Below are 89,599 nucleotides of genomic sequence, written 5' to 3' on the forward strand. Positions count from 1 at the left end.
GGCGCATGCGCCGGACGGGTTGGGCAGGACGCCCAACCCCGGTCTTGCCGTGTACGCAGGATTGCGTACACGCGCAAGTTTTCTACAAGCCTCCAAGGACGGATTCACGGCGTGTCCCGCAAACCCACCGCCGCCTGCCCAACACCGATACATTCGCAGACCGAGGCTTTGGCTCCGGCTCCGGCTCCGGCTCCGGCTTCGGCTTCGGCTTTCGCATACCGACCAACGGTCGGCACCTACCGGACGCAAAAAAAACGCCCGGCATTGCCGGGCGTTTTTGCATTTCATCGCAACGCAGAAATTACTTGATCAGGCGCAGGGTGAACGGGTAGCGGTAGGCTTCGCCGTTGTTGGCCTTGACGCCGGCCATGATGCACAGCACCAGGTTGGCAACCCACACTGCTGCGAGCATCAGCGTGCCGATCAGGACAACCACCAGGATGCTGGAAACGATGTACGCAATGGCGATGGTGATCTGGAAGTTCAGGGCTTCCTTGGACTGGTCGATCACGAACGGCTTGCTGGTGTCGTCCTTGTTGATCAGCCAGATGATCAGGGCACCGATGAAGCCGGTGAAGATACCCAGCAGATGGGCTACCAGCGCCATCGTGCGCTGGTCGCTGGGAACCGGGCCGTCGCTGGTCGGCGGCGGCGGCGGGGCGGTAATGTTGTCGAACTCGCTCACGTGAAACTCCTTGTCCAGTGTATGGGTGGTGCATGGCAGGCTCCCCGCCTGCCCAGGCAGCTGGAATAGGATACGTCAATCGTTACCGGCAACGGTCATTCGTCCCACCAGGATCGAGCCGACCCGGACGTGCGAGCGGGGGTCGATGTCGTTTCCGACCGCTTCGATGCTCGCGAACATCTCCTTGAGGTTGCCGGCAATCGTGATCCCGTCCACCGGGTACTGGATCTCGCCGTTCTCGACCCGGAACCCGCCGGCACCGCGCGAATAGTCGCCCGTGATGCCGTTGACCCCCTGCCCCATCAGCTCCGTCACCAGCAGGCCTTCGCCCATCTGCCGCGCCATCGAGGCCAGGTCGCCCGCATTGGGCTTCACCAGCAGGTTGTGGACCCCACCGGCATTGCCCGTGGTCACCAGCCCCAGCTTGCGTGCCGAATAGCTGCCCAGCACATAGCGCTGCAGCACCCCGGCCTCGATCAGTGCCGAATTACGGGTGGCCACCCCGTCGCCGTCGAACGCCGTCGAGCGCAGGCCCCGGCGCAGCAGCGGCTGCTCGTCCACCGCGAACCAGTCCGGGAACAGCTGCGTGCCCACACTGTCCAGCAGGAAACTGGCACGGCGGTACAGCGCCCCGCCCGACACCGCACCCAGCAGGTGGCCGATCAGCGAGCACGCCACTTCCGGCGCGTACAGCACCGGCATCTGCGCCGTCGCCATCGAACGCGGCTGCAGCCGGGCCAGCGTGCGTTCGGCCGCGCGGCGTCCGATCGACGCCGCATCTTCCAGGTCCTCGCGGGCCAGCGCGCTGCTGTACCAGCCGTCGCGCTGCATCCCGTCGCCCTGCCCCGCGATCAGCGCACAACCCACCGAATGGTGGCTGCTGCGGTCGCGGCCGATGAACCCGTGCGAATTCGCATACACCGACAGGCTCGTGGCCGTGGCCGCCGAGGCCCCGTCCGAATTGCTGATGCGGGGGTCGGCCTCGCGCCCGGCCGTTTCACAGGCCAGCGCCAGGTCCACCGCCTGCTCGGCCTGCAGCGCCCACGGGTGCCAGCCGTCCAGGTCCGGGAACTCCCGGGCCATCAACGCCGGGTCGGCCAGGCCGGCGGCCTCGTCGTCCTCGGTATGCCGCGCGATCGCACAGGCCTGGGCCACCGTGGACTCCAGGCTGGCCGCCTGCAGGTCCGCCGTGCTGGCGCTGCCCTTGCGCTGGCCGAAGTAGACCGTCACCGCAATCCCGCGGTCGCGGGTGGATTCCACCGTCTCAACCTCGCCCAGGCGCACATTCACGTCCAGGCCGCGCTCTTCACTGCAGCTCACTTCGGCCTGGGTGGCGCCCAGCGCCCGGGCCCGGGCCAGCAGCTGCTGGGAGATGTCGGCCAGCTGTTCCAGCCGCTGCAGGCTGTCATCGGCGGCAGTGGCTTCAGGGGAGATCACGTTCAATGCTTTATCCTGTACGGGTGAGTGCCTGGCGCAACGCGGGGCACAGTTTACGGATGTGGAAAGAAGACGATGCGCGGACGCGACGAAGAAACCGGTGAATTCCTAGACATCAGCCGCAGCCAGAACCGGCGCGACGCGCTTGACGTGCTGGCCCTGGGCGAGAAGCTGGTGGCCCTGACCCCGGCCCAGCTGGCCCGCGTGCCGGTGCCGGAAGACCTGCTGCCGCATATCGCCGAGGCCAAGCGGATCACCGCGCATATCGCCCACAAGCGCCAGCTGGCGTTCCTGGCCAAGCACATGCGCCGCGAAGACGACGCCGTGCTGGACGCGATCCGCGATGCGCTCGACGTCAACAGCGAAACCTCTCGCCGCGAAGTGGCCGCCCTGCACCGCGCCGAAGACTGGCGCGAGCGCCTGCTCAAGGACGGCGACACCGCGCTGAGCGCGCTGCTGGAAGAATACCCGCACGCCGACCGCCAGCAGCTGCGCACGCTGCTGCGCAACGCCCAGGCCGAGAAGGCCAAGAACAAGCCGCCGCGCGCCTTCCGCGAAATCTACCAGGTGCTGCGCGCCCTGCTGCTGCCGGCCGCGCTCGGCCTGGACGCGGTTGCGACCGACGACGATGCCGACGACGCGGACCACGACCGCGACGACGACAACGCCGACGATTGAGGGGCGGCTGGCCCGGCCATGACCGGGAATGAAGGACAGGCGCATCCGGCGATCAGGCCTGGGTGCCGCCCACGGTGATGCCATCGATCAGCAACGACGGCTGGCCCACGCCCACCGGCACGCTCTGCCCATCCTTGCCGCAGATGCCCACGCCCTGGTCCAGCGCCAGGTCGTTGCCGATCATGCGCACCTTCTGCATCGTTTCCGGGCCGTTGCCGATCAGGGTGGCGCCCTTCACCGGCGCGGTGACCTTGCCGTCCTCGATCAGATAGGCCTCGGTGGCCGAGAACACGTATTTGCCGCTGGTGATGTCGACCTGGCCGCCACCAAAGTTCACCGCGTAGATGCCCTTCTTCACCGAGCGGATCATCTCTTCCGGCTCGTGCTGCCCGGCGCGCATGTAGGTATTGGTCATGCGCGGCATGGTCATGTGCGCGAACGATTCGCGGCGGCCGTTGCCGGTCGGGGCCACGCCCATCAGCCGCGCGTTGAGCGAATCCTGCATGTAGCCGACCAGGATGCCGTCCTCGATCAGCGTGGTGCACTGCGTGGGATGGCCCTCATCGTCGATGTTGAGCGACCCACGGCGACCGTCCAGCGTCCCGTCGTCCACGATGGTCACGCCCGGCGCGGCCACGCGCTCGCCGACACGGCCGGCGTATACGCTGGTGCCCTTGCGGTTGAAGTCGCCTTCCAGGCCATGCCCGACCGCCTCATGCAGCAGCACGCCCGGCCAGCCCGGGCCCAGCACCACCGTCATCACCCCGGCGGGGGCCGGGACGGCCTCCAGGTTGACCAGCGCCTGGCGCAGCGCCTCGCGCGCGAAGGCCTCCGGGCGCCCGTCGGCGAACAGTTCCTCATAGCTGTAGCGCCCGCCGCCGCCGGAATACCCGGACTCGCGGCGGCCGTGCTGTTCCACGATCACCTGCACATTGAGCCGCACCAGCGGGCGGATGTCGCCGGCGAGCACGCCGTCGCTGCGCGCGATCAGCACCGTATCCACGCCACCGGACAGGCTCACCATCACCTGCTGCACGCGCGGGTCGGCGGCACGCAGGTAACGGTCCAGGCGCTTGAGCATCTCCACCTTGGTCTCGTTGCCCATGCCGTCGATCGGGTCCAGCGCCGGGTACAGCGCGCGGGCGTTGCCGCGCACCAGCGCGCGGGCCGGCTGCGCGCCGCCGTCGCGCGAGATCGCACGCGCCGACTGCGCCGCGGCCAGCAGCGCGTCGCTGTGGATGTCATCGGAATAGGCGAAGCCGGTCTTCTCGCCGGCGATGGCGCGTACGCCCACGCCCTGCTCGATCGAATGGGCGCCGTCCTTGACGATGCCGTCTTCCACGCTCCAGCTCTCGCGGCGGGCGTGCTGGAAGTACAGGTCGCCAAAGTCGATGCCGGGCCCCAGCAGGGTGCCGAAGGTACGGTCCAGCCCGGATGCATCCAGCCCGGCGGGCAGCAACAGGCGGTCGTGGGCAAGGGTAAGTGCGTTGTCGGTCATGGTCTTGATCTGTGGGCGCAGGCCGGTATCGCAAGCCTGACGCGGGAAAGGGGGTCAGCGCGCAGCCGGCGGCGGTGGCGCGTTGTCGCGGTCGATCACCTCGACCTTGGGTTCGGCCCACGGGCCGGTGACGCGGTAGGTCTTGGCGCCGATCTCGCCCAGCGGCTTGGACAGCACCGCATTGGCCGCCGCCCCCACCGCGGCACCGATCGGGCCGCCGGCCACGGCGCCCACCACGGTGAGCAGGTTGCCGGCGCGCGGGTTGACGTCGATGGTCTGGTCGAACTGCTGGCGGCGCAGATCGGTCTGGCCGCGGATGTTGATGTTGGCCGCCGGCCCTTCGATCAGCACCTTGTCGGTGGTGGCCATGCCATTGGCGAAGGCGAGCGTGCCTTCGATCTGGTTGAAGGCGAAGCCCTTCGAGAAGAAGTCGCGGAAATCGAACATCAGCCGGCGCGGCAGCTGGGTCACGCTGAGCAGGCCCAGCACGCGGCCCGCCCCCGGCTCCAGTTCCAGCAGCTGGCCGTTGCGCGCGTGCACCTGCATCTGCCCCTGCAGCGCCCCCAACTGGAAGTCCGAGGGGCCGCCCTGCCAGCCGGCATCCAGGCTGATCTGGCCCTGGCCGCCGCGCAGCTGGCCGCCGTAATCCAGGTTCTGCATCAACCCGCCCAGGTCCTCGCTGTCGACCTTGACCTGGACCTGGGTGCGGGCGGCCTCGCCCATGCCCAACCAGCGGCCCTGGATGTCGATTTCCTGCTTGGGGGCACGGAACTGCAGCTGGTCCACGCTCAGCCCGTTGCCGAACGGACGCGTGCGCAGCACAGCCTGGCCCAGCCGCGCCTTGCCGAACTGCAGGTCGTCGATATCCAGCGACAGCGGCGGAATCTTCGCCGGGTTGGTGTCGTTGGCGCTGGCCTGTACCCGCGCCGGCAACGTGCTGCCACTGGGCAGAAGAATCGGCGCGCCGTCGCCCGGCGGCTTCACCGGCGTCGGCGGGGACTGCCAGTGCACGCGGTCGAGCTTGCCGACGATGGCCGCGCCGTCGGCGCTGGGCACGTTGAGGCTGCCAGCCAGCGCGGGGCCGTCGAGGCGCACGTCCACCCCGTTGGCCGACGGCCGCAGCTGCAGGCGGGTGTCCGCGAACACGCCCCCGGCCAGCAGCAGCTGCCCGACCTGCACGTCCACCTGCCGCAGCGGCATCGGGTCGGCGTCAGGCGTGCCGCCCGGCGTCCCACCCGGTGAACGCGCCAGGGCGATCCATTCCAGTGCATCCAGCGAGCCGCTGCGACCGTTGACGACCAATCCGCTGGCGGGCGGCTCACGGTCGACCTTGTCGCTGCCCAGCGTGACCTGCACGCCGGTCTGGTTGTTGTGGGTGCGCGCGGCCAAGGCCAGGCGCTGGCCGAAGGCCACGTCCACGCGCCCGGCGCCCATCGGCAGCTGCGCGTTGACGGCGGTGGCCAGCGGCGTGTCGGCCGGCTTGTCCAGCGGTGCCGGCAGGTCCAGGCGGGTGCCGACCAGGTCCGAGTGCAGCCGCAGCAGCGTGGGCGCCTCGACCTTGCTGCCCGGGGCTACCTTGGGCAGGGTCACGCCGATGGTCCAGCGCGAGGTGCCCTCGATATACGGTTTCAGCCAAGCCAACTCGGGCGCGCGGTCGAGCAGCAGGCCGGCGTCCAGCGAGGCGCTCAATTCCGATTCGAAGGCCTGCTGCGGATCGCGCACATAGCCACCGGCGCGCAGGCTGAGCTGGCCGTCATGGCCGAGGTGGCGCACGGCCAGCGCCTCGGCACCGAAGCCGTCCTGGCTGTAGTTGGCTTTGCCGCGCATCGCATCGAAGGTCAGCGCGAAGCGCTTGTCCGTCAGCGTCGCACCGTCCAGCTCGACCGTGCCCTGCAGGTGCCCGCCGCCCTCGTCGTGGTGCAGCGGCTGCAGCAGGTCGAACGTCACGGCCGCCGGTCCCTTGGCCGTGAGGTTGTCCAGCGAATCGGCATAGGTCTTGTGCAGCGGACTCTGCTTGAGCATGGCCAGCAGCGCGCCGGCGTCGCTGCGGCTGGTCGCCCTTACATACAGCTGGGAGGCGCCGAAGTCGGCGATGCCGGCGTCGAAGTGATCCACTACCACCCCCGCCAGGTCACCGCGACCGTGCAGTTCGAACCCCGGCCCGATGAAGGCGATGTCGCCGTCGACCTTGTTCATGGTCGGCCAGTCGTGCTGGAAGCGGATGTTGCCGTTGTCGATCCGGCCGGTGGCCTCGAAACGGCCGTTGTGGTTGTCGAACGGCCAGTCTTCCAGGTCACCGGTCACCAGCCCGACGCCGCCGCGCACGTAACCGCCCACCAGCGCCGCGTCCAGCCAGTCGGTGGCCGCCTTGCTCATCTTGGAGTGGATCCAGAAGCGCTTGGCCGCGGTCATCGGCACATCGTCGATCTTGGCGGCCAGCTGCAGCCACGGGCGGGTCCCATTGCCCTGGAACCACACCGTGCCGCGCACATCGGCCGCATAGTCGGTGCCCTGCACGCGCAGGGCCGGGGTGCCGATCCGCCAGCCACCGCCTTCATCGCGCCAGCCCACCATGCTGCCGGCCAGGCGCACGTCATGGCGCACGCCGAAGCCGGTGGGCCAGTCGAAGTGCATGGTGCGGGTCGGCTGCAGTTCGAGGCGGAAGCCGTTGGCGTCGCCGTCGAAATGGCCGCCCACCCCGCTCAACCCCGGGGCGTGCCCTACCGCGGCGAAGCCGATCTCCTCCAGCTCGCCTTCCACACTCAGCGCGCCATCGCGCTCGCCGGCCACGCGTACGCGCGTCATCCGCACCTGCGGCGCGGCATCATGCAGCCAGCTGCGCAGGCCCGGGTCGATCCGGTCGCTCAGTGCCAGCCCGCGCAGCAACGCGGTGGCGTCGATGTTGTCGCCGGCCAGCGCCATGTGCTGGCCACCGGCAATCAACAATCCGTCCAGCTGCTCGGTGCGCCCTTCCATGCCGATCCGCAGGCGCGGTGCATCGGCCCGCCAGCCGCCCTGCACCCAGCGCCAGCGCGCGCGCAGCTGCAGCGTGTCCAGTTGCAGCGTCGGGCGCTTGCCGTCGGCCAGTACCGCGCCGCGCAGCTGCACGTCCTGCAGGTCGGCGTCGGTGCTGATCATCACCGGGCGGTGGTCGCGCAGATCGACCCAGGCATTCAACTCGCCGGTGCCTTCCTGCAGGCTGACGCCGCCGAACTGCAGCAACCGCGACCAGGCGCGGAAGTCGGCCGGGTCGGCGCCCAGCCAGACCTGGCCGTCGCCACGTGAGCGTTCGAAATCCACCACCGCCGTCAGCGGCATCGCCTGCGGGTCGGCCCAGGCGCGCGCGCCCACGCGCAGGCGCTGGCCGTCCACGCGCAGGCGCAGGTCGATGCGCGGCAGTTCGGCCTGCAGCCCCAGCGACGGCGCGTCCACGCGCAGCCGTCCGCCGATCACCTGCAGTTCGCCCAGCCGGCGCAGTGCGTCCAGCGGGTCGCCACCGGCGTTGGACTGCGGCAGGCCCTGTACCGACCAGCGGCCGTCCGGCGCACGTTGCAGCACCAGCGCCAGCCCACGCAGGCGCAGTTCGGTCAGGGAATGGCCCGGCAACAGACCGGCATACATCGACACCAGCACTTCGGCTTCGCCAATGCGCAGCCCCTGGCCTTCACCGATACGCAGGCCTTTCAGCGCCAGCAGCGGGCCGCGCCGGGTCCAGCGGGTCTGCAGCTGGTCGAAGCGGACCGGCTGGCCGGCGCGCGCGCTCAGCCACGCGGCAACCTTGTCCGGGTGGCGCTCGGCCACCGGCAGCAGCTGGCTGACGCTGCCCACCAGCAGCGCCACGCAGACCAGTACGATCGCCATGGCATAAACGGCATGGCGGCGAATCCTTCGCAGTCGTAGGCGCAGCGGCGCGCTCATCGGCACCGCTGCGCGCCGGCGCACGACGGCGCAGGCGTGCCCAGGTCAGAGCAGGACAACATCGAACTGCTCCTGCAGGTACTGCTCGTCCGCCTGGAAGCGGATCGACTTGCCCAGGAATTCCTCCAGCTCGGCCACCGCCGTGGATTCCTCGTCGGTGATCCGCGCCACCACCTTGGAGGAGGCGATCACCAGCAGGCGCGCCGCATCGAACTGGCGCACGGCGCGGGTGATCTCGCGGAAGATTTCGTAGGTCACCGTTTCGGCGGTCTTGATCGACCCGCGCCCGCTGCACTCCGGGCACGGCTCGGAGAGCTGCCGCTCCAGGCTTTCCACGGTGCGCTTGCGGGTCATCTCGACCAGCCCCAGCGGCGAGAAGTCGTACACGGTGGTCTTGGCGTGGTCGCGCGCCAGTGCCTTCTCCAGCGTACGCAGCACCTGGCGGCGGTGTTCGGCGTCATCCATGTCGATGAAGTCGATGATGATGATGCCGCCCAGGTTGCGCAGCCGCAGTTGGCGCGCCACCGACTGGGCAGCCTCCAGATTCGTGCGGAACACCGTCTCTTCCAGATTGCGCTGGCCGAGGAACGAACCGGTGTTGACGTCGATGGTGGTCATCGCCTCGGTCTGGTCGATCACCAGGTAGCCGCCCGACTTGAGCGGAACCTGCTTGTCGAGCGCGCGGCCGATCTCGTCCTCGACCCCGAACATATCGAAGATCGGGCGGTCGCCGCTGTACAGCTCCAGCTTCTCGGCCAGCACCGGCATGTACTTGGCCACGAACGCCTGCAGCTGCCCGAAGGTTTCCTTGGAGTCCACCTTGACCTTGTCCACGTCCTTGCGGATCAGGTCGCGCACCGACCGCAGCGGCAGGCTCAGGTCTTCATAGATCACGCTGCACGGCGCCGCGTCGCGGCCACGGCGCTCGACCACGTTCCACACCCGCGAGAGGTAGGCCACGTCCTCGGCGATGGCTTCGGCCGGCTGGCCCTCGGCATTGGTGCGCACGATGTAGCCGTAGCCGCCATGCTGGGCCGACAGCTCGGTCACCAGCGCCTTGAGCCGGGCGCGCTCGCCCTCGTCCTCGATCCGCGCCGACACGCCCACCACCTTCGACTGCGGCAGCAGCACCATGTAGCGCGAGGGAATGCTGATCTGGGTGGTCAGGCGTGCGCCCTTGGTCCCGATCGGGTCCTTGACCACCTGCACCACGATGTCCTGGCCGTCGCGCAGCAGCTCCACGATCGGCACCGACGACGGCGGCGGCAGCGTGGTGCCTTCGGTGTCCGGGCTGGCCACCGGGGCCGGGCGCACCACGTCGTTGGCGTGCAGGAACGCGGCGCGCTCCAGCCCGACCTCGACGAACGCAGCCTGCATGCCCGGCATCACCCGCTGCACCTTGCCCTTGTAGATGTTGCCCACCACGCCGCGGCGCCAGCCACGCTCGATGTGCAGTTCCTGCAACATGCCATTTTCGATGACGGCCACGCGGGTCTCGCGTGGGGTCACGTTGACCAGAATTTCTTCAGACACGGGCGACTCCCTTCGATTCGAACGCCAGCAGCAACTGCTCGGTCTGTTGCAGGGGCAAACCCATTACATCCGAATAGCTTCCCGCCAGGTGGCGGATATATCGTTCGGCCCCGCCCTGGATGGCGTAGGCCCCGGCCTTGCCCATCGGCTCGCCGGTGGCGACGTAGGCAGCAATGGCGGCCTCGTCCAGATCAATGAAGCTCACCTCCGACACCACCAGCACGCCCTGCTCGCGCCCGGCGGCCACCAGCGCCACGGCGGTGGCCACCTGGTGGGTGCGCCCGGAAAGCCGGCGCAGCATGGCGGCGGCATCGGCGGCGTCCAGCGGCTTGCCGAACACCTCGCCATCGAGCAGCACTTCGGTGTCCGAGCCGAGCACCACGGCATGCGGGTCGTCGGCGACCCGCGCCAGCCCGGCGCGGGCCTTGTCGGCGGCCACGCGCTGCACGTAGTCCAAGGCGGTTTCCCCGGCGGCCCGTACTTCAGGCACGTCCAGGTCCAGCGCCTGGAACGGTCGGTCCAGGCGCGCCAGCAATTCGGTTCGACGGGGGGAACGGGAGGCAAGATAAAGCATCGCGGAAGCATAACCTGCGGCCACTGTCTGAATCGCGAGCAACAGCACCCAATCGTCACCGACCCCATCCAGGATCACCAGACGTTCATCGCTCCGACACCAACCTCAACGCCTTCACAAGGAGATGTACATGCGCCGACCGTCCCTGTCCCCGTTGCTGCTCGCCCTGTCCCTTGCCCTGGGAACCTCGATGACCGCCCACGCCCAGTCCCAGCCTGCCGTCGCTGTCCCCGCCGACAGCACCCTGCTCAACATCTCCGCCAACGCCGAGGCCCGGCGCGTGCCGGACGTGGCCACCCTGTCGGCAGGCGTGGTCACCCAGGCCACCGATGGCAACGCGGCCATGCGCCAGAACGCCGAACAGATGGTGAAGGTGCTGGCGGCGATCAAGGCGGCCGGCATCGCCGAGCGCGACGTCCAGACCAGCGGGGTCAACCTCAGCCCGCAGTACCGCTACGCGGAAAACGAGGCGCCGAAGATCACCGGCTACCAGGCCAGCAACAACGTGAGCCTGAAGGTGCGCGACATCGCCAAGCTGGGCAAGGTGCTGGACGCGCTGGCCGCCCAGGGTGCCAACCAGATCAACGGCCCGCAGTTCGAGATCGACCAACCCGAACCGGTCTACGACGAAGCCCGCCTGGCCGCGCTGAAGAAGGCCCAGGCCCGCGCCGAGACCTACGCCAAGTCGCTTGGCCTGCGCGTGCGCCGCATCGTCAGCATCTCCGAAAGCGCCGGCGGCAACTTCCGCCCGATGATGATGCGCGCCGCCGCCGCGCCGATGGCCGCCGATATCTCCACCCCGGTCTCGCCGGGCGAGTCGACCGTGTCGGTCAACCTGGACGTGGTGTTCGACCTGGGGCGGTAACTGCGCAACCGGGCGCGCAACGACGGGGTAGAGCGGACTGTTGGTCCGCTCTACCTGACCGCCAGCCAAACACCCACACCGCCCCTGACTTCCAGCCCGCGCCGCGCCGCGGTATTGCTGACATTGCGGGGCCCCGGCCCCTGCACGTTGATGTTCCCGCTTGCACATCTGGCAAGGAGAGTGGCACATGGTCCGTACGCATCCCCCGGTGGTACCGCTGCAAATCGACGTCTCGCGCGTGTTCGGCTGGAGCACCGCGCTGGCCCTGCATCTACTCGCGCTGATGCTGCTGCTCATCCCCGCCGCCTACGTGGCCGCGCCGCTGCCACGCGACCGCACCGTGGTGCGCATGATCACCCCGGACATCCCCACCCCCAAACCGCCGGAGCCGATCCAGCCGGAGGTGCCGGTCCCGGTGGTCCGCGCGCCCACCATTACGCCGCGGGTGGCGCCGCTGCCTCCGGCCACCGCCACCATTGATGATGTACTGGCCGTACCGCCACTGCCGGCGGGCGAGATCCAGGCCCCCACCCTGGCGCCGGCCGACCCCACGCCGCCCGCGGGGGGTGAAGGCGTGCAGCTGCAGTACCGCAGCGCGCCGCCGCCGGCCTACCCGATCCCCGCGATCCGCGACGGCCAGCAGGGCACGGTGCTGCTCCGCGTCCAGGTCGACCCGGACGGCAAGGCGGCCAGCGTGGTGATCGAACGCAGCAGCGGCTCGCGGGTGCTGGACAACGCCGCCCGCCAGCAGGTGCTGCGTCACTGGCGCTTCATCCCGGCCAAGGTGAACGGCCAGGCGGTGTCGGCCGTGGGGCTGGTGCCGGTCAGCTTTACGCTGCCGGAGTGACGTAAACGGCGTGGGGCACCGGCCACGGACCCCACGCTTTTTGACGCCCGTCACCGATCTCGCCAATTAAGCAATTTTTCACTCTAACGTCACCTGCTGGAAACCTAGATTGTCGCCGACGCCCGCAGTTCCCCCGGCGCCAACAACGACATCGCTGGTTTTCCCAGTCAGGAGAGATGCTGTGAAACACCCGATCCAACGGCTCTACAGCAGCCGCCGCACCAAACTTTCCCGTTCAATTTCCTCGGCCATCACCGGCGGCGCGCTGCTGCTGGCCGGCGCCTTGGCCTCCTCCTCCGCCATGGCGCAGGATCAGGGGGCCACCAATCTGGACCGCATCACGGTCACCGGCTCCAACATTCCCCGCACCAATACCGAAACCCCGTCCCCCGTACAGGTGGTGACGCGCCAGGAAATCGACCGCAGCGGCAAGACCACCGTGGCCGAGTACCTGCAGACGCTCACCTCCGATGGCGCCGGCTCGATCCCGAAGACGTTCGGCAACGGCTTTGCCGGCGGCGGCGCAGGTATCTCGCTGCGTGGCCTGGGCGCCGGTTCGACGCTGGTCCTGTTGAATGGCCGTCGCATGGCCACCTACGGCCTGGCCGATGACGGCCAGAAGGTCTTCACCGACCTGAGCACCATTCCGCTGGACGCGGTCGAGCGCGTGGAAGTGCTGAAGGACGGCGCCTCCGCGATCTACGGTTCGGACGCCATCGCCGGCGTGGTCAACATCATCCTGCGCAGCGATTTCCAGGGCGCGATCCTGCGCGGTTCGTACGGCGTCTCCGGCGACGGCGACGGCGATGCGAAGAAGGCCACCCTCACCGCCGGCACCGGCGATCTTGCCGAAGACGGCTGGAACGCCTTCTTCAGCCTGGACGTGGGCAAGACCGACGCGATCGCGATCAGCGACCGCAAGAACCGCGACTGGATCGGCACCGGCGACCTGCGCCAGTGGGGCATCGACCCGGCCGACGCACAGTTCCTGGGCGGCGCCTACCTCAATGGTCGCACCAGCGGCGGCTCGGGCCCGAATGGCTCGCTGTTCACCAACACCACCCCCGCATTGTTGGTGCCGTTGCCCGGCTGCCAGGGCCTGACCACCATTCCTGGCCAGACCGATGCATCGATCGCCCGGGACGGCTGCCTGTGGGATCCGGCCCAGCAGTTCCGTTCGCTGAGCCCGAAGGAGGAGTACGTCAACGTGTTCGGTCGCGCCAGCTTCGCCTATGGCGAAGGCGGCGAGATCTACACCGAAATCGGCTACTCGAAGAAGGAAACGGTGTTCAGCAACACCCCGTCCGGCGTGTCCGGCAGCTGGGGTTACCCGGGCGGCCCGGTCAATGCCAGCAGTGGTCCGGGGGCCGTGGTACTCAATGCCGCCCATCCGGACAACATCCTCGGCGAGACCGCGCGCCTGCGCTACTCGGCCTGGGACGTTGGCCCGCGCGTGACCACCAACACCAATGAGTTCACCCGCTTCCTGGTCGGTACCAAGGGCAACTGGGGCGACTGGAGCTACGACACCGCCTACCTGCATTCGGGCACCAACCTGGTCAACAAGCGCACTGGCTTCCTGCGCTACAGCGCCGTGCAGTGCGCGCTGGGCGATCCGAACTGCGCCGGTGGCGTGTGGCGCATCGGCGACAACGCCGGGCAGAACTCGCAGGCCCTGTACGACTACATCTCGCCGGAAATCCAAGCCAATGCCAAGTCCAGCCTGGACATGTTCGACTTCACCGTGTCGCGCAGCCTGATGGACCTCAAGGGCGGCCCGCTCGGCCTGGCCATGGGCACCGAGTGGCGCAAGACCAGCAACAGCCTGACCCCGCAGACCTACACCGACATCGGCGACATCATCGGCCTGGGTTACTCGGCCTATGACGGCACCCAGAACGTGTACGCCGGTTACGTCGAACTCTCGGCCCCGGTGCTGGAACAGCTGGAACTGTCCGGCGCGCTGCGTTACGACAAGTACGAAAGCGGTGAGGGCAAGGCCACGCCGAAGCTGGGCATCAAGTGGACCCCGGCCGACTGGATCGCCCTGCGTGGTTCCTATGCGGAAGGCTTCCGTGCCCCGAACCCGGCCGAAAACGGCGACGGCGGCCTGGCGGCGTTCTCCACCGCCCGCGACCCGCTGCGCTGCTCGGTCAGCCCGCCGGACGATGTGACCACCAACTGCGGCGCGCGCTCGGTGGCGATCATCACCAGCCCGAACCCGGATCTGAAACCGGAAGAGTCCAAGAGCTACTCCTTCGGCATCGTGCTGCAGCCGACCCGCACCACCTCGCTGACCATCGACGCCTGGCAGATCAAGCGCACCGACGAAATCGCGCAGGGCAGCACGGCCGATGCGATCGCGGCCGGTAACGTACTGCGCGACACCGACCTGATCAACGGCATTCCCGGCACCGGCACCATCCTGGCGGTCAACACCGCTTACGTGAATGCCAACTCGTCGCGTGTGCGCGGTATCGATACCGATATCCGCCAGACCTTCGATATCGGCCCGGGCCAGCTGGAGATGGACCTGCAGTGGAGCCACGTGCTCAAGTTCGAGCGCACCGAAGGCGACACCACGGTGGATTACGTGGGCACCCACGGCAACTGCGACGTGACCAACTGCATCGGCACGCCGCAGGACCGCATCAACTTCGGCAGCACCTGGAAGCAGGACGCCTGGAGCGTGAGCGGCGTGGTCAACTACATCAGCAGCCTGGAGAACAAGGACCGCCGCGGTGGCGACTACCTGGCCTTCTACTGGGACGGCACGCCGGTGGAGAAGATCGCCTCGTTCACCACCTTCGACCTGTCCGGCCGCTGGAACATCACCGATGCGTTTGAACTCAACGCCTCGGTGCAGAACGTGTTCGACCGCACCGCCCCGCTCGACCCGACCACCTACGGTGGCGTGAACTACAACCCGCTGCACTTCAGCGGTGCGATCGGGCGCTACTTCACGGTGGGTGCGAAGTACACCTTCAACTGATCCAGGCAATCGTGTGAACCCAGACGCCCGGGCAATGCCCGGGCGTTTTTTTGGGTCATGAAGATCTGACGCGCGGCTTCGGATCGTCTGAACGTCGGTTGCATCGTCGGGAGCGGCGTTGCATCTGCTTCGAACGCTTGTGCCGCGCTGCGCGCGGTTTCCGGCCAACGGCCGGGGCTACGAATTGTTACGTGCCCATCGAGATCGGGATCTATCGACCGGTAGCGCCGGCCGTTGGCCGGATGCTCTTCGTCCCGCGTCCATGAACGTCTGATGCGCAGACAAAAAAAAGCCTCGCATCGCTGCGAGGCTTCTAAAACTTGGCGCCCGAAGTTGGACTCGAACCAACGACCCCCTGATTAACAGTCAAGTGCTCTAACCGGCTGAGCTATTCGGGCGGGGTGCGCATTGTAACCAGTTTTTCGCAGGTTGTAACCCGTTTCGGCCGAATTTCTTCACGCACGATGATACGGGTGATTGGCCAGCATCGCCGCTGCGCGATACAGCTGTTCGGCGACCACCAGCCGCACCAGCATGTGCGGCAATGTCAGCGGCCCGATCGACCACTTCTCGTCGGCCAGCGCCGACACCTCGGCCGAGTGACCTTCCGGGCCGCCAATCAGGAACGCCAGGTCCCTGCCCTGCCCGCGCCAGTGTTCGAGCCGCTGCGCCAGCTGTTCGGAACTGAGCTGCCGGCCTGGTACGTCCAGCGCCACCACGTAGGCATTCTTCGGCAGCGCGGCGATCACCCGCTTGCCCTCGTCGTCGGTGGCGCGGCGCGCATCGCGGCCCTTGCCGCGCAGGCCTGGCTCGATCTCCACCAGCTCGAACGGCAGCCAGTGCGAGAGCCGCTTCTGGTACTCGGCAAAGCCCTGCGCCACCCAACTGGGCGCGCGTTCACCGGTGGCAATCAGCCTGGCCTTCATCGTTGAGCTCCTTCAAATGACAACGGCGCCACCCGGCGCCGTCATCGCTACCCCGCATGCCGATCTCAGCGCGCGGTGTAGTCGTCTTCTTCGTCTGCGGCATCGAGCAGGCTCGGCGGCTGGTCGCCGACGGTCCACAGGCGCTCCAGCGCGTAGAACTCGCGCACGCGCGGCAGCATCACGTGCACGATCACGTCGCCCAGGTCGACCAGCACCCACTCGGCTTCGCGCTCGCCTTCCACGCCCAGCGGCATCACGCCCAGGTTCTTGGCGAACTTCACCACTTCGTCGGCAATCGACTTCACGTGGCGGCTGGAGGTGCCCGAGGCGATCACCATGTAGTCGGCGACGCTGGACTTGCCGATCACGTCAATCTCGACGAGATCCTTGGCCTTCAGTTCTTCAGTGGCCTTGCGCACGCACTCGAGCAGTTGCTCGTTGGACGGCGCCGGGTTGGGCAGTTGGACCTTGATGGTCTGGGGCTGGGCTTGGTTGCTCAAAGCGGGGAGACTCGATAAATGTGGGACGGATTATACGTTCCCAGCGACATGAACGTATTCATGGTGCTGAGGCCCCGTACAGGCGGTGCTCGGCGATGTAGTCGGCCACGGGCGCAGGCAGCAGCGCACGCCAGTCGCCACCGCTGGCGATCCGCGCACGTACCGCGCTGGCGGATTCGCCGCGCAGCGGGGCCTGCAGGCGCAGGACCCGCCCCGCAGGGCTCGAGAACAGCTCGCGCTCATGCGCCGCCCAGCGCCCCTCCAGCGCCTGCGCCAGGGGCGCCGGCAGGCTGCGCTCCAGCGAGCTGCCCGGGCGGTCGGCCACGATGAAGTGCGCCAGATCGAACAGGGCCTCCCAGTCGTGCCATGACGGCAGGCCCAGCAGGCTGTCGGCGCCCACCAGCCAGGCCAGCGGCTGCCGCGGCCCCAACTCGGCGCGCAGTTCGCGCAGGGTGTCCACCGTGTAGGAGGGCAGGCCCGGCTGGCGCTGCGCGCGCTCCAGCTCCCGCCGGTCCAGCAGCAGCCCGGGCTCATCGCCAATGGCAAGTTCCAGCATCCGCGTGCGCTGCTCGGCATCGGCCCCGGGCGCAGGCCGGTGCGGCGGGTCTGCCGCCGGCAGCAGCCGCACGGCCACCTGCAGCTGCTCGCGCGCCGCGCGCGCGATGGCCAGGTGCCCCAGGTGCACCGGGTCGAAGGTTCCGCCGTAATGGATGCGCAGGCCCATTGGGCTCAGGCACGGGCCAACAGGCGTACCGCGCGTGCTTCGGCCACGGCGATCAGCAGCCGCTCCAGCCCCAGCCAGGGGTCGCCGTCGGCACGCCCCTTGGCCATGCGGTCGACCAATCCGGCCTCGGCCACGAAGCGCTCCCAGCGCTTGGCCTCGGGATGGCGCTGCAGCGCGCGCTTGAACGGCGCCTGGCGCGATTCCCAGATACCGCGGCTCTTCATTTCGGCCGCCAGGTTGCCGCCGCGTGCCTGCACCCGCGCCAGCGCGGCGGTGGAAAGCATTTCGCGGATCACCATCGGCATCAGCGCGGCCACCGCCTCACCTTCGCCCCGCAGGCCGGCGAGCATGCGCAGCACGGCCGCGGGCTGGCCGGAGAAGGTGGCTTCCAGCAGCCGGAACACGTCGTAACGGGCGGCATCGGCCACCAGCGATTCCATCGTGTCCACGTCCAGCGTCTGGCCGCTGGCCAGCAGCGCCAGCTTGTCGATTTCCTGCGCGGCGGCCAGCAGGTTGCCTTCCACCCGCTCGGCCAGCCGCTGCACGGCGGCCGGATCGGCGCGCAGGCCCTGCTGGCGCAGGCGGCGTTCGATCCATTCGGGCAGTTCGTGCGGCTTGATCGCCCACGCCACCGACAGCACCCCGACGCGACCGACGGCTTCGGTCCACTTGGTCTGGTGGGCCTTGCTCCATTCGTTGCAGGTAATGAGCAGGATCACGTCCGGCGCCGGATTGGCGCAGAACTGGGTGATGACCTCGCTGCCCTCTTTACCGGGCTTGCCACTGGGCAGGCGCAGTTCCACCAGCCGGCGCGCACTGAACAGGCTGGGGGCGTTGAAGGTGGCGTCGAGCTGGTTCCAGTCGAACTCGCGCCCGTCGGCGTCGAACACCTCGCGCTCGTTCACCCCGTCGGCGCGCGCGCGGGCGCGGATCGCATCGGCCGCTTCCAGCACGCGCAGCGTTTCCGGCCCGGCAATGAGATACACCGGTGCCAGCGGCTGGCTGGCCGGTTGGCTGGCAAGTTGTTCGGGGCGCAGTTCCATGGGGTGTCCGGTCCGCAGGCGGTCCGGTCAGAGGCCCTGCGGCGGCGTGGCCGGGCTGGCCGGCACGGTGGCCGGCGGCGTCGCCGGCTTGGCGGGCACGGTCGCCGGCTTGGGCGGCTGCAGCGTGCCGCGCTCCAGTTCGGCGCGCACCACGCTGTCGATGCGGCGCATGATCGAAGCCGACATTTCGCGGCGCAGTTCGTCGGCGAGGATCTCGCGTTCGGTGGTGGTACCGGTGGCGTCGGTCGGCGGCGAGACGTAGTCGCGCGACAGTTCGATCACCTGCTGCGGCACCAGGTCGCTGCCGTCTTCGCGACGGAACACGAAGATCACCGCGTAGCGCAGGCTGTATTCCTGGGCACGGCCCTGGGCATCAATCGCGATCGGCAGGTCGCCCCAGCGCTCGGAGAGCACCTGCAGCTGCGCCGCCGGTTCCTTGCTGTCGGCTTCGGCAATCTGCGCGCCCGAGGCCCGCAGGCCGCGACGCAGCAGCTTGGCCAGTTCGCTGTAGGGGGCGGTGGATACCACCTTCACTGCGGCGGTATCGGCCGGCAGCATCAGCTTGTTGCGCATATGGAAGCCGCACCCGGCGAGGGCAGAGGCAAGAACGAAGGCGAGCAGGATTCGGATCATGGCCACAGTCTGGAGGAGCCGGACGAAGCCGGCAACAGGGAATTCAACGCCCAAGATGCCCGAATCGACGTGAACGCCGCTTGAGACCATTCCAGCCCCATCGTCCTGCGCACGTAACAATTCGTAGAGACACGCCATGCGTGTATACCGCGCGCAGCGCGGCACAAGCATCCGAGGCCAAACCAACGCGGCGCCATGCAACCACCCGACGTTTAGACCCGGCCGAAGCCACCCGTCAGACGTTCATGACCCCGCCCCGAACCGCAGCCACGCATGGCGTGGCTCTACGGTGTGCGCCAACAGCAGCCGGGCAAAGCCCGGCTCCACCGCGTACGCGTCACGCAGCCACAATATTCACAATCTTGCCCGGCACAATAATGATCTTGCGCACGGTCAACCCCTCCAGGAACTTGGCCGCGTTCGGCTCGGCCAGTCCCAGCGCCTCGACCTGGTCGCGTGCGGCGTCGGCCGCCACCTCGATGGTGCCGCGCAGCTTGCCGTTGACCTGCACCGCCAGGGTCACCGCGTCGCGCACCAGCGCGGCGCTGTCGGCCTGCGGGAAGCGCTGGTCTTCCAGCAGCGTCTCGCCATGGCCCAGCACCTGCCACAACGCATGGCTGGCATGCGGGGTGATCGGGTTGAGCAGCAGCACCGTGGCCTGCAGCGCCTCCTGGCGTACCGCGCGGCCCTGCTCCGAGGCGTCATCGAACTTGGCCAGCGCGTTCATCAGCTCCATCACCGCCGCAATGGCGGTGTTGAAGCTGTGGCGGCGGCCGTAGTCGTCGCCGACCTTGCCGATGGTCTCGTGGGTCTTGCGGCGCAGCGCCTTCTGCTCACTGGTGAGCGCGGCCACGTCCAGGGCCGGGGCGACGCCCTCGGCCGCATGCTTCTGCACCTGCGCCCACAAGCGACGCAGGAACCGCGCCATGCCATCCACGCCGGCTTCGTTCCACTCCAGCGACTGCTCCGGCGGCGCGGCGAACATGGAGAACAGGCGCACGGTATCGGCACCGTACTTGCCCACCATCGCCTGCGGGTCCACGCCGTTGTTCTTCGACTTGGACATCTTCTCGGTGCCACCGATCACCACCGGCTGGCCGTCGGCGATCAGGGTGGCACCGGTGATGCGGCCGCGCTCGTCGCGCTGCACGTCCACGTCGGCCGGGTTGATCCAGTCCTTGGAGCCGTCCGGGTTCGGGCGGAAATAGGTTTCGGCAATCACCATGCCCTGGCACAGCAGGTTCTGCGCCGGCTCGTTGCTGTCCACCATGCGCGCATCACGCAGCAGCTTGTGGAAGAAACGGAAGTACATCAGGTGCAGGATCGCGTGCTCGATGCCACCGATGTACTGGTCCACCGGCAGCCAGTAATTGCCGCGCTTGTCCACCGCATCGCGGGCACCCGGCGAGGTGTAGCGCGCGTAGTACCAGCTCGATTCCATGAAGGTGTCGAAGGTGTCGGTCTCGCGCTCGGCCGCGCCGCCGCAGTCCGGGCAGGTGGTCTTGCGCCATTCCGGATCGGACTTGATCGGCGAACCGGTGCCGACGAAGTTGACGTTCTCGGGCAATACCACCGGCAGCTGTTCTTCCGGCACCGGCAGCGCACCGCACTTCGGGCAGTAGATCACCGGAATCGGGCAGCCCCAGTAGCGCTGGCGGCTCACGCCCCAGTCGCGCAGGCGGTAGTTGACGCGGCGCTGGCCCTGGGCCTTGCGCTCGAAACGCTCGGCCAGTGCCTCGAAGGCGCCCTGGAAATCCAGGCCGTCGAATTCTTCGGAATTGACCAGCTCGGTGTCGCGGGTCTTGTCGCCGTACCAGTCCTGCCAACGCGTTGCGTCGTAGGCGGTTTCTTCCTTGCGCAGCGCCTTCAGCGCGATGACCTGGCGGATCGGCAGGCCGTACTTGTTGGCGAATTCGTTGTCGCGCTGGTCATGGCCCGGAACGGCCATCACCGCGCCGGTGCCGTAGCCCATCAGCACGAAGTTGGCCACCCACACCGGCACCTGGGCGCCAGTGACCGGATGCACGGCACGCAGGCCGGTATCCATGCCGCGCTTTTCCTGGGTTTCCAGTTCGGCTTCCGACACGCCGCCCTGCTTCATCTCGGCCAGCAGCGCGGCCAGCGCCGGGTTCGACTTCGCCGCATGCTGGGCCAGCGGATGCTCGCCCGCGATCGACACGAAGGTCACGCCCATCACCGTATCCGGGCGGGTGGTGAACACGCGCAGCGGGTCCAGCGCGCTGCCGTCGGCGTCGCGCACGTCGAACTGGATCTCCAGCCCTTCCGAGCGGCCGATCCAGTTGCGCTGCATGGTCTTGACCGAATCCGGCCAGCCCGGCAGTTCATCCAGGCCGTCCAGCAGTTCCTGGGCGTAATCGGTGATGCGCAGGAACCACTGCGGGATCTCGCGCTTTTCCACCAGCGCGCCGGAGCGCCAGCCGCGGCCGTCGATGACCTGCTCGTTGGCCAGCACGGTCTGGTCGATCGGGTCCCAGTTCACCACCGCGTTGCGGCGGTAGGCCAGGCCCTTGCGCATCAGCCGGGTGAACATGCGCTGCTCGTGCACGTAGTACTCGGGCGTGCAGGTGGCGAACTCGCGCGACCAGTCGATCGCATAGCCCATGGACTTGAACTGCCCACGCATGTGCTCGATGTTGGCGTAGGTCCACTTGGCCGGCGCGGTCTTGTTCTTGATCGCCGCGTTTTCCGCCGGCAGGCCGAACGCATCCCAGCCCATCGGCTGCAGCACGTTGTGGCCGGTCATGCGCTTGTAGCGGCTGATCACATCGCCGATCGTGTAATTGCGCACGTGGCCCATGTGCAGCGCGCCCGACGGGTACGGCAGCATCGAGAGGCAGTAGTACTTCGGCTTGTCCGATGTCTCGCTCACCTCGAAGGCGCGCGTGGCGTCCCAGAACTTCTGGGCGGCGGATTCAACCTGCTGCGGATCGTATACGTTGGGTTCGACGCTGGTCATGGAAAACACAGTTGCGGCGGCAAAGCGGCACAGGGTACCGCAGTGCGGCAGAGGGCTCCAATCGCGCCGTCGCATCCGTACGGTCGCGCATCTCATCCCGTTGAAATATCAGGGAATTACAAATCCAAGCAGAAACCTGCAACGCGCCGGCGCGCGCATTCGGCCCTCCAGGGCGGCGGGAACCGGCGGTCAGGCGCGGCGAACGGCGGCCGCCACCGGAAGCGCGGCGGCCAGCCACACCGCCCAAGCAACGAAGGCCACGCGCTGGGCCACCGGCGCCGGCATCACCGCCTGCAGCACGAAAGCCCCGACCAGCGTGGCCAGGCCCGCTGCCAAGTGCAGTGCGGCCAGCCGGCCCCACCCCGGCAGCCGCCGTGCGCCCAGCCCGGACATCAGTGCGCCGGGCACGAAGGCCAGCACCCATACCATCCACGCACTGGCGTGGAACTGGCTGGCCGGACTCTGGATGTCACTGGCGTCCAGCGGCAGCACGCCCATCGCCGCGAACGCCAGGCCGGACAGCACCAGCATCTGGCCGCCCACCCGCAGTGACCACGGCGCGGTGACCGGGACGCGGGCCAACAGGCGCAGCGCCACCAGCGTCGCCAGCAGCCCCGGCAACACGAACCCCAGCACGTCGAAGGCGCCGGCATGCGGCACCCCCATCGCCCCCAGCAGCGCCACCGGGTGGCCCAGCGGCAGGTAGCCCGGCAAGGCAGCGCCGAAGCCCACCACCGACGCCAGGAACAGAACGGCGCCCAGTGCGCCCAGCAGGGGATCGAATCGTTGCAGAGTCTTCATGCGGCCATTGTCCGCCAGCACGCCGTCCGCGCCTATAGGGCGTGCCTTCCATTGGGGTTGCTTCTGAATATGGGCGACCTCATACACTGGGTACATCTTTATCGTTGACCTGCCGACCATGAGCGAACTGCCCCACGTCTTTGATGCCACTACCGAAACCTTCGAAACCGAGGTGCTGCAGAAGTCGCTGCAGACCCCGGTGCTGGTCGACTTCTGGGCTACCTGGTGCGAGCCGTGCAAGACCCTGGGGCCGATGCTGGAGAAGCTGGCCGGCGAGTACAACGGCGCCTTCGAACTGGCCAAGGTCGACGTGGACAAGGAGCAGCAGATCGCGGCGGCGTTCCAGATCCGTTCGGTGCCCACCGTGTTCCTGGTCAAGGGTGGGCAGCTGGTGGATGGCTTCCCCGGCGCCCTGCCGGAGGGCCAGCTGCGCGACTTCCTGACCCAGCACGGCATCAGCCCGGCCGAGGCGCCGGTTGAGGCCGCCGAGCCGCCGCCGCTGGACCCGCAGGCGCAGGTCGATGTGCTGCGCGCGGCTGTGGCGGCCGAGCCGGACAAGGCCGAACTCAAGCTCGACCTCGCCCTGGCGCTGCTGCAGATCGGCGCGACCGCCGAGGCCGCCGCCCTGATCGAGGCGCTGCCGGCCAATCTGTCCACCGACGACCGCGCCGTGCGCGCCCGGGCACGCCTGGACTTCGCCAGCGCCCTGCAGGACGCCCCGCCCGCCGAGACCCTGGAGGCCCGCATCGCCGCCAATGGGGCCGATCTGCAGGCACGCCACCTGCGCGGCGTGCAATTGCTGCTGGGCGGCCAGGACGAAGCCGCGCTGGAACAGTTCCTGGCCATGCTGAAGCAGGACCGGGGCTACGAGGCGGGGTTGCCGCGCAAGCTGCTGGTCGACGCATTCAAGGTGATCGACGATGCCGCACTGGTGGGACGCTACCGCCGCTCCATGGCCGCGCTGCTGTTCTGAGCGGCGCAGTCCGCAGAAAGAATCGAAAGCGACAGTTCGTGTCGCTTTCGGCACTACTCGATTCAGGCATCGCCCGGTGTGATGTGCATCACGTTCAGAAACCTTGCACGACTCCCGGGCGATAATGTCAGCGTGGTCTGAATACGACCGCGATTCATTCGGGGGGATGAGGTCTGGGCCATGGGGGCCACAGGGCTGAGCCCCGGCGCGCAGGGCCCTGATGACCGTGAGTTCCACCCGTTTCCCGCACCCTGTCTGGCTGTGCGCCCGCCTCTTCCTGCTGGCGGCACTGCTGCTGCCCGCGTTCGCCGCATCCGCCCAGGACTGGACCTACCGCGTTCGCCCCGGCGACACCCTCTGGGACCTCGGCGACCGCTATCTGAAACCCTCGGTACCGTGGCAGCGGCTGCAGTCGCACAACCGCGTGGCCGATCCCTATCTGCTGCCCCCCGGCAGCCAGCTGAAGTTCCCGATCGCCTGGCTGCAGGTGCAACCCGCCCCCGCGCGGGTGCTGGCCGTGCGCGGCCGGGTCCAGGCCCGCCTCGGCGACAGCGGGCCGTTGCGCGAGCTGCACGAGGGTGAACAGCTCGGCATTGGCCAGCATCTGCTGACCGGGGCCAATGCCAGCGTCACCCTGGCCTTCGCCGACGACTCGCGGCTGCAGCTGCGTGAAAACTCGCACCTGCGCCTGGACCAGCTCAGCCGCTACGGCAGCACCGGCATGGTCGATACCCGCCTGCGGCTGGAACAGGGGCGCAGCAGCAACCGGGTTACCCCGGCCAAGGGCCCGGCCTCGCGCTACATCATCGATGCCCCCGCGGCCACCAGCAGCGTGCGCGGCACGGTGTTCCGGGTCAGCGCAGGCGGTGCGGGCCACAGCGCCGCCACCGAGGTCATTGAAGGCCGTGTGCAGGTCGGCAACCGCCGTGGCCAGCAGCTGGTAACGCGCGGCCACGCCAGCCGCGCCAGTTCTGCCGACACCCGTCCGCAACCGCCCGAAGACCTGTTGCCGGCGCCCGTACTGGACCCGGCCCGGCTGCGTCTGGATACCCTGCCCGCGGCGCTCGCCTGGGCGCCGGTGGCACAGGCAGCGCAATACCGCGTAGACGTGGTGCGCGCCGACCAGCCGGACGTGCTGCTGTTTGCGCAGGACACCACCGAGCCGCACACGGTCCTTCCCGATCTGGAACCCGGCGCGCTGCGCCTGCTGGTACGCGCGGTCAGCGCCGAGGGCGTGGAAGGCCTGGATGCCGAGCTGGACTTCCAGGTGAACGACCAGCCGACGCCCCCGCTCACCCTGCGCCCGGTTAACACCGAGACGATCAACAGCGCGCGCCCGCGCTTCGAATGGAGCCAGGTGAGCGGCGCCGCAGGCAGCGTGCTGCAGATCGCCCGCGACCCGCAGTTCCTGGAACCGGTTCTCGAGCAGGACGCGCGTTCCACCCACCTGCGCGCTTCCCAGGACCTGGCCCCCGGCGCCTATTTCTGGCGCGTGGCCTCGCGCGATGCAGAGGGCCGCCGCGGCCGCTTCGGCCAGCCGGTCGCCTTGACCCTCACCGACGCGCCCGTGGACCCGGCGCTGCAACCGCCGCAGGCGGCCAAGGGCCAGCTCACGCTGCGCTGGCAGGCCGGCGCGCCGGGCCAGCGCTACCGCGTGCAGCTCGACCGCAAGGGCGACTTCGCTCACCCGCTGCTGGATGAGCAGGTGGACCAGCCGCAGGTGTCGCTCAAGCGCCCGTGGCACGGCACCCTGCATGTGCGCGTGCAATACATTGACGACGATGGCTATGCCGGCCCGTTCTCACCGGCGCAGCAGGTCCCGCTGCCGTGCCGCACCTGCTACGGTGCCGCCGGCGCCACCGTGCTTCTGTTGCTGCTGCTGTGAAACCGCTGACGCTCTCCTGGCCAAAGCGCATCGCGCTGTCGCTGCTGGTCGGCGTACTGGCTGCGGCGGCCAGTCACGCGCAGTGGTTCTGGAAGCAGGACGAAGCGGTATACGACGCCTACGTGGGTGCGTGGGATTACACCCCCGACCCGCGGCTGCTGATCGTGGCCATCGACGACGACAGCCTGCAGCAGATCGGGCAATGGCCGTGGCCGCGTTCCACCCATGCCCGCCTGCTCGACCGCCTCACCCATGCCGGCACCCGGCGCGTGATACTGGACCTGATGCTGTCAGAGCCGGACCGCCAGGACAGCGCGCAGGACGCCGAGCTGGCGGCGGCCATCCGCCGCAACGGCAATGTGGTGCTGCCAGTGTTGGCTGCACCGGCCAACGGCCCCGGCATGGCGGAGGAGCTGCTGCCGATTCCGATGATCGCGGCCAACGCCGCCACGCTGGGCCACAGCGACATCGAAGTGGATGGCGATGGCGTTGCGCGCGGCCTGTACCTCACGGCCGGAATCGGGTCACCGCATTGGCCCGCGCTCGGCCTGGCGCTTGCGGACCAGCGCGGCCCCCTGCCCGGCCTGATCGACGCCGACACCCATCCGGCCTCGCCCTACCAGTGGCGGCGCAATCATTTCGTCCGGGTCCGCTATGCCGGTCCTCCGGACAGCATTCCGCAGGTGTCTTATGTGGATGTGCTCAACGGTGAAGTGGATCCTGCCCTGCTGCACGACCGGCTGGTGCTGGTGGGCATGACCGCCAGCGGGATCGGCCCGCGTCTGCTCACACCCACCACGCGCGAGCGCTGGATGACGGGCACCGAATACCAGGCCAACGTGACCTCGATGCTGCTCGCCGGCAAGGCCATCACCCCGCTTGCGCTGCCCTGGCAGGCGGCGTTGACCGGCCTGCTGGTGGCCCTGTGCGCGCTGGGCCTGACCCTGCCGCGCGCGGTGGCCAGCGCGCTGCTGGCGTTGCCGATGGCGCTGCTGACCAGCTTCGTGCTGTTGCGCGCGGGCAACCTGTGGTTTGCGCCGGCGGCGGCATTGGTCTTCACCTTGGCCGTGATCTTCGCGTGGGTACTCTGGCGGATCAGCGCCTGGCGCCGCCAGGCCAACAGCGATGCGCTCACCGGCCTGGGCAACCGCCTGCGCTTCGAACAGGTGCTGCAGCAGGAGCACGACGCCGGGCGCCGCAGTGCACGCCCGCTCACGCTGGTGCTCATCGACGTGGACCACTTCAAGCAGCACAACGACCTGTACGGCCACCACGCCGGTGACGCCGTGCTGCGCCGCATCGCCACCACCCTGCGCGCGCATGCGCGACGCCCACGCGACATGGCCGCACGTTTCGGCGGCGACGAGTTCGCACTGATCCTGCCCGACACCAATGCAGAGGGCGCCGTGCAGGTGGTCGAGGACCTGATCGCCGACGTGCGCGCTCTGAAGGTGCCGACCGATCCGGGCCATACCCTGCAGGTCACCCTCACCGTGGGCCTCTACACCCGCGTGCCCACCGCCACCAGCGAACCGCGCCACTACTTCGCAGGCGCCGACGCGGCCCTGTACCGCGCCAAGGACGCCGGCCGCGACGGCTATGCAGCAGACGCGGGAGACGCGGGCGACGACGCAGGCCACATCGACGGCGCCCGCACCGAATCGTAGAGCCACGCCATGCGTGGCTGAATCGGCACGCGCGAAATACCCAAACGCTGCGCGCCATCACCTTCCAATCGGCACCCTGTCGCCAAAACAATTTCACGACACCAGCGTTCGTGGTTTTCCTATACCCCACGCCCAACCGAACTGCTCCACTTCGCGTGCCCCGCGTGTGCGGGAAGCAAGGAGCAGGACATGAAGAAGCTGCTGTGGATGTTGCTGGCTGCGCTACCGGTGCAGGCGCTCGCCCATGAAGAAGACCCGATTGCGTACAAGTGCTACTACTGCACGCCAGGTGAGATGGAGGGTGTGGCGCTGGCGAAGGGGATTGGACAGCACTACGTATATGACGCCAAGAAGCTAACCATTGTCGGATACAACGTCTCCGCACAGGACGGCGTGCTGAGAGCGGAATCGTTTGCCCCCGAAAGCTGGGTGCAGGCTCAGTTCCTGGGCTTCATGGACTTGTACTTCCCAGATAACGGACTGATGATTGCCTTGATTGGAACCGTCCGCCTGTTCGCGCCTGGCACCGAACACGGAAGGAACTCCCGGTATCTTTGGGGGCAAGATCTGACCGCCCTCAATCCCCACCACTTATCGGCCAGGGAACTGGTTCGCCGATATCTCAACGAGCACGAGATGCTCAAGTTCCTTGACACTTCAGCGAGCGGGGGAAAATTACTCAAGCTCGAGTACATGCTGGATGAGAATTACCCGATATTCGCAGCAATGCACTTCTCAGGACGCACCGAAAGTTCTACCACCTACTACTTCGATCGTGATGCTCGTTTATGGCGTTACTTGAATAGCCACCTGCCTCAGAGTTCTTCCAGCAAACTAATACAAGAAAGGAGAGAAGACTTCGCTCCGATAGAAGGCCGCACCACCGTTGAGTACAGCCGGGGCCAGGGCAGCTGGGCTGAAGCATTCAAAGAGCGTGCGACGTGGGCAGGAATCCCAGTCCACGGAGAGCTTCCCGAGTATGGAGCGACGCGATTCAATTGCGAGCGCGCTGCCGACGACATCCAGTGCTACATAGAATAGTCAGGAGTCACTCCATTCATCTCTCCTCGAAGTAGCGCAGATAAGTTGAGCCGCAGCGTCTCGAGCAGCAATCATGCGGCCCGCTGGGCCTCGCCCCAGATAGGCACCTCTGCCTGTCTGGGGTTGATCACAATATGCCACCTCAATGAAGTCCATGTGGCGCCAACCGGCGTTGGGCACTACCCGCCTGCGATAGAAACATGGAAGCGCACCGGAGATGTGGCCGCGTAGCATTCGCGGCCCGCTCTCACTCGCGTGATCAGTCGCATGCAGCCCATCGGCAACGATACGAAACAGTGGACCGCAGTCTCGTCCGCCACTCCCGCCAACGACCGAACCGGCGATGGCTCTCCCGAGCAGATGCTTGCCCTGACCAGGATGGTGAACGGGGAACTTGCACGATTTAGATTGATCGGGAGCCCTCTGTTCCACACGCCTATCGCGGGGCCGAGCGCCGATGGGAGCAGTGCAGTGTCGGCGCCGGTCGCCTCGCTGCAACTTGGGGAGCAGGCCGCGTCCCACGCGGCTACGTCGCCCGCAGCGCCAAGGCTTTCATGGTTGAATGCCGATGGCTCCTTGAACCAGGCGCTGCCTGAGGACCTGTTGTTCCGGCGCGTCGTCGAGAACGCATCGGACCCTGCAATCGTCAGGGCATTTGCCGAGTGGGCCTGCGAGGAAGAGTTCCAGGCAGGTGATGCAGGCTTCATCAGTGACGATGACGCCTATGGCATCTCCATGAGTGTTCGCAATGAGGGCAATTTCCTGGATCCGAAGCTGCAGGATCTGGCCGGCGAGGCCATGCAGGGTTTCCTTGAGAGCCGCCATCGGTGGAACGACCGCGTTGTTGCACGGGTCGTCGAGCACTTCGAGGGAACCAAGTCGACCGCGCCGGGCGAGCTGCCAGGTGCACTTCAGGTATTCAAGCACACGGCCTACGGCGCCATGCGGGAGGAGGCAATGGACATCCTCGAACGTTGCGCCCGGACACTGGTGCACTCGGACTAAGGCCCGGCGGACGGCCCGCCAGAGACAGCGGGCGGGACGGGCGCCCACCATACGCTTGCGAATGGTAGACTCCCCGCACCTCCCCTGCCCGTGCCCCTCCCGATGAAGGCCAGCCTGTTTCGACTCGGACTGAATCTTTGGCCGCCGTTCCTGTTTACCGGCATCCACGTAACCGACGTCAGCCCCGACTACCGGCATGTGCGAGTCGAGCTGCGCATGCGGCCGTGGAACCGCAACTATGTGGGCACCCACTTCGGTGGCAGCCTGTTCGCGATGACCGATCCGTTCTGGATGCTCACGGTCATGCAAAACCTGGGCCGCGACTATTACGTGTGGGACCGGGCGGGCGCGATCGAGTTCATCAAGCCCGGCCGCGGCACCGTGGTCGCCGAGTTCCGGCTGGACGATGCATTGCTCGACCAGTTGCGCGCGGCGACCGCCAATGGCGAGAAGTGCCTGCACTGGTTCAGCAATGACATTGTCGATGCCAAGGGCGAGGTAGTGGCGCGCGTACGCAAGCAGGTGTACGTGCGCCTGAAGCCAGAAGCAAGGAAATAGCCGCGTAGTGCCACGCCATGCGTGGCAGTATCGACCAACGGTCGATACCTACCACCCCATCGGCAATGCAGCGTTGACGTTGGGTTCCCACCCGTCCCTCGGCGGGCCCAGGCGCGACACTTCAACGCGCTTGCCATCCTCGCTCAAGCGCAACGGACGCTGCGCGCTGCCGAGCTCACCGGGCAAGCGCGCCAGCACCTCCGCTGCCCCGCCTTCGCTGTGCGGCTGACCACGCAGCCACAGCATCGCACCGGCCATGCGCAACTGCGCACCCACGTCCTGCATGCGCTGTGGGTATTTGTCATAGGCGGGCCCGGCAATATCCACCAAGGTGCAACCCACCGCATTCGCTACACACGACAGATCCCACACCGACGGCGGCGCTGCCAGCCTCACCCGTTGATCCTGCCGGATCTGCGCCTGCACTTCATCGGCACAGCTGCGCGACAGCAGCCAAGCACTGCGCGCCAGCGTCTTGCGCTTGTCCAGCAGCAGCTGTTCAGAAGAAGAGAGCTGGGCCATGGCCGCCTGCTGGAAGGCGAACTCACCCCGCATCGGCTGGCACAAGTCCAGCTCGGCCAGCCGAGGCGGCAGGAACGCGCGCGTGCACACCGGCGGCACCGCCACATCGGCAGGCAGTTCGGCCAGGATGTCGGTGAACAACGCCGCGCTGCGTTCGGCCCATGCGCCACCGACCATCGCCACCAGCAGGGTGTCGCTGTCGGACATCAGCATGCGCGCGCTCGACACGTCTTCGCATACGCCCTGCAGCGCCCACGCGCTGTCACCCCGCACGTGGGCCAACGCAAGTGCCGGCGTGCGCTCAAGCACCATCGCCATCTGCGGAAACGGCGCGCCCGGGTCTGGCTCGAATGCATTGCGGTAATAGCGGTAGTCCGTCAGCGCTGCAATGCGTTCATGCAGCGCCTCGTGACTGCGATGCGTGGCGGCCACTTCGTCGGCGTGGTCCCTGACCTGCGCCAGGCACGACGCCCCCTGGCGGCACCACCGCGTGTCGGCGGTCATCCTGGGAAAGCGCGCCTCCGCAACACTGGCACCCGCGCCCTGCTCCCGGAAGCGCGCCACATCCTCTGCAACCAGTGCTTCCCATTGCGCGGAGGGGACACCGTCGTACGGCAGCAGCCATACCGCAGCGAATGCGTTGGCCTGCGGCGGGCGCGCTGTCGGGACTGCCTCCATCGCCTCCAGCGCCTCGCGCTCGGCGGCCGGGATCGGCATTGCCCATGAGATTCCCAGTACCAGCAGCGCCAACGCCACCAGCCCGGCCAGCGCCAAGCCCATCCATTTCAATACGGTCAACACAGTTTTCCCCCAACGGGTCGCATCCTTGGACGCCCCGGAGCGTAAACCGGCCAACGGCCCCGCTACAATGCGCGGATGTCGCCCGAAGCCCCCCACCTCGTTCCGCGCCCCTCCCTGCAGCGCCTGTTCCTGACCGGCCTGCTTACCCTGCTGCCGATCTGGCTGACATGGGTGGTGGTCAAATTCGTCTTCGTGCTGCTGTCAGGCATCAGCAGCCCGGTGGTGGTGCCGCTGTCGAGCCAGATCGCGGCCTCGTTCCCGCACTACCTGGGCTGGGTCAGGGTCGAGTGGATGCAGAACATCATCGGCCTGGCCGCCACGCTGCTGGTGATCCTCAGCGTGGGCGTGCTCAGCCGGCGGGTGATCGGCCAACGTCTGCTGCGCTGGTTCGGTGCCGTGATCAAGCGCATTCCGCTGGCCAGCATCATCTATGAAAGCGCCAAGAAGCTGCTGGACATGCTGCAGACCGAGCCGGGTACCACCCAGCGCGTGGTGCTGATCGACTTCCCGCACCGCGACATGAAGGCGGTGGGGCTGGTGACGCGGGTCATCCGCGAACAGGGCACCGGCCGCGAACTGGCGGCGGTGTATGTGCCGACCACGCCCAACCCGACCTCCGGTTATCTGGAGATCGTGCCGGTGGAGCTGCTGACCCCGACCGACTGGACCGTGGATCAGGCGATGAGCTTCATCATTTCCGGCGGTGCGGTTGCGCCGGAAACGGTGCCGTTCACCCGGGCTGGGGAGCGCTGAATAGGGGCTGGTGCCTTGTTCTGGTCCGGTTTTGGACCGTTTGGGACACGCGTGGCGTGTCGCTACGTGTCTGAACCTGAGCGGGGGTGACGCTGGCCGTGCCCGGGGGATTCAGGCAAGCTTCCTGATCTGTATAGGATTTACGGAAGCACTCGATGCCCCACCCCGCCCGTGCCCTGGCGCTCGCCATCGCCTCGCTGCTGATCTTCAGTGCAGCCGCGCCGGCTGAAGCCGCCAAGAAGAAGGCCAATCGGCCGGCCGCCGCGCAGACGCGCCAGGCCGCCAAGCCCAAGCCCAAACCCCGTGCACGGCCCGCTGCCCCCGCCCGGCAGCCGCTGGTTCGCCAGCAGACCAAGGCCGCGCAGCTGGACCGCATCTACGACGAGTACTGGGACGCCTCGATGCGGCTCAACCCGCTGCAGGCCACCTTCCAGGGCGACGGTCGCCACAACGACCAGCTGCCGAACATCCTGTCCCCCGCGTACCGCCAGCAGTCGCACGACTTCACCGAACAGTGGCTGGGCAAGGTCGAGAAAATCGGCCCCGACGGCCTCACCGGCCAGGACCTGCTGAGCTACCAGATCTTCGTGCGCGACGCGCGCATGTCGCTGGCGGCAGAGAAATTCCCCGGCTGGATGCTGCCGGTGAGCCAGTACTACAACCTGGGCAGCATCATGGCCATCCTCGGGTCCGGGTCCGGCGCGCAGCCGTTCAACACGGTGCAGGACTACGACACCTGGTCGAAGCGCTCGCTGGGCATTCCGCCGTTGTTCGACCAGGCCATCGCCAACATGCGCCAGGGCATCAGCGCCGGTGTGGTGCAGCCGCGTGACCTGATGGAGAAGGTGCTGCCGCAGCTGGACGCGGTGATCAAGCCCACCGCTGAGGAGAGCATCTTCTGGGCACCGGTGCGCAACATGCCCGATGATTTCTCCGAGGCCGAAAAGGCGCGCATCACCGCCGAATACAAGCGCATGATCGAGTTCCGGTTGATGCCGGCCTACCGCGCACTGCGCGGCTTCATCGCCACCGAATACCTGCCCGCCACGCGCAGCAGCGACGGCCTTTCTGCGTTGCCGAACGGCCAGGCCTGGTACGCGCAGAACATTGTGCAGAGTACGGCCAGCACGCTCACGGCGGCGCAGATCCATGCGCTTGGCCAGGAGCGCGTGGCCAGCCTGCAGGAACAGATCGCCGGCGTGATGAAGGACAACCGCATCCGCGGCTCGCAGCAGAAGCTGCTGCGCAGCATGCGCACCGACAAGAACTTCCAGTACCCCAACGCCGAGGCGCTGCTCTCCCGCTACAAGCAGCTGCAGCAGCAGGTGGGCGCGCGGCTTCCGTCAGTGCTGAATACCCTGCCCAAGGCACCGCTGGAGGTGCGTGCAGTAGAGGCCGAGCGCGCCGCGGGTGCGGCCGCCGCCAGCTACCAGCAGCCGCTGCCGGACGGAATGCGCCCGGGCGTGCTGTACGTCAACACCAGCAACCTGCCCAGCCGCCACCGCTGGTCCGCACCGGTGCAGTACCTGCACGAGGGCATTCCAGGCCACCACGTGCAGCTCGGCCTGCAGCAGGAACTGGATAAGCTGCCGCGCTTCCGCCGCCTGGGCGGCGATGTCGCCTTCGTCGAGGGATGGGGGCTGTATGCCGAGTCGCTGGGTGACGAGCTGGGCGTCTACAAAGACCCCTATGAGCGCATTGCCTACCTGCACGGCGCGCTGACCCGGAGCGCGCGCATGGTCGCCGACACCGGCGTGCACACCCAGGGCTGGAGCAAGCGCCAGGCGGTGGACTACCTGGTCAAGACCGCCGACATGCCGGTGGACGACGCCACCGCCGAGGTGGAGCGCTTCATGGCCCTGCCCGGCCAGACCCTGCCCAACGGGCTGGGCGAGCTGAAGATGATGGCGCTGCGCGACAAGGCCAAGGCCGCCCAGGGAGCGAGCTTCGACGAACGTCGTTTCCATGCCGAAGTGCTGCGCGACGGTTCCATGCCGCTGGATATCCTGGAGGCGAAGATCGACCGCTGGATTGCCGCACCGGCCGCTGAGACCGCCCCGGTACGCTGAGTAGACGCACAGCGGGCCGCGTTGCGCGGCCCGCTGGGTTCATCAGTACTCGTCCGGCTTCATGCCCAGCTTCTCTTCATCACCGAAGAGCATGGTCTGCACGAACTCGGTGCACCACCACTGCCGCGCCATCTCCCGGGCCAGTTCCGCCATGTCCGGCTCCGGCGGAATCGGCTTGACGTCGAAGTCCGGCAGCACCGGCTTGGTCGAGGGATTGTCCAGTGAGGCCTGCATTCGCTGCATCAGCGTCTGCTGCTGGCCTCCCACCGTGGTCGTGTTCAGGGGCGCCACGGCGCCCAGTCGTTCCAGCATCATCGGTTTGCTCCAGTGGGGGCATCGGGAAACGGCAGGCGTTTCAGTTGGGTATTCATGCCGAGCAGGTAGGCCTCGGCGCGCTGGCGCGCGGCCGCTTCCAGTGCGGCGGCGTCCACGCTGGCTTCCACGGCGGCACTGATTGCGCCGGCAGGATCCAGTTCAAACAACAGCGGCCCCGCCTCGAGCATGGGCAAGGGCGCGCGCACCGACACGACCTGCAGCGGCGGCGATTGGTCGGCCAGCTGTGCCAGTACCGCCTTACCCAACGCCGGGGTGGCCTCGGGCACGTACAGCACCAGTGCGGCATGGGCGTTGCCCAAGGCCTGTTCGCAGCGGCGCACCACCAGTGCCGCGTCGACACCTTCGGCGGCCAGGCTGGCGGTCACCACCTCGCGCACCTGGCCGAGCACCGCCTCGCGCAGCGCCTGCACGTCGGCCAAGGCGGCGCCCAGCAACGGCACCGCAACGCCCACCGCCTCGGCATAGCCCTGCTGGTAACCGTCCAGACGCGCCTGGCCGATGGCCGCATCCACCTGCGGCGGCACCCTCGCCATCACGTCGGCGGCGCGTTGGCGCGCGTGGGATTCGAGTTGCCCCGCACGTGCGGCCAGCCCCAGCGCACTCGGCGCGATTACCCCGCCGTGGGCATGCGCCAGGGCCTGCTCAGGAAAGCTTTTCAACATACGTCACCGCACTCCAGAAGAGGTCCATGTCAGGGTGTTCAACCGGCGGCGGACGCTCGCCGGACAGTCCTGCAAACGGAAGGCACAGCCGCGCGGACAGCCACGCGGGCAACATCGGGGCGATCGGCCGGAGTTCGGCCGCACCCCACTGCAATAGCACATCGGGCGCCTCGTCTAACGTGCACGAAGGCAGCGCCGACAGCTCGCCTCGGGCGTGCCCTGCACGCATGAACGCCTGCACCATCGGAGGCAACGCCACGCTGCCCCGTTGCGTGGGCAGCCAAACACGCAGCTGCGCCGCCGCCATGAGGGTCGCCACCTGTGGCAGGCGATCCCACAGCCCGAGCATCCGCCGCGTCAACACGTCCTGCGGTGCCACCGGCGACGCAGGCAGTTGCAGCCACCGCTGGCGGATCAGCGCCGTGTTCAACCAGCGCCGCTGCTCTGCGGAGCCGGCCGCGTATACCGTCCGCCACGGCCGGTAGTACGCGGCCGGGGCGTAGGCGATGCGCAGCGCGGGGTCATGCACCACGCCAGCGATTCCACGAGGGCGCGCGACGGGTCGAAATACGCCGCCACAGGGCACTGATTCGCGCGCCGACGGCCGGCACCATGCGCACCACCACCCATCCGCCCAACAGCAGGAGCAGCACTACGCCGCCACACAGCAGCATCAATGCCACGGGCAGGTTACGTTCACTGCCCGCCGTGACAGCCAGCATGCGCGGCCCTTCCACTTCGGTCAGGATCACCGAGACGTTGTCGTACTCGATGCCGTCGAAGGTGTTGCGCAGGAAGCGCTTCACCGACTGCAGCAGCACTTCCTCGTCAATGCCCGGCGCATGCGCGACTACCGCTGCCACATGCATGCGCCTGCGTTCGGCGCGGCGCCCTTCAGTGCCCAGGTTGGCATCGTAGTTGAGGTGCACGCGGGTGGACTGCACACCTTCAAACAGCTGCAGTGATTCCTCCAGTCGCTGCTCCACTGCCGAGATCAGCCGTGCCCGCTCGCCGAGCGGCGTGCTGACCAGCGAATCGGCCGGGAATGCCGATGCCACCTGGCTGCGCGGCGCGGACGGCAGGTCATACCGCTGCATCAGTTCGATCGCCTCGGGCAGATCGCGCGGCCCCACCTGCACCTGGTAGCCGCCTTTGCCGGCGTTGACCTTGGCGGCGTCGATATTGTGGCGCAGCAGCACGGCGATGACTTCGTTGGCCTGGCGTTCGTCCAGGCTCTCCAGCAGGGGTTCGCGCGCGCAGCCGGTCAACAGCAGCAGCGCCAACACGGGCAGCAGCACGCACAGGCGCATCAGGCCGCGGCGTGCTGATCCCGCAATAAGCGGCATGTTCATGACTTGAGCAGCGTCTCCACGGTCTTGGTCGCGTGGTTGGCCAGTCCAGCAGCCACGGTCATGCGCTTGGTGTAGTCGGCCAACGCGGTCTGCAGCGCGAACATGTCGACCGGGTTGGTCGCCGTGTACGGGTCATTGCTGGCCGCGTTGATCAGGTTCAGTTGCTGGCCGGAGCTGACATAGCTGTTGGCCAAGGCGCTGCTCATGCGATCGGAAAGCGGTACGGCGGCACCATCTGCGCCGCCCACGGCGTTGATCGCCGTGGCGATCTGGGTCACTTGCACGGGTGCATCTCCTGGCGGGTCTCCCCGCGTGGGGTACCGTGCCGACGGCTGGGCCGCCGACACGGACGTTCGGTCAACCCAGGTTTCGGGCGTTCTGCTTCTGCATGTCGGCCAGGCTCTTGGCCGAGTTCGACTGCAGCGAGCGGTAGGTCGTGTAGGCAGACAGGTGGGTCTGGTAATTGGCCAGGTGGGCCGGGTTGGTGGGGTCGCCCGGGTTCTGCGGCGTACCATCGCCGGCCAGCTTTTCGAAGGCTTCCTGAAGTTTGGTCTTCAGGTCCTCCACACCCTTGTCAAACTCCTTCGAGTGATCAATCAACCAGCCACCCGAATTCGGCGGCGGCGGGCCGCCATCCCATGTACGTTCCATTATCAATACTCCAGTTAGAAAGAAAAAATCAGCGGCTGCCTGCGGTGGAAAAATCCCAACGACCCTCACCAACGGAGAGCAGCTGGTCTTGGGAATACTGGTAGGAACGCCCCTTCAACAGGTCGTCCCACAAACGGATGCTGATGCGCACGCGGCGCTCGCCCCACTGCTGGACGAAGTCGTCGCGGTAGCGGGCCATGGAATGCAGCGCGGCGTCGTCAAGGAACACATCGTTGGCGACGCTCGCCCGACCCGCCTGAGTACCGGAACGGGTGCTGATGCCACGTGCGCGCAGCTCAGCGCGGGCGATGGACACCAGCTGCGCATCGCCCACGGAGCGCACATCAATGCTGGCCGCGTAGGGCATTTGCGGCGCCAGCAAGGTCTGCACCCTGCGCCGGTGCCCCGCATCGTCAGAACCGAGCGCGGTGATCACCACTTCGGGGCGCTGCGGGGTGCGCAGACGGATCACCGCGTATGCCACGCCGGCGCTTTCGAGCACAGCGCCGATCCGTGTGGCTTCTGCCTCGCGGTTGCGATACTGATCCAACAGGCGGCCGGCGCGCTGGCTGGCACGCTGCCCCCACGCAAGTGCCTCGGCGCTGTCGCCGAAAGCGTAGATGGTCCCGTCGTTGTCGTGCACCACGCTGTAGCTGTACGGCGACTGCGCCAACGCCGCCTCCAGCGTGCGCACCTGGGTGGCCGGGCGCTGGGTGTCGTACACCCACCAACCGCCGGCGCCCACCACCAACGCGGCCACCGCGGCAGTGGCCCAACGTGCCACCCCTGCCCGGCCGGACGGCATCGTGCGGGTGACCGCCTCGGTCGCCACCGGTACCGGCAGGCGATGGTCGAGGACCTGCGCCGACCATGCCTCTCCGTCGGCGCGCACGGCCAGGGCCAGGCCGGCCACATGCACGACCGCATTGAGGTCCAACGGCTGCACGCGCCAGATATCGTCGCCGTCTTCGCGGACTTCCAGCGTGACCGTGTCATCGGCCACCTGCACGCGGAACGAGGCAGGGGCCAGATCGCCGGGGATGTAGAAGACGTTGTCGGCGTTGGCGAGGGTGGCGCTCAGCTGGCCTTGCTGAAGCGTGCGGGCCGGACCCACATGGAAGATGGTGTCGCCGGGTAACAGGCTGAATTCCACGCCATCGAGTGGGCCGGAAAGCAGTTTCAACTTGTGGGCGGGGAGCATGGGGTGTCCGTGGTGCGCGATCAGGAATTCAACAAACGTGCGATGTCTCTGCGACGACGCGCAGACTGACAGCCCCCCAGCACCCCAACCATGAAGAAAGTTTCAAAGACCCATCACTGCAACTGCTTGCACTGCGTCATGCGTCATGGTGCGGGCAACGCGCCGTAGTAGAGCGCGCTCACCTTGGCCACGTAGCGGCGGGTTTCGGTGAACGGCGGCACGCGGTTGCCATGCCGCTGCACGGCACCTTCGCCTGCGTTGTAAGCGGCCAGCATCAGCTCCAGGTCGCCACCGAAGCGACGCTGCAGCCAGACCAGGTAGGCGGTGCCCGCCCGCAGGTTCTGCAGGGGGTCAAACAGGTCAACGGCGCCGAAGCGCTTGCCGGTGGCAGGAATCACCTGCATCAGCCCCAATGCGCCGGCGTGCGAGCGTGCCTGCGCGTTGTAGGCGGATTCAACGCTCACGATGGCGTGCAACAATCGGGCGTCCACGGCGAATTCAGCCGCCACCTGGTCGATCAGCGATGTCCAGCGGGGAGCTGCCAGTGTGCCAGCGGAAGGCACACGCGAACGCGGCGGGGCCGCAGGCGACCCCGCCACGAAGGGGCGGTGTGGATGAAACGCCCTCGCCCCGCCAAGCGGTGCAGAGGACACCTGCAGTTGACCGTTCCGGTCGAGCGTGGCGAAGACCTGGGCGGTGGCCGGAGCCGCTACCCAGGTCGCCGCCAGCAGCAACCAGCGCGCAGAGCGCGCGGTCACAAGGCGTCGCCCTGCGCCTCGATCGCGGCATGCAGGTCCGCCAGGGTCTGCACTTCGCGCAGCGCCTCCGCCGTCGGCAGTGTGCCGCCGGCCTCCTCGATGACGATCAGCAACGCGTGCATCTCGAGTGAATCGACCCCAAGGTCTTCCACCAGCCGATGCTGCGAGCCCACCTCGGTCAGCGGCTGCCCGAGGTGGGCAGCCGCCAGGCGGCGGATATCCTGCAAAGTCAGGGAGCCGCTCATGAGACGCGCTTCAAGCCATCCACCGTCGGACTGGGGTGCCTCTTGAAGGCCCTGGTTATGGGGCTGTTGAACATCTCCTTTGCAACCAGAACGTGATGCTCGGCTGCACGAGGCGTCGCGTTCTCGCCGGGCTCCGCACCGACGGAGGCCGTCGATGCGGTTTCACGAGCATCTCCCGATGAGAAGACGAGATTCGATTGCAACGCGAGAGCTGCAGAATCAACCAGATTCTGCATTGTCCGGCCATGCTGAGTCCTCTGAGGGAGGATACCCGCCAAACTCAGGGCGCCGCCCCGTGCACGACTCTCTGCCAGCTTGACGTTCACCTTCTCCAGATCGCTCAGCTTGCGAGGCACCTCCTTGTTTTGAGCTGTGGGTGGGACAGGCGGATTGAATGAAACACCCCCAATGCTCTGCCAATACCCGCGGAACGGGTCCCCGTTTTTGATGGCGCTCAGCCCCTGTTTCTGCTCATGTCGAAAGCCAAGCAGCGTATCGAACTCGTCACGGAGTGTTGTACGCGTCCCACTTGCAACCGGCGACTGAGCGCCGGCGAATAACCTACTGGCCGGCACAAGCTGCTGCTTTGACGTGCTGAAAGACACATCTTCTAAGGACTCCACGGGAACGACGACGACAGGCATCGCTGCGGCCGAATCACCGACAGCGCTCCTGCCAGTCAATGCAACAGTTGTCGCGGTGCTCCGGAGCTCCGGCGTCTCCACTACATGACCACTATTCTGGACCGCCTCAGAACTACGCACAGCACGATTTGATGCCGCCAACATCTCGGACGAACGTGGCAGCCGCCTGAACGCCATGAGGTCCTCGTGGCTCGTGAATCGCCTACTTGCGGTGCGCTCACCCACTCTCTCATTGGCCCCAACCGACGACGAGCGCGAATGCCCGCCAAGCTCTTCGAATTTCGCAGTCAACTCAGGCACTGAACTGTCTGAAGCCGCGCGACGGACCTGAGGGTGCCTGGCAGTCGGACGCTCGGGCCCACTCTTCTGAGTAGCGTCATCCACCCGAACCATGCGAACACCGTCCAGTACTTCCTGGTGTGTGCTGGAAGATGTCTGGAGATGCTCGAAGGAAACGATCGGTGCATTTGCCGGACCACGGACCTGCTGAACGCCTGCCACACTAGTTGGAAGGTTCACGAACTGATCTGTCTGATTCGCGCGTGAGTGCACGACGGTATCCACTACCGGGGAATGCGCATCGGCGCTCCGGTTGCGCTTGGAAGAAAACCCTCTCAGGCCCTCAAGCCGACGCTCGATCTCGTCAGCCTCAGGGTCCTTGCCCCCTTCCACCTGCGCCGCCGCGTCCGCGGTCTCCATACGCATCGAGCCCCAACCAAGGGAACCCGCGCCCAGACCCTCGTCATCAGCTTCATTGTCGTTAGTGAAGGAAGCCACGTCGATGTTTTTGCCGCTGACACTGCCCCCATGGCCAGAATCTGAGTAAACCGACCCATCGTCTTTTGTCTCGAAGCGTGGGGAACTGTTGCACCAACCATTCAGTCGATACTGGGCGTCGTTAAATTTTCTCTCAAGACTGTCGAGCCTGCTTCGCAGATACGTGTTCTCATCCCGGATGTACGAATTCTCATCCCTGAGAGCCGCATTCTCGTTCCGGAGATCTGTGTTCCAGGTGCGAAGGCCGGCATTGTCTTCGGTCAGGTGCGCGTTCCTCTCCTTCAGCTGGCCCAGTTCGACGCCCACCTCAAGGATGTCTTTCATCGAGAGGTTTGAGATCGACTCCAACTTACCAGCCAAGTTGGCGAACGACTCGCCAAACTTGCTGTTGTCCACGACGATCTGATTGATGGCTTGATTGCCACCGGACGGCATCGCGGGGATGGGCGGGAACTTGCTGTCGGACACGGGCGTAGCAGGCGGCTGCTCAGAACCGGGGCCGGCCGGCTCGCCCTCCAGGACGTACTCGGGCAGCTTGAGCAGATTGAAGACCGCCTCGGAGAATGCCTCTGGGCAGCCCGTCTGCATCTGATGCTCGACGGTGCTCCACGTAGAGTCAGCGTTCGGCTTATGAAGGAACTGTCCCAGGTCCAGTTCCTGCATCCGCCCTTCGTAAGACGCCGCAACATTCGGCTGGCGCTCGAGGAAGCTCTGCATCATGGCACTTGGCAGAACGGCGCTGACCACTCCATCCAGCAGCACGCTGTCGCCCATCGCCTGGCGGCATGCAAGCACCACATCCTGCCCCTGCTTCAGGGCATCGGACAGCCTGCGCGAAGGCTTGTCACCATGATAGCCACCGTCGGCAATTCCCTTGCACACACCAGCTTTGAGGCCAACCTTGACGATCGCGGACTTCAAATCATTCCTGCAATCGACAAGGTCCTTGTTGCCCGGCGCACGCTCCAATGCATGCTCCACTGCTTTCAGGACAGCGCCCCATACGGTGAGCTTGTTCATGACACGCGGGCCGTACGCTTCTTGCGGCGTCGGACCAATATGACCCAGCGACTTGTCCAACGCGGCGCGCCTGCCCGGATCCGACTCCGCATCGCGCGCAGCAATGAGCACATCGTGAGACGCTGAAATTGCATCAGCATGTGCACGCTGCTGATGCTTTCCGAGCGTGTAGGTCGACCTACACGGCGCCGACGGAGACGGCACGGCGCCTTCACGATTGCGGACTTCAAGCAGATGGATCCCGTTGCCCAAGCCCTTGAGCGCGCGCTCGGGCACGATGCGGGCAGCGCAAGCGTTGTGGATTGCACTTACTGTCATTTGTTCTGTAACTCCTGCATCACGTAATTGGTCACAGACCGCGCACGAAGCCCATGTCGGCTTCGGAGATCTTGTCGATGGTGGAGCTGAGGATCTTGACGATGTTGTCGTACTTCTGCGTCATCTCACTCAGCTTCTCGCCCAGCACCTTGCTGACGTGCTTGATCTGCTCCATGTTGCTGTCTTTGCCAGACACCCAGGCGTTGTATGCGGCGCTGTCGAATACCTTGTCTGCAGGAAACGGAACACCTTTACTCTGCTCCATGCTGGCGATCAGATCATTGACGGCCGACATGTCCATCTTGACGTGCCAGTTTCCGCTGGCATCCGGTCCTGTTACGGCCAGCCCCGGGAGACCTAGAGAGGTCTTGAAGGCCTCTGCGGCCTGCTTGCTCGGAAATGAAGCCAGAGCATTGACATCCATTCCGAACTCTTGCGCGAGTGCCTTGAGCTTGCTATGCACCGAGTTGAAGTCGATCTTGATATCGCCCTTGTCGCCATCAGCAACAGGCTTGAGCTGCTCCATGATGTCGGAGAACTTCTGATAGAACTCCAGGAACTTGCCCAGCGCATCCTGGTACTTGCTCAACCATTCGGTCTTCAGCAACCCGAGCATCGCGCTGATCTGCGCGTAGAAGTCGATATGGGAGTCCCAGATCAGACCACTGGTGTCCAGGGACGACGGGTCCTGCATCGGCGACTCGAAGCCCGGCAGCGAGATGCCGTCTTCCTCCTCACCGGGGCGGAGCTGCGGCATGAGGAAGACGAGCGCGCGCGACAGATCCGTCTGGCTGCGCTCCGAACTCGACAGTGCCCGCTGCGTGTTGGCCACCATATTGGCTTCACGCTGCTGCTTGCGCCTGAAGTCTTCCAGCAGCTCTGGGTTCTGGAGGACTTCGGTGCGGGGCGGATCTACCGTGCCCAGGCCTTCAACCGCAAGCTGGTTGCAGCGCGCAATCTGAGTAAGCGCTGCGCTGCGGGCCGCTTGGGCGAGGTGGCTCACCTGGAGGAGGCGAGAACGCAACTCCTTGGCCAGTACTGGAGATTCGGGTGCGATCTGTTGCGCTTCGGCCTGCTTGATGCTCGCGGGGCGCGGCATATTGGCGGCGGCGAAGGTGGTAATGCTGTCGGTCACGTGGCGGATCTCCTTAGAACTTGCTGATCTGGTGGCCGCTGGTACTGGCCATGAGGTTCATCAGGCTTTCCACCAGCTGGGCGGTGGCGTCGCGCATGTCGCGGGTCTTGGTTGCCTGGTCCTGCTGCTCGTCGGCGACACGCTTGAAGGTCTCGGCCACATTGAGCATCAGCTGGCGCTCGGACTCGGTCATTTCGGCTTCGATGTTCACGCCGGCGGCTACCGTGCCACCGATGGATGGGGCCAGCATGTTCAGCATCATCGCGTTGCTGGCAGGAATCTGGGCGAGTGCCCGGACTTCTGCGTCATCGGCATGGAGCGTGGCCGCTTCCGATTTGGTCGCCTGGTTGGTTGCGATCGTGCGCATCGGCGCCACATCCGCACTGGCATCTGCCTGCACGTCGGCGGCGCCCTTCGCCTGGACACCCTGCGCATCGTGCGCGGGGCGCATCTCATTGCTTGGCGTCTTGTTGGCCTTGATACCACCCCGGGCGTCATGCGTTGCGACATCGACTCGATTGGCCGTGTTGGTGTTCTTGACCGTGCTGTTGGTCTGCATCGAGGTCGACTTGAACGTCTGCTTCAGTGCCGCGCCGCCAATGGCGCCGGTGAGCACCGCACTGCCAATGGCACCGGCCAGGCTTTCACGGGCCTTCTGCACACCCAGGTCGCCTGCCACGATGGTGATCTGGCGCTGCATGGTCACCATCTGGGTGCTGTTGTCGCGGTCCAGCTTTTCGAACTTGAGCAGCAACTGGCGCAGCAGCGCCAGCAGGTTGCTGAACGGGCTGTCCTTGATCCATCCACCGGCATTTGCCGAACGTGCGCCGATGTCGGCGTCGACACCGGTCGCGGCAGACGCGCCGGCTACGGTGGCGGGGCTGTCGAGCACGGCACGGGGCTGAATCTGCGCAGCGGCGCCTTCGGTGGCGCGGGTGTCGCTACCCTCGTCGGTCTTGATCGGGTCGTTCCCGCCCACCAGCGCCGACAGCAGGACCGGCAGCTTGCTGATGACGCTGGTCAGGCGCGCCTGCGCGTCTTCCAGCGTGATGGAGGCCGCGCGCAGCTCGACCGGCGCGGCGGAGGTGCCCGTACGGCCGGTGTCATTGGCGGGCGTGAGCAGGCGCTTGGCCACCGCGTCGGTCAGGCTGCCCAGCGTTGCTGAATCCATGGGAACGGGCGCGACGGACGCGTTGCCGGTCGCAGTGCTTTTGCCAGTGATGTCGTTCAGTTGCGGCTGGTAGGCCGCGACGCGGCTCTGAATGGACAGGTCGGTCATGAGTGAGTTCCTTGAAGAATGGGGAGAGGAGACGCCGACCGGTCAGGCCGCCGAGGTGGCGCCGACGCGATGGGTCACGAACTTGGCGCTCTCGTCCTGGCTGGCCTGCACGTCGGTCATCTGACGGAACAGGTCGGCAACCAGGTTGTTGGTCTGCATGAAGTACTGGAGGATCTTCTGGATGAGGTCACGGAAGATCTGCGAGTCCGCCAGCCCAAGCTCCAGCTTGGCCAGGAGCTCGGCGGCGTTGATGTACATGTCGGCGATGATGACCGCGCCCACGCCCTGGCTGCCCTGGTTGGCGAACTGCATGACGTGCATGGCCTTCGTAGCTTGACCCGCACGCACGGCGAGGTCGTCGGCACTGCTGCCGCCTATCTTGGCGGCGGCATTGGACAGTGCCTTGGCCACGTCGTCCACGGTCTGGCTCGCCGTGCGCGCGATGGTCTTGAGCATCTGCGGCAGCGCCTTGCTGATCGCCCCGGACACAGCACGGGTGATGGCTTTGCCGATCTGTTGCACGGCCATGGTGCCGGCGACCTTCTTGCTGAGCACGACGGCGGCGATGATCATGGCGGCTACGGCGACGATGCCCAGCACATCCTTGATCTTGTCGGCGAAGGCCGAAGAGACGCCGAGCGAGGTGAGCACGTCGCCAATGACGTTGCCGATCTGCTTCACCAGTTCCATGATGAGTTTCATGATGGGCTCCATGATCTTGCCCATCACGTCCAGGCCCAGCTCCTCGCCGATGGCCAGGGCAAGGCCGATGCCGGCCAGGGCCATGCTGGCGCCGCCGGTAAACGGGGCCGCGACCACGGCCACCACCGTAATCACCCAGCCGATGATCTTGCCGATGCAGCCCATCTTCTTCTGGGCCTGCTCCGCCCTGGCCACTTCGTCCTGGTATTCCTGCGAACGGCGCATGTTTTCCGCTTCACGCAGCTTCAGCACTTCCTGGATCAGCTTGGTGTCGTCGGCGAGCTTCTTGTCGTTGGCCTTGCCAATGATCTGCTGCAGCAGCGCCAGAAGTTCACTCAGCTTTGCCTCATTGGTGAGGGCGCGCTCGTCACCCTTGGCAGTGAGGACGCCGGTAGGATCCAGCTTGTCGGCCTCGGCCTTGAACGCTTCCAGATCGCCGAGCGCGGCATCCAGGGTGGCCACTGCGGCGGCCAGGGTGGCAACGGCGGCATCAACCTGCGCCTGCTTCACGCCCACTACGCCCTTGGCGGCCTCGAGCTGGGCTCGCAGCGCCTCCTGCTCTTCCGGCGGTGCGTCGGCCAGCGCCTGCTCCAACCGGGCCACCTCCTCTTTGGCCTTCTTCAGCGCTTCGACGGCGGCAGCCAGCTCGCCTTCGGCGGTGCCGACCTCACCCAGTGATGCGTCGACCAAGGCTTGTGCCAAGCGGATGGCTTCGGAGAGCTCGGCGCTGGATGCGGCGCGTTGCGCCAGGCGCTGCTTGACCAGCTGCAGCTGCGAGGACAGGTTGCGGGTGTTTTCCTCTTTGAGCAGCTCGCTGAGCTGCCCTGCGAGCATGGACAGCATCGCTTCCGGCGTCAGCGTCGCGTGCGCCGGCACCGCCGCATGGCGCAGGATCGGGCTGTCTTTCACCGTCACCGTCGCCGCCTGACCGGTCCGCTCGCTTGCCGCCCTGGCCAGCAGCTCCATCACCTTACGGTCGATGGCTTCGATCTGCTTGAACGAGACCGCGCCGAAGCCAGCCGCCGCGGCGGACGCGGCTTCGGAACGTGCGGAAGATGCCTGGACAAACGGCAGCGGGGTGGCACCGGCGGAGGCGATGGCATTCATGGGCGTTACATTTCCTTGTTGGATTCGGGGGCGTCGTCGTCAGTGGGCGACAGCGCCTGCAGGTAGACCTTGGCGCGGGCGGCCAGATCGGGATTGGTGGAGCGCAGCAGGACGGTTTCGAAGCAGCCGCGTGCCATGGCGAGCTTGCCCAGCGCGAGGTGGCACTGGCCGACATGCAGCATGGGCCGCTCGTCGCGCTTGAGCAGGGCGTACGCCAGGGCATACATGTCGATGGCCTTGGCGTACTGCTTCTTCATCTGCAGCACGGCGGCCAGCCCGAGGGCGTAGTCACCGTTGTAGAAGTCGTACAGGTAGAGAAAGCGGAAGAAGGTTTCGGCTTCGTCCAGGCGACCGTCGGTATAGAAGCGGTGCGCGTAGGCGTAGACACCTTCCAGCATGTCGTCACTGACACCCTTGAGGTCCTTGATGGCGGCACCACTCTGTGCGCCGTCCAGCAGCAACTGGGCCATTTCGTCGAGCATGGCCTGGTCGGCATCGGTGCCTGTCGGGGTGTGGGGAGCGTCGGTCATTCGGGGTTACCTGATAAAGCCTCTTGTGCTGCAGGACAGGCACAGTTTGGCGAGCGGTGGGAAGGGGGGCTTTCGTATTTCACTCATTCCGGGTCGCCGGCGGGGTCCGCAGCGTGGTTGCTCTCCACGTCGCGCAGCCACTGCAGGATTCCAGCGATAGGCGTAGCCAATGCAACAGGCACGAACTGATAGCGACGGACTTGCGCATACACGGCGCGTGCGACGGCGATGTCGCGTACCACCGGGACGCCGGATTTCTCGGCCAGGGCAATGACCTTGCGCGCGCGCCTGCCGCGCTCGCGCACGGAAACGAACTGCAGCCCCGGATACTCCGGATGCGCGTAGATGCCCACGGCAATGTGGGTTGGGTTGGCCAGCACCAGCGACGAGCCGGCCACGTCGGACTGCACCTGCGCCGACAGTTCGTCGTGGATATCGCGGCGGCGCTGCTTGATTTCCGGGTTGCCGTTGTGGTCCTTGTGCTCCTGCTTGACCTCGGACTTGTCCATGCGCATCTCGCGGATGTACAGCCGGTACTCGACAAACGCGGCGGCCAGCGCGATGGGTATCACCACGGCCAGCAGCAGCGCGGTGCTGCGCCAGCCCACGCTGTGCCAGACCGCGGCGGCGGCCTTGTCGGGCATCTGTACCTGGGCGAACAGGGTGGGCGCGAACAGCGCCCAGGCCAGGATCACGAACACGATGCCGGCCAGCAGATAGAGGATGGCGGTGACCGCGCCCTTGACCACTTTGAGCGAGAACAGGTTCTTGAAGCCGGAGATCGGATTGACCCGCGCAAGGTCGATGCGGACGGCTTCGGCGGCGATGACGCCGCGGCTCTGCACCAGCGAGATGAGCACGGCGGCGAGGATGGCCGCCGCGCCTACCGGTACCGCCATCCACAGGAAGGCCACGGTGGCCTGCCAGGCGGCGTCGGCCGGGGTGAGGCTGAACCCGTTTTCGGCCATGCCACGGAAGAAGCCCACCACGGCGCGGCTGGACGTACCCACGGCAAGGGCCACCAGGCCAGCCACCAGCACGGCGGCGGCGGCCAGGTCCTTGCTGACAAAGCTTTTGCCCTTCTTCGATTCCTTGAGCAGGCGATGCGGGGTGGGCTTTTCGGTCTTCATGGCGCTGCGGGAGCCGGAACCAGCAACTGCAGCGCGTCAGTGCTGTCGCGGATCAACGGCACCTGATGGACGATGGTGGGCATGAGGTAGAACAGCAGCGCGATGAACGCGATGAACGATTTGATCGCCAGCGACAGCGAGAACGGGTTCATCTGCTGCGAGAAGCGCGACAGCACGCCCAGCAGCACCTCCACCAGGAACAGCAGCAGCAACACCGGGAGCGCCATGCGCACGGCGCCGGCGAGCAGCGTGCCAGCGAAGTCCTGCACACGGGGCAGGTCCAGCACCACGCCTGCGCCCATCGGCACCAATGCGTAGCTGGACTGGATGATTTCCAGCAGCACCAGCATGCCGTCGGTGGCCAGGAAGATCACCACGCTCATCAGCTGCAGCAGGTTGGCCGTTTCGGTGGCCTCGATGCCGCTGGTGGGATCAAGCATGGCGCCGATGCCGGCACCGCGCTGGTTGTCCACGATGGCGCCCATGCCGTGGAAGATGTGGAACGGCAATGCCACCACCAGCCCGATGGCAGTGCCGATCAAGGCCTCGCGCAGCAGTACGCCGGCCATGGACACCATGTCCTGCGGCACGGCGGCGCCGGCGGTGGCCGGCCACAACCCGATCAGGACCATGGCCGCCACGACCGAACGGGTCATCTTGGCGGGCATGACGCCTGGCGACAGGTACGGGATCCAGACCAGGCAGGCGCCGATGCGCGCGATGCCCAGCACGATCGGCACGGCATGGTCGCGCGCCAAGGCCACCAGTTCGGCATCGAAGGGAGAGAGCTGCACTGCCCTACCCCGCCAATGCGGTCTGCAGGGCGAGCCGGGCGAAGTCGAGCATGCGCGCGCCCATCCACGACATGAGCACCAGCAGGCACGCAATGACGGCCAGCAGCTTGGCGCCGTACGGGAGGGTCTGCTCCTGCAGCTGGGTGACGGTCTGGAACAGGCCGATGGCAAGGCCGACGATGGTGGCGACGGCCACGGGGGCTGCCGACAACAGCAGGATCAGCAGCAGGCTTTTGTTGCCCATGAACATGATGGCGTCCATGGGCTACATCGGCACGTCGAGGTACTGGCGCACCAGACCCTGCGAGAGCAGGCTCCAGCCATCCATCGCCACGAACAGGATGAGCTTGATGGGCGCGGAAATAGTCACCGGACTCATCATCATCATGCCCAGCGACAACAGCACGCTGGACACCACCAGGTCCACCACCACGAACGGCAGGTACAGGTAGAAGCCGATCCGGAAGGCGTCCTTGAGTTCGCTCAACGCGTAAGTTGGCATGAGCGCGAACAGCGAACGCTCATGCGGCTCCAGCGCGGGCAGCGGCACGCCCGGCTCGGCGTGGCGGGCACGTTCGAAGAACTCCAGCAGGTCCGGATCGGAATAGGTGGCCAGGTAGACCTTGTAGCCATCCAGGCTGCTGTCGAGGAAGCTCACCACGGACGCTACGGAGTTGAGGGGCGCGTCCAGCGCCAGGTAGGCGTCGTACATGTTCTGCACGATGGGCTGCATGACGTAGAAGGCCAGCATGAGCGCCAACGCGTTGAGCACCATGTTGGACGGCACCTGCTGAAGCCCAAGCCCGTTGCGCAGCAGTACGAAGACCACCGAGAACTTCAGGTAGCAGGTACCGGCCGCGATCAGGAAGGGCAACATCGCCGCCATCGCCATGACCGCGATCAGCGAGATGTCGTTGTTGACGAAGCTCATGGCAGCAGCGGCGCCTGGTGCAGCTGGATGCCAAGCTGCTCGCCCACCTGGACCAGTTCGCCACGCGCCACCACCTGGCCGTTGACGCGCAGCTGCAGCTGCTTCCACGCGTCCGGCGGCAGGTCGAACACGGTACCGGGCTGCAGTGCGGCCAGATCACCGACCGACTGCTGCAGCTGGCACAGCACCACGTCCACCGTGATCGGCAGGCGCGCTACATCGATACCGGCGGGGCTGGCAGCAGCGTCTGCCGGTGCGAGGGTGGATGAGGCGACGCCGAGGTCGGCATCGTCTTCTTCGTCGAGGAAGTCGAAGGTAGTGGTCACGGAGATGGTCTCAAGGGTGAAGTCGAAGGTGTAGAGGCGATGGCGGCCGCTGCGTGCCACCGGCAGGAGCTGGTCCACCAGCACCACGGCGCCGGGGGCAAGCGTGCGCAGGCGCTGCAGTGGCAGGCTGAAGCGCGCCACGGCAAGGTCTACCGGCAGACGCAGGTGCAACGCCTGTCCTTGCGGCGGCAGGGTCGCGGACGGGCTGGCATGCAGGATCCACGCGGGGCCCTGCGCGGTCTGCAGCGTGGGCTGGGGGATGGCGTCGTGCTTGAGCGCGGCGACCGGCAGCACGTCGCGGAGCGATACGCGCGCGTCGGCAAAGCCGCCCGCCAGGACATCCAGCAATGGACGCTCCGGCAACCAACAGGCCAAGGTGGCGCGATCGATCAGCTCGCTCCAGGCCAGGTCGGCCAGTTCGGGCAACATGACCGGGCACCAGTCATCGGCGGCGACGGCCAGATGCAGCTCGCCGACGGCGGCGGTCACGTCGAAGCGCAGCATGGCGCCGCGCGCAGGCAAGGCCTGGTGCCGCGGCATGAGACCCATGCGCGCGCAGGCGGTGGTCACCGCTGCGTTCGCCGCCATGGCCGGCGACACCGTGCTGAACGGCCAGCGTTGCGCGCTCATGGCGACGGCTGCTGGCCGCGACGGCGGCGGCGCTCGTCGGTGGCGTTGCTGGCCGGCTCCACCGCAGGCTGCAGGTCTACGCCGAACGGCAGTTCGGCGAGGGCCAGCGCCTGCCCTACCCGTGCGGTACTGGGCTGCACGATGGCCTGGCCGTCCTGAAGACGCACGCGCACCGAATGCGCACTGCCCGACGCATCAACGCCCCAACTGCGGAACGCGACGTTGACCTGCGATGCGGGCTGGGTACGCGCGGCCATCGTCGCCTGCAGCATCGTGGCCTGCTGCGCGGCGTGAACGATCTTGCGGGTAGTGACGTTGGCTTCGGCCCGCGCGGCGGTGAGCAGGGATTCGCCACCGGACTGCTGTTGTGCAGGAGTGTCGACGCCGGCAGGTGCGGCCGCGACCACGGGCGTGCTTGCCTGCGGGAGGGTGCCGTCACCCGCCGTGGGCTGCATCTGCTCGGAAACGGGTGCTGCGGGCGAGACGGGATACAACGTTGCCGCGGCAATGGTGTCCGCTGAACCCCGGTCGGCAAGCGCACCGTGTACGGCGCCAGGCGTGCCCCTTGGCGTGGCCGAGGCCGTCGCCGTGGCGGCGCGCGCAAGCATCGCCGCTGCCGACTGCGCTGCGGGCGAAGGATCCGCAGCGGTGGGGGCCGCGGCCGGGACTGCGGCACCGGTCGAGGGCAGCGGCGACCCCGCAGGCAGGATCACCGCACTGCCGGGCGCGGCAGGGGTGGTGTTGGCCGACGGGTTCACAGGCACCTGCGCGGCGACGGCAGGCTGGGGCCGCTTACCTGTCGCGCCACCGGGCGCGGTCGACTCGCCACCGGGAGGTGCAGCAGGCGTTGCGGGGAACTGGGCAGGCGCCTTCGCAGTGGCGGCGCCGTTGGGCGGCAGCCGCACAAGGTTCACCGCCACGTTGGGCGGAGCTACGGCGAACGCCGTCTCCGTGTTCTGCTCGCGCAGCGCGGCGCGGCGATCCGCCCAGTCTGTGTGGCAGGCATCGTCCCGCTGTTCCGGGAGCTGCTCGGCAGGCGGCGCGGGGGCGTGGTGCCGCGGATCGCCATTACCGCCGTGCCGATGCCGCGCCTCGACACGCTGGCTGAGTGCCACCGGCGCCACCGGACCCGGTGCCGCAAATGCCTCGCTGAGTGGTGCAACCTTTACCGACATGTGTATTCCTCTTGAATGGTTCGCTCGTGGCGGCGCCGTTGCGCCTGCCTGCGTTTCTGTTCAATGCGCTCGCCCACGGCCTGGAGCCGACGGGCGCGCGACTGCTGTTGGATGGCCGCCTGACGCAGTTCGTGCTCGCGCTCGCGCGCCTGCGCGGCCTGCTGTTGCAGGTCGCTGGCGCGCAGGTCGCACTCCAGGACGTGCGCGCGCGCGATGGCAACGGTGCGCAGGCGATCGAACAGGCGCTGGCGGTCCAGCCCGTGTTCCTCGCCCAGCTGCGCCTCGCGCAGCTGCAGGTCGGCCTGGGTGCGCAGGCCGTGGGCCTGTTGTTCGTGATCGGCCGCCTGGGTGGAGTGGCTCGCCGCTTCACGGCGCAGGCGCTGCACGCGCTGCACCACCAGGGTGGCCAGGCGTGCGGGGTCAGCGGGCGACGACATCGAGCGCCTCCACGGCCGCCGCCAGGCCAACCTGTTCGTGCAGCGGCTGGCGCAGGAACGCCAGCAGGCGCGGTTCGCGGGCGACCGCGTCGTCCTGGTCGGGCTGGACACCGGGCCGGTATTCGCCGATGTCACGCAGCAGCTGAAGATCCTCCAGGCGTCCCATGACGGTGCGCAGCCGGGTGGCGGCGGCACTCTGGCGCTCGCCCGCCAACTGTGGATACAGGCGGCTGGCGCTGCGCAGCACGTCGATGGCCGGAAAGTGGCCGCGCTGGGCCAGCCGGGGGCTGAGGTAGATGTGGCCATCCAGCAGCGACTTGACCTCTTCCCCGACCGGATCAGGATCGGCGTCGTCTTCCAGCAGCACGGTGTAGAACGCGGTGATGCTGCCGCGCAGTGCATTGCCCGGGCGTTCGACCAGGCGCGGCAATGCCTCGAACACGGACGCCGGAAAGCCCCGGCGCGCCGGCGGCTCGCCAGCCGAGAGCGCGACATCACGCAGCGCGCGGGCGTAGCGGGTGGCCGAGTCCATGACCAGCAGCACGTTGCTGCCCTGTTCGCGGAAGTACTCGGCGATGCGGGTGGCCACCATCGCCGCATTGACACGGGTGGCCGGCGAGCAGTCGGACGTGGCCTGGACCACGATGGTGCGGGCCGCCGTGGGCCCGTGCCGGATCGATTCGACGAAGCCGGCGACTTCGCGCCCGCGCTCGCCGACCAGCGCGACCACACGGACATCACAGTCGGCGTTGGCCAGCAGCATCTCGACCAGCGTGGTCTTGCCGCAGCCCGCAGCGGCGAAGATGCCCATCCGCTGGCCTTCGCCCACGGTCAGCAACGCGTCGATGGCACGTATGCCGGTCGCGAACGGGGTAGCGATGGGGCGACGCTGGCGGTAGTCGAGTGGCGCCGCCTGCACCGGCTCGGGGCGGGCGGCGGCGTGCTCGCACGTGCCTTCGCCGCCCTGCAGACGCTCTACGATCTCACCGAAGCCGTCCAGCACGCAGCCGAGCAGGTGCCCGCCGAGCGCCACCTGCAGCGGGCGGCCGGTGGGGACCACGACGACGTCCGACGCCAGCCGTACCGGCGCGCCGATCAGGGCCAGAGTGGCCACACCGTGGTCCACCCGGGTCACCACGCCATGCGTGAGCACCCGCGCATCGCTCGCGGAGCAGCGCACATGGCAATGCTCGCCGACGGCGACGTCGGGCAGCGGCACGCGCAGCTCACCCACGCGCATCGCCAGCGGCGAGGCGCAGGGTCGCCAACAGGGCACGGCCGCTGTCACCGCAGCAGCGCCTGCAGTTCCAGCACACGTGCATGGAACCCTTCGATGGCACCGGCCATGAGGCTGGATTCATTGCGGCAGTCGGGTTGCAGCGCGCCCCCGACCAGGCAGCCCTCATCGAGCTGGCGCAGGGCCAGGCAGCCGTTGGCGAAATGCGGCGCCGGCGCGGACAGTGCGGCGAGCAGGTCGTCGGCGCGGTTGCTGAAGCGGTCGGCCGGCGAGGTATCCAGCCGCCCCCACAGGAACACGGCATCGTCGACCGGGTCGAGCAGCAACTCGCCGATATCGGCAAACCCCATCACCACGGAGGAATGGGTGTCGAACTGGAAACGCGAGGGGTCGCACCCCAACTCGTGCAGCGCCGCGTTGAGGGTATCCAACAGGGTGGTCATAGGCTTCTCATCACATCAAGGGTGACCGCATCGGAGATCTCGGCGAACGAGAGCACCGGGGTGGAGGGGAGTCGGTTTTCGATGAACCGCTTGACGAAGCGGCGGATGTCCGGGGCCACCATCAGCACCACGTCGGGGCGATGTGCAGCCACCTCGCCCACATGCAGGGCGAAGCGGTCCATCAGCTCGTTGGATTCGGCCGGCTCGAGGTTGAGGTACGACGCGCCCTGGCTCTGGCGGATGCCGGCGCGGATCTGGTCCTCCACCGGGGTGGACACCAGGATGGCGGGGATGCGGCCGTTGCGTGCGAAGTGGTCGGAGATGTAGCGCGCCAGTGCGCCGCGCACATGTTCCACCAGCAGGATCACGTCCTTTTCGCGCTGCCCCCACTGGGCCAGCGTTTCCAGCACCACCTTCATGTTGCGGATTGACACGCCTTCGCGCAGCAGCCGCTGCAGCACTTCGGCCACACGCTGGATGGGCATGTGCCGGTAGGTTTCCTTGACCAGCTCGGGGAAGCGCTTTTCCAGTGCATCCAGCACGTGCTTGGCCTCCTGGATGCCGAACAGTTCGCCGATGTTGCGCAGCACGGCGCCATGCAGCAGCCGGCGCAGTTCGTCGTAGTCGCTGGAGGTCTCGCAACCGAGTGCCAGCACGTCGGCGTGCGCGCTTGCAGGCACCCAGCGTGCGGTGTGGCCGTCGTGCGGCAGCAGCAGACCCAGGTTCAAGGCATCCAGTTCGTCCTGGCGGCCGAACACGCGCACGTGACCATTGACCACGCGCGCACCGCCGGCGGGAATCTCATTGATGAGCACCTTGACCTCATGCTCCTGCGCCGGTTCATGGCCGCGCATGACCAGCGGCGCCAGCTGCATGCCGGTGTTGATGAAGGCGTCGTGGCGCAGCTGTTCCTCCCACTTGTTGGCCACCGCGGATTCGTGCAGCGGAAGCGGCATGAGCAGGATCAGCGGCAGGGTTTCGCTGGTGAGGCGCGCTGCGCCGGTGTCGCCGCCGGCGGCAGCGGTGCCCGGGGCACCTGCCGAGCCGGTGCCGGCTTCAGCGCCGCTACCCCCGTCGAGCTTGCCCTTGCGCAGGCGCCAGACCAGCATGGCGGCCAGGCCCACCGCGAGCCCGGCAAACACCGGCAGCGGGAACCCGGGCAACAGACCCAGCAGCAGGATCAGCACCGCACCAATGGCCAGGACGATGTTCTTGTTGAACAGCTCGCCGACGATGTTGGCGCCCAGGTTGTTGCTCTCGCCGCTGACGCGGGTGACGATGAAACCGGCACTGATGCAGATCAGCAGGGCGGGAATCTGCGCGACCAGCCCGTCGCCGATGGTCAGCAGGGTGAAGGTGTTGAGCGCCTGCGAGAACGGCATGCCGTGCTGGAGCATGCCCACGGCGATGCCGCCGAACAGGTTGACGAACACGATGACGATGCCGGCGATGGCGTCGCCCTTCACGAACTTCATGGCGCCGTCGTAGGAGCCGTACAGCTGGCTTTCGCGTTCGACATCGCGGCGACGGCGCTGCGCCTCTTCGGAGGTGATTGCCTCGGCGCGCAGGTCGGCGTCGATGCTCATCTGCTTGCCGGGCATGCCGTCCAGCGAGAACCGGGCAACCACTTCACCGATACGCTCGGAGCCCTTGGTGATGACGATGAACTGGACCAGGGTGATGATCGCGAAAATGACCGCGCCAACGACCAGGTTGTCGCCCACCACGAAGTCGCCGAAGGCACTGATGATGTGGCCGGCGTCGGCATCGAGCAGGATCAACCGGCTGGTGCTCACCGACAATGCAAGGCGCATCAGGGTGGTGAACAGCAGCACCGAGGGGAACGTGGAGAAACCCAGAATGCGTTCGACGTAGAACGAGCTCAGGAAAATGATGATGGCCACGGCCATGTTCAGGCCGATCAGCAGATCGACCAGGATGGTCGGCATGGGGATGATGAGCATGGCGATGACCACGGCCATCAGCACCACCAGCACCAGCTCGGGCCGCAGCATGCCGCGCATGCGCGCGGCCATGCCGGTTTGCGCGGCGGCGTTCACGGCGCTCATGCCATCACCCCGCTGGCGCGGCCAGGCTGCCAGCGCTCACGGGCCATGCTTTCCACCACGATGGCCTCCAGGCCTTCCACCGCGACGTCGCGGGCGCTGGAGTCGATCCAGATCGCATCGGGCAACCCGGCCAGCGCGCGGCGCAGGGCCTGCACCAGGCGGGCGCGCTCGTGCATGGCCAGCACGACGCGTGCGTTGGCCAGCGGGCCGGTGAACAGGCCGGACCAGTCTTGCAGGCCACGCACGACGTCGAGCAGGCCGAGGACCACCGCATCCGCCGTGGTGGCCATGCGCGCGAGCAGGCCGGTGCGGGTGGTTTCGCGGACCAGCAGCTCGTCGACCGAGCGCAGCCCGGTGAGATTGCGCACCTGCCGCAGCAGGCGACCGAATTCCACGTGCGAGCCGCTAGGGTCGAGCGAGAACATGTCCGCGCCCAGCGCCTGCTCCATGAAGTCCAGCACCTGCGCGCGGTTGTTGAAACCGAACTGGCTGATCCACGCGGAATATTCGCCGACGCAGTCCTGCGGGTTGCCCAGCAGGTCGCGATAGCTCTGGCGGAGCTGGCGCGCCGACATCTGGCCGCTGCGGGCCGCCAGGCGCGCCTTGATGGCAGCATTGAGGCCGCCCTTGAGGGCCGCCGCGTTGCCCTGCGCCGCCTGCTCCTGCAACAGCTGCTCCAGCGACTGCTGCAGTAGTTGCTGCAGTTCCTTCAGCTCGTCGTCGGCCAGCAGCGCGCGAAGCACGGCCAGCATGTCGCTGGGATCAGCGAACATCTGCTTGAGCAGGCCCAGCAGCTGCACGGGGCTGCGCATGCCATCGAGCAGTTGACGCAGGTCGGAAAGTTTGTCGTGCACCTTGTCGTCCAACACGTGGTCTATCCACGACTGCGAGGCGCCGGAGACACCGCTCCCCTGCCCGTCGCGTCGGCGCTGCAGCGAGGCGACCAGCGCCCCCAGGTCGTCCTGCATGTTCAGCGCGGTATGCAGTACGCCAGGTTTGCGCGGCGCGGCAGCATGCAGCTCACGGGAGGCGTCGTCGCGGTCGCCCTGGGTATTGGCCTGCCGCGGCGATACGGGCAGCGGCGCGGTAATCGGACGATTAATCGCGGGAAGTGCCATGGGCGGCCTCCGGCAACAGCAGATCACGGTTGAATGCAGGCAGTGCCTGCTGGAAGGGCGCGCCGATACCGGGGCCGTAGATGTCCGGCAGCTGGCCGGCGTCCAGCGCGTCGCGCTCGCCCAGCACGCGCGGCTGGATCAGGAACACGCGGACCAGGTTCTCTTCGGACTGGGTGTCCTGGCCGAACAACTTGCCCACGCCCGGAATGCGGCGCAGGCCGGGAATGCCGGTGCGGCCGGCATCCACCGCGCTCCGGCTGTAGCCGCCCACCAGCAGGCTGAGCTGGTGCGGCACGCGCGCCACGGTGTCGATCATGGTGCGGTTGACCATCGGCACCACGTCCACGGTCTGCTCGCCGCGCGAGGTGCCGTCCTCGATCTTCAGCTGCATTTCCACTTCGTCATTCAGGGAAAGGCGCGGACGCACGCTGACCAGCGTGCCGTAGGTCACCTGTTCCAGCGACACCGCACGCTCGCCCACCAGCTTGGTATAGAAGGTCTGGTTGCTGTCGAAATAAGCGGGGATGTTTTCCTGGGTGAGCAGCACCGGGCGCGAGACGATGTGCGCGTTGCCCTTGCTGGACAGTGCCTGCACGGAGGCCAGGAAGCGCGCGCCGTCCAGGGTGCTGACCGGCTGCGCCTGGTTGATGCCGATCGACAGGCGGTTGCCGATGTTGATGCCGCCGCTCCAGTTCACGCCAAGACGGTCGAGCTCGGTCTTGTTGATGTCGATGATCCACAGCGAGAGCTCGATCTGCCGGCGCGGCACATCCAGTTCGGCCACGAGCCGCTTGATCTGCTCGATCTGCGCCAACGTGCCGCGCACGATCAGGCTGTTGGTTTCCGCATAGGGCAGCACCACCGCGTTGGTGGCGCTCACCGTCGCGCGTTGCGGCGCAAGTTCACGCGGTGCCTGCAACGGCGGCAGCGGCTCCTCGACGACACCCGAGGGGTCCGCGGGCGCCGGCGGCAGCGACGGCTGCTTGACCACGGCACCGAAATCACCGAGCCGCAGCACACCGGCGAGCACGTCGGCCATGCCGGGCAGCATGCTTTCTTCCGAGCGCAGACCATACCGGCGACCATTGACGAAGCTGTGTTCGAGCCGGATGACTTCGACATGGTGCGGGCTGGCATCGGCGCCCTCGTAGAGGTCGTCCAGGTAGCTGGCGGCATTGAGCACGATGTCGACATAGACCGGCGGACCGGCCACGTAGAAGGTGCCGTCGGCACCGCCGCCACGCAACGGGTAGCGCGCGTCGGCCAGCCGCGCCTTGCGCAGGAAATCGGCCAGGGTGGCGACCGAGGTGGAACGGAGCCTGCCCACGGCGTTCTTCTGCTCGCTTGCGTCGTAGACATAGATGGACTGGCCGTCGCTGTACCAAACCAGGCCGACTTCGCTGGCCACCTTGGTCAGCACGTCGAACGGGCGCGCCAGGTCGAAGTTGCCGCTGACTTTCTTGCGCTGCGCCTTTTGGCTGACCACCACCGCCTGGCGCATGCGCGCGCCGATGGCATTGAGCAGGTGGTCGGCACTGTCGGCACGGGAAACGAAGCCGGCGGCGTGAGGCACGTCGGCACGGTCCTGGATGGCGGTGCCCTCCAGCGGGGTCTGCGCCGACGCAACGGCGACGGGCAGCAGTAACAGGAACAACGGCAGGAAACGCATGGCTTACTCGGTGGGCGTCGTGACGGCGCGGTAGACGGACAAAGGGGAACAGCCGATCAGGGATTTGATGTCGGTGCAGAAGTGCGACAGCGACGCGTAGCCGTGATCGGCGGCAAGGTAGGTGAACGAGCGCGTGCGTCCCGGGTAGTCGAGAAGCGCGCGCGCGGCGCGCATGATGCGAAGCTCGCGCTTGAGCGGCCGCCCCAGCATCTGGCGGCAGCGCCGGTGGAACTGGGCCGATGAAAGGCCGTAGCGTTCGGCCAGCTCGGCCACGCTCAGGTCGGCGCCCTGTTCAAGCAGGAACTGCATCAGCCCATAGCTTTCCGTGCGGGCAAGATGGCCGAGCAGGCGCGACAACTGACTGTCCCGCGCCTGGCTGCGATCACGCGAGAGCTGGTTGATCAGCCAGCCCGCCGCGAGCTCCGGAACCTCCAGTTCCGCCTGCACCACCCAGTGCAGCGGCAACGGCTCCGGCAACACCGGCGGCGCGCCGCAGACGTGGTGGAAGTGCGCCAAGGCACGCGCCATTCCGCTGCCCGGCAAGGGCACAATGGAGAGGCCGGGCACACGCGGCAGCGGAATACCGGCATGCAGCAGCCGCTCACCGGGCAGCAGGTGCATGGCGACGCCGTCAACGCGGATATCGGCGCGTTCCTGTCCTGCATTCACGATGACGTACACCCGACTACTCCCGTTCAGCCTCGGCCGCAGTAGCGCTGGCGCGACCTCGGCGTTGAGGCGGCATCATGGGGAAGGGTCGGGGTGATAGCTCTACAAGAAATTCGAAAGCAGACACGATTTCGAGTATTTCTAACGGTCTCATTCATGTGCGCGGCGCGTTGCACGCCGCCAGGAACCCGCAATGCATACTCCCCTGCTTGGCATCCATCACGTCGCGCTGATCTGTTCCGACTACGCGCGCTCGCGCGACTTCTACGTGCGCGTGCTCGGGCTGAAGGTGAAGGCCGAACACCATCGCGTGGAACGCGATTCGTGGAAACTGGACCTGGCCCTGCCCGACGGCGGCCAGCTGGAGCTGTTCTCGTTCCCCGCGCCGCCGCTCCGGCCCAGCCGCCCGGAGGCCCAGGGCCTCCGCCACCTGGCCTTCCGGGTTGCCGGGCTGGAACCGGTGATCGCCCGGCTGGCCGCCGAGGGGGTGCCGTGCGAGCCGATCCGCACCGACGAATACACCGGCCAGCGCTTCACCTTCTTTGCCGACCCCGACGGGCTGCCGCTGGAGCTGTACGAAATTTGCTGAATGCGGCCCTGATGTCGCGACCGACGCGTTCCGTACCGGAGCGAATGGGTATACAGTCCGGCTGTACCGGCCCCGCGCCGGCATTCACGGACATCCCTGGGAGGGGAACATGCGCAAGACCTTCAAGACCCTGCTGCTGGCACTGCCGCTGATGATGGCCGCGATGTCGGCCAGCGCCGCCGACGGTGCCGCCGGCCGCTGGAAGACCATCGACGACAAGACCGGCAAGGTGAAATCGATCGTCGAGATCACCCAGGCCACCAACGGCACGCTGACCGGCAAGGTGGTCGAGATCCTCCATTCGGACAAGGGCCCCAACCCGGTCTGCGACGGCTGCGAGGGTGCCAACAAGAACAAGCCGGTCAAGGGCATGACGATCCTGTGGAACCTGAAGCAGGACAAGGGCAGCAAGACCGAATGGTCCGGCGGCACGATCCTGGATCCGGGCAATGGCAAGACCTACAAGTCCAAGATTGAACTGCAGGCCGGTGGCGCCAAGCTCGATGTCGCGGGCTGCATCGCCTTCATCTGCCGCACCCAGACCTGGGTGCGCGAGTAAATCCCACGCGGCATAAAGCGCTGGAAGATCAACGGCCTGGGGCCGGAGCGGGGTGACCGCTTCGGCCCTTCGCCTTTCCGGGGAGCATGCGATAATCCCGCGTTCCCCTGGCCCCCCTGCAGATCATGACCCGCACCGCTCTTGTCACCACCGCACTGCCCTACGCCAACGGCCCGCTGCACCTGGGCCATCTGGTCGGCTACATCCAGGCTGATATCTGGGTGCGCGCGCGGCGAATGAGCGGCGGCAAGACCTGGTTCGTGTGCGCCGATGACACCCATGGCACCCCGATCATGCTGGCTGCGGAAAAGGCCGGGGTGACCCCGGAAGCCTTCATCGCCAACATCCAGGCCAGCCACGAGCGGGATTTTGCCGCCTTCAGCGTCGATTTCGACCACTACGACTCGACCAATTCGGCCGGGAACAAGGCGTTGACCGAAGCGTTCTACCTCAAGCTGGAGGCGGAAGGACATATCGCGCGCCGTTCGGTGGCGCAGTTCTATGACCCGGCCAAGGGCATGTTCCTGCCCGACCGCTACATCAAGGGCATCTGTCCCAACTGCGGCAGCGCCGACCAGTACGGCGACAACTGCGAAGTGTGCGGCGCCACCTACGCGCCGACCGAGCTGAAGGACCCGCGCTCGGTGATCTCCGGGGCGACCCCGGAAATCCGCGATTCGGAGCACTTCTTCTTCGAGGTCGGTCGCTTCGAGTCGTTCCTGCGCGAATGGCTGGCGGGCGATGTCGCGTTGCCGGGCGTGAAGGCCAAGCTGGGCGAGTGGCTCAATGCCGAGGGCGGCCTGCGTGCGTGGGATATCTCCCGCGACGCGCCGTACTTCGGCTTCCAGATTCCCGGCCACCCGGGCAAGTACTTCTATGTGTGGCTGGACGCGCCGATCGGCTACCTGTCCAGCTTCCAGGCGCTGTGCGCGAAGAACGGCGAAGACTTCGACGCGCATCTGCGCGCCGGCACCAGCACCGAACTGCACCACTTCATCGGCAAGGACATCGTCAATTTCCACGGCCTGTTCTGGCCCGCCGTGCTGCATGGCACCGGCCACCGCGCGCCGACCCGGCTGCACGTGAACGGCTACCTGACGGTGGAAGGCGCCAAGATGTCCAAATCGCGCGGCACCTTCGTGATGGCCCGCACCTACCTGGACGTCGGCCTGGAGCCGGAGGCGCTGCGCTACTACTTCGCGGCCAAATCCTCCGGCGGCGTGGACGACCTGGACCTCAACCTGGGCGACTTCATCGCGCGGGTCAACGCCGACCTGGTGGGCAAGTTCGTGAACCTTGCCAGCCGCTGCGCCGGCTTCATCAGCAAGCGTTTCGACGGCCGCCTGGCCGACGCGCTGCCCGACGCAGGCCAGTACGACCGCTTCGTCGCGGCGCTGGCGCCGGTGCGCGAAGCCTATGAGCGCAACGACCCGGCGGCCGCGCTGCGGCTGACCATGGCGCTGGCCGATGAAGCCAACCGCTACATCGACGAACAGAAGCCGTGGGTGATCGCCAAGCAGGACGGCGCCGACGCGCAGCTGCAGTCGGTGTGCACGCAGGGCCTGAACCTGTTCCGCGTGCTGGTCACCGCCCTCAAGCCGGTGCTGCCGTCCACCGCCGCGCAGGCCGAGGCCTTCCTGGCCGCGCCGGTGCAGACCTGGACCGACATCGCCTCGCCGCTGCTTGCCCACACCATCGCCGTGTACAGCCCGCTGTTCACGCGTATCGACCCCAAGATGATTGATGCCATGACCGACGCTTCCAAGGACACCCTCGCCGCCCCGGCGCCGACCGCCCCGGCCAAGCCCGCCAAGCCGGCGGCGCCCGCTGCCGCACCGGCCGCCGCGCCCGCCGCTGCTGCTGAAGGCCCGGCCTACATCGGCATCGACGATTTCGCCAAGCTCGACCTGCGCATCGGCAAGGTCGTGGCCTGCGAGTTCGTGGACGGTTCGGACAAGCTGCTGCGCTTCGAGCTGGACGCCGGCGACCTGGGCACGCGCCAGATCTTCTCGGGCATCCGTGCCAGCTACGGCGAGCCGGAGAAGCTGGTCGGCCGCAGTGTGGTGTTCATCGCCAACCTGGCCCCGCGCAAGATGCGCTTCGGCCTGAGCGAAGGCATGATCCTGTCGGCCGGTTTCGATGGCGGCGCGCTGGCGCTGCTGGACGCCGACAGCGCAGCGCTGCCGGGCATGCCGGTTCGTTGATTCGGGACCGACGCGGAGGGTAGACATGGAGTTGGCCCTGATCGACTTCGACAACACCGTCACCACCTGCGATACGTACGCGCGGTTCCTGCGCCGCGTGGCCACGCCTGAGCAGCTTGCCCAGGCGTGGTGGAAGGTGGGCCCGTGGCTGCTGGCCTATCGGTTGAAGCTGATTTCCGCCAGGCGCATCCGCGCGCGCGTGACCTGGCTGGTGATGCGCAACCGCCATGCCGACGATATCGCCGCCCAGGCCGCCGGGTTTTCCCGTGAGGTGCTGCCCGACGTCGTGCGTCCGAAGATGCTGGAACAGATCCGCTGGCACCTGCAGCAGAAGCACACGGTGGTGATCGTGTCCGGCTCGCTGGACCTGTACCTGCGCACGTGGTGCGAGGCATTGGGGCTGGACCTGATCTGCAACCGGCTGGAAAGCCGGGATAGCCGCCTCACAGGCTGCTACGCGGACGGCGACTGCGGACCGCACAAGGTCGACCGCATCCGCGCGCGCTATGACCTGTCGCGCTACGTCCGCATCCATGCCTACGGCGACAGCAGTGAAGACCGCCCGATGCTGGCCCTGGCGCACGAACGCTGGTACCGCGGCAAACCCTTGAAATGAAGCACCCGCGCAGCCGACGCCACGCATGACATCCTCTTCGCTTCCCCTGGTTGAACGCCTCGACCGCCTGCTGCCGCAGACCCAATGCGGGCAATGCGGCTACGACGGCTGCCGCCCGTATGCCGAGGCGATTGCGAGCGGCACGGCCGGCGTGGAGCGCTGCCCGCCCGGCGGAGACGCCGGCGCACGCGCGTTGGCAAAGGTGCTGCAGGTGCCTGCGGTGCCGTTTGACCGCAGCCGGGGTGAGCACACGCCCGCCCAGGTCGCGGTGGTGATCGAAGCCGATTGCATCGGCTGCACCAAGTGCATCCAGGCCTGTCCGGTGGATGCGATCGTGGGCGGCGCGAAATTCATGCATACGGTCATCGCCGACCTGTGCACCGGTTGCGGGCTGTGCATTCCACCTTGCCCCGTGGATTGCATTGATCTGGTGGTTACGGCAACGCGGCCGTAATCACGATCTCCACCTTCCAGCTCGGATCAGCCAGCTTGGCTTCGACCGTCGCACGCGCCGGGGTCATGCCGTTGACCACCCATTCGTCCCACGCCGCGTTCATGCCGGCGAAATCGCCGATGTCGGCCAGGTAGACCTCCGCGCGCAGCACGTGCTGCTTGTCGCTGGCCACCAACGCGAGCAGCTTGTCGATCTCCGCCAGCACCTGACGGGTCTGCCCGGTGATGTCCTGGCTGGTGTCTTCGGGGATCTGCCCGGACAGATAGGCGACCTTGTTGTGCACGGTCATCTCGGACATGCGCGGGCCGACATCGAAACGTTCCAACATGGCGATGGCTCCTCTGTGATGGTGTGGCCATTGTCACCGATGCGGCCACAGACCGCACAGTCACCCCGCTTGGCAAGCGCGGGCCAGAAGCGCACGATTCGCCCGCGAGGCACCGTGGGTGCCTTGACCCTTTCGTCGCCTGCGCCGGAGCATGCTGTCCCGATGACCGAACCCTCCCCTGCCCCCTCGTCCCGCGTCGGCTGGCGCCGCGCGGCGACCGTCATCTTCAGCCTGGGGATCCTTGCGCTGGCCCTGCGTGGCCTGGCGAACGAGTTCGACGATCACGGATATCGTGCCATTCGCGACGCGTTCCACCAGCTCGGTGCCGGGCAGATCGCGCTCACGGTGGTGCTGGGACTGGCCAGCTATGCCTGCCTGATCGGCTTCGATGCCATCGGCCTGCGCCGCAGCGGCAAGCGCCTGCACCCGGCGCGGGTCGGTATCACCGCGTTCCTGGCGCACACGCTGGGGCAGACGCTGGGCTTCGCGGCGCTGACCGGCGGCGCGGTGCGGCTGCGCGGCTATGGCGGTGCCGGGCTCACGCTGGCCGAGATCGGCCAGGTGGTGCTGATGAGCACGCTGGGCTTCATGTTCGGCGCGTGGTTGCTGCTGTCGCTGGCGTTCCTGCTGGAGCCGGGCGCCGCCGCGCTGGCGCTGCCGGTGTCGGCGCAGGCAGTTCGCGTGCTGGGGGCGGTGGGGTTGCTCGCCTACCTCGGCACGGTGCTGCTGGTCGGGCGCGAGGGCCGCAGTTTCCAGGTCCGTGGCCACGCGCTGTGGCTGCCCGACCGCCGCACCATGCTCGGGGTCACCGTGCTCAGCGTGGTCGAACTGGTGCTGGCCAGCGCCGCGTTCTATGTGCTGCTGCCGATGGATACGCCGACCGGCCTGCCCGGCTTCGTCGGCCTGTATCTGGTCGCGGTGCTGGCCGGCTTGATTTCCAGCGTGCCGGCCGGGCTGGGCGTGTTCGAGTGGAGCCTGCTGAAGCTGCTGCCGCAGGTGGCGCCCGCGGCGGTGCTGGCGGCGGCCCTGATCTACCGGGTCACCTACTACGTGCTGCCGCTGCTGCTGGCCACGGTGCTGGGCGTGGCGCCTGCGTTGCGCAAGCCGCTGCGGATCAGCGCCGGTGCTACCCGCGCCGGCTGGACCGCGCTGCGCCCCTGGCTGCCGCAGATCATCGCGCTGGCGGTGTTCAGCGTAGGCGCCGCGCTGGTGATCGACGGCACCCTGCCCACGCCGCGCCGGCACCTGCTGCACGCCTCGCTGCCGGTGCTGGAAACCTCGCACCTGATCGGCAGCCTGGCCGGCGTGGTGCTGCTGTTGATCGGCCAGGGCCTGCAGCGGCGCAGCCATGCGGCCTGGATGCTGGCGTTGGCCATCTGCGTGATTGCACCGCTGCCGATCTGGCTGCGCGGCGGCCAGGTGCTGATCGCGCTGGCGTCGGTGCTGGTGGCGGCGGCGCTGTGGGCCTCGCGGCGCGAGTTCTACCGGCAGGGCGCGCTGCTCGACGAAGCGTGGTCGTGGCCGTGGATCCGCAACCTGGGGCTGGTGCTGGTGGCGGTGATCTGGCTGCTGTTCTTCGTGTACAGCCATGTCGAATACCAGAATGAACTGTGGTGGCAGTTCGCCGCGCAGGGCAATGCACCGCGTGCGCTGCGTGCGTTGCTGGTGGTGGCCATCGCGCTGGCCATCTTCGGCCTGGCCCGGCTGCTGCACAGCACGCGCACGCCGCTGCCGTCGGCCGATGCCGCAACGCTGGACGCGCTGGGCCCGATCCTGGCGGACGCGCAGGACACCCAGGCCTGCCTGGTGCTGACGGCCGACAAGGCGGTGCTGCGCGACGATGCGCAGCGTGGCTTCGTGATGATGCAGCGCTACGGCGGTTCGCTGATCGCGATGGGCGACCCGGTGGGACCGCCGGAAGTGGCCCGCGCGCTGATCTGGCGGTTCCGCGAGGAAGCCGACCGGCTGGGGCTGCGGCCGGTGTTCTACCAGGTGGGTGAAGCCTACTGGCAGACCTACCTGGACCTGGGCCTGACCCTGGTGAAGCTGGGCGAAGAGGCGATGGTGCCGTTGCAGGGCTTCACGCTGGAAGGCCGCGAGCGTGCCGATCTGCGCCAGGCCTGGAACCGGGGCAAGCGCGGCGGGCTGAGTTTCCGCGTGGCGACCCCCGCCGAAGTACCGGCGCTGATGCCGGCGTTGGCCGCGGTGTCGCAGCAGTGGCTGGACGACAAGGCGGGCGATGAGAAGGGCTTCTCGCTGGGCAGCTTCGACCCGGTCTACCTGGCGCGCTTCCCGGTGGCGGTAGTCGAGGCCGAAGGCCGCATCGTCGCCTTCGCCAACCTGTGGCAGGCACCGGCCGGGCAGGAACTGTCGGTGGACCTGATGCGGCACGTGGACGATGCGCCCAAGGGCACCATGGATTTCCTGTTCATCGAACTGTTCCTGTGGGGCAGCGCGAACGGATTCCAGCGCTTCTCGCTGGGCATGGCGCCGCTGTCCGGGCTGGCCCAGCACCGGCTGGCCGGGCGCTGGAACCGCTTCGCCAACGTGGTGGCGCGGCACGGCGAACGCTTCTACGGCTTCAGCGGCCTGCGCCGCTTCAAGTCCAAGTTCGCGCCGGTGTGGCGCGCCCGCTACCTGGCCGCGCCGGGCGGCATGCACCTGCCTGCGGCGCTGCTGGATGCCACCCGGTTGATATCCTTGGATCCCCGCCGAGGAAAGAGCTAGGCGCCCCCCTTCACCGCTCGGGAATGTGCTCCAGCAGCGTCTTCGCCAACCGGTCGTAGTCACCCTTGAAATGATGGTCGCCAGGCAACCCGATGACGGTTGCCTGGCCGGCAGGCAACTCCGGGCACAGCGCGTCATCATCGTCCTGCCCGTACAGGCAGAGCGTGCGGTCGGCCGGCAGGCGGGCGATCTCCGGCGCAATCGGCAGTCCGCCGCCGCCGCTGCCCAGCCAGTTGCTGACGTGGAATTCGTAGTCGGCGGTACGCCCGACCGACATCAGTCCGATCAGCGCAACCGAATCACGCGTGGCCGGGTCGAGCTGGTTGATCGCGGCGGGCAGCACATCGGCGCCCTGCGAGAAACCGACCAGGACCAGGCGCTTGCGCTGCCACTGCGTACGGTAGTGGTGGGCGATGCGCTCCAGGTCGCGGGCGAAGCCCTCCGGCGTGCGTTCGGTCCAGAAGTAACGCAGGGAATCCACCCCCACCACCGACACCCCGGCGTAGCTCAAGGCAGACGCCACCTCCTTGTCCAACCCGGCCCAGCCACCATCACCGGAAACGAAGATGGCCAGTGTGTCGCCCGCGACGCGGGACGGAATTTCCACCACCGGCAGCCCCTTGAGGTCATCCGGCGGCGGCGCCAGGCTCACGCCCTTCTGCGCGCCGATCACCTGCGCCGCAGCCAGCAGCCCGGGCAGGTCGTCACCGGCCGTGGTGCGCCCGAACTCGCGCCCCATCGCCACGCCCCGCACGAAGGCAGAGGCCTTGCCGGTCGCACACTGGTGGTCACCGGCAGCGTTCAACCAGGGGAAATTCAGCTCAGCCGGCTGCAGGCGGCCATGGCTGACGCCCGCGCCGCAGACCTTGCGTTCGCGCACGCCCTCGGGGCAGAAGTCCGTCGTGAGCAGGCCGGCAAACACCTGGGTATCTGCCTGCGCCGCCACCGCATAGGCCAGCTCGGCACCCGCACCGTCCCCGCCGATCAGCGGCAGGTGGTAGCCAGGTACATGCAGGTAGGCCTGGAAGAAGCGCGAGAAGTTCTCCACATCGCCGGCGCCGAAGGCGCAGCCGCCACCGCCTTCGCGGGCCAGCACCTGGCGCAGCCGCGCCACGTCCACCCGCGCCACCAGCGCGCCCTGTGCACGCAGCGCGTCGATGCGCTGCTGGGTACGTTCGCCTTCGCGACCGCCGTCGAACCACACCACCACACGCTGCGGATGGCCGTCGGGCACGTACAGCGGGATGTCATTGAAGCGCCCGTGGCTCACCTGCTGCGGCGCCGCCGAGGCGGACAGCGCGCCCATCACCGACACCAGGCCCAGCACCACACCCAAAACCCTGCCCACACTGGCTCGCCGCATCGTCACGCATCCCGGAAAAGTCGCTCAACGATACGCCTGTCCACCGCCAACGGCATGTACACGGACAGGCCGCAGCGGTCAGCCGGCGCGCATCGATGCATCATGGCGCCCGCGTCGCCAGAGCTGGAACGCCGCCACCACCAGCCACAGCACCACCACGGCGATCACCAGTTTCTGACCGGCACCGCGCGGCGGGCCGCGCCACAGCACGTGCAGCCACAGCAGCGCAAAGCACAGCCACGCCCACCACCAGCCCGCCGTGGCCCAGCGCGCCCACTGCGGGTCGGCCCGCAGGTACCAGCTCTGCAGCAGCATCGCCACGCTCACGCACAGGAAGGCGGTGTTGGCCGCTAGACCGTGCACCAGCGGTGCCAGCAGGGGCGCCCGCTCGGGCAACCAGCTGTCGCCAATGGCCACACCCAGCAGCCCCAGCCCCGCCATGCAGAACAGCAGCGGCGCTGCAACGCTGCGCCGAGGCGAGCGGTGGGCGCCATGCAGCGACCAGGCCAGCAGCATGATGGCCACCGCCAGCACGCAGTACGCCGTGCGCAGCGCCAGCCCCCATGGCCCGTGCAGGTACAGGCTCAGGGTGGCCTGCACCCAGTCCAGGTCCTGGCGCGCCCACTGCGTCCACAACGCGGTGAGCACGAAGGCGGCCAGCGCCACCAGCGCCAGCGCCGCGATGCGGGCCTGCGCAGGCGGGCGCGGGCGGGCGTCGGCAGTACGGTTCATCGTCCGCGTCCCTCAGGGTTCAGCGTCGGGATGGCGCAACCGCCACGCTGCCAGCGCCGCGCGGTAACGCTGCAGCTCATCGCTGTACAGGTCCAGCACGCAGAGCGGGCAGCCACTGCCACAGCACTCGTTGGGGCCGGGTTCTTCCGGCGGCTGCGGGCGCGGATCGGTATCGGGAGCGGTGGGCAGGAAGGGAACGGGCATGGGCGCGGCGGGAAGGAATCAGCACGTGCAGTGTAATCGACCGCTCTCACAGCCCGAGGCGGCGCCGCAGGTTGGCGCGCGCGGCGGCATCCAGCCGCGCGTGGAAGAAATCGCTGAGGAAGATCCGCGGGCTGCGCAACAGGTGCTTGAGGAAGCGCCGGCGGTTGAGCCGGAACAGGAAGCCCGGCACGTGCCCGGCGTATTCCTCGGCGATGCCGCGGTCGTAGGCATCGAACACCTCGGCCGGCGCCCCCAGGATCGCCATGTCGCAATCCAGGAACAGGGCGGCGTCCGGGTCGCCGTCGAGGTCGGCTGCAGCCAGCGTGCCGTGACGGGCGGTCAGCAGGATCAAGGCCTCCACCTGCGCCACGTCCACCCCCGCGCCGGGCAACCAGCGTTCGATCTGCGCACGCGCCAGCGCCGCCGAGCGCGCCTCGTTGTCGCTGCGCCCGGCGTCGTAGATGGCATCGTGGTACAGCGCGGCCAGCTGGACTTCGCGCGGGCGGCGCCAGCCGGGACCCTCGGCCACGGTCTGGCAGTGCTGCAGCACCGCGCGTACATGCGGATAGCCGTGGTATGCCCGCGGCGGCATGGCATAGGCGGCTTCCAGGTCGGCCTGCATGGCCGCCGGCAGGGAGAGCGGTTCGAAGGACATGTCGGCATGATTGGCCGGCGCGGGCAGCGCTGGCAAGCCTGTCACCGGTGATTTTTTCACCACGGCCGCCAAAGTGCCGCGCGGCGGGCGCTGGCCCGGGTTACCCACAGGTTTGCCCCGCGCTGGTCCACACCCGCTGTGGATGGCCGCATACGCCGATAAGCGGCGTGCCGGTCACCGCTATTGGGCCTAGACTCGAATCGCGAACGATCCGCCTACCCAGCGAGGTGCGTGTGATGTCTGGCTGGAAATCCCTAGCCCTGCTGGCCCTGCTGGGCACCGCACCGGGCTTCGCCGCGCCCCCCTCCGTCACCGCCCCGGCCGCGATCCCCATGCCCGCCCCGGCGGCCCCGCAGCGCATCGAGCCGGTGCCCTCCCCCGAACAGATCCTGGCCATTCCGCCGGACCTGCGGGCGATGCTGCAGGCGCGGGTGATCGCCCCGGTGGGGTCGCGCGAACAGCGGGTGGCGCGATTGGTGCACCTGATCTTCGATGAGGATGCCATGCATCTGGAGTACGACCCCTACGCCACCCATACGCTGACCGAAACGTGGCAGACCCACCGCGCCAACTGCCTGTCATTCACCTTGATGTTCGTCGCCCTGGCGCGCGCGGCGGACATCGATGCGCGCGTGCAGGAGGTGGCCCAGGTGGTTACCTGGCACCAGGATGAAGGCGTGATCTACAACGTCGGTCACGTCAATGTGGGCCTGACGCTGGACGGGCGCACTGCCGTGGTCGACCTGGACCGCGACGTGCTGTACGACCGTTACGGGCCGCGGCCGATCAGCGATGCGCGCGCGCTGGCGCACTTCTACAACAACCGCGGCGCCGAACACATGGCCGACGGGAATGCCGTGCAGGCGCGCGCGTACCTGGATGCCGCGCTGGCGATGGCCCCGGCTTTCCCGGCGGGATGGAACAACCTGGGCGTGCTCGATACCCGCGAAGGGCATCTGGAGCAGGCACGGCAGGATTACGAACAGGCGCTGCAGGTGCAGCCACGGCACGCGGCGTCGCTGACCAACGCCAGCGCGCTGTACCGCCGGCTGGGCGACGAGCGCCGCGCGACGCAGCTGGCGAAGCGGCTGGAGCAGGTGCAGAAGGCCGACCCGTTCGCGCAGTTCCGTTTCGGCAATGAGGCCGAGCAGCGCCACGACTACGCCCAGGCCATCCAGTACTACCAGCGCGCGGTGCGGCTTTACAGCACCGCGCACCAGTTCCACTTCGGCCTGGCGCGGGCCTACTTCCTGGCCGGCGACACCCGCCGCGCGTCGGCGGAGATGCTGCGCGCACGCGACCTGGCCGGCGAGGATGCCGATGTGCTGCGGGCAACCTACCAGGCCAAGCTGGACACGCTGCAGAAGTGGCGCCAACGGTCAGCGACCAATTGAGCCCGGCGTGCCGCCGGCAGGTGCAACGACCAGCGGTCGTTACCTACGCCTTCTTCAAGAAGCAGGTCTTCAGGACCAGGCCTTTGATCTTGTCGGAATTGCCCTCGATGTGCTCGGCATCGTCCTCGACCAGGCGGATGTTGCGGATCACCGTGCCCTGCTTGAGTGGGATCGAAGAGCCCTTGACCTTCAGGTCCTTGATCACGGTGACGGTATCGCCACTGACCAGCGTGTTGCCGTTGCTGTCCCGTACGACCTGCGCCTGGCCCGCCGTATCGCCGGCCGCCCACTCATGGCCACAATCGGCGCAGATCCACAGCGCGCCATCGGCATAGGTGTTTTCCAGGGAGCATTGCGGACAGGCAGGAACGGCGGACATGGTGAAGCCTTCAGGGTCGGAACAGCGGATATTGTAACCGCCCGGCCCGTTCGGGCCTTGCACCGGCGGTCCGCTTGCCGCAAAGTGCGCGCCCCCTGACCCTCGGCCCGGCCCCGCATGAAAATCGGCATCGACTTTGGCACCAGCAACTCCGCCGCCGCCGCCGTGGTGGACGGCCGGGTCGTGCCGATCCGGTTCGGCGAGGCCGAACAGTTCCGCACCACGGTGTACTTCCCCGAAGTGATGCGCGACCCCAACGACTTCGAACTGACCCCCGCGCTGGAGCGCGAGCTGGCGCGCCTGGTGGACGCGGCGGCACGCGATGCACGCGCGGCCGGGCAGGAACGCGCGCCCGACGCGCTGCGCCGCGAGGCGCTGCGGGTGGTGCGCCGGCAGTGGATGGAAGAACAGATGAAGGCCCCGCTCAGCTCCACCAAGCTGCTGCAGAACGCGGTCTACGGTGACGAGGCGCTGGAGGCCTACTTCGAGGAGAACGAGGGCAACCTGGTGCAGAGCCCGAAGTCGATGCTGGGCTACAACCTGCATCCGCGCGCGCGCCAGACCATCACCGGCATCGCCACCCACATCCTGGAGCACATCCGGCTGACCGCATCGCGCCAGCTGGAAACGCCGGTGCGTACCGCCACGCTGGGTCGCCCGGTGCAGTTCCGCAGCTCGATCGGCGCGGCAGGCAACGACCAGGCGCTGGATATCCTGCACACCGCCGCGATCGCGGCCGGTTTCGACAGCGTGGATTTTCTTGAAGAGCCGGCCGCCGCGGCGATGCATTACCACGCCGAAAGTGCGCAGGAACACGACGCGGTGGTGGTCGATATCGGCGGTGGTACCACCGATGTGGCGCATGCGCGGGTGGGTGGCGCGCAGGCGCCGAAGATCCACCGCGCATGGGGTATCGCCCGTGGCGGTACCGATATCGACCTGGCCCTGAGCCTGGGCGGCTACATGCCGCTGTTCGGCCGCGGCCAAAGCCGGGTACCGGCACACCACTACGTGGAAGCGGCGATGGTGCAGGACATGACCCGCCAGCGCGACTTCCGCCAGCACAACTACCGCGACGCGGAAGCGCCGTGGGGCAAGCGCCTGCAGGCACTGCAGGACACCGGCAACACCGCGCGGCTGTACCGTGAGGTCGAGCGCTGCAAGATTGCATTGAGCAGCGATGAACAGCACGACAGTGCGCTGGGCTTCATCGAGCGCGACCTCGGCGTGCGGATCGACAGCCCACGCCTGCAGACCGCCGCAGGCGGCTACCTGGCCGAACTCACCGCGCTGCTGGAGCAGGTGCGCGCGGATATCGGGCATGACCCGGCGGCGATCTTCCTCACCGGCGGCATGTCGCGTGCAGGCTACCTGCAGGCGGCCGTAGGCGCCGCTTTCCCCGCTTCGACGCTGGTGCGCGGCAACCCCTCGTTCGGGGTGGTGCACGGCCTGGCCTGGGCAGCGGCAGGCTAAACCCTTGCGGCGCAAGGGTTTCCAGCCGTGAAACCCTCGCATTAACAAAACGTTACGCCGAAAGCGCTATCATCTTTCGGCTTCGATGCGCAATGCGCGTGTCGCTCCGGGCCTAGTACAGGCCACCCTCCTCGTCGATGCTGCCGCCTGCTGGATCCGTCCGGGGCGCCGGGGTCGTCTATCGCTGTCAAGAGAGATTCGATTGGGCGAACGCCTGGCTTCACCAGCCCCTGCCTCACCTGCCGAGCCGGACCCCATCGACTGCCGTCGCTGCGACGCGGTGTGCTGTCGGCTCTCGGTGACGGTGATGCCCGATGACGCGGTTCCCGGCCATCTGCTGGATACCGACGAAATGGGGCGGACCGTCATGGCCCGCAATGAGGAAGGTTGGTGCGCCGCGATCGACCCCTACCATCTGCGCTGCACGATCTACTCGCAGCGTCCCGCGATCTGCCGCCAATTTGCGATGGGCGGCGATGACTGCCGCCTTGTGCGGCACGACTACCGTCGACAACAGCACGATGCGTCGACGATCTTTTCCACGTTACACCCATGACAGGAGCATCCATGGCCGGTAAGCCAAAGACCTCCCCCAAGGCAGCCAACACCGTTCGCGTTGACCGCAAGCAGGGCTCCAACACTGCACTCAGCAGTGCCAGCATTGCCGCCGATCTGGCCTTGTTCCGCAAAAGCGGCGGCAAGATCGAAGTTCTGGGCAACACCCTGGCGCTGAAAAGGGCCGGCTGACGCCGCAGCCGTCCGCACCGGCCCCAGGCCGGTGCGGGGGCCGCACTCAGCGGCCGCCCAGCGAGACCCGCACATTGCCCGAATGGGCGTTGATCGAAATATCGCCGTCGCCTCCGCCCAGCCGCGTATCCAGGCTGCGGCCCGGACCGTAGCGCGGCCGCTCCACCTGGCCCGCATCCGACTGGATGTCGCCACTGAAGGTCTTCACCGCCAACTGCGCCGATACTTTGGCCGGCAGCTTCAGCGCGATGGAACCGCTCACCGTCTGCAACGTCACCTTGCCGCCCGGCGCCAGCCCCGTTGCGCCCACCGTCAGGCTGCCCGACACCGCTTCCGCGGCAAGCCGCTGCACCTGCGCGGCATCCAGGCGGATGCTGCCCGAGACCGTCTCCGCCGCCACTTCGCCGGCAATCCCCCCGCCCGCCTGGATGGAACCGCTGACCGCGCGCAGCGCCATGCGCTGGGTACTCACCTGCGAACGGATGCTGCCGCTGACCGTGGTCAGCGCGGTCTCCGCACTGCGTCCGGCTGCGGCGATATCACCACTGACCGCGTTGGCCTGCAGCCGACGCAGGTCGACATCGGCCACGTCGATGTCGGCGCTGACCGTGCCCAGCTGCACCTCCACCGAACGCGGCACGCGCAGTTCCAGCGTGGCACCGCCGTTGTTGCCGTTGCGCGGATAGATCACTTCCCAGCGCACCCGGTTGGTGCTCTTGTCCTGCTGCAGGCGCAGGCCGTCGGCCATGCTGCCGCTCAACGCCACTTCGTTGCGGTCCCAGCCGCGCACGCTGACCTTGCCGGCAATGTTGCTGATTTCAACCCGCCCGCCCGCGGCCAGCGGATGGCGCTCGTCGACGCGGGTGTCAGCCCGCGCCGCCAGTGGCAGCAGCAGGCCCAGGGCAACGATCAGACGCAATGGGGTATGCATGGGACTCTCCTTCAGGATGGCAGGCCAGCGGCAATCACTGCCTGCTGGGTAAGTTCAAGGCGCAGTGCATAGGTGCGCTGCAACTGGTTGAGCAGATAGCGCGAGCGCGGGTTCTCGGCGATCGCGGCACGGATGTAGGTGGCGCTGGAATCGAGTTCGTGCAGCGCCGGTTGCCAGTCGGCACCGATCTGCGCCGCCGGCAGCGTGGCCATCGCCTGCTGGTACTCGGCGGCGATGGCGTCGGCCTGCCGCTGCAGCGGCGACGGACGCGGCGTCGGCGGCGTCGGGGTGGGCACCACCATCAGCACCGCCAGTGCGGCGGCCAGGCCAAGCCCCACGCGCAACGGCCAACGCCGCGCTCGCCGGGTGGGCAGCATCGTCGGGCGCTCGGCCTGCCGCGCGGGCAGCTGCGCGGCAATCTGCTGCCAGGCGTGCGCCGGCGGCACCCGCTCGGTGGGCAATGCGCGCAGGCGCGCCTGCAGGTCGGTATCGTGATCGTGATCGTGGGTATTCATGCGGGTTCTCCCAGACGCGCACGCAGCAAGCCGCGTGCGCGATGCAACTGTGCCTTGGAACTGCCGACCGCCATCTGCAGCTGCTCGGCGATTTCATGGTGTTTCCAGCCTTCGATGTCATGCAGCACCAGCACGGCGCGGGCACGCGGCGGCAGGGTTTCCAGCGCCCGTTCCAGGTCCAGCGTGGTGCCGGCGCAGCGGTCTACCGACGGCACGGCGGCCAGCAGTTCCCAGCCATCGTCGCCGGCCTCGCTGGCCTCGCGGGTGGCACTGCCGCGCAGCTCCATCAGTGCCGCATTGACGCCCAGCCGGTGCAGCCAGGTGCCCAGGCTGCTGTCGAAACGGAACCCCGGCAGCGCGCGCCAGGCCTGCAGGAAGGTTTCCTGCAGCGCGTCTTCGGCACGCGCGGCGTGCCCGCCGCAGAGCCGCCACAGCACCGCATACACGCGGGGCGAATGCCGCCGGTAGATGCGTTCGTACGCGGCGGTGTCACCGGCTACCGCGGCCCGGACCAGGCTGGGGTCGTCGGCGTGGTCGGCGTCGGTGGCGGCGCGGCTGGCGGGCATGGTCGTGTCGAGCATATCCCTTGGATGCGGCGGGGGGCCCAAAAGGTTTAAAGCGATTGACACGTTCCCGGTATAAACCTTTTCGGCAGTGGCGGCATCCAATCCTGTGTCCCCCGCACGGCGCCGCCCCAGGAGTTCCCATGTCGCCCAGTTGTCTTGCGCTGCTGCTCTCGCTGGCCAGCGCCTGCACCGTGCCGTGGAGCCCGGTGACGCTGCGGGTATCGCTGCCGCCGCGGCCGGACCTGTGCATGCAGTACCAGCAGCACGCCCCCCTCTGCGTTTCCCAGCTGATGGCCGCGCTCGAACAGCCCCACGGCCTGCCCTGATCCAGCGCGCTAAAATGCGGTTCCCCCGGCATTACCGCTGCAAGGAACCACGCCACGCATGAAAGACCACCTGCCCGTCTGGACCCACGAGTGGCTGCAGTACGGCGCCCCTGCCGTGAAGATTCTGATCACCCTGCTGGTGGCGTGGCTCGTGCGCCTGATCGCGCGGCGGCTGCTGCGCCGCGTCGGCGAGCACTACACGCTGCCGCCGGAAATGGTGATGGGCGCGCGCCGCGTATTTACCTTCGTGGTCTATTTCACCGTGCTGCTGGTGGTGCTGCAGATCATCGGCGTGCAGGCCAGCGTGTTGTGGACCGCGTTCACCGGTTTCGCCGCGGTGGGTGCGGTGGCGTTCTTCGCGGCGTGGAGCGTGCTGTCCAACATCTTCTGCACGCTGCTGATCTTCACCACCCGCCCGTTCCGCCTGCACGATTACATCGAGATCCTGGAGAATGGTGAGAAGCCGGGGCTGAAGGGGCGCGTCATCGACGTCAACCTGATCTACACCACCCTGCAGGAAAACGGCGGCGGCCACGAAGGCACCGTGCTGCAGATTCCGAACAACATGTTCTTCCAGCGCACGGTGCGCCGCTGGCGCGATCCGTCGCAGGCGCCGGGCGGGATCCAGGGCGATGGTTGACGCAGTCAGCGAAGCTGACTGTCCTTGCTGCCTCGCCGGTTGAACGTACCGGCATCCTGTTGCGCGGCGTCTTCGGCCTCCTGGCAGCGCACGCACAGACGCACGCCGGGCACGGCACGGCGGCGCGCCTCGGGTATCGGCGCCTCGCATTCCTCGCAGTGGGTCAGCCCCGGACCTTGGCGCAGCTGCGCGCGCGCACGCTGGATGGCCTCGTCGACGGTTGCGTCGATCTGGTCCTGGACGGCGCCGTCGCCTGCCCATCCTGTCGCCATGCGGTGTCTCCCATGCCGTTGCCGGACGGCCAGCATAGAACCGTCCGGTCGGCACCGGTTTACGGTCGGCTGAACACGCGTGCCATGGGCTGAACCCTTCAGCCCCGCATCACCAGATCAGGTCGTCGGGCACCTGGAACTGGGCGTAGTAGGCATCGTCGTCCGGGTTGCCGGTGCTGGGTTCGGCGGCAGGCGCGCGATCCTTGCCGTTGTCGAGCACGATGGCGGTCGCATCCCGCTCGCGGATCTTCTCGGCCGCAGGCCGGGGCACCAGCTCGAAGCCCTCGCCCAGGCGCACGATGACCAGGCTGCCCACGGCCAGCTGGCGGCGCAGGGCCTCGTTGACCAGCATCGTGCGGATCACGGTGCCGTCGTTGAAGCGGTATTCGCTTTCGCCTTCGCGCTTGACCCGGTTGCTCTCGACGATCTGGCGCACCTGCGCCTGCAGCTCCTGCAGGCGGTTCTTTTCCTTGCGTTCGGCTTCCAGCGCGCGGTCGCGCTCGGCCTTCTCCACGCGCAGGCGCTCGGTCTCGCGCTGGCTGTCGGTGGGGGCGGCCGGGGCCTTGCCATGGCGGGCCTTCACCTGCTCGCGCGCGGCCTGCGAGACCTGGGACTTCTTGACCAGCCCGGCCTTGAGCAGCTGTTCCTGCAGGGGATTTGCCTTCGCCATTGCCTTTGCATCTGTTGGTACGGGATTCCGGGGGCCATCATACTGCCCTCACCGCCGCTCCCCAACCGCCGCATGACCGCCCTGAAGTACCTCGCCGGCTACCCCGACGCCCTGCAGCAGCAGGTGCGCGAGCTGATCGCGGCCGACCGCCTGGGCCCGTGGCTGGAACGCCGCTATGCCGAGCTGCACACGGTGCGCAACGACCGCCAGCTGTACGACTACACCCAGGCGCTGAAGGAGCGCTACCTGCGCCAGTCGGTGCCGCTGTCGAAGGTGATCTACGACAGCCGCCTGCAGGTGCTCAAGCACGCGCTGGGCACGCATACCACGGTGTCGCGGGTGCAGGGGAGCCGGCTCAAGGCGAGCCGGGAGATCCGCATCGCCAGCGTATTCCGCGAGGCGCCCGCGCCGTTCCTGAAGATGATCGTGGTGCATGAACTGGCGCACCTGAAGGAATCGGACCACAACAAGGCGTTCTACCAGCTGTGCACGCACATGGAAGCGGACTACCACCAGTTGGAATTCGACCTGCGCCTGTACCTGACCCACCTCGAACGGGCCGGCGGCTGACCCTCAGCCGATACCGGCCCAGCGCAGCAGGGCGGCGGCCACCGCCCCCAGCACCACCACCAGCAGGAACGGCGCACGCAGCAGCAGCGCCACGGCGGCCACCGCCAGCGCCCCCAGGCGCGCATCCAGCGCCACCGACGCGCCGGCCGCCACCGCATTCATGGCGGTCAGCGAGGCCAGCAACCCGATCGTCAGCGTGCCGGCCACACGGGTCATGCGCGGTGATTCCAACCAGCGCGCCGGGACCAGCCAACCGGCCAGCTTGATCGCATACGCCGCCGCGCAGCCCAGCAGCAACCATCCCCACACGCTCATGTGCGCTCCTGCGTCGAACGCGGTTCCACATCCGGCTCCAGGCCTTCATCACGCGGACCGGGCACGAAGGCGCCCCACAACGCGGCCACTGCGGCGGCCAGCAGGATCGGCACGCCCGGCGGTACCCACGGCAGCGTGAGCACGGTGACCAATGCGGCCACGATGGCGATGGCCACCGCGTCGCGCTGGCGCAGCCGCGGCCACAGCAGCGCCAGGAACGCCGCCACCGCAGCGCCATCCAGCCCCCACTGGCGCGGGTCGCCCAGCGCATCGCCGGCCATCGCGCCCACGGCGGTGAACAGGTTCCAGAGCAGGAACACGCCGATGCCGGCCGTCCAGAAGCCGCGGCGCTGCTCCAGCGGCACGGTCTGGCTGGAGGCGGTGGCGGCCGACTCGTCGATGGTGACCTGGGCGCCCAGCGCGCGCCGCCAGCCGCGCAAACCCAGCATTCGGTTCATCTGCATGCCGTACACCGCGTTGCGCACGCCCAGCAGGGTGGCAGCGGTAAAGGCGGCCGAACCGGCGCCGCCGCCGGCAATCACGCCGATGAACGCGAACTGCGAGCCACCGGTGAACATCAACAGGCTCAGGGCCTGCGCCTGCCACGGGCTCAACCCGGCCGCAACAGCCAGGGCACCGAAGGAAATGCCGTACAGGCCGGTGGCCACGGCAATGGAAAGGCCGACTTTCACGGCGGGGGAGGCATGCCAGTTCATGTGGCGATGATGCCAGTCCCGGCCCGCCGCCGCAGTGACCCGGCGCGCAGTGCCGGCGCCGAGCCAGTACACTCCCCGCCCGCGTCCCGCTTTGTGTTGCCTGCCTCATGAATGATCCGATCCGACTCGACAAACGCCTGACCAGCCTCATCGGCTGCTCCCGGGGCGACGCACAGCGTTACATCGAAGGCGGCTGGGTCACCGTCAACGGCCAGGTCGTGGAACAGCCGCAGACGATGGTCACCGACGAAGTGGTCGTGCTGCGCGACAACGCCGAGGCGACACGCGCCGAAACGGTAAGCATGCTGCTGCACAAGCCGACCGGCATGCGTGCCGACGAACTGACCGCGCTGGTCACGCCGGACAGCCGCAGCGAACTGGACGCCACCGGCGTGGCACTGCTGCAGCGTCATTTCCATGCGTTGCAGCTGGTGATGCCGCTGGCCGACGAAGACAGCGGGCTGGTCGTGGTCAGCCAGGACGGCCGCGTGATTACCCACCTGAAGGATCGCGGCGCGACGCTGGAGCAGGAATACCTGGTCGAAGTCAGCGGCGAACTGGTGCCCTACGGCATGAAGCGGCTCGCCCACGGCCTGAGCTTCCGCAACTGGCCGTTGCCGCCGTGCAAGGTGAGCTGGCAGAACGAAACGCGCCTGCGCTTCGCGATCAAGCCGGTAGCCCCGGGCCAACTGCGCGACATGTGCCGCCAGGTTGGGCTGGAGGTGGTCAGCGTACGCCGCCTGCGCATCGGCCGGGTGGCGATGGGCAAGCTGGCACCGGGCCAGTGGCGTTACCTGGCGCCGGACGAGCGTTTCTGATTTTCGCGCGGCCCGCTTAGGATCAGGGCATGACCGACAAGAAGCCGTTGTGGCGCCGATGCCTGCGTGGACTGTGCGTTGTGCTGGCGCTGCTCATCCTGCTCGTGCTCAGCGGCCTGCTGCTGGGCGACCACCTCACGCCGAAGGCGATGGGGCCGAGCAGCAGCGTGCTGCCGCTGCAGCCGGCGCAGAGCGTGATCGACCGCGAACTGGTGCGGCTGCAGGCCGAGCATCCGGACCAGTCCGGGGTGGCGTTCCTGTCCGAGGGCCTGGATGCCTATGCCGCCCGCGCGGTCATCACCCGCCACGCGGCGCGCAGCCTGGACCTGCAGTACTACATCTGGAAAGACGACCTGATCGGCCACCTGATGGCGCAGGAGCTGTACCAGGCGGCCGAACGCGGCGTGCGGGTGCGCCTGCTGCTGGACGACATGAACGCGCAGGACAAGGACGCGTTGATGATGGCGCTCGATGAGCATCCCAACATCGAGATCCGCCTGTACAACCCGTTCCGCAACCGCGACGGACTGTGGCGGGTGGTGGAGATGGTGCAGCGGTTCTTCAGCGTCAACCACCGCATGCACAACAAGTCCTGGATCGCCGATGGCCGGGTGGCGATCGTCGGTGGGCGCAACATCGGCGAGGAATACTTCAGCGCGCGCAGCGATGTGAACTTCCGCGACCTGGATCTGATCGTGGCGGGCAAGGCGGTGACGCAGGCCAATACGATCTTCGACGAATACTGGAACAGCGAGGCTGCGGTGCCGGTCGGCGCCCTCGCCTTCCATACGCCTGCGCAGCTGCGGCTGTTGATGCTGGAATCGGCGCACGAGGCCAAACTGGCTGCGGCCCAGCCCTATCTGCAGCGGGTGGAACGCTCGGCGTCGGCACGCTCGTTCTACCGCAATGCCGTCGATCTGCACTGGTCACCCGGGGTGGAGATCGTGTCCGACCCGGCGATGAAGCACCGCCGCGACGACAAGGCCACCTGGCTGGTCACGCGGCTGGTGCGCCAGCTGGAGGCGACCGAGCACAAGGCGTTGCTGATCTCGCCATACTTCGTGCCCGGCGAAGAAGGCACGCGTGGAATGGGCGCGATGGTGAAGCGCGGGGCGTACGTCGGCGTGGTGACCAATTCGCTGGCGGCCAATGACGTGGCGGCGGTGCACAGCGGCTACATGCGTTACCGCGCCCCGCTGCTGCGCGATGGCGTGCACCTGTACGAGCTGCGGTCGCGCCGGCATGAAGGCGGCGGCAGTGGCGGCCTGTTCGGCAGCAGCGGCGCCAGCCTGCACACCAAGGCGTTCATGATCGACGACCAGCGCGGCTTCGTGGGCTCGTTCAACCTGGACCCGCGCTCGGCCTACCTCAACACCGAGATGGGCGTGCTGTTCGACGATCGCGAACTTGCCGCCCAGCTGCGCGGGGAATACCTGCGCCTGGCTGATCCGAAGCAGAGCTACTGGCTGACGCTGGACGCGGATGACGAGGTGCGCTGGCTGGATCGTGCCGAACAGCCGCCACAGCTGCTCGACCGCGAACCGGACACGTCATGGCGGCAACGTGCCAGCGCACGCGCGATCAGCTGGCTTCCCTTGGAATCGCAGCTTTAACCCCCCTCACCCCTCCACCATCTCCTCCGCATCCAGCGTCTCCACCGACCGCCCATGCAGCCGGCGCCAGATCCACTGCAGCGCATGCGCAGGCGTGCCCTGCCGCTGCTCCAGCAGGGCCAGCGCCTGGGCCTGGCTGATGCGCCCGTGCCGGCACAGCAGGCTGGCCGAGGCCGCCGCACGGGCAAACCGCAGGCTGGCCGCCAGGCCGCCCCCGGACGCCTCGGCATCGCGCAACAAGGCCTCGTGCACCGACGGCGGCAGCTCCCACGCGGCCGCGATCCGGCTGGCCACCGGCAGCGTCCAGGCATCCAGCAGCTGGCTGGCCACCGCCTGCGAGGGCGTGGTGGCCTGGTCATGCGCCGCGTCCAGCAGGTGGCGCATGACCAGCGCCGCCCCGAGGCCCTGGGTCAGCCCCATCCATTGCGCCGCGAAGGCATCCTCGTGGGTCACCATGCGGGCGTGGTCGGCGGCGGCGCGCGAGGCAAGCAGGGCGTGCTCCCAGATCACCGTGCCGAACTGCGGGAACGCCTCGCAATGCAGCTGCATCACCGGCTGCACCAGCACCGCGCTGATGATCTGGCGGATGCCCTCGGTCCCCACCAGGGTCACCGCCCGCTGCAGGCTGTCCACCGGTTTGGCCTGCAGGCGGTAGATGGGGCTGTTGGCGATGCGCAGCAGGTTGCCGGTCAGCACCGCGTCCTGGCCGATGATGGCCGCCATGCTGCGGGCAGACGCATCGCTGTCATTCACGGTCTGGATCAGCTGCGGCAACAACTGCGGCCGGCGCGGCAGATGCCTGGCCGACCAGTCCCGTGCCTCCAGCGCGGCGGCGACCGCCGCTTCCAGCGGCGCGTCCTGGGAGACCACCGCAGGGCACGCGCCGCCGCTGCGCGGCACCAACGCAAGCGCGTGGAAGCCCGCCTGCAGGATCTGACCGGCGTCGCCATCAGGCACGCCGGGAATCGCCGCGGGCGGCACCTGGCGCTCGCCGGACCTGGCCGCAGCACGCTCCCGCTCCGGCGCCGCTGCCCGGCGGCCCTGCAGCCACCAGGCCCCCACGGCGGCCGCCAAGAGGGCCATTACCCCCACCAGCACAGCCAGCATCAGCTCGCGCCCCTGCTGGCGCCGCACCGCATCCGCATTGTCGCCCCTGCACCCACGTGATCCATCCTGGCCATACCGGTACCGCGCACCGTTGCCACGGCATCGGCCCGGTTCCGCGCAACTTTAGCGACACCCCCTCGCAGGGGTAGGTGACGGCCCCGGCGCGCTGACAACACCGTCCGGCGGAATGCACTAGAATGGCGCCGCGCGACCCGTCCCTCCGATCAGACGACGTCGCTTTTTTTGTTTTGCACCCTTCTTTTTGCTGGTACGTTCGCCGGCGTTGGCCACCGTTCGCACCATCGGAGTCACCATGTTATTTGAAACCCTCGAATCTACCGGTCACGAACAAGTGGTGTTCTGCCACAGCCGCGACGCCGGCTTGAGGGCGATCATCGCCATCCACAACACCACCCTGGGCCCGGCCCTGGGCGGCGTGCGCATGCGCCCCTACGCCAGCACCGACGACGCGCTGGCCGACGCACTGCGACTGAGCCGCACCATGACGTACAAGAACGCCCTGGCGGGCCTGAACGTGGGCGGCGGCAAGGCGGTGATCATCGGCGACCCCCGCAAGGACAAGACCGAGGTGCTGTTCCGCGCCTTTGGGCGCTATGTCGATTCCCTGGGCGGGCGCTACATCACCGCCGAGGACGTGGGCACCGACGTCAATGACATGGAAAACATCTACCTGGAAAGCGAGTACGTGACCGGCGTGCACCAGGTCCACGGCGGCTCCGGCGACCCGGCGCCGTTCACCGCCTACGGCGCGCTGCAGGCGCTGATGGCCGCGCTGCAGCACAAGCTGGGCCACGAAGAAGTCGGCAAGACCAGCATCGCCGTGCAGGGCCTGGGCCACATCGGCATGGAACTGGTGAAGCTGCTGCGCGACCGCGGCGCCAAACTGTTCGTGACCGACCTGGACAGCGCGCTGGTTGACCGCGCGGTCACCGAATACGGCGCCGAAGCGGTCAAGCCGGACGAGATCTACGACGTGAATGCCGACGTGTTCGCGCCGTGCGCGTTCGAAAACGCGATCAACCCGCAGACCCTGGCACGGTTGAAGTGCAAGATCGTCTGCGGCACCGCCAACAACCAGCTGTCGAGCCTGGAAGTCGGCGACGAGCTGCATGCGCGCGGCATCCTGTACGCGCCCGACTACGCGGTCAACGCCGGCGGCGTGATGAATGTGTCGCTGGAGATCGACGGCTACAACCGCGAACGCGCCATGCGCCTGATCCGCAGCATCTACCACAACCTCGGCCGCATCTTCGCGCTTTCGCAGCAGGAAGGCATTGCGCCGCAACGCGCGGCCGACCAGATCGCCGAAACGCGCATCCAGTCCATCGGCAAGTTGAAGATGCCGCTGGGCCGCGCACGACCGCGACTGGGCACGCTGCGCGGCGGCTGATCGCCGGCCCGGAGCAGAACGAAAAAGGGCGCGATCAGATCGCGCCCTTTTTCATTGCCTCGGCGGCCGTTGCCGCCGCCTGATCAGAACGCGGCCGAGTAGCGCAGGGCCACCTGGCTCAGGTCGCCACGCGGGCCGAAGCGCTGGTCATAGCCGAACGACATCTGCGCGTTGCGGCTGAGCATCGCCGCCACCGAGACCCCGAACAGCCCGCCCGAACGCGTCGGCTGCAGGCCCGCCAACGGCGCCCACGCGTCCACGCCGACGAAGCTGGCGTCAAAAGCGGCCCCGTTGCTGGACAACATCTGCTGCCATTCGGCGTACCCGCGCACCGACCAGGTGCGCCCCTGGGTTTCGGCGCGCAGGCCGGCCAGCGCCTGGCTGCGGCTGGCGGTGTTGCGCTCTGCACGCAGGCCGAAGCCAAAGCCACCGCTTTCGCTGAAGCGGTCGTTGTCCACGCGGGCGTAATCCGCGCCCAGGTACGGGGTGAGCGAGGCGACCGCGCCACCGAACCGGTAGCCGGACTCCACGCTGGCCGTGCTGAAGGTGCCGCCATAGCGCGAGCTCACGCCGTACTGCCCGGCCCCCAACAGCAGCTGCCTGTCGAGCTCGCGGGTGAACTGGCCGGCGCCGAACTGGGTCAACGCATACGCGCCGCCATGATTCCACCCGGCATACAGCTGTGCCTGCGACTGGCGGTCGCGGCCATTGTCGCCCGACCATTCGCGGCCGCTGCTGGTGCGGGTCTCGCCGAAGGCGAAGCCCATCACGCCGTTGCTGCCCAGCGCCATGTCCTGACCCAGCATCCAGCCCTGGGTCTGGAACCCGGTGCCGGCGAAGCTGCCCTGCCCGGCCTCACCCAGCGCGCCATGCCAGGCGCCGCGAAGACGCGGCGCGGCAGACACGTCGTCGAAACGCGACGACAGGGCTCGCCGATTCATGTCGAGCGTATCGAAGGTCATCGCCGTGGCCAGACCGTGGGCCTTGCCGGAGAGGCTCTCCAGGCTGGCCTGCAGCGCCGATGCGCCTTCGACGCGCTGCAGGTCGCCCGCCGCGTCGATAAAGCCGGGGCCACTGCCGTAGCCCTGGTCGAGCTGGACAAACGCCTCCTCCACGCGCCCGGCAGACGCCGTGGCGATCGTGCCCAGACCGGCCGTGGTGGCCGTCGCGGTGACATTGGCGCGACGGATGTTGAGCGACGCGCTGTTCGCGTCGTACACGAAGGACGCGTCCAGCAGGGACACCGTGCCGCCGCGGCGCGCTGCCCCGAACCGACCGGTCAGGCCTTGTGCGGCTTGGATGATGGGCTGCACCTGGTTGTCGATCGGTACATAGCCGGCCACGGCCTGCTCCACGACCAGGGTGCCCCCCTGTAGCGTGGCCGTGCCCGTCACCTGCAACGGCGATGCACCCAGTGCGGTGATGAACTCGGCAGTGGCACGCTGCAGGTAATTGCCGTCGATGACCGCCGTGGTGTTGGCGGTCACCAGCGCCACGCGCCCATTGTTCTCGACGTTGCTGGTGATCCTCGTGGTGCCCGCGCCGAACTGCAGCGCAGGCAAGGGGTAGCTGATGTCGTACGGCGTGATTGTGACCGGCGCGGTGAGCGTCGCACCATCGCGAAGTGCCAGTGTTCCGCGGACGACATCCACCGAGCCGGTGAAGGTATTCTTGCCAGCGAGCGCCAGGATGCCGTCGCCGTCCTTGTACAGCCCGCGGCTGCCGCCACCGCTGATGTCATTGCTCCACACGCTGGTTCCCACACTGGTCGGCACGGAGACGGTCAGCGTTCCGAAGTCCGTGGTCGCCGGACCATTGAGCGCCTTGGCAATGTTCAGCAGGCCGTGCCCGAACACGGGGTCCACGCCCGACTCGCCGAGATCGGTGGCGGTGCCCAGCAGGACGCGCTGCACGTCGTAGTTCTTGAAATAGGGGTACTTCTGCCACACCAGCGCAGCCGCGCCGGAGACCAGCGGTGCCGCGTAGGAGGTGCCCGCGCCCCACAGATACTTCGGGTTGGCCGCGCCCTTGTTTTCGGGGTCGATGAACACCGCTTCGCCGGGCGCGGCGAGGCAGTAGTCGGCCGCCACGCCGCACGCGTTTGCGTAGGACGCCAGTTCATTCGGCTTGCTGGCATTGACCGCGGTAACCGCGAGCCAGCCTTCCGCCAGCTCGCGTGCCAACGTGCTGCCCGCAGGCGCAGGCTGGCTCGGCAGCGCCGCCATGTCGGACGGGTTGGCCTTGCCCTCGTTGCCGGTGGCGAACACCACCAGGCCCCCGTGCCGGAACACGAACGGGGCGTATTCGGCGGCAATCGCGTCCGTGGTGCTGGCGTTGTTCCAATACAGACCGCCCCACGAATTGTTCATCACCTTGACGCCGCTGGCGATCAGGTCGGCATGCACGCCGGCCAGGCCCAGCGCGCCTTCCACGGCATTGCCCTGCCCCGTCCCGTCATCCACCGGCGCCTTGTCGGCAATGATGCGGGCCGAGACGATCTGCGCGCCGGGGGCCACGCCGCCCGGCCAGCTGCCGGACGCGCTGCCCGCCGCGAGCGACGCGACGGTGGTGCCATGGCCGACGACATCATCGACGTTGAGGTTGTTCGTGGCGGGGTCAACGTAGCTGTAACGCTGCACCACACGCCCGGACAGCGTGGGGTGGGAGCGGTTGACACCCGAGTCCACGATACCGATGACCACGCCTGCGCCGGTCAGCCCCTGGCGGTCGCCCGCGTTGGTGATCGACAGGTGGGCATCGATCGCCGGCTGCTGTGGCTTTGCCCCGGTCGGGGGCGGCGTCGTCGGCGGCGTGACCGGGGGATTGGTCGGGCCGGGGGTGGTCACCGGCGTACCCCCGCCCGGACCGTCGACGCGGACATTGCCCCCACTGCTGCCACCGCCACACGCACTCAACGCCAGTGCAAGCGCAGCTGCCAGCACCGTCCTGCTCAGTTCGACCTGCTTCATCCCTGTTCCCCCAAACGTTTATGGAACCACGCCTGGCATCCTGCCTACCCCGAGGACACCCGTGGTGATCGTTGACCCGCTCCTCCGGGCTACCGGCGGAGTCTGACTGGAAATCTGAAAGCTTTCCATCGCCGGGAGAGGTTTCGTTCGCCCCCTGCTGGACACCGGTGGTAAACCGGGACCCTCTATACTGGTATTCCCCCGCAGTCTGACGGGAATCGCGCCATCATCCTGAGGCGCGGGTCCCGAATCCGCTCACGCAACAACGAGATTGCCATGTCCAACATTGTCATCGCCGCCGCCAAGCGCACCGCCATCGGCTCGTTCCTCGGCCAGTTCACCGGCGTGCCCACCCCTACCCTGGGCGCCACCGCGATCGCCGCCGCCCTGGAGCAGTCCGGCGTGCCGGCGGCCGACGTTTCCGAAGTGATCATGGGCTGCGTGTTGTCGGCCAACCTGGGCCAGGCCCCGGCCCGCCAGGCCGCGGTCGCTGCGGGGATTCCCTATTCGACCGGCGCCACCACGCTGAACAAGGTGTGCGGCTCGGGCATGAAGGCCATCATGCTGGGCCACGACCTGATCAAGGCCGGCTCGGCCCGCATCGTGGTGGCCGGGGGCATGGAGTCCATGACCAACGCGCCGCACATGCTGCCCAATTCGCGTACCGGCAACCGCTTCGGCAACTTCCAGGCGGTGGACCACATGGCCCACGATGGTCTGGTCAATGCCTACGACGGCAAAGCCATGGGTGAATTCGCCGAATGCACCGTGGACAAGTACCAGGTCACCCGCGAGGAGCAGGATGCGTTCGCGATCGAATCGGTGCGCCGTGCGCAGGCCGCACAGGCCGCCGGTGCGTTCGACGACGAGATCGTCGCGGTGAAGGTCGCCGGCCGCAAGGGCGAGGTTGAGTACAGCCAGGACGAACAGCCCGGCCGTTCGGACATCGCCAAGATCCCGACCCTGCGCCCGGCCTTCAAGACGGACGGCACGGTCACCGCGGCCAGCTCGTCGAGCATCTCCGACGGCGCTGCCGCCGTGGTGCTGCTGTCGGAGGAGGACGCCGCCGCCCGTGGCCTGCAGCCGCTGGCCCGGATCGTGGCCCATGCCACCCATTCGCAGGAACCGGAATGGTTCACCACCGCGCCGATCGGCGCCATCGGCAAGCTGCTGGAGAAGACCGGCTGGAGCCTGGACCAGGTGGACCTGTTCGAAATCAACGAAGCCTTCGCGGTGGTGGCCATGGCCCCCATCCGCGAACTGGGCATCCCGCATGACAAGGTGAACGTGAACGGTGGTGCCTGCGCACTGGGCCACCCGATCGGTGCCTCGGGCGCGCGTCTGGTGGTGACCTTGGTCAATGCCTTGCGCAAGCGTGATGCAAAGCGCGGAATTGCCACGCTGTGCATTGGCGGCGGGGAAGCGACGGCCATTGCCATCGAATTGATTTGATTGGATTTAACGCGCATTTCTCAAAACTGAATGCGCGATCGCTTGACAGCCAATCGTGGCTTGTCATCATGTTGCCGGGCGCGCAATAGCGCGTTGCCTAATCTAACGACGAGGATTCACACAAATGAGCATCAACAAGCTGCTGATCGCAATGGCCCTGGGCCTGGCTCTGACCGCCTGCTCGAAGCAGGAACAGGCTGCTGACGCCGCTGCTTCGGCCAACGAAGCTGCTGCCGACGCCCAGGTCGCTGCCGACCAGGCCGCTGCTGCTGGCGCCCAGACCGCCGACGCTGCCCAGGCTGCCGCCGACACCGCCACCACCGCTGCTGACGCTTCGGCTGACGCCGCTGCCCAGGCTGCTGGCGCTGCCACCGACGCTGCTGCCGGCGCTGCTGCCGACGCTGCCAAGGCCGGTGAAGCCACCGCCGAGCAGGCCAAGGACGCTGCTGAAGAAGCCAAGAAGTAATAACTTCTTTCTTCAAGCAAGTCTGAAGAAGCCGCTGGTTCGCCAGCGGCTTTTTCTTTGGGCGAACGTTTAGCAAGCGGGTACCTACCGCGCCTTCACGGATGGGTGAATAGGCTGTCAGACCTATCCCAAACCTTGGAGAGCGCCATGAAGATTCGTTCGATCACGCCCGCATTGATGGCCGCTTCGCTGCTGCTGGCGCTGGCCGCCTGCAAGGGTCCGGAAGCCGAGAAGGCGCGTGCCGATGCCGCGCAGGCCGCCGACAGCACCGGTGCGGCCGCGCGTGAGGCGGTCGACCAAGCGGCGGCATCTACCCGCAACGCCGCCGATGAAGCTGCTGCTGCCTCCGAGCGCGCTGCCGCCGACGTACAGCCGGCGCTGGACCGGGCTGCCGATGCCAGCGCCGCTGCCGCTGCCGATGCGAAGGTCGCGGCGCGTGACGCGGCCGCCCATGCCAGCGACGCGACCGCCAATGCAGCGGAAAAGGTGGCCGACAAGGCTCGCGAAGTCGCCAATGATGCCAAGCAGAACGCCGACGCGGCCAAGCACTGATACCACGCAGTGGGGC

88 protein-coding genes and 1 tRNA gene are annotated in these 89,599 nt (G+C 67.6%); 32 read left to right on the forward strand and 57 right to left on the reverse strand.

What is annotated here, in order from left to right; translation table 11 throughout:
- Nucleotides 1-301: 301 nt before the first annotated feature.
- Nucleotides 302-685, reverse strand: a complete 384-nt coding sequence (locus tag ACREPD_RS01060) for a DUF4870 domain-containing protein (protein ID WP_431597555.1) — start codon at nt 683-685, stop codon at nt 302-304.
- Between the two features lie 75 nt (nt 686-760).
- Nucleotides 761-2,128: a metalloprotease PmbA gene (pmbA, locus tag ACREPD_RS01065; protein WP_431597556.1), complete on the reverse strand. Its 1,368-nt coding sequence runs from the start codon at nt 2,126-2,128 to the stop codon at nt 761-763.
- A gap of 69 nt (nt 2,129-2,197) precedes the next feature.
- On the opposite strand from pmbA, the gene yjgA reads away from it, so the two are divergent.
- On the forward strand, nt 2,198-2,800 hold the full coding sequence (gene yjgA / locus ACREPD_RS01070; protein WP_431597557.1) for a ribosome biogenesis factor YjgA: 603 nt from the start codon (nt 2,198-2,200) through the stop codon (nt 2,798-2,800).
- A gap of 52 nt (nt 2,801-2,852) precedes the next feature.
- On the opposite strand, the gene tldD is transcribed toward yjgA, so the two are convergent.
- The 4 genes from tldD to ACREPD_RS01090 are packed head-to-tail and all read right to left on the reverse strand — an operon-like array spanning nt 2,853 to nt 10,323.
- Entirely contained in the window at nt 2,853-4,298 is a 1,446-nt protein-coding gene (gene tldD, locus ACREPD_RS01075; RefSeq protein ID WP_421569887.1) for a metalloprotease TldD, read from the reverse strand.
- A gap of 54 nt (nt 4,299-4,352) precedes the next feature.
- On the reverse strand, nt 4,353-8,216 hold the full coding sequence (locus ACREPD_RS01080) for a YhdP family protein (RefSeq protein WP_431597558.1): 3,864 nt from the start codon (nt 8,214-8,216) through the stop codon (nt 4,353-4,355).
- 45 nt (nt 8,217-8,261) lie between these two features.
- Nucleotides 8,262-9,749: a ribonuclease G gene (gene rng / locus ACREPD_RS01085; protein WP_431597559.1), complete on the reverse strand. Its 1,488-nt coding sequence runs from the start codon at nt 9,747-9,749 to the stop codon at nt 8,262-8,264.
- Nucleotides 9,742-10,323, reverse strand: a complete 582-nt coding sequence (locus tag ACREPD_RS01090) for a Maf family nucleotide pyrophosphatase (RefSeq protein ID WP_431597560.1) — start codon at nt 10,321-10,323, stop codon at nt 9,742-9,744. The genes rng and ACREPD_RS01090 overlap by 8 nt, the downstream gene beginning before the upstream one ends.
- Nucleotides 10,324-10,453: 130 nt before the next feature.
- Between ACREPD_RS01090 and ACREPD_RS01095 the strand changes: the two genes are divergently transcribed.
- The 3 genes from ACREPD_RS01095 (at nt 10,454) to ACREPD_RS01105 (ending at nt 15,027) form a co-directional block, all read left to right on the forward strand.
- Nucleotides 10,454-11,188, forward strand: coding sequence for an SIMPL domain-containing protein (locus tag ACREPD_RS01095; protein WP_431597561.1), 735 nt, complete (start codon nt 10,454-10,456; stop codon nt 11,186-11,188).
- A gap of 187 nt (nt 11,189-11,375) precedes the next feature.
- On the forward strand, nt 11,376-12,035 hold the full coding sequence (locus ACREPD_RS01100; protein ID WP_431597562.1) for a TonB family protein: 660 nt from the start codon (nt 11,376-11,378) through the stop codon (nt 12,033-12,035).
- A gap of 181 nt (nt 12,036-12,216) precedes the next feature.
- Complete coding sequence (locus tag ACREPD_RS01105; RefSeq protein WP_431597563.1) at nt 12,217-15,027, forward strand: TonB-dependent receptor; 2,811 nt, start codon at nt 12,217-12,219, stop codon at nt 15,025-15,027.
- Nucleotides 15,028-15,348: 321 nt separating this feature from the next.
- Here the strand turns inward: ACREPD_RS01105 and ACREPD_RS01110 are convergent.
- The 6 genes from ACREPD_RS01110 to lptE form a co-directional block, all read right to left on the reverse strand.
- Nucleotides 15,349-15,425 (reverse strand) — tRNA-Asn (locus ACREPD_RS01110).
- A 57-nt stretch (nt 15,426-15,482) separates the two neighbouring features.
- Nucleotides 15,483-15,953 (reverse strand): 23S rRNA (pseudouridine(1915)-N(3))-methyltransferase RlmH, encoded by a 471-nt coding sequence (gene rlmH / locus ACREPD_RS01115; RefSeq protein ID WP_313343283.1) that lies wholly within the window; start codon nt 15,951-15,953, stop codon nt 15,483-15,485.
- Nucleotides 15,954-16,018: 65 nt separating this feature from the next.
- Complete coding sequence (gene rsfS, locus ACREPD_RS01120; protein ID WP_421569877.1) at nt 16,019-16,453, reverse strand: ribosome silencing factor; 435 nt, start codon at nt 16,451-16,453, stop codon at nt 16,019-16,021.
- A gap of 58 nt (nt 16,454-16,511) precedes the next feature.
- Entirely contained in the window at nt 16,512-17,177 is a 666-nt protein-coding gene (gene nadD / locus ACREPD_RS01125; RefSeq protein ID WP_431597564.1) for a nicotinate-nucleotide adenylyltransferase, read from the reverse strand.
- 5 nt (nt 17,178-17,182) lie between these two features.
- Nucleotides 17,183-18,220: a DNA polymerase III subunit delta gene (holA, locus tag ACREPD_RS01130; RefSeq protein ID WP_431597565.1), complete on the reverse strand. Its 1,038-nt coding sequence runs from the start codon at nt 18,218-18,220 to the stop codon at nt 17,183-17,185.
- A 27-nt stretch (nt 18,221-18,247) separates the two neighbouring features.
- The gene (gene lptE, locus ACREPD_RS01135; RefSeq protein WP_431597566.1) at nt 18,248-18,853 is read right to left on the reverse strand and encodes an LPS assembly lipoprotein LptE; all 606 of its coding nucleotides are present in this window, start codon (nt 18,851-18,853) and stop codon (nt 18,248-18,250) included.
- On the opposite strand from lptE, the gene ACREPD_RS01140 reads away from it, so the two are divergent.
- Nucleotides 18,794-18,937 carry a hypothetical protein gene (locus tag ACREPD_RS01140; protein WP_431597637.1) on the forward strand — a complete coding sequence of 48 codons (144 nt, stop codon included), beginning with the start codon at nt 18,794-18,796 and terminating at the stop codon, nt 18,935-18,937. The genes lptE and ACREPD_RS01140 overlap by 60 nt on opposite strands.
- 253 nt (nt 18,938-19,190) lie before the next feature.
- On the opposite strand, the gene leuS is transcribed toward ACREPD_RS01140, so the two are convergent.
- Both leuS and ACREPD_RS01150 read right to left on the reverse strand, forming a co-directional pair.
- A complete protein-coding gene (leuS, locus tag ACREPD_RS01145; protein ID WP_431597567.1) occupies nt 19,191-21,830 on the reverse strand; it encodes a leucine--tRNA ligase in 2,640 nt (879 codons plus the stop codon).
- A gap of 189 nt (nt 21,831-22,019) precedes the next feature.
- The gene (locus ACREPD_RS01150) at nt 22,020-22,631 is read right to left on the reverse strand and encodes a DUF998 domain-containing protein (RefSeq protein ID WP_431597568.1); all 612 of its coding nucleotides are present in this window, start codon (nt 22,629-22,631) and stop codon (nt 22,020-22,022) included.
- A 118-nt stretch (nt 22,632-22,749) separates the two neighbouring features.
- Between ACREPD_RS01150 and trxA the strand changes: the two genes are divergently transcribed.
- The 6 genes from trxA (at nt 22,750) to ACREPD_RS01180 (ending at nt 29,760) form a co-directional block, all read left to right on the forward strand.
- Complete coding sequence (gene trxA / locus ACREPD_RS01155; protein WP_431597569.1) at nt 22,750-23,604, forward strand: thioredoxin; 855 nt, start codon at nt 22,750-22,752, stop codon at nt 23,602-23,604.
- A gap of 220 nt (nt 23,605-23,824) precedes the next feature.
- Nucleotides 23,825-25,489: a FecR domain-containing protein gene (locus tag ACREPD_RS01160; RefSeq protein WP_431597570.1), complete on the forward strand. Its 1,665-nt coding sequence runs from the start codon at nt 23,825-23,827 to the stop codon at nt 25,487-25,489.
- Nucleotides 25,486-27,156: a CHASE2 domain-containing protein gene (locus ACREPD_RS01165; RefSeq protein WP_431597571.1), complete on the forward strand. Its 1,671-nt coding sequence runs from the start codon at nt 25,486-25,488 to the stop codon at nt 27,154-27,156. Before ACREPD_RS01160 ends, ACREPD_RS01165 begins: the two co-directional genes overlap by 4 nt.
- A gap of 189 nt (nt 27,157-27,345) precedes the next feature.
- The gene (locus ACREPD_RS01170; RefSeq protein WP_431597572.1) at nt 27,346-28,197 is read left to right on the forward strand and encodes a hypothetical protein; all 852 of its coding nucleotides are present in this window, start codon (nt 27,346-27,348) and stop codon (nt 28,195-28,197) included.
- Nucleotides 28,198-28,464: 267 nt separating this feature from the next.
- Nucleotides 28,465-29,202 (forward strand): hypothetical protein, encoded by a 738-nt coding sequence (locus tag ACREPD_RS01175; protein ID WP_431597573.1) that lies wholly within the window; start codon nt 28,465-28,467, stop codon nt 29,200-29,202.
- A gap of 102 nt (nt 29,203-29,304) precedes the next feature.
- Entirely contained in the window at nt 29,305-29,760 is a 456-nt protein-coding gene (locus tag ACREPD_RS01180; RefSeq protein ID WP_431597574.1) for a DUF4442 domain-containing protein, read from the forward strand.
- 48 nt (nt 29,761-29,808) lie between these two features.
- Here the strand turns inward: ACREPD_RS01180 and ACREPD_RS01185 are convergent, their stop codons facing one another.
- On the reverse strand, nt 29,809-31,080 hold the full coding sequence (locus tag ACREPD_RS01185) for a hypothetical protein (RefSeq protein WP_431597575.1): 1,272 nt from the start codon (nt 31,078-31,080) through the stop codon (nt 29,809-29,811).
- Between the two features lie 78 nt (nt 31,081-31,158).
- Between ACREPD_RS01185 and ACREPD_RS01190 the strand changes: the two genes are divergently transcribed.
- Nucleotides 31,159-31,836 carry a DUF502 domain-containing protein gene (locus ACREPD_RS01190; RefSeq protein ID WP_431597576.1) on the forward strand — a complete coding sequence of 226 codons (678 nt, stop codon included), beginning with the start codon at nt 31,159-31,161 and terminating at the stop codon, nt 31,834-31,836.
- Between the two features lie 155 nt (nt 31,837-31,991).
- Nucleotides 31,992-33,905 carry a DUF885 domain-containing protein gene (locus ACREPD_RS01195; protein ID WP_431597577.1) on the forward strand — a complete coding sequence of 638 codons (1,914 nt, stop codon included), beginning with the start codon at nt 31,992-31,994 and terminating at the stop codon, nt 33,903-33,905.
- A 42-nt stretch (nt 33,906-33,947) separates the two neighbouring features.
- Here the strand turns inward: ACREPD_RS01195 and ACREPD_RS01200 are convergent, their stop codons facing one another.
- The 27 genes from ACREPD_RS01200 to ACREPD_RS01330 all read right to left on the reverse strand — a co-directional run bounded on the left by ACREPD_RS01200 (nt 33,948) and on the right by ACREPD_RS01330 (nt 59,262).
- The gene (locus ACREPD_RS01200) at nt 33,948-34,220 is read right to left on the reverse strand and encodes a hypothetical protein (protein ID WP_431597578.1); all 273 of its coding nucleotides are present in this window, start codon (nt 34,218-34,220) and stop codon (nt 33,948-33,950) included.
- Nucleotides 34,217-34,903, reverse strand: a complete 687-nt coding sequence (locus ACREPD_RS01205; RefSeq protein WP_431597579.1) for a hypothetical protein — start codon at nt 34,901-34,903, stop codon at nt 34,217-34,219. Before ACREPD_RS01205 ends, ACREPD_RS01200 begins: the two co-directional genes overlap by 4 nt.
- Nucleotides 34,884-35,435, reverse strand: a complete 552-nt coding sequence (locus tag ACREPD_RS01210) for a hypothetical protein (protein WP_431597580.1) — start codon at nt 35,433-35,435, stop codon at nt 34,884-34,886. Before ACREPD_RS01210 ends, ACREPD_RS01205 begins: the two co-directional genes overlap by 20 nt.
- Nucleotides 35,425-36,255, reverse strand: a complete 831-nt coding sequence (gene sctJ / locus ACREPD_RS01215; RefSeq protein WP_431597581.1) for a type III secretion system inner membrane ring lipoprotein SctJ — start codon at nt 36,253-36,255, stop codon at nt 35,425-35,427. Before sctJ ends, ACREPD_RS01210 begins: the two co-directional genes overlap by 11 nt.
- A complete protein-coding gene (gene sctI, locus ACREPD_RS01220; protein WP_431597582.1) occupies nt 36,252-36,539 on the reverse strand; it encodes a type III secretion system inner rod subunit SctI in 288 nt (95 codons plus the stop codon). Before sctI ends, sctJ begins: the two co-directional genes overlap by 4 nt.
- 73 nt (nt 36,540-36,612) lie before the next feature.
- Nucleotides 36,613-36,906, reverse strand: coding sequence for an EscF/YscF/HrpA family type III secretion system needle major subunit (locus ACREPD_RS01225; RefSeq protein ID WP_431597583.1), 294 nt, complete (start codon nt 36,904-36,906; stop codon nt 36,613-36,615).
- A gap of 28 nt (nt 36,907-36,934) precedes the next feature.
- Complete coding sequence (locus ACREPD_RS01230) at nt 36,935-38,107, reverse strand: PrgH/EprH family type III secretion apparatus protein (RefSeq protein ID WP_431597584.1); 1,173 nt, start codon at nt 38,105-38,107, stop codon at nt 36,935-36,937.
- A 143-nt stretch (nt 38,108-38,250) separates the two neighbouring features.
- Nucleotides 38,251-38,865: a lytic transglycosylase domain-containing protein gene (locus ACREPD_RS01235; RefSeq protein WP_431597585.1), complete on the reverse strand. Its 615-nt coding sequence runs from the start codon at nt 38,863-38,865 to the stop codon at nt 38,251-38,253.
- A complete protein-coding gene (locus ACREPD_RS01240; protein ID WP_431597586.1) occupies nt 38,862-39,110 on the reverse strand; it encodes an acyl carrier protein in 249 nt (82 codons plus the stop codon). The genes ACREPD_RS01235 and ACREPD_RS01240 overlap by 4 nt, the downstream gene beginning before the upstream one ends.
- A complete protein-coding gene (locus tag ACREPD_RS01245; RefSeq protein WP_431597587.1) occupies nt 39,107-41,869 on the reverse strand; it encodes a hypothetical protein in 2,763 nt (920 codons plus the stop codon). Before ACREPD_RS01245 ends, ACREPD_RS01240 begins: the two co-directional genes overlap by 4 nt.
- Before the next feature lie 31 nt (nt 41,870-41,900).
- The gene (locus ACREPD_RS01250) at nt 41,901-43,004 is read right to left on the reverse strand and encodes an IpaD/SipD/SspD family type III secretion system needle tip protein (protein WP_431597588.1); all 1,104 of its coding nucleotides are present in this window, start codon (nt 43,002-43,004) and stop codon (nt 41,901-41,903) included.
- A gap of 13 nt (nt 43,005-43,017) precedes the next feature.
- The gene (locus ACREPD_RS01255; RefSeq protein ID WP_431597589.1) at nt 43,018-44,283 is read right to left on the reverse strand and encodes a hypothetical protein; all 1,266 of its coding nucleotides are present in this window, start codon (nt 44,281-44,283) and stop codon (nt 43,018-43,020) included.
- Between the two features lie 42 nt (nt 44,284-44,325).
- Complete coding sequence (gene sctE, locus ACREPD_RS01260; RefSeq protein ID WP_431597590.1) at nt 44,326-46,092, reverse strand: type III secretion system translocon subunit SctE; 1,767 nt, start codon at nt 46,090-46,092, stop codon at nt 44,326-44,328.
- 5 nt (nt 46,093-46,097) lie between these two features.
- On the reverse strand, nt 46,098-46,622 hold the full coding sequence (locus ACREPD_RS01265) for a SycD/LcrH family type III secretion system chaperone (RefSeq protein WP_431597591.1): 525 nt from the start codon (nt 46,620-46,622) through the stop codon (nt 46,098-46,100).
- A gap of 83 nt (nt 46,623-46,705) precedes the next feature.
- Entirely contained in the window at nt 46,706-47,752 is a 1,047-nt protein-coding gene (locus ACREPD_RS01270) for an EscU/YscU/HrcU family type III secretion system export apparatus switch protein (RefSeq protein ID WP_431597592.1), read from the reverse strand.
- On the reverse strand, nt 47,749-48,546 hold the full coding sequence (sctT, locus tag ACREPD_RS01275; RefSeq protein ID WP_431597593.1) for a type III secretion system export apparatus subunit SctT: 798 nt from the start codon (nt 48,544-48,546) through the stop codon (nt 47,749-47,751). The genes ACREPD_RS01270 and sctT overlap by 4 nt, the downstream gene beginning before the upstream one ends.
- Before the next feature lie 4 nt (nt 48,547-48,550).
- On the reverse strand, nt 48,551-48,808 hold the full coding sequence (gene sctS / locus ACREPD_RS01280) for a type III secretion system export apparatus subunit SctS (RefSeq protein WP_431597594.1): 258 nt from the start codon (nt 48,806-48,808) through the stop codon (nt 48,551-48,553).
- 3 nt (nt 48,809-48,811) lie between these two features.
- Nucleotides 48,812-49,477 (reverse strand): EscR/YscR/HrcR family type III secretion system export apparatus protein, encoded by a 666-nt coding sequence (locus ACREPD_RS01285; RefSeq protein ID WP_431597595.1) that lies wholly within the window; start codon nt 49,475-49,477, stop codon nt 48,812-48,814.
- Entirely contained in the window at nt 49,474-50,433 is a 960-nt protein-coding gene (locus ACREPD_RS01290) for a FliM/FliN family flagellar motor switch protein (protein ID WP_431597596.1), read from the reverse strand. Before ACREPD_RS01290 ends, ACREPD_RS01285 begins: the two co-directional genes overlap by 4 nt.
- On the reverse strand, nt 50,430-51,608 hold the full coding sequence (locus ACREPD_RS01295; RefSeq protein ID WP_431597597.1) for a hypothetical protein: 1,179 nt from the start codon (nt 51,606-51,608) through the stop codon (nt 50,430-50,432). Before ACREPD_RS01295 ends, ACREPD_RS01290 begins: the two co-directional genes overlap by 4 nt.
- Nucleotides 51,599-52,045, reverse strand: coding sequence for a hypothetical protein (locus ACREPD_RS01300; RefSeq protein ID WP_431597598.1), 447 nt, complete (start codon nt 52,043-52,045; stop codon nt 51,599-51,601). The genes ACREPD_RS01295 and ACREPD_RS01300 overlap by 10 nt, the downstream gene beginning before the upstream one ends.
- Nucleotides 52,029-53,321 (reverse strand): FliI/YscN family ATPase, encoded by a 1,293-nt coding sequence (locus ACREPD_RS01305; RefSeq protein WP_431597599.1) that lies wholly within the window; start codon nt 53,319-53,321, stop codon nt 52,029-52,031. Before ACREPD_RS01305 ends, ACREPD_RS01300 begins: the two co-directional genes overlap by 17 nt.
- 8 nt (nt 53,322-53,329) lie before the next feature.
- Nucleotides 53,330-53,725, reverse strand: coding sequence for a hypothetical protein (locus ACREPD_RS01310; RefSeq protein WP_431597600.1), 396 nt, complete (start codon nt 53,723-53,725; stop codon nt 53,330-53,332).
- Nucleotides 53,722-55,794 carry an EscV/YscV/HrcV family type III secretion system export apparatus protein gene (locus tag ACREPD_RS01315; RefSeq protein ID WP_431597601.1) on the reverse strand — a complete coding sequence of 691 codons (2,073 nt, stop codon included), beginning with the start codon at nt 55,792-55,794 and terminating at the stop codon, nt 53,722-53,724. The genes ACREPD_RS01310 and ACREPD_RS01315 overlap by 4 nt, the downstream gene beginning before the upstream one ends.
- The gene (gene sctW, locus ACREPD_RS01320) at nt 55,791-56,912 is read right to left on the reverse strand and encodes a type III secretion system gatekeeper subunit SctW (RefSeq protein ID WP_431597602.1); all 1,122 of its coding nucleotides are present in this window, start codon (nt 56,910-56,912) and stop codon (nt 55,791-55,793) included. Before sctW ends, ACREPD_RS01315 begins: the two co-directional genes overlap by 4 nt.
- Entirely contained in the window at nt 56,893-58,581 is a 1,689-nt protein-coding gene (gene sctC, locus ACREPD_RS01325) for a type III secretion system outer membrane ring subunit SctC (protein WP_431597603.1), read from the reverse strand. The genes sctW and sctC overlap by 20 nt, the downstream gene beginning before the upstream one ends.
- A gap of 3 nt (nt 58,582-58,584) precedes the next feature.
- A complete protein-coding gene (locus ACREPD_RS01330; protein ID WP_431597604.1) occupies nt 58,585-59,262 on the reverse strand; it encodes a helix-turn-helix domain-containing protein in 678 nt (225 codons plus the stop codon).
- Nucleotides 59,263-59,443: 181 nt separating this feature from the next.
- Here ACREPD_RS01330 and gloA2 point away from each other — a divergent pair, with 181 nt between their 5' ends.
- The 5 genes from gloA2 (at nt 59,444) to rnfB (ending at nt 63,672) form a co-directional block, all read left to right on the forward strand.
- Entirely contained in the window at nt 59,444-59,839 is a 396-nt protein-coding gene (gene gloA2, locus ACREPD_RS01335) for an SMU1112c/YaeR family gloxylase I-like metalloprotein (RefSeq protein ID WP_431597605.1), read from the forward strand.
- A gap of 109 nt (nt 59,840-59,948) precedes the next feature.
- Complete coding sequence (locus ACREPD_RS01340; protein ID WP_431597606.1) at nt 59,949-60,398, forward strand: DUF2147 domain-containing protein; 450 nt, start codon at nt 59,949-59,951, stop codon at nt 60,396-60,398.
- 125 nt (nt 60,399-60,523) lie between these two features.
- Complete coding sequence (gene metG, locus ACREPD_RS01345; RefSeq protein ID WP_431597607.1) at nt 60,524-62,602, forward strand: methionine--tRNA ligase; 2,079 nt, start codon at nt 60,524-60,526, stop codon at nt 62,600-62,602.
- 25 nt (nt 62,603-62,627) lie between these two features.
- On the forward strand, nt 62,628-63,218 hold the full coding sequence (locus ACREPD_RS01350) for an HAD-IB family phosphatase (protein ID WP_431597608.1): 591 nt from the start codon (nt 62,628-62,630) through the stop codon (nt 63,216-63,218).
- Between the two features lie 25 nt (nt 63,219-63,243).
- Nucleotides 63,244-63,672, forward strand: coding sequence for an Rnf electron transport complex subunit RnfB (gene rnfB, locus ACREPD_RS01355; RefSeq protein WP_431597609.1), 429 nt, complete (start codon nt 63,244-63,246; stop codon nt 63,670-63,672).
- Here the strand turns inward: rnfB and ACREPD_RS01360 are convergent.
- Complete coding sequence (locus ACREPD_RS01360) at nt 63,653-64,000, reverse strand: RidA family protein (RefSeq protein WP_282245297.1); 348 nt, start codon at nt 63,998-64,000, stop codon at nt 63,653-63,655. The two genes, rnfB and ACREPD_RS01360, sit on opposite strands and share 20 nt — an antisense overlap.
- Before the next feature lie 162 nt (nt 64,001-64,162).
- Between ACREPD_RS01360 and mprF the strand changes: the two genes are divergently transcribed.
- Complete coding sequence (mprF, locus tag ACREPD_RS01365; protein ID WP_431597610.1) at nt 64,163-66,727, forward strand: bifunctional lysylphosphatidylglycerol flippase/synthetase MprF; 2,565 nt, start codon at nt 64,163-64,165, stop codon at nt 66,725-66,727.
- 10 nt (nt 66,728-66,737) lie between these two features.
- Here the strand turns inward: mprF and ACREPD_RS01370 are convergent, their stop codons facing one another.
- The 4 genes from ACREPD_RS01370 to ACREPD_RS01385 form a co-directional block, all read right to left on the reverse strand.
- The gene (locus tag ACREPD_RS01370; RefSeq protein ID WP_431597611.1) at nt 66,738-68,090 is read right to left on the reverse strand and encodes a virulence factor family protein; all 1,353 of its coding nucleotides are present in this window, start codon (nt 68,088-68,090) and stop codon (nt 66,738-66,740) included.
- 78 nt (nt 68,091-68,168) lie between these two features.
- Nucleotides 68,169-68,822 (reverse strand): DUF998 domain-containing protein, encoded by a 654-nt coding sequence (locus tag ACREPD_RS01375; RefSeq protein WP_431597612.1) that lies wholly within the window; start codon nt 68,820-68,822, stop codon nt 68,169-68,171.
- A 12-nt stretch (nt 68,823-68,834) separates the two neighbouring features.
- Complete coding sequence (locus ACREPD_RS01380) at nt 68,835-69,026, reverse strand: oxidoreductase-like domain-containing protein (protein ID WP_431597613.1); 192 nt, start codon at nt 69,024-69,026, stop codon at nt 68,835-68,837.
- Between the two features lie 46 nt (nt 69,027-69,072).
- The gene (locus tag ACREPD_RS01385) at nt 69,073-69,681 is read right to left on the reverse strand and encodes an HD domain-containing protein (protein WP_431597614.1); all 609 of its coding nucleotides are present in this window, start codon (nt 69,679-69,681) and stop codon (nt 69,073-69,075) included.
- Nucleotides 69,682-69,917: 236 nt separating this feature from the next.
- Here ACREPD_RS01385 and ACREPD_RS01390 point away from each other — a divergent pair, with 236 nt between their 5' ends.
- Nucleotides 69,918-71,075 carry a tetratricopeptide repeat protein gene (locus ACREPD_RS01390; RefSeq protein WP_431597615.1) on the forward strand — a complete coding sequence of 386 codons (1,158 nt, stop codon included), beginning with the start codon at nt 69,918-69,920 and terminating at the stop codon, nt 71,073-71,075.
- 43 nt (nt 71,076-71,118) lie between these two features.
- Here the strand turns inward: ACREPD_RS01390 and ACREPD_RS01395 are convergent, their stop codons facing one another.
- The gene (locus tag ACREPD_RS01395; RefSeq protein WP_431597616.1) at nt 71,119-71,454 is read right to left on the reverse strand and encodes a zinc ribbon domain-containing protein YjdM; all 336 of its coding nucleotides are present in this window, start codon (nt 71,452-71,454) and stop codon (nt 71,119-71,121) included.
- A gap of 117 nt (nt 71,455-71,571) precedes the next feature.
- Between ACREPD_RS01395 and ACREPD_RS01400 the strand changes: the two genes are divergently transcribed.
- From ACREPD_RS01400 to ACREPD_RS01410, 3 genes are all read left to right on the forward strand, one after another.
- Nucleotides 71,572-72,927 (forward strand): Hsp70 family protein, encoded by a 1,356-nt coding sequence (locus tag ACREPD_RS01400; RefSeq protein WP_431597617.1) that lies wholly within the window; start codon nt 71,572-71,574, stop codon nt 72,925-72,927.
- Nucleotides 72,928-73,183: 256 nt separating this feature from the next.
- Nucleotides 73,184-73,483, forward strand: coding sequence for a YkgJ family cysteine cluster protein (locus ACREPD_RS01405; RefSeq protein ID WP_431597636.1), 300 nt, complete (start codon nt 73,184-73,186; stop codon nt 73,481-73,483).
- 11 nt (nt 73,484-73,494) lie between these two features.
- On the forward strand, nt 73,495-73,674 hold the full coding sequence (locus ACREPD_RS01410) for a hypothetical protein (RefSeq protein WP_431597618.1): 180 nt from the start codon (nt 73,495-73,497) through the stop codon (nt 73,672-73,674).
- A 46-nt stretch (nt 73,675-73,720) separates the two neighbouring features.
- On the opposite strand, the gene ACREPD_RS01415 is transcribed toward ACREPD_RS01410, so the two are convergent.
- From ACREPD_RS01415 to ACREPD_RS01425, 3 genes are read right to left on the reverse strand one after another with little or no spacing between them, the layout of a single operon-like run.
- Nucleotides 73,721-74,605 (reverse strand): DUF4097 family beta strand repeat-containing protein, encoded by an 885-nt coding sequence (locus ACREPD_RS01415; protein ID WP_431597619.1) that lies wholly within the window; start codon nt 74,603-74,605, stop codon nt 73,721-73,723.
- Between the two features lie 11 nt (nt 74,606-74,616).
- Entirely contained in the window at nt 74,617-75,120 is a 504-nt protein-coding gene (locus ACREPD_RS01420; RefSeq protein WP_431597620.1) for a hypothetical protein, read from the reverse strand.
- Nucleotides 75,117-75,701, reverse strand: a complete 585-nt coding sequence (locus ACREPD_RS01425) for an RNA polymerase sigma factor (RefSeq protein WP_431597621.1) — start codon at nt 75,699-75,701, stop codon at nt 75,117-75,119. Before ACREPD_RS01425 ends, ACREPD_RS01420 begins: the two co-directional genes overlap by 4 nt.
- A 125-nt stretch (nt 75,702-75,826) precedes the next feature.
- Between ACREPD_RS01425 and ACREPD_RS01430 the strand changes: the two genes are divergently transcribed.
- Nucleotides 75,827-76,012: a hypothetical protein gene (locus ACREPD_RS01430; RefSeq protein ID WP_431597622.1), complete on the forward strand. Its 186-nt coding sequence runs from the start codon at nt 75,827-75,829 to the stop codon at nt 76,010-76,012.
- A gap of 58 nt (nt 76,013-76,070) precedes the next feature.
- Nucleotides 76,071-76,652 carry a mechanosensitive ion channel domain-containing protein gene (locus tag ACREPD_RS01435; protein WP_431597623.1) on the forward strand — a complete coding sequence of 194 codons (582 nt, stop codon included), beginning with the start codon at nt 76,071-76,073 and terminating at the stop codon, nt 76,650-76,652.
- A gap of 5 nt (nt 76,653-76,657) precedes the next feature.
- Here the strand turns inward: ACREPD_RS01435 and ACREPD_RS01440 are convergent, their stop codons facing one another.
- Together ACREPD_RS01440 and ACREPD_RS01445 are read right to left on the reverse strand one after the other, a co-directional pair.
- On the reverse strand, nt 76,658-76,924 hold the full coding sequence (locus ACREPD_RS01440; protein ID WP_431597624.1) for a DksA/TraR family C4-type zinc finger protein: 267 nt from the start codon (nt 76,922-76,924) through the stop codon (nt 76,658-76,660).
- Nucleotides 76,925-77,033: 109 nt separating this feature from the next.
- On the reverse strand, nt 77,034-77,594 hold the full coding sequence (locus ACREPD_RS01445; RefSeq protein WP_431597625.1) for a DUF2058 domain-containing protein: 561 nt from the start codon (nt 77,592-77,594) through the stop codon (nt 77,034-77,036).
- Nucleotides 77,595-77,666: 72 nt separating this feature from the next.
- Here ACREPD_RS01445 and ACREPD_RS01450 point away from each other — a divergent pair, with 72 nt between their 5' ends.
- Nucleotides 77,667-78,164, forward strand: coding sequence for a YgjP-like metallopeptidase domain-containing protein (locus ACREPD_RS01450; protein WP_431597626.1), 498 nt, complete (start codon nt 77,667-77,669; stop codon nt 78,162-78,164).
- A gap of 3 nt (nt 78,165-78,167) precedes the next feature.
- Here the strand turns inward: ACREPD_RS01450 and ACREPD_RS01455 are convergent, their stop codons facing one another.
- A complete protein-coding gene (locus tag ACREPD_RS01455; RefSeq protein WP_431597627.1) occupies nt 78,168-78,479 on the reverse strand; it encodes an AzlD domain-containing protein in 312 nt (103 codons plus the stop codon).
- Nucleotides 78,476-79,195 carry an AzlC family ABC transporter permease gene (locus ACREPD_RS01460; RefSeq protein WP_431597628.1) on the reverse strand — a complete coding sequence of 240 codons (720 nt, stop codon included), beginning with the start codon at nt 79,193-79,195 and terminating at the stop codon, nt 78,476-78,478. Before ACREPD_RS01460 ends, ACREPD_RS01455 begins: the two co-directional genes overlap by 4 nt.
- Nucleotides 79,196-79,302: 107 nt before the next feature.
- Between ACREPD_RS01460 and ACREPD_RS01465 the strand changes: the two genes are divergently transcribed.
- Together ACREPD_RS01465 and ACREPD_RS01470 are read left to right on the forward strand one after the other, a co-directional pair.
- Nucleotides 79,303-80,013: an rRNA pseudouridine synthase gene (locus ACREPD_RS01465; protein WP_431597629.1), complete on the forward strand. Its 711-nt coding sequence runs from the start codon at nt 79,303-79,305 to the stop codon at nt 80,011-80,013.
- Nucleotides 80,014-80,042: 29 nt separating this feature from the next.
- Nucleotides 80,043-81,626 carry a phospholipase D family protein gene (locus tag ACREPD_RS01470; protein ID WP_431597630.1) on the forward strand — a complete coding sequence of 528 codons (1,584 nt, stop codon included), beginning with the start codon at nt 80,043-80,045 and terminating at the stop codon, nt 81,624-81,626.
- A 6-nt stretch (nt 81,627-81,632) separates the two neighbouring features.
- Here the strand turns inward: ACREPD_RS01470 and ACREPD_RS01475 are convergent, their stop codons facing one another.
- A complete protein-coding gene (locus ACREPD_RS01475) occupies nt 81,633-82,709 on the reverse strand; it encodes an HDOD domain-containing protein (RefSeq protein ID WP_431597631.1) in 1,077 nt (358 codons plus the stop codon).
- A gap of 337 nt (nt 82,710-83,046) precedes the next feature.
- Here ACREPD_RS01475 and ACREPD_RS01480 point away from each other — a divergent pair, with 337 nt between their 5' ends.
- The gene (locus ACREPD_RS01480) at nt 83,047-84,144 is read left to right on the forward strand and encodes a Glu/Leu/Phe/Val dehydrogenase dimerization domain-containing protein (protein WP_431597632.1); all 1,098 of its coding nucleotides are present in this window, start codon (nt 83,047-83,049) and stop codon (nt 84,142-84,144) included.
- An 83-nt stretch (nt 84,145-84,227) separates the two neighbouring features.
- Here the strand turns inward: ACREPD_RS01480 and ACREPD_RS01485 are convergent, their stop codons facing one another.
- A complete protein-coding gene (locus tag ACREPD_RS01485) occupies nt 84,228-87,113 on the reverse strand; it encodes a S8 family serine peptidase (RefSeq protein ID WP_431597633.1) in 2,886 nt (961 codons plus the stop codon).
- 276 nt (nt 87,114-87,389) lie between these two features.
- Between ACREPD_RS01485 and ACREPD_RS01490 the strand changes: the two genes are divergently transcribed.
- The 3 genes from ACREPD_RS01490 to ACREPD_RS01500 all read left to right on the forward strand — a co-directional run bounded on the left by ACREPD_RS01490 (nt 87,390) and on the right by ACREPD_RS01500 (nt 89,583).
- Nucleotides 87,390-88,565, forward strand: a complete 1,176-nt coding sequence (locus ACREPD_RS01490; RefSeq protein WP_431597634.1) for a thiolase family protein — start codon at nt 87,390-87,392, stop codon at nt 88,563-88,565.
- A gap of 124 nt (nt 88,566-88,689) precedes the next feature.
- Entirely contained in the window at nt 88,690-89,031 is a 342-nt protein-coding gene (locus ACREPD_RS01495; RefSeq protein ID WP_282246914.1) for a hypothetical protein, read from the forward strand.
- 147 nt (nt 89,032-89,178) lie between these two features.
- Nucleotides 89,179-89,583 carry a hypothetical protein gene (locus ACREPD_RS01500; protein ID WP_431597635.1) on the forward strand — a complete coding sequence of 135 codons (405 nt, stop codon included), beginning with the start codon at nt 89,179-89,181 and terminating at the stop codon, nt 89,581-89,583.
- Nucleotides 89,584-89,599 lie beyond the last annotated feature (16 nt).

The sequence above is a fragment of the Stenotrophomonas sp. genome (assembly GCF_050737075.1).
In the GTDB taxonomy this organism is placed as follows: Bacteria; Pseudomonadota; Gammaproteobacteria; order Xanthomonadales; family Xanthomonadaceae; genus Stenotrophomonas.

Coding starts and splice junctions, on each gene's coding strand:
- ACREPD_RS01495 (WP_282246914.1), top strand. CDS start 88,690: ATGAGCATCAACAAGCTGCTGATCGCAATGGCCCTGGGCCTGGCTCTG.
- ACREPD_RS01205 (WP_431597579.1), bottom strand. CDS start 34,903: ATGTTGAAAAGCTTTCCTGAGCAGGCCCTGGCGCATGCCCACGGCGGG.
- ACREPD_RS01460 (WP_431597628.1), bottom strand. CDS start 79,195: ATGAACTGGCATGCCTCCCCCGCCGTGAAAGTCGGCCTTTCCATTGCC.
- yjgA (WP_431597557.1), top strand. CDS start 2,198: ATGCGCGGACGCGACGAAGAAACCGGTGAATTCCTAGACATCAGCCGC.
- rlmH (WP_313343283.1), bottom strand. CDS start 15,953: ATGAAGGCCAGGCTGATTGCCACCGGTGAACGCGCGCCCAGTTGGGTG.
- ACREPD_RS01360 (WP_282245297.1), bottom strand. CDS start 64,000: ATGTTGGAACGTTTCGATGTCGGCCCGCGCATGTCCGAGATGACCGTG.
- ACREPD_RS01380 (WP_431597613.1), bottom strand. CDS start 69,026: ATGCCCGTTCCCTTCCTGCCCACCGCTCCCGATACCGATCCGCGCCCG.
- ACREPD_RS01375 (WP_431597612.1), bottom strand. CDS start 68,822: ATGAACCGTACTGCCGACGCCCGCCCGCGCCCGCCTGCGCAGGCCCGC.
- ACREPD_RS01140 (WP_431597637.1), top strand. CDS start 18,794: ATGGAAGCCGCACCCGGCGAGGGCAGAGGCAAGAACGAAGGCGAGCAG.
- ACREPD_RS01455 (WP_431597627.1), bottom strand. CDS start 78,479: ATGAGCGTGTGGGGATGGTTGCTGCTGGGCTGCGCGGCGGCGTATGCG.
- ACREPD_RS01400 (WP_431597617.1), top strand. CDS start 71,572: ATGAAAATCGGCATCGACTTTGGCACCAGCAACTCCGCCGCCGCCGCC.
- sctJ (WP_431597581.1), bottom strand. CDS start 36,255: ATGAACATGCCGCTTATTGCGGGATCAGCACGCCGCGGCCTGATGCGC.
- ACREPD_RS01180 (WP_431597574.1), top strand. CDS start 29,305: ATGAAGGCCAGCCTGTTTCGACTCGGACTGAATCTTTGGCCGCCGTTC.
- sctS (WP_431597594.1), bottom strand. CDS start 48,808: ATGGACGCCATCATGTTCATGGGCAACAAAAGCCTGCTGCTGATCCTG.
- ACREPD_RS01485 (WP_431597633.1), bottom strand. CDS start 87,113: ATGAAGCAGGTCGAACTGAGCAGGACGGTGCTGGCAGCTGCGCTTGCA.
- ACREPD_RS01230 (WP_431597584.1), bottom strand. CDS start 38,107: ATGCTCCCCGCCCACAAGTTGAAACTGCTTTCCGGCCCACTCGATGGC.
- ACREPD_RS01465 (WP_431597629.1), top strand. CDS start 79,303: ATGAATGATCCGATCCGACTCGACAAACGCCTGACCAGCCTCATCGGC.
- ACREPD_RS01350 (WP_431597608.1), top strand. CDS start 62,628: ATGGAGTTGGCCCTGATCGACTTCGACAACACCGTCACCACCTGCGAT.
- ACREPD_RS01195 (WP_431597577.1), top strand. CDS start 31,992: ATGCCCCACCCCGCCCGTGCCCTGGCGCTCGCCATCGCCTCGCTGCTG.
- sctW (WP_431597602.1), bottom strand. CDS start 56,912: ATGGCACTTCCCGCGATTAATCGTCCGATTACCGCGCCGCTGCCCGTA.
- lptE (WP_431597566.1), bottom strand. CDS start 18,853: ATGATCCGAATCCTGCTCGCCTTCGTTCTTGCCTCTGCCCTCGCCGGG.
- ACREPD_RS01290 (WP_431597596.1), bottom strand. CDS start 50,433: ATGAGCGCGCAACGCTGGCCGTTCAGCACGGTGTCGCCGGCCATGGCG.
- ACREPD_RS01410 (WP_431597618.1), top strand. CDS start 73,495: ATGGCCGGTAAGCCAAAGACCTCCCCCAAGGCAGCCAACACCGTTCGC.
- ACREPD_RS01500 (WP_431597635.1), top strand. CDS start 89,179: ATGAAGATTCGTTCGATCACGCCCGCATTGATGGCCGCTTCGCTGCTG.
- ACREPD_RS01395 (WP_431597616.1), bottom strand. CDS start 71,454: ATGTCCGCCGTTCCTGCCTGTCCGCAATGCTCCCTGGAAAACACCTAT.
- ACREPD_RS01255 (WP_431597589.1), bottom strand. CDS start 44,283: ATGACCGACCTGTCCATTCAGAGCCGCGTCGCGGCCTACCAGCCGCAA.
- ACREPD_RS01420 (WP_431597620.1), bottom strand. CDS start 75,120: ATGAATACCCACGATCACGATCACGATACCGACCTGCAGGCGCGCCTG.
- leuS (WP_431597567.1), bottom strand. CDS start 21,830: ATGACCAGCGTCGAACCCAACGTATACGATCCGCAGCAGGTTGAATCC.
- ACREPD_RS01370 (WP_431597611.1), bottom strand. CDS start 68,090: ATGCGGCGAGCCAGTGTGGGCAGGGTTTTGGGTGTGGTGCTGGGCCTG.
- ACREPD_RS01200 (WP_431597578.1), bottom strand. CDS start 34,220: ATGATGCTGGAACGACTGGGCGCCGTGGCGCCCCTGAACACGACCACG.
- ACREPD_RS01315 (WP_431597601.1), bottom strand. CDS start 55,794: ATGAGCGCCGTGAACGCCGCCGCGCAAACCGGCATGGCCGCGCGCATG.
- ACREPD_RS01435 (WP_431597623.1), top strand. CDS start 76,071: ATGAAAGACCACCTGCCCGTCTGGACCCACGAGTGGCTGCAGTACGGC.
- ACREPD_RS01490 (WP_431597634.1), top strand. CDS start 87,390: ATGTCCAACATTGTCATCGCCGCCGCCAAGCGCACCGCCATCGGCTCG.
- mprF (WP_431597610.1), top strand. CDS start 64,163: ATGACCGAACCCTCCCCTGCCCCCTCGTCCCGCGTCGGCTGGCGCCGC.
- nadD (WP_431597564.1), bottom strand. CDS start 17,177: ATGGGCCTGCGCATCCATTACGGCGGAACCTTCGACCCGGTGCACCTG.
- ACREPD_RS01245 (WP_431597587.1), bottom strand. CDS start 41,869: ATGACAGTAAGTGCAATCCACAACGCTTGCGCTGCCCGCATCGTGCCC.
- ACREPD_RS01100 (WP_431597562.1), top strand. CDS start 11,376: ATGGTCCGTACGCATCCCCCGGTGGTACCGCTGCAAATCGACGTCTCG.
- sctC (WP_431597603.1), bottom strand. CDS start 58,581: ATGCGTTTCCTGCCGTTGTTCCTGTTACTGCTGCCCGTCGCCGTTGCG.
- sctE (WP_431597590.1), bottom strand. CDS start 46,092: ATGAATGCCATCGCCTCCGCCGGTGCCACCCCGCTGCCGTTTGTCCAG.
- ACREPD_RS01415 (WP_431597619.1), bottom strand. CDS start 74,605: ATGCATACCCCATTGCGTCTGATCGTTGCCCTGGGCCTGCTGCTGCCA.
- ACREPD_RS01475 (WP_431597631.1), bottom strand. CDS start 82,709: ATGGCCCTCTTGGCGGCCGCCGTGGGGGCCTGGTGGCTGCAGGGCCGC.
- ACREPD_RS01385 (WP_431597614.1), bottom strand. CDS start 69,681: ATGTCCTTCGAACCGCTCTCCCTGCCGGCGGCCATGCAGGCCGACCTG.
- ACREPD_RS01080 (WP_431597558.1), bottom strand. CDS start 8,216: ATGAGCGCGCCGCTGCGCCTACGACTGCGAAGGATTCGCCGCCATGCC.
- ACREPD_RS01225 (WP_431597583.1), bottom strand. CDS start 36,906: ATGGAACGTACATGGGATGGCGGCCCGCCGCCGCCGAATTCGGGTGGC.
- ACREPD_RS01270 (WP_431597592.1), bottom strand. CDS start 47,752: ATGAAGACCGAAAAGCCCACCCCGCATCGCCTGCTCAAGGAATCGAAG.
- ACREPD_RS01450 (WP_431597626.1), top strand. CDS start 77,667: ATGACCGCCCTGAAGTACCTCGCCGGCTACCCCGACGCCCTGCAGCAG.
- ACREPD_RS01440 (WP_431597624.1), bottom strand. CDS start 76,924: ATGGCGACAGGATGGGCAGGCGACGGCGCCGTCCAGGACCAGATCGAC.
- holA (WP_431597565.1), bottom strand. CDS start 18,220: ATGGAACTGCGCCCCGAACAACTTGCCAGCCAACCGGCCAGCCAGCCG.
- gloA2 (WP_431597605.1), top strand. CDS start 59,444: ATGCATACTCCCCTGCTTGGCATCCATCACGTCGCGCTGATCTGTTCC.
- ACREPD_RS01265 (WP_431597591.1), bottom strand. CDS start 46,622: ATGACCGACGCTCCCCACACCCCGACAGGCACCGATGCCGACCAGGCC.
- ACREPD_RS01310 (WP_431597600.1), bottom strand. CDS start 53,725: ATGACCACCCTGTTGGATACCCTCAACGCGGCGCTGCACGAGTTGGGG.
- ACREPD_RS01390 (WP_431597615.1), top strand. CDS start 69,918: ATGTCTGGCTGGAAATCCCTAGCCCTGCTGGCCCTGCTGGGCACCGCA.
- ACREPD_RS01090 (WP_431597560.1), bottom strand. CDS start 10,323: ATGCTTTATCTTGCCTCCCGTTCCCCCCGTCGAACCGAATTGCTGGCG.
- tldD (WP_421569887.1), bottom strand. CDS start 4,298: ATGACCGACAACGCACTTACCCTTGCCCACGACCGCCTGTTGCTGCCC.
- ACREPD_RS01480 (WP_431597632.1), top strand. CDS start 83,047: ATGTTATTTGAAACCCTCGAATCTACCGGTCACGAACAAGTGGTGTTC.
- ACREPD_RS01300 (WP_431597598.1), bottom strand. CDS start 52,045: ATGTCGTCGCCCGCTGACCCCGCACGCCTGGCCACCCTGGTGGTGCAG.
- ACREPD_RS01470 (WP_431597630.1), top strand. CDS start 80,043: ATGACCGACAAGAAGCCGTTGTGGCGCCGATGCCTGCGTGGACTGTGC.
- ACREPD_RS01285 (WP_431597595.1), bottom strand. CDS start 49,477: ATGAGCTTCGTCAACAACGACATCTCGCTGATCGCGGTCATGGCGATG.
- ACREPD_RS01095 (WP_431597561.1), top strand. CDS start 10,454: ATGCGCCGACCGTCCCTGTCCCCGTTGCTGCTCGCCCTGTCCCTTGCC.
- ACREPD_RS01175 (WP_431597573.1), top strand. CDS start 28,465: ATGCAGCCCATCGGCAACGATACGAAACAGTGGACCGCAGTCTCGTCC.
- ACREPD_RS01425 (WP_431597621.1), bottom strand. CDS start 75,701: ATGCTCGACACGACCATGCCCGCCAGCCGCGCCGCCACCGACGCCGAC.
- metG (WP_431597607.1), top strand. CDS start 60,524: ATGACCCGCACCGCTCTTGTCACCACCGCACTGCCCTACGCCAACGGC.
- ACREPD_RS01445 (WP_431597625.1), bottom strand. CDS start 77,594: ATGGCGAAGGCAAATCCCCTGCAGGAACAGCTGCTCAAGGCCGGGCTG.
- ACREPD_RS01150 (WP_431597568.1), bottom strand. CDS start 22,631: ATGAAGACTCTGCAACGATTCGATCCCCTGCTGGGCGCACTGGGCGCC.
- ACREPD_RS01170 (WP_431597572.1), top strand. CDS start 27,346: ATGAAGAAGCTGCTGTGGATGTTGCTGGCTGCGCTACCGGTGCAGGCG.
- ACREPD_RS01240 (WP_431597586.1), bottom strand. CDS start 39,110: ATGAGCGGCTCCCTGACTTTGCAGGATATCCGCCGCCTGGCGGCTGCC.
- ACREPD_RS01160 (WP_431597570.1), top strand. CDS start 23,825: ATGACCGTGAGTTCCACCCGTTTCCCGCACCCTGTCTGGCTGTGCGCC.
- ACREPD_RS01430 (WP_431597622.1), top strand. CDS start 75,827: ATGTCGCCCAGTTGTCTTGCGCTGCTGCTCTCGCTGGCCAGCGCCTGC.
- ACREPD_RS01190 (WP_431597576.1), top strand. CDS start 31,159: ATGTCGCCCGAAGCCCCCCACCTCGTTCCGCGCCCCTCCCTGCAGCGC.
- trxA (WP_431597569.1), top strand. CDS start 22,750: ATGAGCGAACTGCCCCACGTCTTTGATGCCACTACCGAAACCTTCGAA.
- ACREPD_RS01295 (WP_431597597.1), bottom strand. CDS start 51,608: ATGTCGGTAAAGGTTGCACCACTCAGCGAGGCATTTGCGGCACCGGGT.
- rnfB (WP_431597609.1), top strand. CDS start 63,244: ATGACATCCTCTTCGCTTCCCCTGGTTGAACGCCTCGACCGCCTGCTG.
- ACREPD_RS01340 (WP_431597606.1), top strand. CDS start 59,949: ATGCGCAAGACCTTCAAGACCCTGCTGCTGGCACTGCCGCTGATGATG.